We start from the raw sequence: 115,343 nt of genomic DNA on the forward strand, positions 1-115,343 counted from the left end.
ACAAGGTCTAAATACTCTTTTGTGCTGGGCAATCGTCCCAATATCGCACACACACCACCAAGCTCGGCACTTCCTAGATACACTTGCGCTCCCTTGCCCATTCGGTTATCAAAGTTTCTCGTGGAAGTAGAAAACACCACTGCATTATCACGCACTCGTGCTTGATTCCCCATACAGAGGCTACAACCCGGTGCTTCCATACGCGCACCTGCTGCACCAAAGAGCGAGAAATAGCCCTCTTGTGTGAGTTTTTTCTCGTCCATTTTTGTTGGCGGTGCTATCCAAATTTGCGTCTTAGACTGCCCCTCATTTTTGACAATCTCACCAAACGCACGGAAATGCCCAATATTAGTCATACAACTACCAATAAAGACTTCGTTAATCTCTTTTGGTCGCTTAGAATCTGCCAAAATCTCGCTCAAAGTCGCCACATCATCAGGGTCATTAGGGCAAGCCAAAATAGGCTCTTTGACATCTGCCAAATCAATCTCAATTACTGCGGCATATTCTGCGTTAGAATCTGGCTCCAAAAGCACAGGATTTGCTATCCAATCTTTCATCTTTTGTGCTCTCCTGCGGAGCGTATCGGCATTTTGATAGCCCTTATTTATCATTTCGTCAATAAGCGCGATATTTGACTTAAGATACTCAATAATTGGCTCTTTATTTAATCGCACACTACAAGCTGCAGCACTGCGCTCTGCACTCGCATCAGAGAGCTCAAAAGCCTGCTCGACTTTCAAATCGCCTAAGCCCTCAATCTCTAAAATTCTCCCGCTGAAAATATTCTTTTTGCCCTTTTTCTCAACGGTCAAAAGCCCCTGCTTAATTGCGTAATACGGAATTGCATTCACCAAATCACGCAAGGTAATGCCCGGATTGAGCTTACCTTTGAATCGCACGAGCACAGATTCTGGCATATCAAGTGGCATAGTGCCCGTAACAGCCGCAAACGCCACTAATCCACTCCCCGCTGGGAAACTAATACCAATAGGGAAGCGCGTGTGAGAATCTCCACCTGTGCCAAGTGTATCAGGCAAACAGAATCTATTGAGCCACGAGTGGATTACGCCGTCTTTTGGACGCAGTGCGACACCACCACGCGTAGAGATAAACTCTGGCAATGTAGCGTGCAAGCTCACATCTGAAGGCTTAGGATATGCTGCTGTATGACAGAAACTTTGCATTACAAAATCCGCGCCAAAGCTAATAGCGGCAAGTTCTTTAATTTCATCGCGTGTCATCGCACCTGTGGTATCTTGTGAGCCAACGGTCGTAGTCTTTGGTTCGCAATAAGTGCCCGGTGCGATACCCTCTACACCACACGCACGCCCGACAATCTTTTGAGCTAATGAGAATCCTTTTGGTTGTTGTGGTGTTTTAGGAGATTTGAAAATATCGCTCGGTGGGAGCTTTAAGAAATCTCGTGCTTTAGCTGTAAGATTGCGCCCGATAATGAGTGAAATCCTCCCACCAGCGCGAATCTCATCGCCAATGGTAATTGGGCTTAGTGTGAATTTGGCTACTACTTCTCCATTTTTGAGAATCTCACCCTTATTTGTATGAATTTCAATAATGTCCCCTTCATTAAGTTTGCTTACATCAACGGCGATTGGCAACGCACCTGAATCTTCGCAAGTATTAAAAAATATCGGTGCAATCACGCTACCAAGCACAACTCCACCGCCTTTTTTGTTTGGAATGTAGGGAATCTCGCGCCCAAAATGCCACAAAATCGAATTACACGCAGACTTCCTTGAGCTTCCTGTGCCCACGACATCGCCTACATACGCTACTTGAGCGTCATTTTTACTAGCGACTTCTTTAATCTTTTGGATTCTGCTTTCGTAGTTTTCAATGCGTGATTTTAGCATTGCCTTAGCGTGGAGTGGAATATCGCTACGCGTGAAAGCATCTCCCGCAGGACTTAAATCATCGGTGTTTGTCTCGCCATCAATCTTAAACACACACGCTTTAATGACCTCTGATAAGGCTGGCTTTTGCAAAAACCATTCTGCATCTGCCCAAGATTGTAAAACTTCCTTTGCTAAAGGATTACTCGAGCTTAGCTTAGCGACATCTTCAAAGCTATTATACATTAACAATGTATGCTTAAGTGCATTCGCACAATCCTGCGCCAACTCTTTGTCGCTCAGACTTAAACCATCAATGAGTGGCTTGACATTATAGCCACCAAGCATTGTGCCAAGATATTTCACCGCCTCTTTTGGTATGAAAACCTGCGCCTTGCCACTTTTAAGAATCTCAGCGAGAAACTCTGCTTTGAGCTTAGCTGCATCATCTACGCCCGGATTCACGCGGTGGATAAGCAATTCTTTTGCAAAGTCTTTTTGTGTTTGGCTTGATTGAGTGCTTTTGCAAATCTCAATCGCACTTTTTGTCTGCGCTACGCTCAATGGTAATGGCGGGATACCTTGAGATTCTCGCTCTGATTTAAGCACCTCATACTCTTTAATGAATGTATCAAAGTTTTCCATCTTATCTCCTTTGTTGCTATTTATTGTTTGATTATAAGCAAAAGTGGTTAATTTGGAATCCAACAAAGAAATAAAGTCAAGGAAATTGTTACTTTTTGTAATTGACTTGCGCCAAAGTCGCAAAATCAAAGTTGCCTTTCTTTAAATAAGCGAGATGAAAATATCCACACAAGGCTTGTTTCATTGTGCGCAAGCACAACTTAGAAACAACTCATTTATGAGAATCTAAGTTACTTAGCCAATCAAATTCGCTCTTTAAGGTTAGATACTAATGTTTGACTTCAACAGCAGGATTTGCATAAATCTTGCTGTTGAAGTTTGGCATTTCAATGCTACTACTAGCCTTATATTTAAATTCTGTCTCTTTTGATAAAGCAAAAAATTCTCCTTTTTGATTCCTTTAAATTTGCTTAATCTATGTTTTGTATAGCACATTCTGCTTGCAGTTGCAAGCAAAGCGAAGCAAAAACACAGAAGTTTTCTTACCTGCTACACGCCCTCTTTTTCCTCTTACTCTTTTAGCACACAAAATCGCCTAAAATTTAACGCAAATCACACAAAATTCACATTTAGATTCGTAAAATTTCAAACAATTTATGCCGAATCTTAAATTTTATTTTAGTAATTCTTTTGCTTTTAGCATTTCCACCATTACGCTACTTTGCCCCACGCCGATGATTTTATCGCGCACGGCATTTGCCATTTCAAACCTTGCAAAATCCGAATGCGCCACAGGATTTCGCGCCTTTTGCATAAAGGCAATATCTTTTGTGAATCTAGCGCAAAATGCCGACACTTCTGTGCTTAAATGCGCTTTTATAGATTTTCGCAAAAGATTATCAAGCAAATGCAGATACGCCCCAAGCATCGCCTTTTCGTGCGATAGATTCGCCACTTCTTTCATTTTGCTTCCCACGCCAAATTTTAGCTCCAAAATCGCGCTATCCCTTGCGCCCAAGATTCGCACGATTTCGCGCACAAATTCATAGCATTCACTCTCAAACGCCTTTGCATAGCGCAAAATCACGCCACTAAAATCATAAAGTTTGTCATTTTTATTTGCGTGAAATTCCATTTCGGCAAAAATGAGATTTTCAAAGCTATCGGGGTGCAGAGCGTAGAGATAGTCGCCAAATATGTAGTCTGTCAAAATCTGCTTTTGCGCCAAAAATGCCTCGCTTTTAAAGAGCGTAAGAAAATGCCGTTCATCACCCTCAAAATAGCATACTTCGCGCTTTTGCACCACTTCTATGGGATATGTGTAGGCGTTGCCATAAAGCGCGTAAGTGTGGTTTGCAAAGGCGGGAGTAGTGAAATTTGCCAAATATTTATCGCGTAAAGTCGCGAAATCATCACGCACAATCTCGCGCAAATCCGTGATGATGAAATATTCCTCGACATTTAAGCCTTTTTGCTGATAGTAGTTTGGGATTATCTCATTTGGGGCTTGGGATTTATCCAAAATCTCATCGACTTTTGCCACATAGAGATTGGCATAATCCGTCAAAAAAAGTTGCAAATATGCGCGTTTGTCCTGTGCTTTTTGTGAATGTAGCTCGGATTTTATCGTGGCTAAACCTAGCGGATTTTCGCTTTGGCTTTTTTGACTTCCTAGCGTGTCTTTTAGCTTGGAGCGCACCTTGCCAAAAGCGACTTTGCCCTTTTGCTTTAGCACTTCTAAGTGGGATTCTATCACGGTGTCTTGGTAGTATGGATTGTATAAAATCAGCAGGTTTGTCATTTTGTTTCCTTTATGCTCGAGATTTTAAAATGTCTTAAATATAGGCGTAAAGATTTTGGGTTATTTGCTTTTGCTGATGAGGTAGCCACCTACCCACCACAGCCCTAGCCACGCTAGCCCCCACGCCACACCATAAAAATAAAAAATCGCAATGCTAGCGATGATAAAGCCCACAAAAACAAACACATACATATACGCTATAAAGAGAAACAATCCTAAAATAGCCGATAAAACCGCTAATAAAAATAAAAAAATCGCTCCCATTTGCTTCCTTTTTGTGCGTTAGTTTTTGGTTTTGCACTTTTTAGATTTTTTTTTGCTATGAAATCCAAACGACAATCTAGCCTAAAAGCGACTTTATCGCTTCATCGATTGATTTATCGACTTTGCGCTTTTGGCTAAATCGCTCTAACGCACAAAATATTTCTTCAAATTCTTGTGGATTTTGCTTTTTATACGCGAGGATTAAATCTAATGCTTCAAATGCAGAATCTACGCGCTTTTGTTTGGATTCTAGCTCGTTTGTGAAAATCTCTGCTTGTTGTTTTAGTGCAAATCCTAAGCTCCCTAGACGCGTTAGTTTCCCTAGCTCCCATAGTTTTATAAATTCGCTTAAAAACTTATACAGCACACTAATAATCTTTGAGAATTTTTTCAAGTCCATCATTGCGTCCTTATATTTTGTCGATAGGATTGAAGCACGAGAGCCTATTAAGCGTTGCTTTTAACCTTAGTTGCCCTTAAACAAGCCTTTGAAAAAATCGCCTATGCTTTTGACATCTAAATTTGGCATTGGTGTTTTACTCATTGGCTCATTGCATTTCTCACACATTGGGCACATTTCAAGCGGGCTTAGCGCATCGCTTTTGGGCGAGACAAATTTCACTTTGCCACATTTGGGGCATTTTGCTATGAATGATTTTGGTTTGATTGGCATTTTTTGCTCCTTTGTTTTGGTTTGGTAAAAATCTACTTGTCGGAATGAGCGCAAGCGAAGCATCTCAAAGTAGCTTCTTTAGAAAATCTAAAAATGTAAATCGAGATATTTCGCTAACGCTCAATATGACAAAGAAAATTTTATTGACAAAAAAATCCGTCATTGCGAGCAAAAATGAGCGTAAGCGAATTTTTGCGTGGGAATCCATTTTTATGTTTTTTGTTGTGGATTGCCACGCGTTGCGTTGCAACGCTCGCAATGACAAAATTTCCTACTCCCGCAAGGGAGGAGGGCTTAAGATTCTCTCACAATGATAAAGTCTCATAATTATAGACTTTTTAAGCGGATTGTTGCAATGTCTCTACGCGCTCGCTACAAAAGCTACCATAGCTTGCAAAATCCCCTCTTATCACGCCATCTAGTGCTGTGGCTAGCTCTAAAGCCTCGCTTAGTTTGCTTGCGTGATGACTATCTTGCAAAGCAGAATCTTTTAGGCTAGATTTTAGCTCTGCATTTAGCGTGGCTAATCTATCGCAAGACTCTTTGATAGATTTTATAGCGGATTTGACGCTCTCTATCTCGCCTACTTCATCTAAGTCGTATTTGCTAGAAGCGACACTATATATGTTATCTAAGCTCTTTATAGTATCCGTATCGCTAGAATCTCGCGCCATATCTTTAGCAAATGAGACAAAATCTAAAATCGTCTTATGCGCCTTGTAGCATTGCGATTCTAGCTCATAAATCGCGTCTATGAAATCATCGTTTTTTTGGATTTCATCGTGGAGGGTATTTAGTTTATCCATCTCCTCATCATAGATAGGGATACCTATGCGACTGCATTGCGCCGCGCTAAAACTTGTTTTTTTCACAAGGGCTGGTGCGAGCTGCATACCATTTAGGTGCTTGCATTCACTCTTGCGCAAAGTTGATTTTAGGGTATCTAGGCTAGACATCACGCCTTCTGCATAAAGTGGCTCATCAAAGATTTTTTCATAACCTTTGGCTAGTCCTTCAGTTATCGCTCCTAAGCCATTGCAGATGATTTTGCCCGCTTCCTCAAACGCCACATCTTTGTAGCCTAAGCCATAGTTTTCTGGCTTCTCCATTTGGCTATCTAGGTGTTTTTTTGCCTTATATCCTGCGTATCCTACGCCTGCTAGGGCTGCACTGCCCAACAATAAACGAGTGAAAATTGACATTTCTTGCTCCTTAAAAAAGATTTTGTAATGCCCGCTCTTGCTGTATCTTACCCGCATTTGCGCTTTTTGTTTTGATTATTTGCGTTTTGCAGGGGATTTGTGCAAGATTTTGGCATTTACAGGCGAGATTTTACTCCCTATACGCGACATTATTTGTCGCGTTGATATACTTTTAAAGTATTTTTTTGTATAGCTACACTAATTTTCTACAATTTCAGCTTCAATGATTTCGCCCTCTTTTACCCATTCATCAAATTTTTGACTTTGTGTTTCAAAGGATTCTAGCTCATTTTGTGTGGATTCAAGTGCGTTTTTTAGCTCATTATAGCCACTGAAAAGTTCGTAGAATTTATCGCTATTTATCGTGTCTAAAATCTCTTTCATTTGAGTTTCAAGCATATTAGCGATTTTAGATTTTGCCTTTTGAAATTCTTGTTCTTTTTCGTGCTGTTTATAGCTATCCCACACTTCAAGCGCGAGTCCCACACCAGCTAATGCGGTATTAGCTCCTTTTGCAAGATTTACTGCTCCCCACGGCTTAAAATTCAATGCTGTGCCGACATTTATGCCTATTTTTTCAAGTCCTGTTTTTAGCAAATCTCTAGCAGCTAAAACATTTTGAGAATTTATAGCACCTGATTTTTGTAGCCACTCTACGCCTTGCTTACCATAGCTACTGATTGCTTTTTCAAAGTCGCCTTTCTCTGCGTCAAATCGCTCGATACTCGTTCGCAAGTCATTGATGACAGAATGCGTGTGGCGTTGAAATTCATTTTGAATTTTTGCACTTATTAGGCTTCCCTCGCTGCCGATTTCGCCCTGCATAAAATCGCCAAATGTCTCCAAACTCGTCCCATTTACCTGCTTAATCAAATCGTTAAAATATTCCGTTACAAAGCCACGAAGCGCAATTTGCGCATCGTTCATTTTGTCATTTGTCCGTAACATATCCTTTTGTAATGCTTTTGCGCTCTCATTTAATCGTTGCATATCGCCTTTGATTTTTCCTTGTAGCGATATAGCACTAGGCAGTTGCCTCCCCACAATGTCGCTTAAAATGCTTTGTTGAGATTCAACCAAAATAGATTCCAACCCACCATTGCGCTTAATGCACTCTGTGGTGGCATTTTGGAGCGAATCTATATGGGAGAGTTTTTCAAACTCATCTTTATTTGCTAACCACGATTCAAGTCCTTTGCCAAAAGGATTTGCCGATACGGCTACGATTTGCAAGTCGCTTTTTTCACTTTGATTTAGATTTATCGCATCTTGCAGATTTGGGATAATGTGTTTCTCTTTTTTAATCGTAAATGATTGCTCAAATTCCCTATCATCGCTCATATCCGCCACTTCGTCAAATTTGCTTAGCACAAAAATCGTTCTAGGCAGTAGATTTAGTGTGCGAAATAGCCACTCCAAATCATCTTTGTGGCTTTCTTTGATAGGATTTGTGGGATTCATCACATACAAAATTATATCCGCTTCGCTTACGAATTTTTTGGTAATGTCTTTGTATTTTTCAGCATTTACGCCCATTCCCTTTTCTTTAAATCCAAAAAGCCCGGGCGTATCGACAATCTCTACTTCATTGTCTTTTGTATCATAGACAAGCACTTCATTGCTTGACTCTGCGCTATCGATTTTCCCCAAAACTTCGCCTAGCCACGCCGAAGCGATAGAAGTTTTACCCTCGCTAAATCCTCCCACAAGCACGACTTTTAGTTTACGCTGATTTATTTTCTCTTTTGCTTTTTGTAGCTTTTCTAAACCGCTATCTACGCTAACGCCAAATAGCTCAAAATCCCTGCCTTTTTCTAAAAATCCTTGCAGATTGTTTAGCTTTGCTTCGCCTTGCTCTTTTTGCCTTTTAAATTCTTGTTGTGTTGTCATTTTTTACTCCTTAATTTTTTTACTTAACCGCCACGATTTTTGCCACAAAATTACATTTTCCTTTACAAACCTCCCTCTATTTTGATTTGCTCTGCAAGTGGCAAAACTTCATTTTCCCGCAGTTCGCCAAAAAATTCACTTGCTTCTTGTATAGGCTCTATGCTTAATGACAGATTATCTTGGATATCTTCTATATAGGGTTGTAAGTTTTGCTCGATATTATTTTTTATGGATTCATTGACCTTTGTTTGCATATTGCCACAAATATTACGCAAATTTGTATCAACCGCTTTGCGTTGTTCGCTCATTTTGTAATCATCGCTAAAAAATTTCCACACAGATTTGACTGCACCTACAACAATACCAACCGCACTCATAACAACTGCTGCAATAGCAAGAGCACCTGCTGCAGCCCAACCAGCAGGATTCCAAAGATTTGCTGCTGTCATTGTGATAGCTAGACCAATAACACCAACCCCAGCACCAATAAGCCCAGCCGTATTTAACCCGTTATCAATGTTGATGCTTAGATTTGAATCAAAATCATTATTTAGCGTTAGATTTTGAAAATCTTTAGCGATATTGCCTATACGCCTTTGTAAGTTTTCTATCTCTACTTCAATATCTTTGCCAAATTGTTTTTGCTCTTTTTCAAACGCTTCTTTAAATTTATCATTAAGCGATTGTTGTTGAGATTCCAAAACAGCTTTAAATTTGTTTTTAAAGCTATCATCACTGACATTGTCATCAATGTAGTCATACATTATATTTTGAACCGAACCTCTAAAAGCCCTTATCACGCTATCACTAGCCACTTCAAAGTTGCTTTTTGCACTATCTAATATACGCTCTATTTTGTGGCACGAATCCTCCACTTCTTTGGCGCATTTGTCGTATAAATCGCTATAAGTTTTATGCACAAATTCAAGCGTCTCATTCATACCAAGTAAGATTCTATGTGCCTTATTAAAGTTTGACTTTTTGATTTTTGCACCCACATTTTGCGCCAAATCATCGCTGATAAATTTCGCAAAGTCCAAAAATAGGCTTTTTTCTAACAACTCATCTTTTGAATATTTTGCGATAAATTTCTCTCTTTTTTGCGCTAAATCCTTTGCCTTTGTCGCCTCATCTTTTGCATTTTGGGGCAAATCTACGCTTATCATTTTGTCCCCAAGCGCGTAAAATGCCACTTGTGCGCTTAAAGTTTTGCGCCCTGCGTAGTGCTTTTGTTCGTTTGAATCTAGCGTTTGTGTCATTATCTTATCCAAATCATTTAAGCCACTCTCATCGCTAGTTTGGATTATCGAATCTGATAGTTGCATAAGGTTTGTAACGGATTTGTTAAAAATACTAAAGACTTCCGTTTGCGCGCCTAAATGCTCTTTGATTTTTTCAATCGTGCCTTTTGGTTGAGTGCCTTTGGATTCGCCACTTGGGCTATCGCCTTTTTGCGGTGGCTGTGGATTTCGCGTGATATAAAATACACAATGCGCCTTTTTAGTCGCCTTTAATATTTCATCAATCACAGCATTTTCCTTGCCCTCAATACCGGGCACATCTAAAATGTCAAACTTCACGCCATTATTATCAAAATGATAAGTTTGACTTTTTTGCGTGAAATCCGCCCGTCCATCGCCGATAATCACGCCATCGCTACAATCTATCATCTTTTTAAGCGCGTTTGATTTAAGATATGGGGCAAAAAACGCGAAAATCTTACCTAAAAATGCCTCGCTGTAATATTTGAACGCTTCATAGCTTTTATCAAACTTTGCGCGTGAATCTTGCTTGGTTGATTCACCAAAATAAATCCGCAAAGATTCGATGATAGTGGATTTACCCGCATTTGTCTCGCCATAAAATGCGATTGTAAAAGTATTAAACTCTGCGACATTTTTGTAATCTAACGCACTTTTTGTGGCATTTGCTTCAAATTCGCTTATTTGTTTGCGGACTTCTTGCAACTGCTTTGCGCGACTTTGCGCTTCCAAACTATCATCATCGCTACTTGCACCCACGCTATCAGCACTAATGCTATCCGCGCTATCTTTCATATCCTGCAATTTCTCTAGCACAAAGTCATAGACTTTGCTTGGCTCTATTTTTGACATTTTTGTCTCCGTTAGTTTGTATTTTTTTGTCATTTTTTCTCTTTCTGCCGTCCCTAGACTAAATCAGTCTGCCAAAAATCCTAAAATCCTAGTTTATACTCATCGCGGAGTATTTGCGCTGCCATTGCGAGACGAATCGTAGATTCTGCTAAATCCCTGCATTTTACTCACTCCCCGTGTCAGCATTTGTCGCTTTGATATACTCTAGGAGCATTTTTTGGAGTTTTTCTTGTAGCTGTGTGGGGGAGATGATTTGGGCGTGTGGTAGCCAGCTTTTGACAAAATTTATCACTTCATCATCAAAGGCATATTGCATTTGTAGCGTTAGATTTTGATATGAATCTTTTATGATAGAGAAGTTTGCTCCCAAATTTTTGCGCAAAAAATGTGTCCTAGCTTTTGGCGTGGCAAGCAGGATTTTCGCGGTTTTGGGGGTGGTGGTGAGATAGGCGGTGGAGTTTAGATTAGATTTTAGTAGTGTTGTTACTTTTTGGCTAGGGGCAAACGCTTCTTTTGTGTCGATTAGATTTTTGATTTTGGATAGGGCGAAATGCTTTAATTTACGCGACTCGCTCGCTAGCAGATACCAAATCCCTTGAATATGCACTAGCTTGTAGGGCTTTGCTACTCTAGGCTTTAGGCTATAAGTGAAGTGGAGTATGTGGTGGAGATCAATCGCTTCTTTGAGTGTCTCAAAGAGCTGTGTTTGAGGCTTTTCAAAATGTCCTTTGGCAATGTGTAGGGACTTCTCATCATCATCTAGCAAATCATAGACAAAAAACTCATCTAGCGTGGGGTAGAGTGCTTCTATCCCGCTGATAGAGGCAAATCGCTTGATAGATTTGGGATTTACACTCCCCCCCCCCCGTAATAATCTAGCTGATATGTGCCTTTGTCATATTTGATACTTAGCAAATTTGCTATGTGAGATATATCTCGCTGTATCGTGCGAAGTGAAGTGCCAAACTCACTCGCTAGTAAGTCTGCCTTGATACACTCGCCCTCATAAAGTCGCTTTAGGATAATGATAAGTCTAGTGGAGAGAGAATCTTTGGAGTTGCTAGAATCGCTATGGGGCTTTGGTTTTTTTAGAGTTGGTTTGTTTTGTGTTGGTTTGCTTTGTGGTTTTGGAGGATTTGTAGTAGCGAAAGTCATTTTACCCCTTTTGATTGTGCGTGCAAAGTCGTTTGGATTTAGTGAAAATTTGGCAAGATTGTAGCTAAAATTGGTTAGATTTTAGTTTGATTCTCACAATATTTTGGCAAAAATCTTGCGTGGTGTATTTGGTTGGCTCAAGACAACTTAAGCGGTTGATTCTTATCAATTTTAGCAAGATTTTATACAAATCTTGCTTTTGTATTTTGACATTTCAATGCTGCTGCTAGCCTTGTATCTAAATTCTGTCTCTTTTAAGTGAAGCAAAAAATTCTCTTTTTTGATTCCTTTAAATTTGCTTAATCTATGCTTTGCATAACCCATTGTGCTTGCAGTTAAGAGTATTAGCGAAGCAAAAATAGCTTTCATCAATTTCAATTTCGCTTTGTATTTTAAATATTTTTTTCATACTCTTGTGCGATTAAGATTCTAATATTTTTACAAAATTTATCACACTTTTCATCGATAATTTTTTGTAAAATCTTACAAATTTTTGCAATTTTACAGCCTCAATATCAAGACTTCTTGCAAGGCTACGAGTGTAAGCGAAGTAGAAAAATATTTAATGATCTTTTTTGAATCTCTCTTGTTTTTGATTCTCTTAGTTTCTTAAATTCTTGCAAAGTTTTTTATTATGTGGTGATATACTTGTTTTTCATCGTGTGCATCATAACTTAAGATTCCTTTGTTAGAGTTTAAGTTGGATTGAGCCAAAAAACTAATAAGCAATAAAAATAAAGTAAATGAGCTAAAAGAATACAAGTAGTCTCTAAGTAGTTTTCCCCTAACCCTGCATCGACCTACATTCCCACACTTGCAAAGTGCAGTATCATCAGCGAAGAGGAGCTTAACTGCTAGGTTCGGAATGGAGCTAGGTGTGTCCTCCTCTCTATAGACACAAGGAAAAGGGGAATAAAGGCACTTTTTTAGAATCTCTTTTTTTAAAATTTTGCCCTTATTTCCATTTTCCTAATGGGGGAAACAACAACTTGACAACCTACATACATAAGTTATCAATCACTGTAATAGCCTAAAAAAAACTACACCTAAACTTTATTGGTGTAAAATGATACACTCAATAAGGCAGTAATTAGAATACTTAAGACTTAATAAAGAAATAAGCCAAACGGTCTATTAGTAGTAGTCAGCTAAACACATTACTATGCTTACACACCTACCCTATCAAGCAGCTAGTCTTGCTGCGACCTTCAGGGAGAGTTCATCTTGGAGTTGGCTTCCCGCTTAGATGCTTTCAGCGGTTATCACATCCACGCGTAGCTACGCAGCGATGCTCTTGGCAGAACAACTGCTACACCAGTGGCGTGTCCATCCCGGTCCTCTCGTACTAGGGACAGCTCTCCTCAACTCTCCTGCGCCCACGGCAGATAGGGACCGAACTGTCTCACGACGTTCTGAACCCAGCTCGCGTACCGCTTTAAATGGCGAACAGCCATACCCTTGGGACCTGCTCCAGCCCCAGGATGCGATGAGCCGACATCGAGGTGCCAAACCTCCCCGTCGATGTGAGCTCTTGGGGGAGATCAGCCTGTTATCCCCGGGGTACCTTTTATCCTTTGAGCGATGACCCTTCCACACAGAATCACCGGATCACTATGACCGACTTTCGTCTCTGCTCGACTTGTTTGTCTCGCAGTCAGGCTGGCTTATGCCATTACACTCTGCTTGCGATTTCCAACCGCAATGAGCCAACCTTTGCAAGCCTCCGTTACTTTTTAGGAGGCGACCGCCCCAGTCAAACTACCCACCAGACATTGTCCTGCTAGAGGATAACTCTAGCCAGTTAGCCCACAGAAACATTAAGGGTGGTATCTCAAGGACAGCTCCATCTCCACCAGAGTAGAGACTTCAAAGCTTCCCACCTATCCTGCGCATAATGCTCCCATGTGCAGTGCCAAGTTGTAGTAAAGGTCCACGGGGTCTTTCCGTCTTGCCGCGGGTAGGAGGAATTTTCACCTCCACTACAATTTCACTGAATCTCTCTTTGAGACAGCTCCCATCTCGTTACGCCATTCATGCAGGTCGGTATTTAACCGACAAGGAATTTCGCTACCTTAGGACCGTTATAGTTACGGCCGCCGTTTACTCGGGCTTCAATTCAATGCTTTGGGTTGCCCCTGACAAATCCTCTTAACCTTCGAGCACCGGGCAGGCGTCACACCTTATACTTCCTCTTACGAGTTTGCAAAGTGCTGTGTTTTTGGTAAACAGTCGGGAGGGACTCTTTGCTGAGACCTATTGCTAGGCACACCTTATCGCGAACTTACGGTGCTAGTTTGCAGAGTTCCTTAAAGAGAGTTCTTTCACGCGCCTTAGAATACTCATCTCATCTACCTGTGTCGGTTTGCGGTACGGGCAATAGTAGCTAAACTTAGAAACTTTTCTTGGCACGACGGTATCAGTGATTCTCCCCGCTATCCGAAGACTTTGGAGAGCCTTTGAGGTTTGACATACAGAGGCGGATTTGCCTATCCTCCAAGCTGCACCCTTAGACTAGCACTTCCATCAGCTAGCTCACCTAACCCTATGCGTCCTTCCATCGCACACTACTATTGGTATTGGAATATTAACCAATTTTCCATCGACTACCCATTTCTGACTTGTCTTAGGACCCGACTAACCCTACGATGACGAGCATCGCGTAGGAAACCTTAGACTTTCGGCGAAGTGGATTCTCACCACTTTTATCGCTACTCATTCCTGCATGCTCACTTCGCATCGCTCCACCACTTCTTGCCGATATGGCTTCAACGCTGATACGAACGCTCTTCTACCACTCTATGCACCAGCATAGAATCTACAACTTCGGTGTCTATCTTAGCCCCGTTATATTTTCTGCGCAAAATCACTAGACCAGTGAGCTGTTACGCTTTCTTTAAAGGATGGCTGCTTCTAAGCCAACCTCCTGGTTGTCTAAGTAACTTCACATCATTTTCCACTTAGAATAGAACTTTGGGACCTTAGTTGGTAGTCTGGGTTGTTCCCCTTTTGACGATTGATTTTATCACCCACCGCCTGACTCCCAAGATAAGGCAATAGGTATTCGTAGTTTGACAGGGGTTGGTACCGCGGTGAGCAGCCCTAGCCCAATCAGTGCTCTACCCCCTATTGCTATCACTTGAGGCTATACCTAAATATATTTCGAAGAGAACCAGCTATCACCAAGTTTGTTTGGCCTTTCACCCCTATCCACAACTCATCCCAACCCGTTTCAATGGGCACGAGTTCAGTCCTCCATAAGCTGTTACACTTACTTCAACTTGGTCATGGATAGATCACTTGGCTTCGGGTCTGCAGCATCTGACTTAACGCCCTATTAAGACTCGCTTTCGCTATGGCTTCGCGTGTGCTTAACCTTGCCAGATACCACAACTCGCAGGATCATTATGCAAAAGGCAGTCCATCACCCTGATAAATCATAGGGCTCTGAATGATTGTAAGCAAATGGTTTCAGGTTCTATTTCACTCCGCTACCCGCGGTTCTTTTCACCTTTCCCTCACGGTACTTGTGCGCTATCGGTGTGATAGTAGTATTTAGGGTTGGAGGGTGGTCCCCCCAGCTTCAGCCCGGATTTCACGTGTCCTGGCTTACTCTGGATACTGCTACCTAGCAATGTCTTTTCGCATACGGGATTATCACCCTCTATGATGAGCCTTTCCAAACTCTTCTGCTAAGATATTGCAGTGGATATTGCAGTCCTCAACCCCGAGTGCAAGCACTCGGTTTGCCCTTATCCCCGTTCGCTCGCCGCTACTAAGAGAATCTCGTTTGATTTCTTTTCCTCTAGCTACTGAGATGTTTCACTTCGCTAGGTTCGCCCCTTAATCGGTAATGCGCATCACTACGCATTGGGTTGCCCCATTCGGAAACCTACGCATCAAAGCTCCTTGACAGCTCCGCGTAGCTTTTCGCAGTCTAGTGCGTCCTTCATCGCCTCTATCACCCAAGGCATCCACCATTTGCCCTTACAAAGCTTATGCCTTCATTATTGAGTATTCTAAAATTACTGCCTTACTGAGTGTATCGTGTGATTCAAGTATGATTTATATCACACCCAAACCCGCCAGCAGAATCCATACGGAACTAGATATATGCCGACCACCTACATCACAATAAAACAGGCTATTGTAGTTTTAATTTACTTAGGCTATTAACAATGATAAGTTAAATAACACGACTTTTACAAAGCCTAATGCAAATCTTACAAACACACATTCATTCAACCTCTTTGGGTTGAGATTCTCTATGAGATAAAACTTGCATTAAACTTTGAATAAACAAACCTTAGAATCTAAGCTAAATAAGTTAGCCAAATCCTCCACTTGCAATATGGTGGAGAATAGCGGGATCGAACCGCTGACCTCCTGCGTGCAAAGCAGGCGCTCTCCCAGCTGAGCTAATTCCCCTCACAATCTTAATAACAAACCACTAGGTGCTTTATTACAAAATGTCATTTTCTGGTGGGCTTAGGAGGACTTGAACCTCCGACCTCACCCTTATCAGGGGTGCGCTCTAACCACCTGAGCTATAAGCCCCTATGCTAACTTTACATTGAGATGATCTCTGAAAACTAAGCAAGAAACAAAGAGGTGCACTAAATCTCTAACTTTTTTGGTTTGGATAAAACAAATTACCCAAACAATTCTCTAGAAAGGAGGTGATCCAACCGCAGGTTCTCCTACGGTTACCTTGTTACGACTTCACCCCAGTCGCTGCATCCGCCGTGGGCGGTAACCAATTTAGTATCCCGACTTAAGGCGAATACAACTCCCATGGTGTGACGGGCGGTGAGTACAAGACCCGGGAACGTATTCACCGCAACATTGCTGATTTGCGATTACTAGCGATTCCAGCTTCATGTAGTCGAGTTGCAGACTACAATCCGAACTGAGAGGCGTTTTGGAGATTTGCTCCATCTCGCAATATTGCATCTCTTTGTGCGCCCCATTGTAGCACGTGTGTAGCCCTAGGCGTAAGGGCCATGATGACTTGACGTCGTCCTCACCTTCCTCCTCCTTACGAAGGCAGTCTCCCTAGAGTGCTCAGCCGAACTGCTAGCAACTAAGGACGAGGGTTGCGCTCGTTGCGGGACTTAACCCAACATCTCACGACACGAGCTGACGACAGCCGTGCAGCACCTGTTTTCAAGCTCTGGCAAGCCAGCACTCCGCTATCTCTAGCAGATTCTATCAATGTCAAGCCTAGGTAAGGTTCTTCGCGTATCTTCGAATTAAACCACATGCTCCACCGCTTGTGCGGGTCCCCGTCTATTCCTTTGAGTTTTAATCTTGCGACCGTACTCCCCAGGCGGAATGCTTAATGCGTTAGCTGCATTACTGCAAGGACGAGCCTCACAACAACTAGCATTCATCGTTTAGGGCGTGGACTACCAGGGTATCTAATCCTGTTTGCTCCCCACGCTTTCGTGCATGAGCGTCAGTAATGTTCCAGTAGGTCGCCTTCGCAATGAGTATTCCTCTTGATCTCTACGGATTTTACCCCTACACCAAGAATTCCACCTACCTCTCCCACACTCTAGAATAGCAGTTTCAAATGCAGTTCTATGGTTAAGCCATAGCATTTCACATCTGACTTGCTATCCCGCCTGCGCACTCTTTACGCCCAGTGATTCCGAGTAACGCTTGCACCCTCCGTATTACCGCGGCTGCTGGCACGGAGTTAGCCGGTGCTTATTCGTTAGATACCGTCATAATCTTCTCTAACAAAAGGAGTTTACAATCCTAAAACCTTCATCCTCCACGCGGCGTTGCTGCTTCAGGGTTCCCCCCATTGAGCAATATTCCCTACTGCTGCCTCCCGTAGGAGTCTGGACCGTGTCTCAGTTCCAGTGTGTCCGTTCACCCTCTCAGGCCGGATACCCGTCATAGCCTTGGTGAGCCATTACCTCACCAACAAGCTGATAGGACATAGGCTAATCCCATAGCGAAAAACTTTCCCCCGTAGGGAGTATCTAGTATTAATCACCGTTTCCAGTGGCTATCCCAGACTATGGGGCATATTACCTATGCGTTACTCACCCGTGCGCCACTAATCCACCTCTAGCAAGCTAAAGGCTTCATCGTTCGACTTGCATGTATTAGGCACGCCGCCAGCGTTCACTCTGAGCCAGGATCAAACTCTCCATAAAAAACTATGGAAGTTTGAGCCAAAATATAAAATAATGACGCAAACTCTCCATAAAAAATGGGGAGTTGGAATCTAAATCAATAGAGCCAAACTCTCCAAAATTGTAGATTCCCTAAATAAATCAAAGAATCTGTTTTTAGGTTAGTTGTCCTAGTCTTAAGTCAAAGCTTAAACTCTTATCACTTCGATAAGCTCAAAGTATATTTGAGATTTAACATAGCTTAAGAAAAAGGTTGCCAGAAACCAGCACACCTCTTATCTCTTGCTTAGATTTCAAAGATCATTACTCAAAATTTGCTTTAATCTTAAACTGAGGTTACCCATTTTAAGAATCTAAAGTAAAGTTTTGTGTAAAAGAACAAGATTGTAAAATTCAATAAATTTTAGCCATCTTTTCCACCCTCTAATTCGACTTTAAAGAGCGAAAATTTAAAGCAAAAAGCACTCCAAATGTCTAATAAGGATTCTCAAAGGCTTTTAACAAAATCCCTAAAATTTCTCTTTATGGTTACATTAAAAAGAAATCCATTTTAAAGAAAAGCTATTTTATGCTTTGTTTAATGACCAAAAATTACGAGAATTTTTCAAATCAAAAGCGGGATTTTATAAAAACAAACCTTAAAGTTTCCTTATATTTTGTTAATTTTGTAAAAAATCTGCAAAAATTTTGAAATTTTTTACATTTTTTTGATTTTTATCTAGAAATCTCATAAATTTGCCTTAAGAAATTCTTACAAAAACTTTAATCACAAAGTAACGATATGCTTGTTTTCACCGTGCGCAATCATAGCTTAAGACTCTTTAACATTTAAGATTTAAGTTGTCTTGAGTCTATTTTTTGCTACAATGTCGCATTTTAGGGAGATTTCACATTTTAGATTCACATAAGGATGCACAATGAAACCAAACTACACAACATTCATAAGCAAGGCAAAATCAATCTGTGATGGGCGTGTTTGGGATTCGCACTTAATGCGATACGCGCTAGGCGTGGATGCAAGCTGTTATAGCTTCGTGCCAAAAGTCGTCATTCGCGCAAATAGCGAGGACGAAATTGTCCGTCTTTTGGCACTTGCTAGGCAATGCCACACGCCTATAACTTTTCGTGCCGCAGGGACTTCGCTTAGCGGACAATGCAGTAGCGATTCGGTGTTAATCATCGCAAATGAGGGCTTTAAAAGCATTGAAGTTAATGGCAATGTCATTGAGTGCGGGTGTGGCGTGATTGGTTGCGAGGCAAATGTGGCGTTAGCACCGCTTGGCAAAAAGATTGGACCAGACCCCGCGACTATCACAACTGCGCTAATTGGCGGGATTTTCAACAACAATTCAAGCGGAATGTGCTGTGGCGTGGAGCAAAATAGCTATAACACCATTCATTCTGTCCGCGCAGTGCTAACGGACGGCACGATTATCGATACAGCAGACAAAAATAGCGTTGAATCCTTTTGCAAAACCCACGCACACATTGTAAAATCTCTGCAAAAACTCCGCGCTGAAATCTTAGCCGACAAAGAGCTAACCGCACTCATCGCGCGAAAATACAAAATCAAAAACACCACAGGATACAGCATAAACGCCCTAGCGGATTTTAGCGACATTGCGGATATTTTAAATCATATCTTAATCGGTAGCGAGGGGACTTTGGCATTCATTAGCAAGGTGCGCTACAACGCCGTGATTGACGCGAAATTTAAGGCGTGTGGATTGCTATTTTTTGCGGATTTGAGCGAAGCAAGCAAGGCGGTTGTCGCGCTATCAAAACTTGGGCGGGACAAAGTTGTGAGTGCGGAAATGATGGATTATGCCTGTCTTATGGCGGTTAAAGATAGCGAAGGGATACCTAGCATAGTCAAAGAGTGCAAAGAAGGCTATTCGTGTATTTTATTTCAAAGCGAATCACAAGAGCCTTCAAAGTTAGAGGCGAATCTAACTGCAATAAAAGCGGAGTTAGAATCCATCAAAATGCCCTTTGAGCCATTGTATTCAAAGGATTCGCACGAATATGATGCGTGGTGGAAGATTCGCAAGGGAATCTTGCCTATTGTCGCAGGGACGCGCCCCAAAGGGACTACGATTATTACTGAAGATGTGTGCTTTGAGATTGATAAATTCACCGATGGCGTGGCGTGGTTGCAAGAGTTGTTTAAAAAATATGGCTTTGATGGCGTGATTTTTGGACACGCATTAGCGGGAAATCTGCACTTTAATATCACGCCAGACTTAAAAGACAAAAAGCAATATGAAAATTTTGCCGCGCTTGTGGAGGAAATGAGCAGTAAAGTCGCGCTAATGGGTGGAAGTGCCAAAGCAGAGCACGGCACAGGGCGAATGGTCGCGCCATTTGTGGAAATCGAGTGGGGCAAAAAGGCTTATGCAATCAATGTGGCGATAAAAAATGCCTTTGATGAGAAACGACTTTTGAATCCCGATGTCATAATCAGCGATGATGCGACAATTTTTAAGAAAAACCTTAAATCCGCACCCAAAAATCTGCTCAACCTACCCGAAAATAGCGAGATGATAAATCGCTGTATGGAGTGCGGATTTTGTGAGAAAAACTGCCCATCGCGCGAGATTGCACTAACACCGCGTGAGCGTATTGCAGTGCTACGCGAAATCACGCGACTTTTAGAAGACGGCAAAAAGTATGAGGCAGACGCGCTTTTGAGCGAATATGAATACTTTGGCAATGAAACCTGCGCTACTTGCTCATCGTGCCTTGCGCTGTGTCCGCTTGGGATTGATACCGCAAATGTCGCCTTTGAGTTAAGAGTGGCGATGAGTGGCAAAACGCAGAAAATTGCGCAAAAAATTTATAATAATTTTAGTGCAATTTTGGGCGTGGCGCGTGGGGGACTGCGAATCTACCGCGTGGCAAGTGTGATTTTTGGTGAATTTTGGATTAGCAAAATCACAGGCGCATTGCATAAATTAAGTGCGAATCTGCCCTTTACTCCGCCATTTATGCCCCGTGCAAATGGTTACACACTCACAAACAAGGGCGAAAATCTGCCCGATAAAGTCGTGTATTTCACTTCTTGCATGAATCGCATTTTTGCCCCAAATGCCAAACAGCGCGACAAACGCCCATTGCAAGAAGTAGTGGAGAGCATTTGTGCGAAAGCAAAAATCGGCGTAATTTATCCACAAAAAATCAAACAAATGTGCTGTGGCAAGATGTTTGAGGACTATGAGAGTATAAAGGCACAAAATATGGCGTTTTTAGAATCCGAGCTACAAAAGGCAACGGAGGACGGAAAATATGCGATTATAACAGACCATTCGAGTTGCTTTTACTCTACGATTGCGCAGTTTAGGGATAGATATAAGGTGTATGACATTAGCGAATTTATTTTAAGCATAAGCGACAAACTTGCTTGGAGCAAGGTGGATTCGCCACTTTTGGTGCATAGGCTTTGTCTGCTAAAAAAGCTGGGCAAGGATAGCGCGATTGTGGAAGTGGCAAAGCTGTGTAGCAATGATGTGCGCGTGGTAAAAAGCTTTGAATGTTGCGGATTTGCGGGTAAAAAGGGCTTTTTTACTCCAGAGCTCAACAAGTCTAGCACGGCACATTTGGCAGATGAAAGCGCGACAAATATCATCGGTGTGAGCTCAAGTAGCACTTGTGAGATAGGACTTTGCGCGTATAGTGAGAGCAGATTTCAAAGCGTGGCGTATATGGTGGATAAGGCGACTAGCGCGAAATAATGCGCGTTCAATTTGTCTTTGGTATTGACAAAACAATGTATTTTTGTAACTCACTAGAATCTCATAGATTCTCAACCCAAACACAATCTTTAATGATTTTTGGTCGTTTTAATGAATCTATTTGGGCTTACTCCTATCTTTTCTCTAAAGTTTTTACAAAAACACGAAACATTGACATAGCCCACTTCATTTGCGACTTCACTTACATTTTTGCCAGATTGCAACAAAAAAATAGCATTTTGAATTTTGCATTGTTTGAGGTATTGATATATAGAAATGCCTTTAACCGAGCGAAAATCACTTGTGAGTTTGCTCACACACACTTCAAATCGCTCTGCAAGCGTGCATAGATTCAAACATTCCTCGCTTGCGTTATAGTTGTTTTCCAAATATTCTGCCACGCGGGCAATATAAGCATTTTTACTGTAATTTATACCATAAGCGTTGTGCATTTGTAATTTATAAGCACTTTCTTGTATGGTAAGCAAAGACTCTAAGACCTTTAGTCTTAATAAATCAATGTTCTTTGTTCCACAAAGCATATTAAGTAAGCCACGAGTATGCAGGCAGGACTTCACCACTAATGGATTTTGGATAAGAAATTCATAAAGCAATTCGATGTTAAAATTAGATAAAAAAGATTGTATTTCTCTCTTGGATTCTTTTACATCAATGTCAATTTGCACACAATTACAATCCGCAAAAGAACTTTGACCAATTGTATGTGTGTTTGGTGCTACTATATAAATTTCACCACCCTCCACACTAAAAGGCTCGCAATCCAACTCGCTCTTGTAGTTTCCACTTTGCAATAATCCAAAATGCACCCTTGGAGAATCAAATTTATAATCCAAACAAGAAAAATCCCCCACAAAACTTCCATAATGTAGCGTTACTCCATCAAGTATGGAAACAACATTACATCTCACATTAAAATCTTGTCCCAAAAACTCTAGGCTTTGCATATCTTTTGAAAGATTTAATTGTGCGACCTTTCTCGCAGAGCGAGAAAAAACATCATAGTGCGAATACAAACTAGCTTTAGCCCTTGTATTGTCTTTGATAGGTGTAGTCATCATTTCTCCTTATTTGTATTGATTCGCAAATAATAAACTATAATAAAATTTAAGAATTGTTATTATATCATAAATTATCAACAAAACGACAAAAATCACAAATTAAAGTTTTACGCGCAAAAATTTATATTATTTTGAGGTATTTTGGTATTTTAGAGTAGAAATTTTTTGATGGCTTTTATTATTATTGCGACTTATTTTTATCTAATTCTAAGGAGATAACTAATGGAAGCAATGCCAAAAACTAAGCCTTACACAATTTCTATTATTACTTGCGCGCTATTAGCATTAAGTAATATAAACGCACAAAGCGAAGACACAAAATTTAGCGATAAACAAGATTCTAACGCTACACCACAGCAATCTGTGCAACTCGAAAAATCCACTACTACGACTTATGCAAACAAATATGAAGCGGAAATCCAAAGTGTAAATTCTAGCGTGCAAGTGGTAAAGCAAAAGCAACTCTCAAATGCCAACATAAAATCCACTACCGAGCTAAGTAGCATTTTTGCGGGCTTGCAGATTCAAGATTCTCACGGCACATCGGTGTTTCCTATGGCTTCTTTGCGCGGGATTTCTAGCCCTGATTATTACACCACCACGCTCAATCTCTATGTCGATGGTATCCCACAAAGTGCAAATTTCCTTATCCAAGCCTTAGGCGATGTGGAGGCAGTAGAGTTGCTTCGCGGTGCGCAAGGCACACTCTATGGCGAAAACTCCCAAGCAGGGCTAATCTCTATCCGCACCAAAAACCCGATGAAAGGCGACTATGCCAATGTCTCTCTCACAGGCTCAAAGCTCTATGAGGACTTAAACGCCTACATAGGTGGCGAACTAGTCAAAAACAAACTTTGGGGCAAGGCAAGCGTGCGCTACATACACGATAATGGCTTTATCAAATATGGGAACAAAAATATGAAAGATAGCGATAGCATTTTAGGCGGGGCTTCGCTGTATTATGCCCCTACAAGTGCGTTTCTAGCCACGGTCAGCTATAATTTTAACTATGTGCCTAAAAACACCAAAGGATTTTGGCTTACCAAATCCCAATACCAAAACGGCACAACCGCTAGTGGCTGGGAGATTCCCGCAGATTCTCCTGTGGCGGATAATTATGGCTACGGGGCTAATCAAGCGTGGCAACCAAATGGCACTACACTTGGGCAACCAAACGCCGTGTATGCCAAAAGCCCTTGGGAAAAGCTCCTCGCCCAGCAAGCAAGCCTAAAGCTAGATTATGACTTTGGTGGGCATTTGCTAAGCTCCATTACTGCTTTTAATAAAACAGATTCTCTTACTAACACTTATCCTTTGGTGCAAACTTATGGAGGCAAAAAGGACGGGTATTTTTATGATATTACGCAAGTGCTAGAGGAGTTGCGCTTAGATAGCGAGTATAGCAATGGAATCCGCACGACTTTTGGTGCGTATTATAAGCATTTGATTACCGATAATGGTATGCGCGGATTTATCGGTGGGGCTGGTGATATGACGCCATTTGGATTTCGGGCAAATTGGAGTGCAACAGAGCGGGTAAATACATTCGCTCTTTTTGGCGATGGGTATTTCCCCTTAGGGCAATATTTTGACATCGGCTTTGGCGGACGCTATCAGTATTATCACGCTTCCATAGATAGCCCTCTCGCACCGGGTGCTCTTATCAATTCGGCTTATAAAAACGACAAGGGCTGGCATACTTTTAATCCTAGAATCTCATTTGGCTTTAATCCAAACGAGCATATTAAACTCTACATTGCAGGCACGCATAGCACCAAAATGGGCGGATTTGCGAAATTCCCCTATGCAGATGATGACAAAGAGCCTTATAACCCAGAGCAGATTTATAGCGCGGAGTTAGGAAGCCATTTGCGCTTTTTAGATTCTGCGCTTATGGCAAATCTCGCTGTTTATTATTCGTATATCCAAGATAGGCAAGCCTATGTGGGAAATAGTATCGCCCAAAGTATCAAAAACATAGGAGACGCATATAGCACGGGGTTTGAAGCAGATATAAGCTACAATGGCGAGCGATTGTATGTAAGTCTCGGCACAAATATCGGTATCGCGCGCTATACAAATGGTGGCAAAAATGTCGGTAGCTTAAGTATCGGCGGGCAACCCGCTCCCTATGATGTGCGTGGCAAGGAGCTAAAATACGCACCGCTTGTGAGCCTCACTGCAAGTGCGGATTGGAATTTCTTACGCATAAATGCGCATAGATTGTATGTAGGTGGCAATGCGCGATTTTACACAAAGCAATATTTTGATGATTTGATACGCAGTGATGACTTGATGCAAAAGCCCTATGTGGTTTTGGACTTCAACACGCGCTATGAATACAAAAACTTTAGCTTTAAAATCTTCGCCCAAAATGTAACCAACACGCGCTACGCGCTCTATGCACGGCAACTTAATCCACTAGAACCCTACTACCTTGTAGGCAACCCGTGGAATCTCGGCGCGCAAGTGGCGTATAAATATTAAATCAACATTAAAAGGAGGTTTTTCTGTCATATTGAGGCTTTGAAAAAGCCCAAATATCTCTGTTTTTCAATGTTTTGAGATACTTCGCTTTTTTGCAAAAAGCTCAGTATGACAAGTTTTTTTGTCATTGCGAGAAGTCGGCACGACTTCGTGGCAATCTATGATTTTGTCATATTGAGGCTTTGAAAAAGCCGAAATATCTCTAGATTCTAAAAAGTGAGATATTTCGCTAACGCTCAATATGACAATAAAACGACAATAAATAAATCAACACAAAGGAGCAAAATTATGAAATTGTATAGCATTTCTTTTAGCGTGTATAGCATTATTAGCATTTTTACGCTGATGATTTATGGCGCGTTGCCCGCGATAATGGCAAAAGATGGCATCGCCCCGCAAGAAATCGGGCTACTTTACCTTACGATGATTCCCTTTATGCTAAGTTTTTTTTACTCTGGCTTGGTGGAAATCTGGCGCAAAAAGCACGCACATAATTTTAAGATTCTCTGCCTAGCACTTGGGCTAGTCTCTGCGGTTAGTTTTATCGCGCTTGGGGCTTTTGCCTCGCCACAAGATATAGGGCTATTATGCGTGGCGTTTATGGTTATGTGTTTGCTTGGGGCGTGTGCTATCATTAGCCTAAATGCCATTGCCATAGAGCAAACAAGCGCGGATAAAAAAGTAAGCCTAAATACCATAATGCTCCTTGCCTCTGGCGTTGGTGGGATTATGGGCATCATAGTCGCCCTCATCATCTATGAAAAATATGGCTTTAGCGTGGCGTGCTTTGTGATGGCGTTTTTTGTGGCGTTGCTTTGCGTGCCGTTTGTGCGTATGAACTCAAATGGGCAATATGGGAATCTTCGCGGTGTAAATTCTGAAATATCGCCCGCAAATAGCGCAAAAATCGCTACAAACGCGACAAATTACGCCATCGATTCCTCGCCCTCCAAAGACTCCCTGCATTTTAAAGATTCCTGCCATTCCAAAGACTCGATTTTGCAAACGCTAAAAAGGCTAAGTTTGTGGGGGTGGCTAGGATTTTTTTGCCTCTGTATGCTCCCTATCGCGCTTGCAAACACCACAAGCACAATGCTTTTAGTCTATATTGGATTTTCGCTTGATGTCGTTGGGATTGTCGGTGGGGTGATAAATTGCGTAGCGATGTTTGTAGGCGCACCTTTAGCGTATTTGCTTATCCGCATTTTTGGATTTCGCCCTGCGTTTATCACGCTTTTGGCGTTTTGTGCGTGCGTGTTTTTGCTATTGCTAGCAAATATGTGGCTATGGCAAAATCACGCGTTAATCTTGCTTGGGCTAGCGTGCATTGGCGTGTATATGTGCGCGCTATGCGTGTTTATGTATTCGCTAGGAATGCGAGTGTGTGAATCTAGCGCACAAAGCGGGGTAGATTTTAGCTTCTTGCGCTCGGCGGAAAATGCCTGTTTTGTCATCGGCGGGGTTATCGCTTCACAGATTTTAGGGATTTTTATCGCGCAAGATACCATTGAAGCCCTAAGCAAAGGCGAGGGGCATTCTCACCATTCACGCGGGGCAGATTTTGGTAGCGCGGATTTTGACGGAGTGGGGCTTGGCAGTGGAGATTCTAGCGTGGCAAGCGCAGAATCTAGCCTAAGTGGCGTTAGCGAAGCGTTGGCAGATTTTAGCGAAGTATTGGCTCGCAACGGAATCGAATCAAGCGTAGCAAATGGCTATTTCGCGCTATTTTGCGCCTCGCTTGTGTTTGGACTCATCGCGCTAGCTATCACCGCGTGTAATAAAAAAATCACATAAAGGAGTAAAACAATGAAAACAACAAACCAAAACAAAAAGCCAAAAAAAGGTGTGCCTAGATTGCTTGAGATTAGCGGGGAGAAAAAGACGCTTTTAGCTTTTTCTAGCCTGCTTAGCGCGCTTTCTGCGATTTTGCAGTTTGTGCCTTATTTTGCGGGGTATTGGATAGTCCAAGAGTTTGTCCTAAACGCGCACGATTTGGCAAATGTGGATAAAAATTTGGTGTTTTATTGCGCGCTTATCGCCATTTCTAGCGTGATTGTCTCTATGCTCTTGCAAGGGGCGACTTTTACGCTTAGTCATTTTGCTGCATATCGCATTCTCTACAATCTACGCTTGCGCCTTGCTCGCCACCTAGCCACGCTTCCACTAGGCTATTTCACACACACGACAAAAGGTGCGATTCACAAAACTTTGCAAGAAAATGTCGAAAAAATCGAAAACTTTGTCGCCCATAAGATTCCAGAATTTATCCAATCTATCGTGGGGGCGTGCGTGATTTTTGTGATTTTTGTTTTCACTGATTGGCGACTTGCCATAGTATGCGTGGCGGTGTATTTAGTCGGGCTATTTGTGCAATTTAGCGTCTATGGCAAGACAAAAGTAGAGATGAAAGCCTGCTTAGAGCAGTTTTTTAGCAAGCTAGAATCCATAAACTCCTCAAGTATGGAGTTTATCAAAGGCATTAGCGTGGTAAAAATGTTTGGCAAAAGCATTTTTGCATTCCAAGATTTTGCTAAATCTGTGGAGGACTATCATCATTTCACTTTGAGTTTTACTTACAAATGTATGCGTCCTTTTGGGGTTTTTACTACGCTTGTAAATGGCTTTATCCTCTTTGCGTTGCCCTTTTGTGCGTATTTTATCACGCGTGATACTTTCAATCTCTACGATATTTTGGTATGCGTGTTTTTCATATTGCTTAGCAATGGCTTAATCGCGCCATTTTTGCGCCTTTTTAACCTAAGTAGCGAGCTAATGCAAATAAGCGAAGCGGTGGAGCGAGTGGATACAATCTTTCGCCAAAAGCCCCTGCCACAAAGCAAAAATCCGCTCAAACCAACGCGCTTTGACATAGAATTTAAAAGCGTAGATTTTGCATATCAAAATCCAAATGGAGAATTGAGCGCAAAACACGCGCTTAAAAATGTAAGTTTTGCACTGCGACAAGGGGAATCGCTTGCCATTGTCGGCAAAAGCGGTGCGGGGAAATCTAGTATCGTGCATTTGCTCGCACGATTTTATGAGCGCGAGCGCGGGGGGATTTTCATAGGTGGCGTGGATATAAAAGACATTGCAGAACGCGATTTGATGGAAGCAATGAGCTTTGTGTTTCAAGAGAATTTTATGTTTTTCGATTCACTGCGTGAGAATATAAAAGCTGGCAAGGAAGCCAGCGATGAGGAAATTTTGCACGCTGCGCATTTAGCGCAATGCGATGAAATCATCACCAAATATGGGCTAGATTGTGTCATCGGGCAGGGAGGAATGAATCTAAGCGGTGGCGAAGCACAGCGCATAAACTTAGCGCGGGCGATTTTGAAAAACGCGCCTATTTTGTTGCTTGATGAGGTAAATTCCGCACTTGATAGCGAAAATGAAGCAAAGCTCAATGAGGCACTAAAAAATCTAGCGCGTGGAAAAACACTCATAATGGTCGCACACAAGCTCAACTCCGCGCTTAAATGCGACAAAGTCGCGCTAATGGAAAAAGGCGAGATTCTCGCGCTTGGGACGCACAAAGACTTATTAAAGTCTTGCCCGCAGTATAAGGAACTATGGAATCTCTACAATGATACACAACAATGGAGTATTAAAAATTAGCAGGCGTGTGGATTTTGGCGTTTGGACTTGAAGTCAAAATCTACACGCACAAAATTCGTCTAGATTCGAGAATTTAAATTTTAAAAACACAAAAAACACCAAAACAAAAGGAGATACAATGATACAAATGATAAAAGACATCACCCTAAATGACACGAGACGATTTTACAAATCGTTCGCGCTGACTACCATTGCCGAAGTGGCAAAATTTAGCACCATTTTTGTGGTTATTTATTTTGTAGCACGAGTATTATCGCCATTTTTTGAGGGCTCACTTTTGGGAGCAAAGGAAGCGGATTTTAGCGAATTGCTTATAATTTGTGCGGTGGGGTTTGGGCTAATGATTGCGAGCTTTTATCTCTCACTCCCTGCGTATAAGGCAAACTTTGAAGAGACTTACAAAGCAAGCGCACAAGGGCGAATCGCTTTGGCTGAGCATATCCGCAAACTGCCATTAGGATTTTTAGAGAGCGCAAATCCTGCGAGGCTTAGTCATTGTTTGATGAAAGATTTTGCAAATTTAGAGCAGGCAAGTAGCCACCTCCTCCCGCAAGTCTTTGCGAGCTTCGCGCTAAGCGTGCTTGTGTTTATCGGGCTTGCAGTCTATCATTGGCAAATGGCGTTGGCGTTTTTTGCCTGCGTGCCTTTTGCGGTGATTTTACTTGCGCTTACAAGGCGACTTAGCGACTATCTAAGCCAAAAGCACATAGCCGCAGTTTTGGACGCTTCAAATCATATCAACGAATATATCGATGGAATCGCCACGATAAAGGCACATAATCTAAGCGGGGAGAAATTTAAGCGATTGGAGGCTAGCTTTGAAAACTTGCGAAAAGAGAGTATCCGCATCGAAGTGGGGCTAATGCCTTTTGCGCTCTCTGTGATTTCGTGTATGGGGGCTGGAATTGGACTTATGATAGGCTTTGGGAGGGAATTTTTGCTTAGTGGGGAATTAAGCGTGATTGAGTATTTGGGCTTTATTTTGATTGGCTCTAAGGCGTTTGTCCCGCTGATGACTTTTGCGATAAATTTTATTGAGTTGCGCTATTTTGCAAAATCTGGGCAAAATATTTTGACACTTCTGCGCGAAAGCAAAGTCGCGGGCGATGACAAAGAATTGCCACGCGGAAATGACATCGTAGTGGAGAATCTCGATTTTGCCTACGGGGCAAATGAGGAGAACAAACATCAAAAAAGCGACTTTGCCCTGCGTAATATTAACCTTGTCATTCCGCATAAAAGTAGCCTAGCGATTGTCGGTAAATCTGGCAGTGGCAAAAGCACGCTAGTAAAGCTAATCGCGCGATTTTATGAGCCAAGCAATGGAGCGATAAAAATCGGCAATGCAAATGAGCCTAGCAGTCTAAAAAATATCGCTAGCATAGAGCCTGAAAGATTGATGAGCAAATTTTCTATGGTGTTTCAAAAGGTGTATTTGTTTAAAGGGAGTGTGAAATCTAATGTCGCATTTGGCAAGGAGGACGCAAGTGAGCGTGAGATAGAGCAGGCACTAGATTCTGCAAATGCGCTAGATTTTGTGCGTGAACTACCACAGGGGCTTGAGACGGCTGTGAGTGAGGGCGGGACTTCCTTAAGCGGCGGGGAAAAGCAGAGAATCTCAATCGCTAGGTGTATCCTAAAAGACTCGCCAATTATCCTGCTAGATGAGATGAGCTCAAGTCTTGATGTGGCAAATGAATTTGCAATGCAAAAAGCCCTAAACGCCCTTGCCAAAGACAAAACCATCATCATCATCGCCCACAAGCTAAAAAGCGTGATGAACTGCGATACAATCGTATTTTTGCGCGATGGCGAAATAGTCGAATCTGGCACGCACGAGCAATTATTGGCACTAGAGGGCGAATACGCCAAAATGTGGCAAGCACAAAATCTACAAGAGTGAAATCTAGCGGAACTCACACCATAGGTTAAACAACAATCCTATGTGCGCTTTAACATATCGCTAATTAAAAATGCCATTTCAATGGCTTGCGTGGCGTTTAGTCTCGGGTCGCATTGCGTGTTGTAGTTGCACTTTAGCCCCTCTTCTGTGATAGCTTGCGAGCCACCCGTGCATTCGGTTACATCCATTCCTGTCATTTCTAAATGCACGCCACCAGCGATACTTCCATTTGCTTTGTGAATCTCAAAAAAACTTTTTACCTCATCAAGCACACTATCAAAGTTACGCGTCTTATACCCACTGCTCGCTTTAATCGTGTTTCCGTGCATCGGATCGCAACTCCACACGATATTGCGCTCCTCGCCTTGCAAGGATTGCAAGATTTTAGGGAAATTTTGCTTGATTTTATCCGCGCCCATTCGCACGATGAGATTAAGCCTGCCCTCCTCATTTTTAGGATTTAAAATATCACAAAGCCCCAAAATATCCTCTTTTGTTACATTTGGTCCTACTTTCACGCCCAGCGGATTATCTACACCGCGCAAAAACTCGATATGCGCTTCATCTAATCCCCGTGTGCGCTCACCAATCCACAGCATATGCGCCGAGCAGTTATACCACTGCCCCGTGAGAGAATCTTGCCTACACAATGGCTCTTCATAATGCAAAAGCAACGCCTCGTGGCTTGTGTAAAATTCTGTCTCACGCAATGTCGGCAAACTTTGTGAATCAATCCCGCACGCTTTCATAAAATGCAGGGCTTGCGTGATTCTATCTGCAATTTCCTCGTATTTTTTGCCAAAAGTGTTGTTTTTTACAAAGCTAAGATTCCATTTATGCACTTGATTTAAATCCGCAAATCCCCCTTGTGCAAAGGCACGGAGCAAATTAAGTGTCGCTGCACTTTGATTATAGCCTTGCAAGATTCTATTTGGGTCTGGCTCGCGTGCTTCCTTGCTAAACTCCACGCCATTTATCAAATCTCCGCGATAGCTTGGCAAACTCACTCCATTAACTTCCTCAAAATCACTACTTCGAGGTTTAGCAAACTGCCCAGCCATTCGCCCAATCTTTACCACAGGGCAACTTGCCCCAAAGGTCAAAATCGCACTCATCTGCACGATAACTTTAAACAAATCGCGGATATTTATGGCATTAAACTGTGAGAAACTCTCCGCACAATCCCCGCCTTGCAATAAAAATGCCTCGCCCCTGCATACCTTTGCTAGTTGTTCTTTTAGCTTCCTCGCCTCGCCAGCAAAGACAAGTGGAGGATAACCCGCTAAAGTAGATTCAACTTCTTGCAAATGTTTGGAATCTTTGTATGTTGGGTGCTGTTTGATTGGCTTTTTGCGCCAAGAATCTCTACTCCATTGTGTCTTCATCTCTTGTCCTTACAATAAATTTCATAGGCAAATATGCCTTATAAAGCAAATTTTATACACAAAGTGTTTGCTACTTTGCATACTCAACTGCGCGAACCTCACGGATTACATTTACCTTAATTTCTCCGGGATATTGCATAGATTTTTCGATTTCTTTGGCGATTTCGCGTGATAGCACAATGCTTTCATTATCGCCGACCAAATCAGCTTGCACAATCACGCGCACTTCTCTCCCAGCATTGATAGCATAGGCTTGCTTCACGCCAAATTTTTGTAAGGCAATCCTCTCTAAATCCTGCACGCGTTGCAAAAAACTCTCTAACACTTCGCGTCTAGCACCCGGTCTAGCAGCAGAGAGAGCATCAGCCGTGCAAACTGCCGCACACTCGATACTTTTTGCCTCTTCCTTGCCGTGATGTGCGTAAATAGCGTTTATTACCACAGGGTGCTCTTTATACCGCTTGCATACTTCCGCGCCCAAGTCAATATGATTCCCACCAAGTTCTTGTGTCAAAGCCTTGCCAATGTCGTGCAAGATTCCCGCTCTACGCGCTAAACGCTCATCACCACCAAGCTCGCCTGCAATCATTCCTGCAAGATTTGCCACCTCGATAGAGTGCCCAAGTGCATTTTGTCCATAACTTGCACGATAACGCATTTTACCCAAAAGTCTTTTAAGCTCGGGGTGCATTATGCCAATCCCCATATCAAGAACGATATTTTCGCCATCTTGCAAGATGATTTCGTCCATTTGCTCTTTTGTTTTTTCATACACTTCTTCAATGCGCGAGGGTTGGATTCTCCCGTCTTCTATAAGTGCTTCTAGCGTCTTTAGCGCGATAGCACGGCGATAGAGATTAAAGCTACTTACAATGATAGTATTTGGTGTATCATCAATGATAATATCAACGCCACTTATCATCTCTAATGTTTTTATATTGCGCCCGTCTTTACCAATAATGCGCCCTTTTAGCTCATCATTTGGCAGACTTACTACATTTATGAGACGCTCTGTGGCGAACTCTCCCGCATAGCGCATTGTGGCTTGAGCGATGACATAATGCGCTTTTTGCTGGGCTTCGTGCCTTGCTCGCTCTTCATACTTGCGTATCATCATCGCCCTATCCTCGATAAGCTCCTCTTCAAGCATCTCAAGAAGTCTCTCGCGCGCCTCATCAATAGACAACCTGCTATATTGACTTAAAACTTTAACCGCCTCTTTGCGTGCGTCCTCATATTGTTCGCGCACTTTTTGATTCTCAGATTGTGCGTTGAGAATCTTATTTTCTAAACTCGCTAATCTTTGTTGCTCTTCTCTTATTGATTCTTCTTGTCGCTCAAGCTCTTGAATCTTTTTGTATTCTTGCCTTTCAAGTTCTGTTGCCTTTGCTTGAAATTCAGCCTTAAGATTAGATTGACTTTGTTCATACTCTTGTCTTAGAGCGATTTCTTCTTCTTTGCACTTAATTTTTTGCTCACGCAACAGCTTTTCTGCCTCATATTCTATCGCCTTTGCCTTTGCCTTTGCTTGCTCTAAAAGCACATCAACATTAGAACTAAATATCTTTTTGCTTACTAGGTAAGTAACGCAGGCAACGATAACGCCGAAAAGGAGCACGCCTACTATATACACTACAATCATCATACTTTGTCCTTTTGCAACACGACAAAGCGCTAATAAAATAATCCCCCATTATATCAAAGGATTGAGTAAGGACACGAGGACTTATGCAAGGTGTGCGACTTACAAAAATTTTACAAACTTTCTTTCTAGGATAAAGTCCAATTTTATGGTTACGCGAAAAAAATCTATCATACATTCCCTTGCCAAATCCCACGCGCTTAAACTTTGCGTCAATCCCAAATGTTGGAATCACCGCCGTGTCGATTTTTGCTAAATTAAAATTAGAATATTTACTTTCAAAAATGCCAAAACGATTTTTTTGTAATGGCAAGTGCAATGGTAACATTTTAAAACTTAAATCTTGTATAAATGGGAGAAAAATTTTCTTTTTTTGCCTTTTTAATCGCCAAATTAACTCCCAAATATCCGCCTCAAACACAAATGGAGCATACAATAAAATATTTTTAGATTGAAGTTTTTGCAAAAGTGCGAAAAGATATTTACAAATAATTTTAGAATCTCTGTCAAATGGCTTTTGTGCGAGGAGATTCTCTGTGAGGGGATTTGCTTGTGATGGGCTTGTAGAGAGGTTTGAGAGTGGAGAGATTTTAGCGTGCAAAACCTTTGCTTTAGCATAAATTTGTTGCATTTTAGCCCATTGGCGAAACGCATTTTTAGCACTCATACGCAATTTATCCTTTTTTGTGTATAATCATAGCACACATTTTGCTTTAAACATTTTGATAATGTAAAATAAGGACAAATAATGAAACAATCACATTCTTTAGTGGGAGGAGAATCTATGACACACAAGACATCAATGGCATTATATATCGCTGGTTTTTTTGCATTCGCATTGCTTTGTTTGAATTTTGTAGCTTGTGATAAATTTAAACACGAGAAAAAGGATAGCTTTACTTACACTCTTAACCCCACTTCTGTTGGGGAAGATTCCAATGAAGCGCAAACACTTACCATTGAAGTGCTTGATAGCAATAGTGAGGTAATTAAAATCTCTACAAGCGAGGAAAGTGATGCTTCAAATAAGCGACCAAGTATTTTGCTTTTTGTCCAGCACGATTGTAAAAACTGCCTCGCACTTGCCCCACATATTGTGGATTTAAAGCAAAAATACGCAAAATATATCAATCTTTTTATCCTTACTCCCGCCGCACAAAATGAGCAAAATATACAATCTATAAACTCTGTCTTAAACGCCTATGCTAAAAGTTATCCTATTTATACGCCCGCAGTCGTGCAAGGCGTTAATAATGACATATTAAACTTTTTAGATAAAGATATTTCATCGGGCTATGTATGGCTTTTAGATGTCGATGGAAGCAAGGTGGTGGATTATGCAGGGCTCGTGCCACAAGAAATGATAGAGCGCGATTTACTCTTTATCTTGCACGATGTGCTTAATGCTGAGGCACAAAATGCTTTTCAAATCCAAGAAATGCGTGATTTGGATTTACCAATAAATGAAAATGCGGATTTGACGCACGAGCCACACGACACACAAGATGAGCCTCAAGCACAACCACAAGATTCTGCAAATCCCGCAGATTTTGTAGAATCTAGCGAGCAAAGCCAAGCCAACCCCGCTAAATAATAAGCTATGCTCTCCTTTCTCTCAAAGACCACCAGCCACATAGGCTCAATACTTGGTAAAAAGCAAGATAGCCTCTCAAAAGACCAGCTTGAAGAGCTTTTAATCGAATGCGATATGGATTATGATGTTATCCAATCACTTTTAGATTCCCTGCCCTCAAACATTTCGCGTGATATTTTAGCCCCAAAACTTGTCGAGATTTTACGCATTCGCTCAGATTCCACACCACCACACACCGAAACTCTCCCCACAAAACCACAAGTCCTACTCATTATGGGGATAAATGGCGCGGGGAAAACCACGAGCATTGCCAAACTCGCCAACAAATACAAAAACGAGGGTAAGAGTGTGCTTTTGGGCGCGGGCGATACCTTTCGTGCAGCAGCTATCGAACAGCTTAAGGCGTGGGGTGAGCGGTTGCAAATCCCTGTGATTGCTTCAAAAATCGGCGGAGATTCTAGTGCAGTATGCTTTGATAGTATTACTTCAGCCATTGCTAAGGGGTATGATATGGTGATTTTGGATACAGCTGGGCGACTGCACACACAAAGCAATCTTACAAATGAATTGCTAAAAATCATTCGCGTAAGCCAAAAGGCATTATGCGAGAGAATGGATAACCCAAACGCGAGCAACCTCATCAAACACTACCTTATCCTTGATGGCACGCAAGGAAGCTCAAGCATCAATCAAGCCAAACACTTCTCCTCACATACCAAAATCGATGGAATCATCATCACCAAACTTGATGGCTCAAGCAAGGGAGGGGCGATTTTTAGCATTGTGAGCGAATTGCAAATCCCTATTGTGTTTCTTGGCGTGGGCGAGGGAGCAGAGGATTTAATCGCCTTTAGTGCCCAAGAATATGTCGCAACCTTGCTTGATTCTATATTTAGCGCGTAAATAAAGTGATAAAGGCAAAATATGGCAAAAAAACGCTCTCTTTTTGAATGCCAACACTGCGGATTCCAAAGCTCAAAATGGCTTGGCAAATGCTCGAGCTGTGGCGCGTGGGAATCTTTTATCGAGCTAAATAGCGAGCAGATTAAAACACTCCAAGAAACACAATCACTCAATACGGACAATAAAGCAATCGCCATAACCGAAGTAGAATTTGAAGCCTTGCACCAATTTACTTCGTATGAGCAAGAGCTTGACATTGTGCTTGGCGGTGGGATTGTGAGTGGTGGGCTTTATCTCATCGGTGGGAGTCCGGGCGTGGGGAAATCTACATTGCTTCTTAAAATTAGCGGGCTTATCGCCAAAAACACAAGCAAAAAGGTGCTCTATGTCAGCGGGGAAGAGAGCAAAAGTCAAATCAAAGATAGAGCGCAACGGCTGAATTGTGTAGATAAAAATCTCTTTTTGCTCAATGAAATAGACATACACCAAATCCGCGCCACGCTTATCAATGATGAGTATGCAATGTGCGTGGTAGATTCTATCCAAACGCTTTATTCCCCCGAGATTACTTCTGCGCCGGGTTCTGTTAGCCAAGTGCGTGAGATTACCTTTATGCTTATGCGCTTAGCAAAGGAGCGTAATATCGCTATTTTTATCATCGGGCACATTACTAAAGAGGGGAGTATCGCTGGACCGCGCGTGCTAGAGCATATGGTAGATTGTGTGCTTTACTTTGAGGGCGACCCAAGCAGAGAACTTAGAATCTTGCGCGGATTTAAGAATCGCTTTGGCTCGACAAGTGAAGTGGGGATTTTTGAGCTCACTTCTCAAGGGCTTGTCAGCGCGAAAAATGCTTCAAGGCTCTTTTTCTCTCAAAAGCCATCAATGAGTGGGAGTGCTATTACAGCGATTTTAGAGGGCTCTAGAGCGTTAGTGATTGAGATTCAAGCGTTAGTGAGTGAATGTGCGTTTGGCAATCCTAAGCGGTCCTCCACAGGCTTTGATAATAATCGCTTAACAATGCTCCTAGCCCTGCTAGAGCGCAAAATTGAGCTTCCGCTTAATCGCTATGATGTCTTTATCAATGTAACAGGTGGGATTAAAATCACTGAGACAAGCGCGGATTTAGCCGTGATTGCTGCGATTATCTCAAGCCTAAGAAATCGCCCACTAAGCAATAAAACCGCTTTTATTGGCGAAGTAAGCCTTATCGGGGACATTAGAGAAGCGCATAATATTGATGTGCGGATTAAAGAGTTAGAGAGCTATGGCTTTGAAAATGTCATATTGCCTAAAAAGCCAAACCAAACTTCACAAATTAAATGCTTTGAAGCAGATGATGTGGGCAAAATCTTGCAATGGATGTAAGATAATAGAATCTAAGTCTCTCATTTAAAACTTAAATCCCACTTGCGCCCAAAAGCTCCGTCCCATTTCATACATAAGCACACTTGTCCCTGTGGGAATCCCAAAGAGCAACACACCATCTTGCACACCAAGTGTGGTGAGATTCTTAGAATTGAGCACATTGTAAATATCGATATTGACAAAGAGCGCAGAGCCTTTCCACACTTCTCTCTCAAGCCCAATACGCATATCCCACATAAAGGCACTTTGCAGGTTCATTGTTTGCATTGTATAATTCATCCCACCGCCAGTTGGGATTCTCATATTAGTAAGCACTATTTGTTGGCAAGAATCTCTAAAGCGCAAAAAGTTGTTAAGGTTTAGTTTTACATTCTTAAAAATCGTGCTATGCGAAGCGTTAAGCCTTATCGTAAGTGGTTGGTTGATTTTTTGAGAGGGCATCGCGCTATAAGGCATTGATACACCATCTAAGATAACTATATCATTTGCAGAATACATATCCGCTCCGTTAATATAGGGGTTATAATTGCGTCTTGCATTACTCCAATCTAGCGAGAGATAGTAGAAATGCTCCACTTGTCCTGTAAGCAGAGGCTCTTTATGAGAGAGGGAGGCAGAGATGATGTCTGCGCTTGAGCTTCCATTATTAGAGAGTATCTCTACTCCTTCAGTAGTAAGTGTATTGGTGATTTGCTTTTTACCACTGCGTGAGATATACTTCACACTCAGCACAAAATCACTTAAGTTTTGCGTGATTGCGCCCATTAGCTCATCATCATAGGGCAAATCTACGCCATTAATCTCTACGCTATGCCTATAACTAGCAGTCTCCCTACGAACAACTTGCCAAGGACTAGTGTTATTTGCACGGGTAAAAACCAATCTATCCGCACCCAATAAGGAGCGATAGCCATAGGTGATAAGGTTGCGTGCATAGTAGCGGTTTGCCCCTAAGGTAAATTCCGTGCGCCAACTACGAGGGGCTGGAGTGATATAGGTGAGAGAAAATCGCGGAGCGATTTTGTGCTTTTTAAAGTAGTTAAAATCCCCGTCTAATCGCAATCCTAGTCGTGCATTCATCTCTCCACCGCGCCCTAAGTCAAACTCCGCTTCATCTTCTCCATATAAAGAATAGCTATACGCGCTAAAATCTCTCGCAATGGGGGAATACGCATACATAGTGCCACTGCCATCATAATTGGCGCAGTTTGAACTATTGACACCAAAAATATCTACCGCCCCTGTTAAATCAAACCCACAAGCAATATAAGCACGATGTTCTTTTGTGCGCTCCATTGATGCCTTTTGGTAAATAAACTCTAATCCAGCTAAAAAGTTATGCGTTATTGCGCTTGATTCTAGAGGAGTGAAAGCAAAGTCGTTTTTCACACTTAGAGTATCTTGCTTTTGATTTATACTTGGGAAGAAACCCTGCACGGAATAAAAGGTAGTTGGATTTTTGATAAAGGAACTTTCTGTATCTCTTGAGTTTTCTAAATTTGAGTAATTGACATTGGCTAGCCATAGTCCATACTCTGTATCCCAAGAAGTTTTTACCCCCATTTGTCGCCCGCCACTCTTCATCACATAAGTAGAATCTGGTGTGTTTGGATGAAAGTAAGTGCTACTTTGAGGCATATAAGCGAAGTTATACTCCAAGTTAAAATTTTCATTAGGGTTAATAAAGAGTTTGACAAAGTAATTATCATTTATCCTTGTTTGGTCTTTTGTCCCTGTGCTTTGTTCTCTAGAGCCATTACTACCAACTTGAAAGCTTTGAAATGTCGATAATGGGATAGAACTACTAGCAAAACTAATCCCAGCAAGGATGGCAAAATGCTCTGTCAAATAAGTCTCCAAACTTGCCCGATAAATAGTCTTGCTAAAATTTGGTTGATAATTTTCATTTCTTGAATTTGCACTAATAATTGGCAAGCTATACAAATTAGGGAGCATATTGCTTTGCAAGGGGAGATTACTAAAGTTACTATTGGCATATTGTGCGGAAAATGTCCCGTGCAAGCCATTGGTGCGGGGCTTCCTAATGGTAGATTCTACAATCCCACCGCTAAAGCGACCATATCGCGCACTAATATTACTATCCAATACCGTGATAGAATCAAGCAATGAAGTATCGACATTAAGTCCTTGTGGGAATCCACTCCTTACATAAGTCTCTGCATTCCCACCGACACCACTCCCGCCAAATGGGTCTAAGTCATTATTGATACTAAAGCCATCAAGCAAAAAGTTATTTTGCGCAGGTAATCCGCCCGAGATACTTATACTCGCTGGATTGAGCTCACCTGCGGTGTTTGCCGTGCGCTTTGGGTCGTTTAACTGCACATTAGGGAGAATCTTTAGCGCGTTACTCATATCGCCACCCTCAGCTTGCAAGGCTCTAAATAGTGGCTTATCTATACTCGAGCCACTGCTATATGCCTTTGCTTGCTTTTTAAACTTATCATTTGGTATGCCAAAGTCATTTGGGTCGCGCTCAGTGCTTTGCTGTGGTAGCTGAGTAATTGGTGCGTTTGGGTCGTCATTTTGTGCGAGATACATTATATCTCTAGCACTTAATGCCCCCCCCCCCGCACATAAAGCACAGGATATAGACAATGTTAGCACACTTGAAGTGATATGATAAATGCTCTTTCCTCGACACAAAATACCCTCCTAAATAATAAATACAAAGTATGTTTCCATAAACCCACTAATGCGAAACTTCTAGTAAGAATATCGTAAAATTTTGGAAATATCAAATTCTAAGCAAAAATTAAACCTATTTGAGAAAAATTATCCTCATTTTTGCAACCTAACAAAAAATTTTTTTAAACTTTTATGTGGATTGCGCTATAATGTGCTTTTGTGTAATGTATAGATTCTATAAATAAAGGTGGGCGATGAAAAAACTCCTCTCTATTACTTTAGGCTTAGGCGGATTAGTGGCGGTTATTTTAGGTGGGTGGCTACTCTACCAAACGAGTAAAGCAAGCAAAAAAATTGAAGCGAGCATAAATCAATTTATAGCGCAAGAATTGGTCTTTTTAGACTTCGCTCCATTTGCGTGTGATGGCTTTGTCGAAGTCGTGTGTAAAAGTGAAAGTGTGCGCTATAATCCCATTACAACGAGCCTCAATCTCTCTCAAACGCCTACAATGTCAAACACTCTCGCGCAAAATATCCAAATCACGCTAAGTGGAAATGCCAAAAAAGCAAAGGTGGGGCTAAGCGCGCATTTAAGCGAGCTAAACCTCCCAACTTCTTGCGATATAGAGATTTCACTCGCCACCAAAGAAGTTTATTTGCCTAGTGGTGAGGATTTACTCATTTATAACAAAGGACAACAAAAGCCAATGCGCCTCCTTAGCACACAACTCCAATGCAAAAATCACAATGATGAATACCTGCAAAAAAGCAACATAGCCTTTGATATTACGCATAATGACTTTGCAAATAAGGATTTGCAAGAAATCTTTAGTCTGCTAAAAAACCCACAATTCTTGCGAGAAATGTATTTTAGGCTTAACCACATTGATATAGATATGCACTCAAATGCCCTTAAAGAATATGTCGCAAGGATACTCTTTAACTCTACACAAAATAGCGATATAGAGCGCACAATTTTCGCGCTCAATTTTATGCGAGATTCTCTTTTAGGTGAGATTAAAGGAGCAGATAATGACAATATAGAAGCATTTAGTAGGAATCTTGCAAAGACACTGCTTCTTTTCCGTGATATTTTAGAGGGCAAAGTGAATAATGCGAGATTTTCCCTGCAAGCTAAAAGCGATACAACGCCACTCGTGCAACTAGACAAATGGAGTTTAGCTCTCGTTGTAGTGGGGAATTATTCACTTAGTGCAAATAGCGAGGGCAACGAGGGAGATTCTCAAGCGCAACACTTAGAATCTCCATTACAACCCACTAATCCAACTCCACAACCTTAAATAAATTAAAGAAATAAGTGATGAGTGATTCTAAGCACGACAAAGACTTACAACGCAACAAACCACAGCAAAAAGGACTAAAGCGCATTTATAACGCGCTTTTTTATTCTATCGATGGCTTTAGGGCGGCGTTGTATGATGAAGCGGCGTTTCGGCAGATTTGTGCGTTATGCGGGATTTGTGTCCCGCTTGGCATAGTTATCGCGCGGGATTGGGTGGAATTAGTAATTTTGCTTTTGCCCTGCTTCCTTGCGCTCATCGTAGAGCTTTTTAACTCTGCGATTGAGAGTGCTATCGATTACATTAGTAAAGATATTCACCCACTTGCTAAAAAAGCAAAAGATATGGGAAGTGCAGCGCAATTTTGTGCGTTACTCTTTTGGGCGATTGTGTGGGGAAGCTATGGAATCTACCGCCTGTAACGATTCTAAACACAACAGGCAAACAAAACAAAAGTAAATGTTTTGATTTGTTTTTAGATTCTATAATGTTGCTTGGCTTAAATAGCCTAAAATTTCTCTTTTAAGGAGTTTGGTATGAAAAAACTTTCAATGTTAATGGCACTTATTTGTGTAGGGTTTCTTTGGGCAGCAGAATACGAGGTCGATGCTTCTCACTCATCAGTTGGCTTTGAAGTCAAACATATGATGGTAAGCAAAGTTAAAGGTGATTTTAAGAAACTGAGCGGTAGCGTTGATTTTGATGGTAAAAATGTCAAAGGACTTAGCGGTGAAGTAAGTATCGCTGATATTAACACCAACAACAGCTCACGCGATGACCACTTAAAGGCAAAGGATTTCTTTGATGCAAAAGGATTCCCAAAGGCAACTTTCAAAATGACAAAGTTTGAAAAAGGCAAGCTCTATGCTGATGTAAAAATCCGCAATGTTACGAAAAATATCGCTTTTAAAGCAGAGCTAAGCGGTCCTATCAAGCACCCAAAAAGTGGCAAAGATGTGATTTCACTCTCACTTAGTGGCGAGCTTAATAGAAAGGACTTCAAAGTCGGTAGCAATACACCAGATAACCAAGTGAGCGATATTGTGGGGATTTCTATCGAGATAGAAGCCGTTGAGAAATAACGCACATTTTAGAATCTACCTTTGGTAGATTCTAACTTTATCGCACTTTTAAAAACTCTATATCTCCTACTCTCTCCCATATTAAGACTTCCTCATCGATAAGTTTAGTAATCAACTCTTGGCTTGCTGGCGAAAAGAGTGTTTGTATATCAACTGCGCTTAGCGGGCGTCTTGCGATAGATTCTATAATCTCTTGCGCGCTTATGTCCTTTAGTAAATGATTGTCACAAGAGTTGTTTGTAGTATTTTGCGGGCGACTTGGCAAATGCACATTGAGCCCACTAAAATGCTTGGCGTAAGATTGTATCTCCTCAAAACTTAAAGGTGAAGCTCTGTGTGCTGGAGGTCTATCAAGCGTGCCAATATCAAGGCGCGTGAGGGTAATGTCTTTAAGAAATTGTGCGAGGGCAATGGCATCTTGTTCGCTATCATTCACACCCTTAAGCAACAAAACCTCGCCGATAAGAATCCCACCAAATTCCTTGCTAAAATGCTTGATTCCACTTTTTATCCGCTCTAAATCTAAACTTTTGTGCGGTCTATCTATGCGAGCAAAATTTTTAGGATTACTTGAATCAAGCGAAAACTTCACAATATCAAATTTGCGCAATGCACGCGCAACTTCTGCTCGCCAAAAAAGCGAGCCATTACTTAAAATAAGTGTGCGAATGCCACTTGGCAAAATTGCTTTTACCCGCGTAATAAGCTCGTATAAATGTGGATAGAGCGTAGGCTCACCATTTGCAGTAAATGTCAGCACATTGAGATTGTGTGTGCCTATTTTTTGGAGTGCTTGCGTGATGTGGCGCAGAATCTCATCGACACTCACTACACTACGCATAGAATCTATACTTTTGGCGGCTTTTAACTCGCAATAAAGACAATCAAAGTTGCATTGTTTGAGCTGTGGAGATAAATCAACGCCTAACGAAGTGCCAAACCTGCGTGATAAAACAGGACCAAAAACGATAGTGTTGGTATTTTGAGAATCTGAATTGATGTGTTGTGGAGATTGATTAGACATTATAAAACCCACGCTTAAGGGACTTAAGCGTGGAGAGATGATTTTGATGACTATTTCTTGCCATCAATGAGTTCATCAACAACTTCTGATAGAGCTTTAGCGGCTTCTTTATCGACTTTTTGCACTGATTGGAGATTTTTCTTTAACAACTTGTTGTCAATTTCTTTAATCTGCACTTTCGCATAAAGCACGCCTGTATCGCTCACCCAAGTAGCTGTGCGTGTAGCACCTGCCAAAAGTTTATCAATACTTTGTCGTATAGCTCTTACACTCTCTGTGTTGCCATCTTTTTCTAAAATCTTTGTTTTCTCCTCGATTTTTTGCTCAAAGATTCCAGCTAACTCCGCTGTGCCCTTAGTTGTAGCTTCTTTCATCGCCCAGCTAATGTTATCGTTAGTGATTTTCGCACTGCCAACACCATAAGTCTCACCATCTACGCCTTGTGTAAGAACCCACTCTGGAGCACCTTTAAGTCCGTGATTTTTGATGTTACCATTTTTTGAAGGACAACCTAGAAACGAAAGAACGACAAATGCGCTCAAAAGAACTGATGCTATGTATCGCATAACAAACTCCTTATAAAAAATTTAAAATCAAGGGTATTTTATACAAAAATAAACAATAAAGTCATTTTTTTGCAAATTCTTATCACTAATTGCTTAGAATCTACGAAATTTATCTAAGTAATAAATAGTATTTAATAAAAATTATTGATTGTTTATTTACAAATCTTATTTAGAATTGCGTTGTCTTAAAAATTAAGACAAAATTTAAACAATAAGGAGAAACAAATGAGTAAAGTAATCGATAAGCTTAAACAGCTTCAAGCAGACGCACAAGTCTTTTATGTAAAGGTGCATAATTACCACTGGAATGTAAGAGGAATGGATTTCCACCCTACACACAAGGCATTGCAAGAAATTTATGAGGAATTTGCAGAAGTCTTTGATGATACCGCAGAGAGAATCTTGCAACTTGGTGGCACACCATATCTCACAATGAGCGATATTAGCAAAAATGCTAAAATCAAAGAGGAAAGCAAAAGTAGCTTTGATTCTAAAACTGTGCTAAAAGCAGTCCTTAGTGATTATGAGTATTTTGAAAAGACATTCGCAGAGCTCTCGCAGCTCGCTGATGAAAGTGGTGATAAAGTAAGTGGTGCGTATGCTGATGATAAATGCGCAAGCCTGCAAAAAGCCATTTGGATGCTAAAAGCACAGCTTTCTTAAATACTAATGCTTTGGTGTAATCACCAAAGCACTCCCCCAATAAACCAAAAATATACAGAATCTAAATCCAAAAAATCAACAGCACAAAGCTAAATCACACACTCTTTGTATGTTTGCTTATCAGAAGGATAGAGAATCCTGCCACAATGTGGGCAAATAGTAATATCACTTGCATTAAGCACTTCAGCATAAGTCTTATCATTGATGCGCACAAAGCACCCACCACACGCTTGCTTAAACACAGGCACAACACTTGTGTTTCTTGCCCATCGGCGTATTTTTTCGTAAAAGGCGATTGTTTTGGTATCTGATTTTACTACGATTTTTTGTCGTTCATCAAAAATATCTTGTTGTTGTTTCTTTACCACAGCTACTTGCGCTTGCACATCAACTTCGATTTCTTTAATCTCCGTGCTAAGTGCGTCTATTTGACTTTGGAGAGTTTTAATCTCCTCTTTTTTGGCACTTTGTTCAGCTTGAAGTTTGCGGATTTGCCCATTTGCTACGCTTAAATTTTCTTTAGCAATGTCCTCTTCTACACTCAATGCGCGCAACTGCTTGTCTGTCGTAATCTCGCTCATCTTTTTGCTAATCTCCTCAAGCCTTGCGCCATTTTGTGCGATTGAACGCTCACATTCGCCTATCTCAAGTCCTCTATTATCGATAACTTCTTGCAAAATTTCTATGTTTTTTGTCATTTTGTTTTTTTGTAGGATTTTAGAATCTAGTCCTTTACGGATTTCGACTATCTTTGGCTCAAGGTCATCGATTTGTTTATCAAGTTTTGCGATTTCTTTAAGCGATTGTAAATGTTTGTTCATTTGTGCTCCTTTTTAAAGTATGGTAATGGGATTTTTGGAATCCATAATTATAGCTTGATATTTGGCATTTTGCAAAATTGTGTGAAGAATTTGTGTGAAATATTTTTCACTTTCATAATGCGGAATGTCAATAAGTCCGATGTTTAGCGACTTTGCTTTCATCGCATCGTGATATTTTAAATCACCACTAAGCAACACAACATTAGAGAATCCACGCTCTTTGCAGATTCTATCCACGCACTCAATCTCGCCAAACCCGCTCCCACAAATCACAAATATATTTTCAACATCACGACTTCCCTCACACACACGCAAACTTGCCAATCCCAACTTTTGCTTGATATGCGCGACAAAGGATTGAAAGTCCTGCTTATCCACACTGCCAAAGCACACAATCTCTTCTTGTGTAAAGGTTGGGAATCCAAGCACATTATGCGTAAAAAATTCATTCAAATGACTTTTATCAAAGTTTGTGTGTATTGAAATAAGCGAGCAATTTTTACGCAATAAAATTTGAGCAAGATTTGCTGGATAAGTGTCAATATCAAAGTTTTTAAAACTCTTAAAAAACAACGGGTGGTGTGTAATAATAAGGCTATTTGGCTTCATTTCTTGCGCAATAGTAGCATTAAGCTCTAAAGCGACATAGAGATTCTCAAACTCTTGGGTAAGTGAGCCCACATTAAGCCCTGCATTATCCCAAGATTCTTGCGTGTTAAATGGTGTATTAAAATCAAGCAAGTTATACATATAGCCCACAGAATTAGGATTTTTAGTATTCATAAATTTCCTTAAAAACGCAAAATCTTGCAAAGCAAACTTGTATAATAGCAAAAAATCTTAAAAGTGTATTCCAAAGGAAAATTTTATGCAAAATAATGCAAACCAAATAATTTCACAAGATTCTCTAACCTTGCCACAAAAAAGACTCTATCATTTAGAGCACGCACCTATGTCCTTTGTATTCACACCAAGCCCGAGAGACTTTGTGGTTAAAGAAATCCCGCTATATGAAGCATCGCAAAGTGGTGAGCATTTAATGCTCTATGTGCGCAAAAAGAATCTAAGCACCTTTGAGCTTGTAAAGATTCTCTCAAACTCACTTGGGATAAAGAGCAAGCAAATCGGCTACGCTGGGCTAAAGGACAAAGCTCCAACCACCTATCAATACCTCACAATCCCTAAAACTTGCGAGCAAAGCCTCTCTTACGCGCTACCAAGTTTAGAGGATAAAAATATCAAAATCCTTGATATAAAAGCCCATTGCAACAAACTTAAAATCGGGCATTTAAAGGGCAATGAATTTTTTGTGCGTTTAAAAAAAATCTCCCCCATAGAATCTCAAAAAATACAAAATGTTTTGCAAGCTATTGATAAGGGAGGATTCCCAAATTACTTTGGCGCGCAACGATTTGGCAATGACGGGGATAATTTTTTACAAGCAAAAAGTATAAAAAAACCGCGTGATAAAACACTCACTCGCTTTTTGCGCTCATCACTCCAAAGCCATCTCTTTAATGCGTGGCTTTGCAAACGCATAGAGTTAAGCAAAATATTTGCAAATTTTAGCGTTAAAGAACTTGCAAAAATCCCTGAAATCACTCATTTGGGATTACAATCTCAAGCATTACACGATTTGCATAATCAAGCGCATTTTTTTAGGATTTTTGCTGGCGATGTCGCTAAGCATTATCCACAGGGCAAACTTTTCCACATTCAGCACACACAAGATGAATCTACGCGCTTTTTGCAACGCGATATTGTCCCCACAGGTGCGTTAAGTGGGGTTAAACTTTTTAACGCACAAGACATCGCACACAAAATCGAATCGCCATTTTTAGATTCCGCCATTACAGAAAATGGCTCTAGACGCTATGCTTGGGTATTTTTAGAGAATCTAAAAGTAGCGTATAAACCGCAAGTCGCCCAAATGGAGCTTAGCTTTTATCTCCCAAAGGGTTCGTATGCCACCGTGCTCTTAGAAGCACTAAAAAATAGCCCCGCGCTTTAGATTCCCAATCATTTGAGGTCAATAGTATGGCTTTTTTGCTCATAAATGATTTTTGATTTATCCCATTCTCTAGCGTTGCTGTTACTTGTGCTTGTCGGGCGCACTTTATGTTCATATTGGAAACTTGAGGCGTTTTTCGCTCCGCTAATTTCTCTCTCCTTTTGAGTTTGAGTGCTTTGAGTTGCGGGCGGAATGTTTTTATTTTGGTTTTTAGCATTTTCTTGCTTATGGAGATTACGCATTTCTTGGACTTCTTTGTAATCCTCATTGCTTTCATACACTTTCATAGAATCTAACCCGCCAGATTGTCGTGGCGTAGAATCTTGATAATTTTTTAGTCTGTAAGCACTTTCTTTATTTTTATCAAACCACTTTTGTGGAATGGGAAGTTTTTTCATTTTGCCATCGGGGGTTTGCTCAAGGATTCCGATAAGTTTCCCTGTTTTGTGGTTTATCATTAGTGTTTGATTGGGCTTTAATAAAAGCTCAAAATCACGGATTGAATGCGTGTCAATAATGAAATTATCCCCAAAGCAAAAACTCACCAAACCCACCAACATAAAGATTTTTTTATACATTGCATTTCCTTAATAAAGTCTTAACTCTAAATCAAACTCAAAATTATAAGATTTTTTCATACAAATTACAAACCCTTGCAGATAATTTCTCCACTCAAATATGCAATTTACCAAATCTTTGGCTACAATGCCACAATCTTAAAACAAAGGATATGTATGCAAATCATCTCTACAAACAACGCTCCACAAGCGATAGGACCATATTCACAAGCCATTGTTACTAATGGTTTGATTTTTACTTCTGGGCAAATCGCTCTAGATTCCCAAAATCAAATGTCAAAAGGCGGTATAGAAGCGCAAACCAAGCAAGTTTTAGAGAATCTAAGTGCAATTTTGCAAGCACACAATAGTTCGCTACAAAGGGTTATAAAAACTACGATTTTTTTGGCTGATATGGCTGATTTTGGTGTGGTAAATGAAATTTATGCACAAGCCTTTGGCTCACATAAGCCAGCTAGAAGCACGGTGGCAGTGAAATCATTACCAAAAGACGCGCTTATTGAGATTGAGTGCATAGCACTTCTTTAAGCGTAAATCAAAAGGCAAAAATGTAACATACACAAGGAAATATAGCCTAAAAAATGGTAAAAAATAATTTTTAGTGTGTTTTGTGTTACAATAAAATTTCTCAAAAATCACTTTTAAGGAGTTGCCGATGAAAAAGGTAGTTTTAGTAGGTTCTGTGTTGTTAGGCTCATTGCTTATGGCTGAGAATAAAGAGGTGTTTAACCCAAAGTCAGTTAAAGGGCATATCGTCATCAAGGTCCAAGCCCTAGATGAGAAGAAAAACAAAGACGCAGGTGAGGTAGTCGCTGTGCAGACAGAGCACGGCGTAGCGTTTTTCCCAAATCTTAAAGGTTTGGCACCGGGCATTCACGGATTCCATATCCACGAGAATCCTGATTGTGGCAAGACAGACAAAGGCTTAGGAATGAAAGCAGGCGGACACTGGGACCCAGAAAACACGACAAACCATTCACTTGCTTGGGATAGCAAAGGCCACAAAGGCGACTTGCCCGCACTCTATGTCGATGCTGATGGCAAGGCGACCAATCCTGTGCTCGCACCAAAAATCAAAGACATAAACGAAATCAAAAAGCACGCGCTTATGATTCACGCTGGTGGCGATAACCACAGCGACCACCCAGCAGCACTTGGTGGTGGCGGTGCGAGAATGGCTTGTGGTGTGATTAAATAACCCTCGCTACTTAAACACAGAATCTAGATTCTGTGTTTAAGGCATTTTATCTTTAAGAGATTCCCAAAAACGCTGTATTTTATAATCTACACTTTAGTGAGTTTTTTTGCTGCATTTTCTCCCACGCCCTTATAGTGCTTATTACTTGGATTGTCAAAGTAGCCTTTGAGTTTGTTTGGATTGAGTTTAGCTCGCATTGCTTCATCGCGTTTAAAAACCGCATCTTCATAAAACACCACTTTAGATTCTAGTTTGTCAAGGGCTTTTTGATATTGCGCTATGATTTTTTTGGTTTCATCGCGCTGTGTCTTTATGATATCCAATCGCGCCTCAAGCGTGCTATCACCAAGCAAACACAAATCTACATATTCCTTTATCTGCTCGATACTTAGCCCACTTTGGCGCAGGCAATGCACCACTGCCACCCAGCCTAAATCCTGCTCGCTAAAGTAGCGCACATTGTTATCATCACGCTGTATAAAGGGAAATAAATCATTTTTTGCCCAAAAGCGCAAAGTATGACTTGAAATGCCTGTTTTAGTTTCTACTTCTTTAATAGTGTAAGCCATTTTATTGCTCCTTTAATGATATTTGCTCTCGCATTATAACCAAAATTTCTGTGAGATTTTTATACAGCCAAAGCACCGAAGTATTAAACAAAAGCGCGAATCTAAAATCCACCAAATTTTGTATTTTTTGCATTTTCCTTTAAAAATCACTTGACAACCCCCCCCCCCCCTATTTGCTAGAATACACGCTTTAATTTTTCGTAAAAAGGACTTCAAATGAAAGGTAAAATACTTGCAGATGGCGTCATCAGTGGTGATGATGGCAATCGCTACACTTATGAATCAAACGAGCTCAAAAACAACTCAAATGTTTCCGCAGGTAGCGAAGTGGATTTTCAAATCAAAGGTGGTAAGGCTGTTGATATTTATGTAATCAAACAAGCATTTAGTGTAGATAAAGCGTTTTTATCCAAAGATTTGCAGGGGATAAAATTCAAAGTTTTTGTGATGTTTGGGTGCTTTTTGCTCACATTTATCCCATTTATCGGTATTATATTTGACTTGGCTGGAATTGTGCTCTATGTCCTAGTGGTTTTAGCCCTCAAAGAAGCCTCGCAAAGCACTTCGTTGCTAAAAAATTGGATTTTGTCAATGGTGGTGATATTTTTGGGCGGTATCATTATAACCATAAGTGGTGGTGGTATAATTTTGTCATTTTCTGGTGGCTCAAGTAGCTTGAATGGGCTTGGAATAGGTGCTATCGCTGGGCTTATATTAGGATTCCTTGTAGTGGCGTCATCATTTTACTACGCATATTTGTATTATAAAGAAGTCGCACATATTACAAACGAGCCGTTTTTTATGTATTATTTTTGGTGCTATTCAATCGGCGTATTGACTGCATTTATTTACATTGGGTTACTTTTGGTATTTGTAGCAGCAGTCTTGTGGATTATAGCGTGGATAAAAGTAAAAGAATTACGCAAGTCATATAGCGCAGTGGAGTAGAATTTATCGTTATTGTGATAGCTTTGCCCGAAGCAATCCACAAAATTCATCAAAACAAAAAGTGGATTGCCACGCCAAACTTATCGGCTCATCTCACAATGACTGCGTAAAATGGGGTAAAAACTTCGCACCACATTTTACGCATTATTGATTCTCATTGCAAATTGGGCAAGGCGGATTTTTCGGTGGCTACCAAGTGCTAATGCAATATCTAGACTCACATAAAAATGATGAAAAAATCAATAAAGCGCATTTCCAGCACATAATCCAAACCCTGCATAAAACTCTAAAACTACAATCTACAATCGCAAAAATCCCGCTAGAATAAGTGGCTTCTTTATCACACGAGATTCTTAGATTATAAGAATCTCGCCTATCTCAATTACACTTATATAATCCAATTATGCTACAATGCACTTTTAATTTACTTTAACAAAAGGACACAAAATGAGCACTTTAGTGATAGAAAATGTCAAAGATGAGTTTTTGCCCGCATTTAGCGCACTTAGCAAGGCAATCAGTGCGAAATGCACCATCACAAAAGACAAAAACCACAAAAAACAAAAACTTAGCAAGTTTGAAAAAAGCGTGCTAAAGGCGAGCGCAGAGGCAAAAATAGCAAGAGAAAAAGGGTGTAGGACTTTTAAAAGTGCGAAAGAATTTAGAATAGCAGTAGAAAATGGCGAAATATAACATCAACTACACAAAAAGTTTTATCAAAGATTATAAAAATCTACAAACAAAAGAAAAAGATTTAACAGACGAGCTAATCGACAAGCTGGCAAATGGCGAAATCCTAGAGCAAAAACATAACGACCACGGGCTAAGTGGGAATCTACGAGGTTTTAGGGAATGCCATATCAAGCCAGATTTATTACTTATCTATGAAAAACACGATGATATTTTACAACTTGATGCCTTGCGCGTGGGAAGCCGTAGCAAATTATTTAAAAAATAATGTATATAATCCAATTATGCTACAATGCACTTTCAATTTACTTTAACAAAAGGACATACAATGGGACGAGCGTTTGAGTATCGCAGGGCGGCAAAAGAAAAGCGGTGGGATAAGATGAGCAAGGTATTCCCCAAACTTGCCAAAGTCATCACAATGGCGGCAAAAGAGGGCGGTGGCGACCCAGCGATGAATGCCAAACTCCGCACCGCCATAGCCAATGCCAAAGCCCAAAATATGCCAAAGGATAATATTGACGCGGCGATAAAGCGTGCTAGTGGCAAGGACGGGCAGTTTAGCGAGGTAACTTACGAGGGCAAGGCAAGTGGAGGTGTGCTGATTTTTATCGAATGCACGACTGATAATCCCACGCGCACGATTGCCAACATAAAGAGCTATTTTAACAAAACACAAGGTGCACAAATCGTCCCAAACGGCTCGCTAGAATTTATGTTTGCACGCAAAAGTGTGTTTGAGTTTGTGCTGCCAGAGGGGAGTAGCGCAGAGGAAGTGGAGTTAGCGTTGATTGATTATGGATTGGAGGAGCTAGAGCGGGCGGATTCTAGCGCAGATTCTGAATCTAGAGCGGATTTTAGTGGTGAAAATAGTGCGAAATACGCTGCGATTGGAGATTATAGCGATTTTGGGACATTGAGCGAGGGGTTTGAAAAGCTAGGGATTAGCGTCCAAAAGGCGAGCCTGCAGAGAATCCCAACAAGCCCCATTAGCCTAAGCGAGGAGCAAACCCTAGAGCTAGAAAAGCTTCTTGATAGAATCGAAGAAGATGACGATGTGCAGGCTGTTTGGACAAATTTGGCGTAGCTTGGATTAAAACAAGCTCGAATCTAAAATCCCCAGAGAAAAAAGCACTAAAAAAAGCGTGCCAATGCAGATTCTATAAATGCCAAATGGCACATAACTATACTTAGAAATAAATGCCAAAAAAAACTTAATAGCAAACAATGCACTCACAAATGCCACAGCCCCACCTACAAGCAAAATTGGTATATTTGTGCTATCAAAAATGCCAAGATTCTTATATACATCATAACCCGTAGCGGCAAACATCGTAGGCAACGCAAGGAGGAATGAAAACTCCGCTGCTACACGGCGATTAAGCCCGAGCAATAGCCCACCAACGATAGTCGCCCCACTGCGCGAAGTGCCCGGTATCATCGCAAGGCACTGCATTAAACCAATAAGAAATGCCTGTTTATAGCTAATTTCACTTACTTCGTTGGTAGCGTATTGCTTGCCTTTGTGCCTGTATTCGATAAGCAAAAACACCAATCCACCAATAATAAGCATAATCGCCACGACATAACCATCAAAAAGTTGCTTGATAAACTTATACAAAAATAATCCACAAAATCCCGTAGGGATAAAGCCAATAGCGAGTTTAAGCCAAATATCAATGCCTTGTAAAAATCGCTTATAAAATAAAAATAACACAGAGAGAATCGAGCCAAGCTGAATGGCAATCTCAAAAGTCTTTAAAAAATCATCTTGCGCTAACCCAAGCACGCTAGAAGCTAAAATCAAATGCCCTGTGGAAGAAACGGGAAAAAATTCGCTCAATCCCTCCACAATCCCCAAAATCACAGAATCTCCATAAGTCATTGAATAATCCTTTTGTATGGTGTGTGCAAAACTAGCATTGTAACCATAATTTGTAACCAAATGTAAGTCAAAACAACAATGCTTTTTTAAAATTTTGCTACAATGTGGGACTACTAAAATTGCAACGAGACTTTACACTTAAACAAGGGGAGCAAATGATAAATAAGATTCTAATCGCCAATCGTGGGGAGATAGCTGTGCGCATTATCCGTGCTTGCAGAGATTTACATATCCAAAGTGTGGCGATTTATTCGCGTGCGGATAGAGATTCTATGAATGTTAAAATGGCTGATGAATCCTATGAAATAAGCGATGAGCCATTGCGCGGGTATCTTGATGCAGATTTAATCGTGGAGGCAGCCCTTAAACTCGGCGTAGATGCTATCCACCCGGGCTATGGATTTTTAAGTGAAAATGCTGCATTTGCAAGGAAAGTCCAAGAAGCTGGCATTATTTGGATTGGACCAAATGCTGATGTCATCGCTAAAATGGGTGATAAAAATGAAGCGAGAAGCATTATGCAAAAAAATGGAATCCCAATCGTGCCGGGCACAGAAGCCCTCAACAATACAAGTATGACTGAAATTGAGCGTATAGCGCAAAAGATAGGCTACCCTGTGATTTTAAAGGCAAGCGCAGGTGGTGGCGGTCGCGGTATCCGCGTGGTATATAAACAAGAGGATTTAGAGGAAAGTTTCAATGCGTGCAAACGCGAAGCAATGGCATTTTTTAAAGATGATTCTGTATTTATGGAAAAGTTTATCACAAATCCACGCCACATAGAATTCCAAATCTTAGCGGATAATTATGGCAATGTGATTCACTTATTGGAGCGGGATTGCTCTATCCAACGCCGACATCAAAAACTTGTAGAAATTGCGCCAAGTCCGCTTATTAGCCTAGATTTACGCCGTAGAATGGGTGCTACTGCAGTAGCCGCAGCAAAGGCGGTGGGCTACACAAATGCTGGAACGGTGGAGTTTTTGCTCGATGATTACAACCACTTCTACTTTATGGAAATGAATACGCGCATACAAGTCGAACACGGCGTTACAGAGGAAATCACAGGGTTTGATTTAATCGGGCGACAAATACGAATCGCTAAAGGCGAAATCTTAGAGCTTAATCAAAGTGATATAATCCCACAGGGATACGCTATCGAAGCGCGCATCAACGCTGAAGATGTCAATAATGACTTTGTGCCCTGCCCCGGTAAAATTACAGCATATTATCCTGCACTTGGACCTTTTGTGCGTGTGGATAGTTGCGCATATAAGGATTATGTGATACCGCCATTTTATGATTCTATGATTGCAAAGCTCATAGTGCGGGCAAGCAGTTATGATTTAGCTGTAAATAAACTTGAGCGCGCATTGAGTGAATTTACCATTAAGGGTGTGAAAACAACTATTCCATTTTTGCGTAATATTTGTCTTAATAAAGACTTTAGGCGAGGATACTTTGATACTTCGTTTTTAGAATCTAAAATGCAAGAGTTAATCCCGCAAGAAGATGCGCAAACTGATGATGAAATTGTCGCTGCTATTGTTGCTGCTATCGCTGTGCGCTGTGGAAGCTAAGGAATGTAATGCAAAACTTTTATGAAAGCACCAAAAGCCTTGATGAACGCGCTACTACGAGATACGGACTAAGCCCCGCTATCCTTGTAGAAAATGCCGCTAATGGTTTGCTTGAGCTTATCAAACAAAAGGCTTACCATAAAAGTGTTGTAACGATTATTTGTGGAAGTGGGGACAATGGTGCTGATGGATATGCTTTAGCACGCAAGCTAAGTGGGAGCTTCGTAGTGAGAATCTACCAAGCAAAAGAGCCAAAAAGCGAGCTTTGCATACAAATGTGTGAGAAAGCCAGACTTATCGAGGGCATTAAATTTATCACTAAAATTTTGCCCTGCGATGTAGTGGTGGATTGTCTCTTTGGGAGTGGTTTGCAGGGCAAGCTAAATGACGAGATTTTAGAAGTTATCCGCATTGCTAATCTCGCTGCACCATTAAAAATTGCTTGTGATATTCCAAGTGGGCTTAATGCAGATGTATCAAACACAAACAAAGATTCTTATGCAACTCCAGCATTGTTTGGCGAAGATTCCCCCGCGCAAAAACAACTCACAAATGAATTAAATAAATGGATTTTTAAGGCTCATTACACCGTGTGTATGGGAGCACTCAAAAGCGTGCTTCTTAGTGATTTAGCAAAGGATTATGTGGGAGAAATTATCGTTGCAGATTTGGGAATCTCACGACACAATTATGAAATTACCTCGCCATTAAAGTTGCTTGAAAAAAGTGATTTACACCTACCAACACGCAAGATTCAAAACGCACATAAGGGGAATTTTGGTCATTTGTGCGTCTTTAGTGGAGATAAAGAGGGAGCAAGCATTTTAAGCGCGCAGGCTGGATTGCATTTTGGTGTAGGATTGGTAAGTATTTTGAACGCTACTGAAAGAGAAATTAGCGTGCCTTATGAGATTATGCAGACAAGCCAAGTCCCACAAAATACCACAGCAATCGCTCTTGGAATGGGATTGGGAAGTGCGTGTAAAGAGGTGTTAAAATATGTAGAGGGGCTTACTATCCCCTGCGTGATTGATGCAGACGCATTTTACAATGAGGAAATCACGCAACTCCTCCATAAAGACATCGTCCTAACGCCACACCCAAAAGAATTCCAATCCTTGCTCAAACTCTGTGGATTTACCGACACGCACACAAAAGACAAAATCACTCTAGCCCTAGCCTTTAGTCAAAAATATCCGCGAGTTACCCTCGTGCTTAAAGGCGCAAACACCATAATCGCTAAAGCAGAAAAAATCTATCTCAATACATTTGGGAGCGTGGCTCTCGCTAAGGGTGGAAGTGGCGATGTTTTGGCGGGTATGATTGGCGCACTCATAGCACAGGGGCGAGACTGTCTTAATGCAAGTATCAACGCTTCTTTAGCCCACGCACTTGCTGGAAGTATGAATCCAAACTCTTATGCACTCACGCCAACCACGCTTATTGCAAACTTAGAAAAACTTTAAAAAGGAAACATTATGAATAACTTTGATACACCGCTTGTAATTGGTAAAAAAAGCTTTCATTCACGCTTGATTGTGGGCTCTGGGAAATATAAAGACTTTCAAACTACGCGTGAAGCGACTTTAGCCTCTGGGGCACAAATGATAACCGTAGCTGTGCGGCGCGTGAATATTATGGACAAAGATTCTGAGAATCTGCTGGATTATTTTAAGGGGACGGATATTGAATTCTTACCAAACTCTGCTGGGTGCGTCAATGCAAAAGAAGCTATTACGCTTTTTCGACTTGTGCGCGAAGCTACGGGTATTGATTTTATCAAACTTGAAATTATCGGCGATACACAAAAAACCCTCTACCCTGATGTAGTTGAGACACTAAAGGCTTGCGAGATTCTCGCAAAAGAGGGGTTTAGTGTGCTTGCATACAGCAACGATGACCCCATAATCGCCTCAAACTTAGAATCTGCTGGTGCAAGTGCTGTAATGCCACTTGCCGCACCCATTGGTAGTGGGCTTGGGATACAAAACCGCTATAATGTTGTGTTTATCAAAGAGCGATTGAGTGTGCCTGTGATTGTAGATGCTGGGATTGGCTGTGCTTCAGATGCGAGCGTGGCAATGGAGCTCGGCGCAGATGGCGTGCTTACCAACACCGCCATAGCCACCGCACAAAACCCAATACTTATGGCACAAGCAATGAAAAATGCCGTAATTGCTGGAAGAGCAAGCTTCCTCGCTGGAAGAATGGATAAAAAGCCTTACGCTTCGGCTTCCTCGCCCATTGGAGGAATGCCAAAGCTCTAAGAAATATTCTATGCAAGATTCTTGCAAATCATTTGTTATACGATTGAGACAGCCAAAAAGCCAAGTGCTACGCTAAATGCAATCGCTAGGACGCCGGGTAGGAAAAACGCGTGGTTAAAGATATATTTACCGATTCGCGTTGAGCCTGTGTCGTCCATTTGCACCGCACCTAAAAGCGTAGGATAGGTTGGAAGCACGAAAAGTGCGCTCACCGCCGCAAAGCTCGCTACGATGATATACGCATTTGCAGTATTTTCAGGGGTTATGGCGAGAGCCATTACCACAACAGGCACGATAGCTTTTGCGGTTGCTGCCTGTGAGTAAAGCAAGGTGCTAGCAAAGAAAAATGCCACCGCCAAAAGCCAAGGGTATTGCTCAACAAGTTGCCCTGCAAGCGTTGTAATACTCTCTTTGTGCCCTTCGACAAAGGTATTACCAAGCCACGCCACACCAAAGACGCACACACACGCTACCATTCCGCTTTTAAAGACGCTTGAAGTCTCAGGAATCTTACTCACATCGACTTTGCAGAAAATCACAATGAGTGTCGCAATGGTAAGCATCGCGCTCATAATCGCCGCATCGCGTGGCACAATGATATTTGCGATAAGCACGGGTTCGCCACCGATTGTTGAAATCGCCGTTGCATAAAACACCACAAAAAGCACTCCCAAGCAAAACAAAAGCACAGAGAGTTTCGCGCCTTTTTTAAGCTGAATATTTTGTGCGCCAACGCTCTTTTTGACAAGCCCTTTTGTAAGTCTATCTTGATACACAGGGTCTTTGCTTAAATCCAAATTTGCAAATTTGGTTAGCAAAAACGCCGTTACCATACAACCAATAAATGTCGTAGGAATCCAAATGCCTAGCAGCAATGGATAGCTCCACCCAAGTGGCTCTAACTCACCGCTCATATACACCACAGCCGCGCTCACAGGACTTGCTGTGATTGCGATTTGTGATGAAACCACCGCGATTGAAAGCGGGACAGATGGCTTAATATTTTGCTCTTTTGCCACCTCAACGATTACAGGAATCATCGAAAACGCCGTGTGTCCTGTCCCTGCTAAAATTGTCAGCAAGTATGTAACCGTTGGTGCAAGGTAGTTGATATATTTGGGGTTTGAGCGCAAGATTCGCTCTGCAATCTGCACCAAATAATCCAACCCTCCCGCAATCTGCATCGCCGAAATCGCCGCAATTACCGCCATAATGATTAAAATCACATCCCAAGGAATAGCACCCGGTTTCATACCAAGCGCAAGTCCAAGAATGATTACGCCAATACCACCAGCATAGCCGATTCCTATGCCACCAAGTCGAATCCCTAAAAATATCGCGCCCAAAAGCACGACAACTTGCAACAAAACTAATGTAACCTCCATATACTACCTTAGCTATTTTTTACTTGTCATATGCGGATTTAGCATATTCTCTGGTGTGAGGATATTATCTAGCTCATCTTTGCTTAGCAGTCCTCGCTCGAGTGCCAAATCATACACGCGTTTGCCTGTGTTTAGTGCTTCTTTTGCTATGCTAGCGGAGTTTTCATAGCCTATGTAGGGATTTAGCGCGGTTACGATACCGATGGAGTTATACACAAAATCACTGCAAATCGCTTCGTTTGCGGTGATTCCATCGATACATTTATCCGCCAAAGTTTTCATCGCTTTTTCAAGCATTACGATACTATTAAAAAGACTATATGCAATCACAGGCTCAAAGACATTGAGCTGGAGCTGTCCGCCCTCGCTCGCAAAGGTAACCGTAACATCAGAGCCAATCACAAAAAAGCATACTTGATTGACCACTTCGGGGATTACGGGATTGACTTTGCCCGGCATTATGGAGCTTCCGGGCTGCATTTTTGGGAGGTTGATTTCATTTAGCCCGCATTTTGGACCACTGCTAAGCAGGCGCAAATCATTGCAGACTTTGGAGAGTTTCGCGCTCACGCGCTTTAGCACGCCACTGATTTGGACATACGCGCCTGCGTCTTGCGTGGCTTCGATTAAATCACTTGCCACGATATAGTCGTGTCCGCTTACTTCGCGGAGCTTTTTCTCCACGACTTTTGGGTAGTCTGGGTGAGAGTTTATCCCTGTGCCGATTGCCGTGCCTCCCATATTGATTTCAAGCACGAGTTTGCGCGCCTCTAGCACACGCTGAATATCTTCGCCCATCATCACCGCAAAGGTTTGAAACTCCCGCCCCAAAGTCATAGGCACGGCGTCTTGGAGCTGTGTGCGCCCCATTTTTAGCACATTTGCAAACTCTTTTGCCTTTTTCTCGTAGGAAGATTTTAAATGCTCCATAGCCTTTGCCAAATCACTTAAATAATCGTGCAATGCCATTCTTAACGCCGTAGGATAGGCGTCATTGGTGCTTTGGCTAAGATTTACATGGTCATTTGGGTGGAGGTATTGATACTCGCCCTTTTTGTGTCCTAAAATCTCTAAGCCAATGTTAGCGATAACTTCATTTGCGTTCATATTCGTGCTTGTGCCTGCCCCGCCTTGAAACATATCTACGACAAATTGGTCATAATATTTCCCCGCGATGACTTCATCGCACGCCTTTGTGATTGCGTTTTTGATATTTTCATCTAGCAATCCTAGCTCGTAGTTTGCCAACGCCGCCGCCTTTTTCACTCGTGCGAGATTGCGCACGAAGCGGGGGAAATTCCCTAATTTATCGTGCGAAATGTTAAAATTCTCCACCGCTCTAAAAGTCTGCACCCCATAATATACACTATTATCAATCTCCAACTCCCCGATAAAATCGTGCTCTTTTCGTGTTGCCATTGTTACTCCTTTGTTTTATGTTTGTTAAAGGGTTAAATTATACTCCAATTTTGACCTTTTATTTATATAATTTGCAAACAAAAATACAATGTAAAATATCCAAGCTAGGAGTGGCTTTTGAGAATATTTTTCCTGCATAAATTATGCGCCATTATACTAATGCTACCTTGTATTACACTTGGCGATACAACAGATTCTGCTCATACAAAAAAACAAGAATCTACTCCAAATTCTCTTGCCTTAAATGACGAACTCCAAACAACTAAACAAAAACTTGATTATGCCAATCTTTTTACCAAACCAAATATACAATGGAATGATATTGCGAGTGAAAAAAGTGGATTTTTTGTCGGTCTTGGAGCTTTGGGGGCGGTGCTAAGCACAAGTGATTATCTCACAAACACTCCACAAAGCATATATAAAGCAAGCTATCCATTTGGCGTGGGACTACATACAAAGTTTGGCTACGCACACTACTCCACGCCATACATTGGATTTCGCATATATGGAGAGTATTTGCGCATTTTTAGCACAGATTCTTATGTGGCAGATGGAGAATCTAACGGACAGAATCCAAAAACACGACAATATACACTCGATTCGTATCGTGCTGGGATAAATGTGATTTTTGACACAAACTTAGGGCGCAACTATGCCCATTCACTAGGCGTGATTATTGATTTATCCTACCTCATAGGGATAGACTTTGCCTCAAATTGGACACAGCAAGCAAATGGCGTGCAAAACTTTGGTGTGAATAGATTCTTAAGTGGAAACAAATTTGCATTAGGACTTGGTGTTGCTTATGTGTATGATAGCAAACATCGCTTTGAGTTAATGTTTCACCGATTTACAGACATTCGACAAAGTCAAGAATCATTTGTTAGCGCAAGTAACGCACCGATAATTTTTTCTCAAATACTAATGATGAGTATAGGATATGTGTATGTGTTTTAGAATATTTTTTGGATTAGTGTTTTTTGGATTGCTCTCTTGGAATCTTTTGGGTGAAGAAATCAAAGACCACAAAGTCGCACCCAAAGAATACACTCTGCAAAAATCCTACATAATCAATAGCTCACAAATCTACTCCACAATGCTTTTCCCAGAGATTCCAAAAAACTTTAAAATCGCTGTGTTGCCTGAAGAAAAATTTAGCATAACGCTAAAAAGCTATGAAGTTGTTGGGATTTTTGAACGCAATGGTTTTATTTTACACACGCCTCATAGCGAAGTAGAATTCACCTATCAAGCCCCAATGCCATTTGACAAACCAAAGGAATTTATAAAACGCCATTATGTGGAATTTTATGAGCAAAACTGCCCACAAAGCCTTGTCATTAGCGACATTATTATAGAATCTCCTCAAGATATTGACCTTGAAAATGCCTCTTTTGCATTTTTTAAGAAAAATAGCGCGTTTAAAAATGCTAGAGGCACGCTTATTGTAAATATCCAAGCAAACGCCAAAGACACACAGGATAAAAAAAATCAAAAATTTTTTTTGCCCTATACAATCAAGGGGCAAATAAAGGGCTTTGAAACTACGCAAAATATACGACCCGGCGAGGACTTCAATCAAAACAACACAAAGGCTGTGGAATTTGAGTTTGATAAAATCACTTCGATGCCAGCGTGTGAAAGCGAGGTGTTCTTTAGCAGTGCGAGAACCTATCTAGGCAATAAAACAATCTTATCAAAAGACAAACTCCGTAAAGCCCTGCTGGTAAAAAAGGGAGAAATTGTGCTCGTAAATACGCAAACTCAAGGAATCTCAATGCAAAATACATTTGAAGCTATGCAAAGTGGAGGATTTGGAGAAGTAATAAATGCAAAAAATGTCAATAGTGGGCGCATTGTAAAAATAAAAATCACCCAAAAAAATCAAGGAATCATCCTATGAACTATCCTAAAAAACTCACTCTTGGAATCTGTGGGGCTAGCGGTGTGCATTTAGGCGTGCGTTTTGCAAAACTTTTGCCTAGTGATATTTCATTATTCGTTATCCCAAGCGAGGGCGCAAAACTCGTCTATGAAAAAGAGGGGGCACATTTACACACAAATCACGCAACGACACACAATCTAACGCTTGCGTTGCAATCTTTGCAACGCAACAATGTAACGCTTTTAGATGATAAAGATTTGGGTGCGTGTGTGAGCTCTGGGAGTTTTGGCATTGAGGCTATGTGTGTCATTCCTACAAGTAGCGATATGTTAGCAAAGATTGCTTGTGGCATTAGCGATACGCTTACATCTCGGGTGGCAAGCGTAATGCTAAAAGAGCGTAAAAAACTCCTTTTAGCCGTGCGTGAGATGCCTCTAAGCTCAATAATGCTAGAAAATATGCTAAAACTCTCTAACTTAGGCGTGCATATCGCCCCACCAATCGCTGGATATTATGCCAAAATTACGACACTTGAGGATTTAGAGAACTTCTTTATTGGCAAGTGGTTTGATTTATTGCATATTCCTCATAATCTTTTTGCGCGGTGGAGTTGATATGCAAAATGCAACGCTCCTAGAAGTGCGCAATCTTTGTCTTAGTGTAAATGAAAATTTTGCTCTGCAAAATATTTCATTTAATGTGAATAAAAACTCTCTACTTGCAATCGTAGGAGAATCTGGCTCAGGAAAAAGTCTATTAGCACAATACATTCTTAATCTCTCACCATTTAATGCACGAAACAAAACACAGGCTTTTGAAAGTAATGTGGTGTTTTTTGAGGGGAGAGATTTAGCGCATTTAGATTCTGTATCTTGGTGTGAATTTTTAGGAGCACAAATCGCCTATATTCCACAAGAGCCATTAAGCGCGCTAAATCCACTCCAAAAGGTTGGTAAGCAAATTTTAGAGGCGTATCTTTTGCACCATAAAAAATCTCCAAAACACGAACAAATACAAATCCTGCAACGCGTTTTACACAGCGTAGGACTTGAATACAAACTCGCAAACCGCTATCCACACGAGCTAAGTGGCGGGCAACGACAGCGGATTCTCATCGCTATGAGTATCATCAATGAGCCAAAAATTATTTTTTGTGATGAACCCACAACTGCGCTTGATGCCTCAATCCAAAGGCAAATCATCAATCTTTTACACTCTTTAAGTCAAAAAAGTGCTATTGTGCTTATCACACACGACTTAGGGATTGTGCGTGATTACGCTGATGAAATCATTGTGATGAAAGATGGCAAAATTATAGAATCTGCCCCAACTCAAATGCTTTTTAGCAATCCAAAAGAACCATACACAAAGGATTTGCTTGATTGTATTGATTTTAGTGAGTTTTCCTTGCGCCCATACTCACACGATAAAGAAGTGCTATGCGTAAAAAACTTTAACGCCATTGTGCAAAACCACAGATTTTTTCGCAAGCAAACTCTTGTGCTTGTAAAAAATATCAATTTCACACTGCATAAGGGCGAAATATTGGGTATAGCTGGAGAATCTGGCTCAGGCAAAAGCTCTCTTGCTTACGCACTTGTGCGACTTATGCGCTCTAGCGGAGAGATGAATTTCTTTGGTAAGGATTTTTCGCGTATGTCTAAAAACGAAAAACTCGCGCTAGCAAGACAAATTAACATTGTATTTCAAGACCCATTTTCCTCACTCTCCCCTAGAATGCGCGTAAGTGAGATTATTAAGGAAGGTTTGATAGCACACAAAATTTGTGCCACAAACGAGCTTGATTCTCTTGTTAGTAAAAATTTGCATTTGGTGGGATTAAATGATGAGTTTTTGCACCGCTATCCACACGAGCTAAGTGGCGGGCAACGACAACGCGTAGCATTAGCGCGTGTGCTGGCTTTGGGTGCGAATATTTTGGTGCTCGATGAGCCTACGAGCGCGCTTGATAAATCTGCACAAAAACGCATTTTATCCCTCCTATTAGATTTGCAACGCAATTTAGGACTTTGCCTCATTTTTATAACCCACGATGTAGAGATTTTACGCTACTTTTCGCACACACTCTTAGTGCTTCAAAATGGCAATGCGATTCAATATGGCAAAACAAAAGATTTTTTTAATCAAACGCGCAATAAGGATTTTTGGGAAGTCTTATACTCGTCATAGAGGGATTTTTGTAATATTTTACATCAAAATTTAATATAATGTTTATAAATAAACTTGACATTAAATGACTAAACTTATATAATGCTTTCATATTAAACTTTAAGAATAAATCCATAAAGGAGCAAAAATGCAAAACAATCTTTTTGACAAACTTACTAATCATTTCAAAGAAACGCTAGATTCTGCGGCTTCGCTTGCCCTGCACGCGAGCAATGCCGAACTCACAACCAAGCACATAATCTGGGCAATGCTAACCAATCATCAAAGCCTACTAAACCAAGCCCTAAACAAAATGGGCGTGGAAAAATCGCCTTTAGAGCTAGAAGCAAAAAGCGCGGTGGATTCCCTGCCAAAAAGCTCTGGCGTCTCAAGCGAAAATATTTCCATTGCCAAAGAGCTAAAAAGCGCGCTAGATTTAGCTCTAGCCCACGCCACGCAAAATGGCGATAGCTTTGTCGCGGTGGATAATTTCATCATCGCAAACCTCAAAAACGAGGATTTTAAGCAGATTTTAGGCAAGCATATCGATATGCACGAACTTGTAAAAACTCTAGAATCTATCCGCGCAGGGAGCAAAATCCTCAATCAAAACGATGATTCTACGCTCGAAGCCCTCGCCAGATACGGAATCGATTTGACCGCAAAAGCCATAGAGGGCAAGCTAGACCCTGTGATTGGGCGAGATGAGGAGATTCAGCGACTTATGCAGATTTTAATCCGCAAGACAAAAAATAACCCGATTCTACTAGGCGAGCCGGGTGTCGGTAAAACCGCAGCCGTAGAGGGACTTGCCCAAAAAATCATCAAAAAAGATGTGCCACTCTCTTTGCAAAATAAACGCGTAATCGCGCTTGATATGAGTGCGCTAGTAGCGGGGGCGAAGTATCGCGGGGAGTTTGAGGAGCGGCTAAAAGCCGTAGTCGATGAAGTCAAAAAAAGCGCGAATGTGATTTTGTTTATCGATGAGATTCACACCATTGTCGGGGCGGGGGCAAGTGAGGGGAGTATGGACGCGGCAAATATCCTAAAGCCCGCACTCTCACGAGGCGAGCTCCACACCATAGGCGCGACCACGCTCAAAGAATATCGCAAATATTTTGAAAAAGATGCGGCTTTGACACGGCGATTTCAGCCTGTGGCATTAAATGAGCCAAGTGTCAATGAATCTTTGCAAATCCTGCGCGGGCTAAAAGAGCGACTAGAAGCCCACCACAAAGTCAATATCACAGATTCCGCGCTTGTGGCGGCTGCTAAGCTCTCTTCGCGCTACATTACGGATAGATTTTTGCCTGACAAGGCGATTGACTTAATCGATGAAGCCGCAGCCGAGCTAAAAATGCAAATAGAATCTGAGCCCTTTGAGCTCGCGAGCATAAAGCGCGTGGTGCAAAATTTGCGCGTGGAAAAAGAGGCATTGAAAATGGAAAAAGACTCCACCCAAACGAGCAATCGCCTAAAAGAGATAGAAAAAGAAATCAGCAACGCCGATGAGGAACGCGCCAAGCTAGAAGCGAAATTTGAAAACGAAAAGAGCGTGTTTGAGCAAATCGCCAAAGCAAAAGATGAAATCGAGAATTTAAAGCGCAAAAGCGATATTTGCAAGCGCGAGGGCAAGCTCGAAGAGGCAGCAAAAATCGATTATGACACGCTTCCAAAGGCGATTGAAAAGCAAAAGGGCTTAAATGAAAAATGGGAGCAAATGCAAGAGGGTGGCACACTGCTTAAAAACGCCGTTACACAAGAGAGTATCGCTAAAATCATTAGTCGCTGGACGCAAATCCCTATCCAAAAAATGCTCCAAAGCGAGAAAGAAAAGATTTTAGGCATCGAAGATAAACTTGGGCAATCTGTCATCGGGCAAAATGCCGCGCTAAAGGCAATCGCACGCGCAATCAAGCGCAACAAAGCGGGACTTAGCGATAACAATCGTCCTATTGGGAGTTTTTTATTTCTTGGTCCCACAGGCGTTGGCAAGACAGAATCTGCTAAGGCATTAGCGCGATTTCTCTTTGATAGTGAGAAAAATCTAGTGCGATTTGATATGAGCGAATATATGCAAAAGCACGAAGTCTCGCGCCTTGTGGGTGCTGCGCCGGGCTATGTGGGCTATGAGGAGGGCGGACAGCTCACTGAAGCGGTGCGCAGGAAGCCTTATTGTGTGCTACTTTTTGATGAAATCGAAAAGGCACACCCTGATGTGTTTAACCTGCTTTTGCAAGTGCTTGATGATGGGCGTTTGACAGACAATAAAGGCGTAACGGTGGATTTTAAAAACACCATTATCATTTTGACAAGCAATATCGGTAGCGATAAAATAATGAGTATAGAGGATAAGACTAAGCGTGAGAGCGCCGTAAAAGAGGAGCTAAAAGGCTACTTTAAGCCAGAGTTTCTTAACCGACTTGATGATATGGTGATTTTTAATCCGCTAGGAGCGGAGGAAATCGCTAAAATCGTGGATATTATGTTTGAGGGAATCGCTAAAAAATTGCGTGAGAGAGATATAAGTATCACTTTAGATTCTAAGGCAAAAGAGTTTATCGCTAGCGTGGGGTTTGACCCCGTGTTTGGTGCGCGTCCTTTGAAGCGGGCATTATACGAGGAAGTCGAGGATAGACTAGCCGAGCTCATCTTGCAAGATAAGCTAAAAGATGGGGACAAAGTGGAATTTAGTGCGGACAAAGAGGGGATAAAGGCGAGAGTAAAAGCTTAGACATAATGGATTTTGTCGTTGCAAAAGGTGAGTTTTGCACTTGCATAAAATCTCATTGTTTGTGATGACAAAAGTGGACTTTTTGTTGCTGTTTGGCTACTGATTCTTAAAAACTTGCTCAAACAATAAAATTATAAAACACAATATTTTTACATTGACAAAAGAATAAAAATTTATTAGTATGTGCTTTTAATAATTTATAATAAAAAATATTCCTATTATAAATTATTAACATTCTAACCTAAGGAATATGAGATGAATAAAATAATTTCAACACTAATATTAAGTGCTTTTTTAGGCATTAGTGGGCTTTGGGCGAGTGGTGTTGATTCTATGGAATCCAAAGCAACACAAGAACTATCACAAGCAGATAGTAAGTTTCTTTTTGGAACAAAATCAAAGAATCTAAATATACAAATCCTATCTCAAAAAGAATTAAAGGACACAAGGGCTGAGTTTTGGCCTATGCTTTTGCTTCGTATAGGAGTAATCAACATAGGTGTGGCGAATGCACCTGGATATGATGACCCTACTTACATTGGCAATGCGTGGTTTTCTGGAGCTTTTTGGGAATAATATGCAAAGTATAGAGATGTTGTTAGAAATATTTATACACCAAACCACATATTTTTTAGTGTATGTGCAGTTGCTGTGCTTTTTACTTTTGTTTGGCAAATATCACGCAAAATGGTGCGATATTTCTCTATACCTACCCTTACTTCTCATTCAATGTATCCTTGCAAGCACCTTAGACACTTCCGCTTTAGATACGCCTCACTTCATTTGCTTTGTTTTATCTCTACTTAGTTTTGGTTATTTAATGTTTTTGCTTAATCATATCGCTCAAGCAAAAAACAAAACCCAAGCAAACAGCACAAGAGATTTTATATATATGCTAGCTTTTATTGCTTTATTGTTTGTTATAATGGCATCAAAAATGGTGTATGACTCAATTTAAATAAAAACATTCTTTGGCATTTGTAATCTTACGCGATTTTATGAAAATTATTCAAACTCTATAAAACTATAAAGCACTATTCTTTTTTGTCCTCGCACTTTTAGAATCTAAAATCGCCATTTCAGATTCTAAAAACTTGCCCGTATAACTTCCGCTCTTTTTGTGATTTTTGATGATATGACTTGGCGTGCCACAATCCACGAGTTTCCCACCCTTATCACCACCTTCTGGTCCAATATCAATGATATAATCCGCGTTTTTAATCAAATCCAAATTATGCTCAATGACAATCATCGAATTGCCCAAATCCACAAGGTGGTGCAAAACTTTAGTCAGTCTATCCACATCGGCAAAGTGTAAGCCTGTGGTAGGCTCATCGAGGATATAGAGCGTCTTGCCCGTATCCTTACGGCTAAGCTCTTTGGCAAGTTTTACGCGTTGCGCCTCACCTCCGCTTAGTGTTAGCGCATTTTGCCCAAGATTGATGTATCCAAGCCCTACGGCTTGGAGTGTGGTGAGTTGAGAGGCGATTTTTGGCACTTTTTCAAAAAATTCTAGTGCCTCACTTACACTCATAGCGAGCACATCGGCGATATTTTTGCCTTTATAGGTGATTTCGAGTGTTTGGGGGTTGTATTTTTTCCCACCACACGCATCGCATTTTACCATTACATCGGGCAAGAAGTGCATTTCGATTTTTATTTCGCCCTCGCCTTGACACTTCTCGCACCGCCCACCTTTGACATTAAAACTAAATCGCCCTACCCCATACCCACGAATCTTAGATTCCTTAACTTCTGCAAAAAGCGCGCGGATATGGTCCATAACGCCCGTATAAGTCGCTGGATTACTTCGTGGTGTGCGCCCGATAGGCGTTTGGTCTAAATATATCACCTTATCAAGATGCTCTAAACCTTTAATCTCCACACCATCGCATTTATGGATTTTTTTAGCATTATTGAGAATCTCTTGCGCCACAGGCAAAAGAGTTTGCAAAACAAGCGAGCTTTTACCTGAGCCACTTACACCCGTTACACACACGAAGTTGCTTAGCGGAATTTTTAAACTCAAATCGTGGATATTATTGATAGTGATATGCCTAACTTCAAGCCAATTTTTCTGTATCCTATTAGCGCGGTGGTCTATGAGAATCTGATTGTTAAGATATTGTGCGGTAAGTGTTTTTGCTTTCAACAATGCTTGCTTATCCCCACTAAAGACAACCTCTCCGCCCTGTGAGCCAGCACCCGGTCCAATATCCACAATAAAATCCGCGTTTAGTATCGTTTCTTTATCGTGCTCCACGACAATCACGGTATTGCCCTTTTCTTGCAAAGAGCGCAAAGTCTTAATCAGTCGCAAGGTGTCGCGCTCGTGCAACCCAATGCTAGGCTCATCGAGCACATACATAACCCCCGTAAGCCCACTGCCTATTTGACTTGCGATACGGATTCTCTGCGATTCTCCTCCACTTATGGTGCGCGCGTCCCGCCCTAAAGAAAGATAGCCAAGCCCCACATCATCAAGGAAATATAATCGCTCTGTAATCTCTTTTAAGATTGGCTGGGCAATCATTGCTTGTTGTGCGTTGAGATAGGCAAATTTTTTAGAATCATTATAGAATCTATATGCTTGCTCGATTGGCAAGTCAATCACCTCACCGATTCCAAGTCCTGCGACTTTTACACTTAACGATGATAAGCTAAGTCTATGCCCACCGCAAGTGGAGCAAGTCTTTTCAGTCGTGTAATCACTCAAATCACGCTCATCTTTAAACATATCATAAGCGATTTGGATAATCCCCTTCCAAGGTCGCTCTAATGTGCTATTTTTCCAATGAAACCGCACAGGATTTGGACAACCATAAAGAATGTAATTTTGCCTTTGGGAATCTAACTCCTCAAAACTCACACTTGGATTGATTTTATGTGCTTTGCAAAAGCCTACAAAAAGCTCAGCATAATAGCTTCTATTGAATCCAAAAATTACCTTAATGCCTCCATTATTTAATGGCAGGGACTTGTTAAGAATCTTTTTGACATCAATGGTGTATTTCACGCCAAGCCCCAAACAATCCGTGCAAGCCCCCTTTGGCGAATTAAAACTAAAACTAAGTGGCTCTAATTCTTCAAAGCTCACCTTACACCTAAAACACGCAAAATGCTCGCTATAATGAATGTGCTTTGGCTGGGTAGCTTTGGAATCTGGAAGCATTTGCTCTATCTCCACCTCGCCAAATGATTCCTTTAACGCCCGCTCCACGCCTTGTGCGATTCTTGTGTGATTTTCTGGTGTAACTTTCACCCTATCAATAATTGCCTTTATGGTGTGTTTTTTATTTTTTGCGAGCTCGATTTCCTCATCTAGTCGTGTCATCACGCCATCGATTTGCGCACGCACGAATCCTTTTTGGCGCAGAGATTCTATCTTATCAGCAAAACTCCCCTTTTTTTCCTTTACAATAGGCGCGAGGATAATAATTGTGGAATCTTCTTGTAAATTTAACACTTGCTCTATAATGTCTGTTTGGCTCATTTGGGATATTTTATCACCACATATATGGCAGTGTTGTGTGCCTATGCGCGCATAAAGCAATCGCAAATAATCATAAATTTCTGTGATTGTGCCTACGGTGGAGCGTGGATTCTTAGAAGTTGTCTTTTGGTCGATAGCAATGGCTGGCGTTAGCCCCTCGATTTTATCTACATTTGGTTTGCCTACTTTGTCTAAAAACTGCCGTGCATAACTTGAGAGCGATTCTATATATCGTCTTTGTCCCTCTGCATAAAGTGTATCAAAAGCTAGCGTGCTTTTGCCACTCCCGCTTAATCCTGTAAAAACAATCAACTCATTTTTTGGAATCTTAAGATGGATATTTTTTAAATTATTTTCTTTTGCACCTTGAATGGACAGAGAATTTTTTTCGCGCATCACTCACCCTTATGAAATTTGGAGTTTAAATAAAATTGTGTATTATACTACAAAATTTTATGCCAATTTATAGTATAATTTCGCGCCTCCATAATAGACCTATGCAATGGAAATTGTAGGCAACGCTTCAGGGTGGGAACACAGCAGAGCACCTTATATTTCTGTGTGCCGTAGCAATCTGTTTTGGGGGTTATTGCAATCCAAAACTACAATATTTTATAAAAACAAATGGCTTAAGGAGTAAAAATGACCTTTAGTGGAAAAAATGTCCTTGTAACAGGAGGAAGTAAAAGCATAGGCGCAGAAATTTGTCGCTATTTAGCAACTTTAGGACTTAAAGTGTGGATAAATTATCGTAGCAAGCCAGAATTGGCAGATTCTCTTAAAAGTGAAATAGAATCGAGCGGTGGTAAAGCGGCGGTGATAAACTTTGATGCAACAAACGAAGAGGATTTTGTCAATGGCATTAAAAGTATTGTAGAATCCGATGGCGAGCTTAGCTATCTTGTCAATAATGCTGGTATCACTAAAGATAATCTTGCGTTAAGAATGAGTGTAGAGGACTTTATGAGTGTGGTTGATGCAAATTTAAAATCTGCATTTATCGGCACAAGAGAAGCCTTAAAAACAATGAGCAAGCAACGATTTGGAGCGGTGGTAAATATCGCTTCTATCATTGGCGAGCGAGGAAATGCTGGACAAACAAACTACGCTGCAAGCAAGGGCGGTATGATAGCAATGACAAAAAGCTTTGCCTATGAGGGTGCAAGACGCAATATTCGGTTTAATTGCGTTACACCGGGCTTTATCCGCACGGATATGACGGATTCTCTAAAAGATGAAATTAAGGAATTTTATATGCAAAATATCCCATTGGCGAGATTTGGCGAAGCAAAGGAAGTGGCAAGCGTTGTGGCGTTTTTACTAAGCGATGAGGCAAGTTATGTAACAGGCGAGGTTTTGAAGGTTAATGGTGGCTTATATATGTAGCTTTTTTAAAAAATTTTGTCTAAATTAAGGGTATTTTTGCCTTTTTTTACTATAATGCCCTCTTAAGTTCAAATTTAAAATAAGGAGTCAATTATGGCGTTGTTTGATGAAGTAAAGGAAGTTGTTGTAGAGCAATTAAATGTAGATGCTAGCGAGGTTAAAGAAGATTCTAGTTTTATCGATGACCTAAACGCGGATTCTCTTGATGTTGTTGAATTTATTATGGCGTTAGAGGATAAGTTCAAAATCGAGATTCCAGAAGATGATGCCAAAGATATAAAAACCGTAAAAGATGTGGTGGAATATATCGAAAAAGCACGCAAGTAAGCATACCATACTTAATTTATGTCAATACAGAATCTACAAATCAGTATTTTGTAGATTCTTAACTTGTAAATCTAAATTGTTTTGTGATGAAGGAGTTTAAGTGCAAAGAGTGGTAATTACGGGACTTGGAATGATAAATTCACTAGGTCTAAATAAGAGTGATTCTTTTAAGGCTATAGTAGAGGGAAAATGTGGTATTAAAAGAATTTCTCTATTTGATGCTGAAGACTTCCCTGTGAAGATTGCTGGCGAGATTGTCGGCTTTAATGCAGAAGAGGTAATGGACGCAAAAGAAGTCAAAAAGGCTGGTCGCTTCATTCACTTAGGACTTAAGGCTTCTAAAGAGGCATTGCAAGATAGCGGATTGCTTGGTAGCGATAATAAAGTGTCCCAAGATATATGCAATGACTTTGGCATTAGTTCTGCAGCTGGTATCGGGGGACTTGGCAATATTGAACAAAACTCAATCGCTTGCTTTGATAAAGGACCTCGAAGAATTAGTGCATTTTTTGTCCCATCTGCGCTCATCAATATGATTGGTGGCTTTGCCTCCATTGAATATGGGATTAAGGGACCAAATATCGCTAGTGTTACTGCTTGTGCGGCTGGCACACACGCTATCATTGAGGCAGGCAAAAGCATTATGGTCGGGGAAGTAAGCAAAATGATTGTCATCGCTTCAGAATCTACCATTTGTCCTGTTGGTATTGGTGGTTTTGCGGCGATGAGAGCACTCTCTGATAGAAACGATGAGCCACTCAAGGCATCTCGACCATTTGATAAGGATAGAAATGGCTTTGTAATGGGAGAGGGAGCTGGTGCGCTAGTTTTAGAAAGCCTTGATTCTGCTAAGGCACGCGGAGCGAAAATTTATGCCGAACTAATTGGCTTTGGCGAGAGCGGTGATGCCAACCACATTACCACTCCAGCACCGCAAGGCGAAGGAGCGTTCCGCGCGATGAAAGCCGCGCTAAAAATGGCAAATACCAAAATTGATTACATTAACGCGCACGGCACAAGCACTATGTATAATGACTTATTTGAAACCATAGCTATCAAATCAGCCTTTGGTGGCAAGGAAAATTGCCCGCCTGTAAGCTCTACAAAGGGACAAATTGGGCACTGCCTTGGCGCAGCTGGTGGTTTAGAAGCAGTCATTAGCATTATGGCAATGAATGAGGGTATCTTGCCGCCTACAATCAATTATGAGACGCCAGACCCAGAATGCGACTTGGATTATATCCCAAATGTCGCTAGAGAAGCAAAGCTAAACGCCGTGATGAGCAATTCATTTGGTTTTGGTGGCACAAATGGCGTGGTGGTGTTTCAAAAATTTAACGGATAAGGCGTAATGGCTACATATTTAGATTTTGAGAGCAAAATCAAATCTCTCCAAGACGATATAGAATCTGCTAGCATTCGAGGGGATACTCACGCACAGAGTATCTTGCAACGAGATTTAGAAAAAGAAATCGCTCAAGTATATAACAATATGAGCGACTATCAAAAACTCCAATTAGCGCGACACCCAGATAGACCTTATGCACTTGATTATATTGAGCTTATTATGCAGGACAAATACGAGATTTGTGGAGATAGGCATTTTAACGATGATAAGGCAATCGTGTGCTTTATTGGCAAAATTGGTGGTATTGGTGCGGTTGTCATCGGCGAGGAAAAAGGCAGAGGGACAAAAAATAAACTTACTAGAAACTTTGGTATGCCTCACCCAGAGGGCTATCGCAAGGCACTTCGAGCAGCAAAACTTGCAGAAAAATTTGGATTACCAATTTTAATGCTCGTAGATACTTCAGGTGCATATCCGGGTATCGCAGCTGAAGAGCGCGGACAAAGTGAAGCGATAGCAAAAAATCTCCAAGAATTCGCAGCACTCCAAACACAAACTATTTGTGTGGTAATCGGCGAAGGCGGAAGTGGTGGTGCTTTGGCTATTTCTGTGGCTGATAAACTAGCGATGATGCAATATTCTATATTTAGCGTTATTTCTCCAGAGGGCTGTGCGGCGATTTTATGGAATGACCCCACGAAAATAGAAACCGCAACAAAAGCCCTAAGAATCACCCCAGAAGAACTCCAAAAACTACACCTTATTGATGATATTATTAAAGAACCTCTATCGGGCGCACATAGAGATAAACAAAATGCAGCTAAGGCTATTGAAGAGTATTTCGTCTGCGCTGTGCAAGAAATACAAAAAGACGATAAGTTTTTACAGCACCGCTATGAAAAACTTATGCGTTATGGTGTTTTTACACAAGAATAAATCCCTAGTGAGATTTGTGTAATTGTGTATTTCTCGTTACAAAAGTGTATTTATAAGGCTGTGTTAAGCGACTTTTTGATACAATCCCAAAAATCTTAAATAACCAATAAGGAAGGAAGCTATGAAAGAATCTAAAAATCCCTATGCCAATCGCATCACACTTTTAGAGCCATCGACAACCATTGCCATTAGCTCACTTGCACGCGATTTAAAGGCGCAAGGCAAAGACATTTTAAGCTTCTCAGCTGGCGAGCCAGACTTCGACACACCAACCCCTATACAAAATGAAGCCATTCGCGCGCTTAATAGTGGCTTCACTCACTACACTGCCGTGAGAGGTATCCCAGAATTACTTAAAGCCATTTGTGGCAAGTTGGAACGCGATAATGGATTGAAATACGAGCCTAGTGAGATTCTCGTTAGCAATGGTGCAAAACATTCGCTTTTTAATATCTTTCAAGCCCTCATTGATGATGGCGATGAAGTGCTCATACCAGCACCTTATTGGGTAAGTTACCCAGAGTTAGTGAAGTATTGTGGTGGAAAATCCATCTTTTTACCGACAACAGAATCACAAAATTTCAAAATCACACCCGAACAGCTCAAAGCTGCTATCACACCAAAAACCAAAGCCCTTGTGCTCAACTCCCCGTCAAACCCCACAGGAATGGTATATAGCAAAAAAGAGTTGGAAGCCATTGCTTGGGTATTAAAAGACACAAATATTTGGGTGATAAGCGATGAAATTTATGAAAAACTCCTTTATGATGGTGTATTTTGCTCAAGCGCAGCAGTGAATGCGGATATGTATGAACGCACCATAGTAGTCAATGGCTTAAGCAAGGCAGTGGCAATGACAGGCTGGCGCGTGGGTTACTTGGCTTGCAAGGATAAAAATCTTGTGAAGTTAATGGATAATTTACAATCTCAATGCACATCAAATATCAATTCTATCGCACAAAAAGCCAGTGTTGTGGCACTTAATGAATGTGATAATGAAATAAAAGAAATGTGCGTGGCGTTTAAAGAGCGAATGGAGGTCTCTTATCAACTTTTTAGCACGCTTGGTGGCATTAGTATTCGCAAGCCTCAAGGGGCATTTTATCATTTTATTAGTATTCAAAATCTTTGCGGTGGGGATTCTATGAAATTTTGTGAAGAATTGCTCCAAAAAGTCGGTGTCGCACTTGTCCCCGGTAGTGCCTTTGGGCAAGATGGATATGTGAGATTCTCATTTGCGTGCGATATAGACACGATTAAGCAAGGTATTGAGAGGATTGCGAAGTTTATTAAAAGCGTGTAAGTTTTCACAATATTATTAGAATCTTTGGGGGTTGCATTTACACTTTGGAGGGATAGGTTGCTTGGGATTAGGGTTATTTTTATTGTCTTATTGCTAGGACTCGCGGGAGTTGGACTTTTTGTGCGTTATCACAATGCTAATGGCGAGCGGAACGACTCCGCATTTTTGCAACAAACAAATAAAGAATATGCACTAGATTTTACAAACCCCGCTCAATCTTTATTTGAACCACAAAATACTCACACCCTTGAAATAAATGCGGACTTACTTGGCGAAATGAATTTTTTTAACACACAAAATGTCTTTGTCCCAAATACACAAAAATCAGCCCACAGCTCAAGTCTGCTTGATTTGGGCGATAGGCTTATGGTCGTGTTTTTCGCAGGGAGCAGGGAGGGGGACAAAGATGTAAAAATCTATCAAAGTTTTTTAGATAAGCAAAATGGCACAAACAACACTTGGAGTGAATCAAAGCCTATTTTAGACGCCCAAATGCTCTCACGCTTAAGTGGGAAATTTATTAAAAAACTTGGCAACCCTGTGGTGTTTATGGATTCCAAAAGGCGTGTGCATTTGTTTGTAGTAGGGGTTAGTCTTGGAGGATGGGCGACAAGTAAAGTCTATCAGCTGTATTTTGATGAGAAATTACAATCTTTAAATTATGTTACAGAGCTTCATTTAGGGGCATTTGCTAATCTTTCACATCTTGTGCGCACACCACCACTTGAGCTAGAAAATGGTGGATTTATGCTTCCACTTTATCACGAGCTTGCGGATAAATATCCACTTGTGGCGTTTTTTAACAAAGATGCAAAGTTCCTCTTTGCTAAGCGCACAAATTCTCTAAAATCCCAACTTCAACCCACTATAATCGCTCTAGATTCCACTTCTTGCCTTGCAAGTTATAGAATCCACCGCGGATATGAAAACTTCGCGTTTTTGCAAATGTGCCAAGATTTTGGAAACAAATGGGGGGAGCCACTGCAAAGCAATATAAAGAACTTTGATAGTTCTTCTGTGTTGCTTGCTTTGGATAAAGAGGTGCTTTTGCTCCACAATGACGGAATGAATAATCCGCTCTTAGAATTTCAAAACATCTACGGAAAAAGCGTGCCAATACACCCAAGAGCGTCTTTAAGCCTCTTTTTGCTAAAAAATCCTAACACCTTTACGCGCTTACTAACCATTGATGTTACGCAAAATGGAGAAGTAAGCTATCCAAGTGCATTGCTTGATTCTACGCATTTGCACATTACTTATACGCACAATAGAGAAAAAATAAAATACCTAAAAATCCCGCTAGATTCTATTGATGAGCTTATCGCTCAAGTGCGCGATATACCACCAACGCCAAACAAACCACAGGAAAAAGATGAGCCTTTACCAAAAGACAAAGATTCCCAAGAATCTCCGTATATTTACATCGATGATATGGTCATCGCACAAGCAAAAGAGAATCTCGCAAACACTCCAATAGAGGAAATGTAATGTTTGCATTAGTTGTGGTGCTAAGTGCGTTGTATCTCTTTGTTGGAAATGTGGTAAATTTTATCTTCCTCAAAGTATATGGCATTAAAGACTACACACTTCTAGGCTTTGGGATAGAATCTAGAGCGCAAAAAGCACGCAAAGAAGCGCAAATAGACCGAGAAATCGCGCAAACCTTTGGGGGTTTTAGCGATAGCGCATTGCTCAACAAACGACTGTATAATGCAATAGAAATTGCCCTTAATAAACTTTTAGGCATAGATATACGCCAAAGTATGCAAGAATTTATGGAGATAAAAACCGCTCTATTGCAATCCCAAGCATACAACGACAAAATAACCAAAGGCTTAAAACTCAAATACACCATTGCATTTGTGCTATTTGCCATAAGTCTTATCCCAATCAACCTCCACACAGAGCAGAGTTATAACACTTTTGAAATTATTTATACATTTTTTGATTCCCCAAGTGTGTTTTGCGTGCTTTTAAGTATGCTTTTTGTTACTCGATGTGTGCTTGGTGATATGTTTAGATTCTCGTGGATAGGATACTTTATAGAGCAAAAAATGCGCCCTCAAGATAGCACAATGCTTATTTTAAGCGTTTTTGGAGCAGTATTGTATTTAGGTGCGTGCAATATTTTGCCTTTTGATGTATATCATTTGGGGATTTGGCAGAGTGGATTTATCACGCTTTGTGTGGTTGTGCTTATTGGGTTTTTAGATTCTTGCGCGCTTGTGCTTTTATTTTTTACCATTTGTGTGTATGTATTCTTTGGTTTTGATTTGTCGTTGGCTGAATTTGTCATTTGCCCATATTTGTGGCTATATAGTGTTATTTTTACTTGTATTTATTTCGCACAAAGAGCATTAGATAAGCACTAAAACTCCTGTGTGAAAGTTACTTTCTCGCTTCCTTTTTGCCACTGCGCGCTAATATTTTCGAGGTAAAACACCGCAAAATCTGGGTTTTCTGGGCTTTTATACTTTTGTCTAATAAATGGATACCGCTCCATCATAGCTTCCTTCGCATCAATATGATTAGCAATCCTAGCCTCTGCACGCAAACGCAAAAAACTCCCATCATCTAAGCAAGTGCAATATTCTATGCCCGAGTGGTTTTGAATGTGCTTATAGAGATTTTTGTGTATAGAAGTGGCGAAATAGATTTTATTATTATACACAAGTGCGCTTTGCACAGGGCGCACGCGTGGATTCCCGCAAGTGCCTTTTGTCGCCAAAAATCCCGTATAACCAGAATCAATAAACGCGACAATATCGTTAAGAGAGTTGATTTGCATTGTGTCTCCTCATTGAGTTAATTTACTGAGTGTGAAAAATGGGGCATCATAATTTGGCTCTTTAGTAATTTCAGAACAAATTTCTTGGTAAGCAATCCTGCCATTTGTATCCACCACAATTACCGCACGAGTGAGCAATCCCTCAAGTGGCGAACTCTCAAGCAATAGTCCATAAGTTTTGCCAAACTCCTTTTTTACAAAATCACTTACCGCGCTCACATTTTCAATGCCCTCTGTGCTACAAAATCTCTTTTGTGCAAATGGTAAATCCATAGATACACAAAACACTTTGACATTTGGCAGTGAGGCAGCCTTTTGGTTAAAGTGCCTTGTCTGTTCAGCACACACACCTGTGTCAAGGCTTGGCACGACACTAATAACTTGACATTTATCTTGCGCTCCACCGACCTCTATGGGCGATAAATCTCGACTAATGAGCTTTATGCTAGGCGCACTATCGCCCACAGAGAATCTCTTGCCATAGAGTTTTACCAATTCACCCTTAAAAGTAACTAATAACATAGTTATACCTCCTTAAACTCAACACAAAACATTGTATCTTTAAGTGAATTTGATACAATCACTCCTAAATTTTACTTTAAGGTTGTTAATGACAAGCAAGTCCTACCTACTTGATACATCAATAATTTTAGATGATATACAAAACATTATCCATCTCTATCAAAACGGACAAAATCAACTCTTTCTTAGCGACACAATTATCGATGAACTTGATAGCAAAAAAGAATTGCAAAATGAAATGGGATATTTTATCCGCGAATTTTTTCGCAACATTTATACAAACAACCACCCCGTTCAATCACCACAAGATTCTAATAACGCAAAGCCCCACGCAAAAAAATCTCAAAAAAACAACTCACACATCACAAAGAGATATAAAGATGATTTTTTAAGTGAAATGTTTTTTATTAAAGATGAGTTAAAAATCCCTATTACACTGATTTTCCGTGAGCATTATCACTTAGATTCTACCATTAGTGTGAATGATAGTAAAATTATCCAAATCGCTAAAGATTATAACCTTATCTTGCTGACTAATGATATTTCGCTAAAAATCCGTGCTCACGCGCAAGGGATAAATGCTCAATCGCTCTTTCGCGACCGCGTGGAGAATCCACAAAAAATCGACTTTTGGCAGAGTTTTGAAGTGCATAAAGATGAGGAAATAAGCACACTTGAAGAAAGAGAATCGTTTAAAAATCTCACAGATTGGAGTTTGCTAGAAATTACCGAGCTTGATAATACTGATAGTTCGCTCTATCATACGGGACGCAAATTTTTTGGGCTTAAGGTTGAGGGAAAATGTGAGATTATGCCTCTAGATTCTATCCTCGAAGAGCAAAAGCCCTATATCACGCCTATCAATTTAGAGCAAAAAATGCTTTATGCCCTACTCACGCACCCTAAAAACAATCTAAGCATTATCACAGGGGCTACTGGAAGTGGCAAGACTCTTATTGCATTGCAAGCTGGGATTAGTTTGTTAAAAAATGGCAGCGTTGATGGCATACTCTATTTACGCAACACCGTTACAGCGAGCGATAAACACGCTGAGCTAGGCTATCGCAAAGGAGATGAAGCACAAAAACTCCACTATTTTATGTATCCACTTTTTAGCGCGATAAATTTCACCATTGATAAATTGCAACAAAACTCGCTAGCAAAGCGTATAGAATACAAGGGCGAAACCAAAAGTATCCAAAAAGAGCAAGCAACGGAATATTTCTTACAAAAGCATAATATCGAAGTCATTGACATCGCACACGCACGCGGAATCACGCTGGCAAACAAATTTATTATTTTTGATGAAGTGCAAAATGCCTCCAATGCCACTATAAAGCTCATTGGCACGCGTGTGGGCGAGGGGAGTAAAATTGTATTTTTAGGCGATTGGGCGCAGATTGACCACCCGTATTTGAGCAAATTTCGCAATGGTGCATTAAGTCTGCTCCAAAGAGCACTCAATGATAATAAAATTGCCGCTATGCAGTTACGACAAACCATTAGAAGCGATATAGCCAAATGGTTTGGGGACTTTGAGTAAGCAGTGCTATCCTTATAAGGTTTATTGATGAAAAATATTACACCGCCACCTTACATCATAAAAATCCTCAAAAGCATAAAGACACATACATTCACTTACCTACTCACTTCAAAACTCTCAAAAAACACCATTATCAAGGCATTTGTTGTGTTTATTAGCATAAGTGGCGTGTGGTATTTCTTTTTGACATTTTTCGCACTAGATTCTCAACTAAAAGACGCACAACACAATCAAACAAAAGACCCATTTGAAGCACAATACAGCAAAATGCTTCTTGATAGAAATGGTGCGCTTTTAAGCGTATTTTTAAACAAAGAAGAACAATGGCATTTAAAAGCCACAATTCCCGTGCCAGATAAGCTCAAAACCGCTGTGTTAGAGTATGAAGACAAACGCTTTTATTCACATTTTGGCATTGATATTTTAGCGATTGCGCGCACGATTAAAAATAACCTCACTCAAAGCAATCGCGCGGGAGCAAGCACTATCACAATGCAAGTGAGCAAGTTTTTAAACGCAACAAATGAACGAAGTTATAAGAACAAAATTGATGAAATGATTTACGCATTGCGACTTGAAAGCCTCTATAGCAAAGATGAAATCCTCACAATGTATCTCAACAACGCCTCGTATGGGCGCAATATTATTGGTTTTAGTGGAGCATTGTTGCTGTATTTTGGCTTACAAAATCCAAATGAACTCACTTGGGCGCAAGCCACATTACTTGCCGTGCTTCCAAATGCGCCGGGCTTAATCAACCCAGAAAAAAACAAAGATATTTTACTCCAAAAGCGTAATGCTCTACTCACTCGTCTCCACCAAAAGGGGCACTTTGATGATGATGTGCTAAAACTAGCGAGCCAAGAGCCATTGCCTAAAAAACTTATCACACATAAAAACCTTGCCCCGCACCTAGCCCTGCGTCTTATAAAAGCACAAAAAAACTCCACTCCACTCATCAAAAGCAGCATTGATAAAAACATTCAAGCACGCTTTGAACAGCGCGTCAAATCCTATTCACAGATTCTCCAAAAAGATGGCATTGCGAATGCAAGTGTGCTCTTAATCGACACCAAAAGCAGAGAAGTCATCGCATACATTGGCTCTCAAGATTTTTTAGATATTTCAAATTATGGACAAATTGATGGCATTATCGCCAAACGCTCTCCGGGCTCACTACTAAAGCCCCTGCTTTATGGACTTAGCATTGATGAGGGGCTTATCTCTCCATATTCCAAACTCATTGATGTGCCACTTTTTTTTGGTGCGTTTGCCCCACAAAATGCAAACAAAAAATACTATGGACTTATCACCGCACAAACTGCGCTTGCAAGGTCGCTTAATGTGCCTTTTGTCAAACTTTTGCAAGAATATGGCTATGAAAAATTCTTTTTTACACTTAAAGATATTTTACATTTCAAAGATAATAATTATGCGCGCTATGGGCTTTCTCTCATACTTGGCACAAAGGAGTTAAGCGTAGAAGACATAGGTAAAGTTTTTGCGGGATTTGGCAATTATGGAGTATTTGCAAACTTACGCTATGACACACAAAAGCCCTGCCAAAAAGATTCCAATCAGCACCAAAGCACACAAAATTTCACCAAGCAACCTTGCTATGAAGTGCAAGAAAAACGATTCTTATCTGCTGGAGCGGCGTATCTCACGCTACGAGCAATGCAGAAATTAGAGCGCGCTGGATTAGAGAATCTCCATAAAGATAAAAAAATATTTTCGTGGAAAAGTGGAACGAGCTATGGGAGAAAAGATGCTTGGGCGGCTGGGACTTCTCCTAAATACACGCTTGTGGTATGGGTTGGAAACTTCACAGGAGAAGCAAACCCAAAAATTTTTGGCGTAAAAACCGCTGGAAGTTTGCTCTTTGAGCTTTTAGGCGAACTTGATGGGTTAGATTTTCACTTCGCTCAGCAAGACATTAAAACCATTACTCTAGATTCCCCTACGGGGTATCGTTTGAGCGAGGAATTTGCAAATCTTGGCATTACCCAAATCACCGCGCCATATCCGCAAAATGCCTTGCCTCTACGCACTTCGCCATTTCTTAAAGCCTTATGGGTTGATAAAGATTCTAAAAAAGAGTTAAACTCGCTTGATGAGGGCTTTGAAAATGCTAAGCAAGTAGTGCGTTTAGAGTTGCCAACAGCGGTGCTTAATTATTACAGCATTCAAAACATTGATATTAACTCCCACCTTTTACACACTTACAAGAAAAACAAAGTTCTTAAAATCCTCTATCCAAGTAATGGATTAAAAATTATCCAACCCATTGACTTTGATGGACGGCAAAACCTCATCATTCGCCTTGCCAATCTTAAAAAACAAAAATTTTTCGCCTATCTCAACTCTGCAGAAGTAGAAATAAATGATTTCACCAATCCAAGTGTAAGCCTACAAATAGAGCTTGAGAGCGGGGAACACAGCCTCTATATCATCGGCGAAGATGGCAGTGAAGATTGGGTAAGTTTTGAGATTGTCCGCTAGATTCCAAACAAATACGCATAAGGCGAACTTAAATCAACAAATGGTTGTAACTCGCTAAATGGCACAAGCACTTCGATAATCCCACACCCATTTGGGACAAACCCTTTTGTATTGTAGGTAAATACCACGCCAGAGTGCTTAATAAAAAAATTATCTGGAGGCAAAATCTCATCTTCATCTTTTGGCAAGCATTGGGTAGATTCTTTGTTACGATATTTTTCAAGCAAGGCTTTAAACTCCATAGAGCGAAAAACTTCCTCCTCCCAATCCCGCACGCCAGCATAAAAAAGATTCTCAATCCTCTCGCTTGGTAATTGCTCGCCATTTTTTAGACTAAAAATCATCGGGTAAGTATAAATATACTGCTCGCTCCCCTCATAAAAATACATATTCATAACAAACGCAAGAATATTAGAATCCATATAGCCTATCTTGCTTGCCCCTAAGAAATCGCTATGTGGCATTTTAAATGCTATTACCCGCTGTGCCATTCTCCTCACACTTAATCGCTCGTGCAGATAGTCTCGTATTTCTTGCCTCTGCGCACTTACATCTTGCGCGTAAAACAAATCTTGTCGCGCGGTAGAGTGCTCTAAAAATTGATACATTTGCTTGTTTATATTTCTAATTACAAAATTAGCACTCTCACTATGTGTAAGCGGGATAAATGGTAGTGTAACAAGTGCCCTATTAGAATAGCACTCCTCAAATTCATCACAACTTGGCACAAATTTAAGGCACTCTCTAGTGCTTGAGCATTTGCGCCTTGCTATAAAATAGCGTATCTCTGCACGCATAAAATCCACTTCTGTAAAAAAATTATGTTGAGAGAAAAATTTATGTTGCCCTTTATCAAGGTATTCAATCTCTATGATTCCATTAGAATCTAGCCCTAACCTCACTTTCTTATCGCTAAGTTTGGTAAAAAGCAAATCACCATCTTTCTCTCCCACAGGGATTGTAAATCCTATGGGCAAAGCAGAAGTATGCTGTGGGCTAAAAAGAGTGATTTTATATTCACTTTGTTCCAAATCACTATCATACGCGCTTATTTGCGCTATTTCTAAAATAGCGATTTTGCCTCTATCGTGCATATCTTGCATTACAAACACACGACTTTCTTTTTCTTGCAAATTAAGTTTTGCACTCAACTCTGGCGAAAGGGTTGTTGTGGGTTGTATGTGTGGCACTTGCTCTTGCTTTTGAGAATCTCCGCACGCCAAAAACACAAACGCAACAATCACGCCAAGATATAATCCTTTCACTCTCTCTCCTTTGACCTTTATTAGTAAAACTTCTAATCAAATCTCAATCCAAAACATAAAAATTCACAAAAAATTCACTTTTCTCTTGTCAAAAACAAAAAATAATATTATAATCCGCGCTCCACTATCAATTTTAAGAATTGTTAGTAAAATTATCACAAAAGGAGCAATAATGATAAAAAATCATTTTATTCATATTTCATTAGCACTTTGTATGGCTCATACCACTGCCATCGCAAATCAAATAGAGAGCAATAAGGGGGGGGGGGGCATATTATCTTTTTAGCAGATAATGAGAGCGTAAATACTTCCCCACAAGACAATACAGATTCTGCAGATTCCAATTCGTCAAAATCCACACAAAAAGTCCGCTTAGATAAAAGCGTCTCCATAGCAAGTGGAAATGAAAAAAATATTGTTGATTCCCCAGCAAGCGTAACAGTCATCACCAAAGAGGAACTAGAACAAAAGCCCTACCGCGATTTGGGCGAGGCGTTAAAAGAAGTGCCCGGTGTTAGCTTGGAGGGCACGAGCAACAAACTCGGCGCAAATGCCATTAGCATTCGTGGTATGCCAGCAGGCTACACGCTTTATTTGCTCGATGGCTTGCGACAAAATCCAAGCGGTGATGTCGCCACAGCCAATCTAGGCGTAGGCGTGTATAATACCTTTATGCCTCCCACAAGTGCCATAGAGCGCATAGAGGTAATCCGCGGTCCTATGAGTACGCTCTATGGCTCTGATGCGCTAGGTGGCGTGATAAATGTCATCACAAAACCCATAAGCAATAAATGGGGCGGGAGCTTCCAAACGGAAGCCATAGTGCCAGAATCTAGTCGGTTTGGCAATAGTTTCCAAAACTCGCTTTATCTAAGCGGGCCACTTGGAGAGAAATGGGGCTTAAATCTCCGTGCTCGACAGCTCACGCGACACGGAAGCCAAAAACCCACCGATGACAAAGGCAATGTCGTAAATAGTTTCTTTGGCTCGCACTTTGTGATGTATAACTTCGGCGGGCGTCTCACTTACAAACCAAGCGAACAAAACACCTATTTTGCGGATATTGACTACTCCAAATCCACCTATGATAACCGCGATGGGCAAATCGGCACACTAGGCGCGAACCTAAGCGGGACAAACTACACAGGTGGCTATGAAAAATGGGTGGGTGTCAATAAACTCTCCACTGCCCTCGCACACAGAGGGGACTACTCCTATGGCTCGTGGAAAAACACGATTCAGTTTTCTCACGCTGAAAACACAGGGCGACTTGTCGTAGGCCCTAACACCAACCCAAATGCCACCAAAAATCGCGGAATCGCTAGCAATGATGTAGTTGTGGATTCTCGACTTCTAGCCCCGCTATTTGAAAACACCATCGTAGGCTCAAATTTCCTCAATGTCGGCGCGGAATATCGCTTTGAGAACTACCACGATTTAGCCGCCACGCCTGCAAGTCATAACCGCAACACTTTGGCAATCTTTGCTGAAGATGAGTGGAATATATGGGGCGGGATTACCCTCACACTTGGCGCGCGCTATAACTACAACGATAAATTCGGGCATAATGTAAGCCCACGCGCCTACCTCGTCTATGAGATTCTCAAAGGCTGGGCGATAAAAGGCGGTGTCGCCACAGGGTATAAAGCCCCTTATGCAAACCAAACCATTGACGCAGTCTATGGCTATGGCAGGCAGGGCGCATTGCCCTTTATCGGCAATCCTAACTTAAAGGCAGAGAGCTCAATAAGCTATGAAATAGGCACGGTGCTAGATATGAAGTATGTGGATTTTTCTTTAATGCTCTTTCGCTCAAACTTCCGCGACAAAATCGAATCTCAAAGCGTAACAAACACAAACAATGTAGCGTGTAGCACGAGCGGAGCGACTACTTGTAGTATGGCGTATAATGCCAATAGCGCGTATAGCCAAGGCATAGAGGCGAGCTTTGGGCTAAAGCCTCTATATGGATTTAGCCTTGATATGAGCTATACTTTTATAGATTCTGAAATTACCTCAGGGAGCAATCAAGGCAATCCGCTAAGCACCACCGCGCGAAACAATCTCTTTGGCAAAATCGCCTATCAATACTCACGCTTTAATGTGTTTTTGCAAGCGCACTTTAGAGAGGGCATCGTAAATACCACTACGCTAGGCAATAGCGCGCAAGCTATCGCGCTAAAAGAACTACTCGGTGGAATCTACTACAAACCCTCCACCGTGCTAAATCTAGGAGCAGGGGTAAAAATCACGGATAATGTGAGGGTAAATGCAGGGATTTATAACTTGCTAGATACCAACCTCGCGGATTTTAGGAGCTACACTTACCAAAATAATCAAGCTCAAACGAGCGCAAATGTAAGCTACTATGGTCCTGTAATCCAAGAGGGCAGGAGATATTTTGTGAATATAGTTTTGGATTTTTAACTACTTGCCAAGACAAAAATTGCTAAATAACGAATCTAAAAGCTCTCCATACTCAAATGGGCGCGTGATGTCGCTAAGGGCACTCATCGCCCCATTGATATGAAACGAAAAAAGCTCTAACGCTCCATCTTGTAGAGTTGCTTTTGCACTTTGGAGTTCATCAAGCGCGTTATGCACTTTATCGACTTGATAAGTCGCACTAAGTAGTGGGAAATCGATACTATGTTTTGTCTCTAAAAACCGCGCCAAACAATCGACAACCTTTTGTGCTTGGAGCTTTTGCTCTTGTAGATTATCGTGTTTGGTTGAGATTGAGAGAATATGTGGCGCGATTTTGTTTGAAATACGCATAAAACACTCCTCTAAAAACTCATTGTCTTTTTGACTAAAGCCACAGGGCAAATCACTTTTATTGCGCACAAAAAGCATATCTTGCTCTCTTTGTCTAAGCACTTCTAAAAGCGCGTAATCCTCAGAATCTAGTGGCTTTGAGCTATCAAAAAGCACAAGGATAAGGTTGCTTTGCTCTATGGCTTGGAGGCTTTTTTGGATTCCTATTTGTTCTATTGTCTCAGGGCTTTGACGAATGCCCGCAGTGTCGATAAGCGTGATGACATTGCCCGCGATAGTGAGACTTTCTTGCACACTATCGCGCGTAGTGCCAGCAATCGGTGAAACAATGGCACGGTCAAACCCAAGCAACGCATTTAAAAGCGAGCTTTTTCCCACATTTGGCTTCCCTACGATACATAGCCTAAACCCTGTAAAAAGCCCCTCTCTTTGCTTTGATTGTGTATAAATACGCTGTAATGTGGCAATGATAGAATCTACCTTCTCACTTATAGTGATATAATCCTCCCCCACATCATCACTATAATCAATATGCACCTCACTATAAGCCAAAATCTCAATAAGATTCTCCCGCACACTCTCAATAAATGTGCTTAAACTTCCGCGCATTTGGTGGATTAAGCTCTCATTTGCTACCGCGCTTTTAGAATGTATCAAAGAGGCTATGGCTTGAACTTGGGATAAATCAAGTTTGCCATTTAAAAAGGCGCGTTTGCTAAACTCGCCATTGCGTGCGATTTGCGCACCAAAACTAAGTGCGCTTGAGACGACCATTCTCGCACATACGACTCCACCGTGGCAGTGAATCTCACAAATATCCTCTCCATTAAAGCTATGCGGGGCTTTAAAATAAAGCAATATTGCCTCATCAATCACCCTACCCTCTCCATCATAAACCATACTTAATGTCGCATAACGCGGAGTGAGAGAATCTCGGCGGGCAATCTTTAGTGTAATATCTAGCGCGTCTTTACCGCTAAGTCGCACGATACAAATCGCACCAATGCCAACAGGAGTGGAGATTCCAACGATTGTATCTTGCATTAACTCTTTTTAAAATCGTTGATAATAATATATTTTTCGCCCTCATCAGTGAGGCGAAAGGACACATACTTCTGTGGGAAAATCTCGCGCAACTTGCCAAGTGCGATATAAGCCAAAATACCATCTAATGGCTTTGTTTGTGCTTTTGAGGTCGCATTAACCTGCTCAATAATCCCCTCTAAATACACATCAATCATTTGCTCTTGGTTTTTCAAAAATTCTGCTACTTCTAAACGCACGGTAACGCCATATTTTGGGTTAATCCAATTAAATAACAAATAGCTCAAAGCCTTGTAACGATAGCCTTTCTCGCCTATCAAAAGCGCGCAATCCCTCCCATCAATGGTAATGCAAAGTTCATCATTCATAAAAACTACCTTAATATGGTCAATCTCAAAAGGCAAATAAGAAAACAACTCCTTTAGCTCGCACTCAACATCACTTACCATAGCCTTTTCATCAATCTCTTTAATCTTTGGTGTGTTCGCAACGGAAGTAGAGCTTGAGACATTGTAATCTTTAGAATCTTGCGTAGCTTGGAATGCGCTTTGTGCTTTGTGCTTTGAATGATTTGCACTCGTGTAATTTCCTTCTGGCTCGCCCCAGCTCGTATCACCCCAAAGACTATCATTAAAATCCTCATAAGTGCTTTCATATCGCTCCTTTGTGGAAATATTTTTTTGCGCGTTGCTTATGTTTGGGTATGCACGCGTGCTTTTTTGTGGTGCTTGAGATGATTGCTTGGTATTTTGGGGTTGTGGTGCATTTGCTTTTTTAGCGTATGTGAAATCTCCACTATCTTGCTTTGGTGTATCTTCTTGCTCACTATTTGCCTCATCATAGCCCTTTTTGTAATCCACGATAATAACCGCGTCTTTGCGCCCAATACCCAAAATCCCAGCACTTGGATTCTGAGCGACTTCATATTCTAAATCCACTACGGAGCATTTAAACTCCTCAGAGGCAAGCAAAAGCGCGTCTTGGAGTGTCTTGGCAGTAATTTTTTTCATTTACTTCTCCTCCCCTTGTGCTTGGTTTGCTCCTCTACATTTATTTCTTTTGTTTCTTTTATCTTTTGAGCTATGGCTTTTTTACGCTCAAGGACTTTGTTAATGACAAGTTGCTGAATGATAGAAAAGATATTGTTAATCGTCCAATAAAGCACCAGCCCAGCTGGAAATGGAAAAACAATGAAAAATATCATAAAAAACCACGGCAACATTTTAAAAACTTTTTCTTGCATTGGGTCAGTGAAGTTTGATGGAGTGAGAATCTGCGAGAGATACATCGTAACGCCCATAAGCACAGGCAACACAAAATATGGGTCAATCGCACTTAAATCACTAATCCAAAAAATCCACTCCGAATTTTTCAACTCAATGGCATTATACAACACACGATAAATAGCAAAAAATACAGGAATTTGTAACAATAAGGGCAAACAACCACCAAGCGGGTTTGCGCCGTGCTTTTTATACAGCTCCATCATTTGCATTTGCATTTTTTGCGGGTCGCCTTTGTAACGCGTCTGAATCTCTTTCATCATTGGCGCAATATCTTTGAGCTTTTGCATTGAGAGGATTCCCTTATAACTCAATGGGAAAAGCACCAATCGCACTAAGAGGGTTAAAAGCACGATTGCCCACCCCCAATTCCCACAAATGCCATACAACCAATCAAGGAGTAAAAATATCCACTCTGCAAAGAAAGTAAAAACCCCATATTCCACGACATCTGAAAGCTCTTTGTAAATGTGTTCTAAATTTTTATAATCCTTTGGTCCAATATATCCATAAAAGCTATCTTGCCCATAGAGCTTCATATACGGCATTGGATTATCTTGCAAATCTCTTCCTATGCGGATATTTAGGCCTTTGGCTAAATCTTTAGTATAAAATAAACTTGTATAATATCTATCCACGCTGGCGATGAAGCGTGATTTAGGGAAGTCTTCGTTTTGCGCATCGCCATCTTCGATTTTTTTAATAGAACCATCATCTTTTTTCAAAAGCACTCCGCGAAAGACATAATTGTCCTTATCACCCTTTGGACGCATACCATTGCTGATAAAATACTCAATATTTGGATTACTCACACCAATATGCACTTCATAAGTCAAATCTTCATAAAACTTCAGCTCTTTAGTAATGCTTACTTCGCCGAGATTTTGCGTAAGGGTAAGAATTTGTGATGACTTTTGCGCGGAATCTCGACTAGATTCTATCTCTAGACGCGGAGCAGAAGCGATATATGGCGTGCTAAACGCCTTTTGATTTATCGCATTATCGCTAAATCGCACCTCAAGGGCTCTTAGCTCAGATTCCCCAAAAAGAGCAAGTTTATCAATATGAGGTTTGGTAGAAGAACCACCAAACAGCGAACCGATGATACTAAAGAGGCTTTCTTGCTCATCGCGTGTGAATTTTTCGTCCTTTAAATACACTTCTCTAATGCGTCCAAGCGCGTCAATTTCAATCTCAAAATCTTTAGATTCTATCACAGAAATAAGAGAATCTTTAAGCGGGATATTGCTTTGTGCTTGCAGTGCGAAATTTTGCGCATTATCTTTAGGCATAGCAGGATTAGATTGCGCAATAGGCGCATTGCCTATGTTATTTGCATTATTTGTAGCTTGCTCTAGGGTATTTATAGAAGTGGCGTCTTGATTTGGTGTATTATGTTGGCTATGCTTTTGCTCTGGTGGAAAAATCGTCATATATACAGCAAAAAAGCCAATGCTTAAGGCAATAACCAACATTATACGCCCAAGACCACCGCCATCGTCATTGTTTTGATTGGGATTTGGATAATACATAATGTAACCTTTAAAATGATTTAATTACAACAAATGTGCCCTTAACTCGTTTGGGATATGAAATTGTAGCTAAAAATAGAGAATTTTTGTAAGGGAGTAGCCAATATTTTATGCGTTTTTGCTGTGGATTTGTTGTGAAAAAAATTGGGCAAATACTCATTTCTAAAGTTGGATAATCTATACCGCCACTGCTTAAAGGACTACACATAAGGATTCTGTGTGTGATTTTTAGCATCGCCTGAAATGGCTTATTAAAATCAAATAACCAAAGAGCGTAATTTGAACAACTAGGATAGAATCTACAGCTCCGCCCAATGACTAGAGAGAGGCTTTTTTGATAAATGATGACAAAAAACTTCAATGTCCTACTTAAAATCACATTAAACAGAGAAAAAACGCAAGAGCATACAACCTGCAATGCAAGAATGTAACGCACAAATATTGCCTTTATTTTGCTGGCGAGTTTTGGGAGATTAAAGATTGTTGGCATTGTATCGAATAGCTTTTAAACTTAATGTGCGCAATGATTGAAAGTCAAGCTCACCAAATGAGGGTTTAGGCACAAAAACTATCATCTGCCCATTGAATTCTTTGCTTGCGCACAATGCACGCAATCGGCGTTTGTAAAGATTGCGTGTTGGGGAATTTCCAACCTTGCGCGAAACACTTAACCCCAAATACACTTGCGCTCCACGCGCAAGAATAGATTGAAAAATAGGAGAATCTTTAAGATTTGCGCCACGATAGTTGTCTTGTGAGTTTCGCGCTTTTAGTGTGTGTGGGTTGGCAAAATCGATAATAAATGCAGTAAAAAAATCCGTGCTAAAGCGTCTGCCATTTTTAAACACGACATCAAATTCGCAGGTGCGCTTTAACGAGCTAAGTTTAAGAGATTGATTGGCTTTTGTCTCATTAAGCCACACTTAGTCGCTTTCTCCCTTTTGCACGGCGAGCGTTAATCACTCTGCGCCCATTTTTTGTTTTCATTCTTGCACGAAATCCGTGAGTTCGTTTTCTTGGTGTGTTGTGTGGTTGATAGGTTCGTTTCATTTACTTGCCTTTATATAAAGTGAAATAAACTTGCGATTGTGCCATAAATTTCCTTAAAAAACGCTATTTTTCTGCAAATTCCTTGCTTAAATCTAAAATTTCAAGCAGATTCTCATTTGACTTCGTAATCACACGAAATTCTACCCTACGCGATTTTTTATCATTATCTAGGGGCTTTGCAAAACTAAGTCCATTGGCACGCAACACTGCAATAAGCCATTTTTTGTGTGCGTTGATAGAGCGTTGATTAAAACAATATTTGAGCACTTCAAATGCCCTTGCTTGAGAGAGTTCAGCATTCCCTAAATATCGCTCTTCGATGCTAATTGCACTTATCCAATCTGTTGAAGTATGCCCCTCTATACGAATTTCCTCGATATTGACTTGATACTTTGGAAGAGTGAGAATCTTTATATAACGCGGGAAAAAGTCATCTAAAATATCTTTAAACCGCTGTTTGACTTGCTTATCCCCAGCGTCAAAGAGCACTTCAGGCTCGCGGAATCTAATGGTATTATCCACATCAATTTGCGCGTCCCAACGCGCCAAATCCTTAGAAAACTCTTTTTGTAAATCTAAAAAAAGCTCTGCTTGCAAATTTGAGTAATTTTGCGCTATGGCTGTGATTTTTTCATTGATTTCACTTAATCGCTTATTTTGTGCGCTTAGCTCATCTTGGGCTTGTTGAGAAAGTATCATAAAGGCAATCATCACCAGCAAAAAAATCATCATAATCCCAGCCATCATATCTGAGATACTTATCCAATGATTGTGCGAGGATTTATTATTCATTGTTTAGTCCTTAGATTCCATACTTTTATGTGCTATTTTCGTGCGCCGATGAGTTCTGTTATGCGTTGCAAAAACCATTCATAATTTTTCCAAAAATTATTCACACTCGCGCTCATTGCTTCATCAAGATTCCGTAACGATGCTTTAAGTTCTTGGCTTAGAGCAGAGTTTTGTTTGCTATCCTCTAAAATCTCTTCCCCAAGCACTTTATAAAAATTATGTAGTTCGCTATTATTTTGCACAAGGTAATCTCGCATTTGTTTAATGTTTTCAATCATTGCGTGCTGAAACTCATTAAATTCACTTAGAATCTGTTCGCTAACTTGCTTTGGCGTTGTTATAGAGTCTTCGCTTAGCTTTTGGAGGAGTTTAGAGTATTGCAAAGCAATGGTTTTAATGTATTTATTAGAGAGCTCATATTGACTCATAACGCCCTCGCGCGCATTGTTTGCGCTTGCATTGAGCGCGTCTAGCGTTTCTTCATTCATTGTTTTGAGTTGCGAGCTAAAGGTTTGTAAAATCTCGCTGTGATTCTTACTCGCCTGCTCGCTTAAAGTATGGAGCACTTCCACATTATGCTTTTGTAGCCCTTTAGATTCTTCAAGTGTTTGTTTTAGTCCCTCAAGCATGGAATCTAGGCTTCTTATGCTTACATTGCGGATTTCTTGTAAATTTTCATCACTAGATTGTCGCAAGAGTATAAAGTCCCTTTGGAGTGTTTTCATCGTATCATTACTCATAGATTCTAGTTTTTGCGCGCTTTGTGCGATGAGTGATTGTGTCGCATTATCAAAGTTTTGCTGCATATCTTTAGCACTTTGCAGGGCATATTGTTTGATGTTTTCATTAAGGTCTGCGATATGGGATTGCGCATTTTTGGCGTTTTCTTTCATCGTATCAAAAAGAGTTTCTAATCTTTGTAATGCCTGCTTTGAGCTTGGCTCTAAGTTTGCGATATGGGCTAAGTGGGTTTGAAGTTTGTTGTTTTGTATCTCACAAGATTGTATGATTTTAAGATTCTCTTCATAAAAGGCACTCACGCGCTCATTTTGCGAGAGGATTTGCTCAAATGTTTGCTGTGAAGTTTGCATTGCGCTTTGTGTGCTATTAAGTGTGCTCTCAACATTACGCAAAAGCACTTGTGTTTCTTGCACGAAATGCCTATATTCCTCCTGCCACGATAGAAGTTTGCCAACCGCGGTATTTAACTCTTTAAAATTCTCGCCAAATTGTGTTTGTAAGTTTGTATTAAAATCTTTAATCACAGATTCTAATGCAATGATAAGCTCACGCGATGCGCCCTTTGCTAGCTCACTCACAGCGAGCTTTAAAGAAGTATTTACTTCACTAAAGCACGATTCTATCATCGCATAATTTTTGTGTGATAATTCTATAATATCATCTCGCGTTGGAATCCTCTCTAATTTTGTTAAGTGGTGCAAATGGTTTAAATGGTTTAAAAACTCTAATTTTTGAAATAAAAAATCTATATCGCTTTCCTCAGTGCTTTTGATATTTTTGCTTTTTTGCAAAATTGAAAGCAAAATGGCAAGTCCCATTCCTAAAATCGAAGTATAAAAGGCTGTTTTTAATCCATCTAAAAGCGTGGGGATAGAGGTTTGCAGTGCAAAAGCATCAAAATCAAGCAAACCGATAAAAATCCCAACAAAAGTCCCCAAAACCCCGCTACTCATTATAATTGACTTTAAGTCTTTGTGGCTTTGCGTGCCATAAGTGCGATAATCCCACACAAAAAGTGCAATCATAAATCCTGTAAATAACACATTTATCGCTAAAATAACCATTATTTCCTCCTTAAAATATGGGGGTTAAGCCCATTCTCCTTATTTTTGATTTTTCTGCGTAATCACAAAGACATTATGGAATCCCAACGCCTGCAAAGTCGTGCTAAGGTCTAAAAAATGCTCCAATCCGCTTTGCTTATCGCCTTGAATGATAATTTGAGTTTGCAAATCAAGTTTGCCTAACTCCTCTTTTAATGCGTTTAATTCAAGTGCCACATCATCAAAATAATAAATTCCCTCTTTGTCAATGACGACAATCTTTTCATTGCTTTCGGTTTGTATGCTTCCCTCTTTTTGCTCTTGCAAAGTGGGAATCTCCACTTCGATTTTACTTTGGTGTATGAAAGAAGCACTTGTAAGCACAATCACAAGCAATACTAACATAATATCAATGAAAGGAATAAGGTTAAGAGAATCTATCTTTTTCATTTATCACTCTCTTTATCAAGGCGTGATGAAGGTTTGGGAGCGATATTTGATGGATTATGATAAATATCCCATTTGGTAAGCACTACTTCAGCTTTCCTCACAAGCAGGTTGTAAAATACAATGCTAGGAATCGCCACAACAAGCCCAGCAGCAGTGGCTTTAAGTGCTAAAGAAAGCCCAGACATAATGCCCTGCGTATCTAAAAGTGTGTTATTGCCAATTTCTACGAAAGTTACCATAATGCCAAACACCGTGCCTAAAAGTCCAATATACGGAGCATTCGAGCCAATAGTCGCAACAAGAGTTAATCGCTTATGTAAGTCCAACTCCAAAAGTCGCTTGTCATTATAATCATCTACACGCACAGTAGCATAAAACCACGCCCGCTCAATGCCAATGGCAACCACCACAATGCTCAAAAACAACAAAAAACCTAAAACTCCATAATCAACAACTTCCCTCATCACAACGCCTAAATAATAAAATAAAATCCTAAAATCAAGTGTCAAATTGTAGCGTTTTTATACGAATTTTTGCCTTATTTGACACATTTTATACCCTTTAGGGCAAAATACAAGAAACAAAAAGGAGGCGCAAATGTCAGCGATTTTTATACAAAAAGACTTGGAATTTACTTCAGTTGTGGATTTTTTACGCATTAAATATGATATTTATATGCCAAAAGACATACAAAACGCCAAAGCACTTATCCAAATCGCGCACGGAATGGTAGAGCATAAGGCACGCTATGAGTGGCTTTGCGAGAATCTCGCACAAAATGGCTATATCGTAGCCATTAGCGACCACAGAGGGCACGGTAAAAGCATTGATGATTCTCACCCATTAGGGCAAATGCGCTCACTCAAACAGATTAAATTTCCAAACGCACCTAAAAATCTCCCCTCAAACAGCGGATTTTATCACGCTATTATTGATATGCACGAGCTTAGTAAGATTATAAAAAATCAATTTAACGATAAAAAATTTATCTTACTTGGGCATAGTATGGGTTCATTGCTTTCGCGTGGTTATGCCAAGATTTTTGGTTATGAGCTTGATGGACTTGTCCTCTCTGGCTCTCCTGCGTATAATCCACTTTTGCCATTTGGCATTACACTCACAAAGATTCTCAAAACTCTTGGTTTGACGCAAGGCAATAAACTCATTAACGCGCTTAGTTTTGGTGGATTTAATAAGCCTTTTGTGAAACCAAATGGTGAGAATCTAAGCTATGGTGATTTCGCGTGGCTTAATCGCAGTCAAGAAGGTGTGAATGCGTATAAACGCGACCCGTTATGTCAATTTGTATTTTCACTCTGTAGTTTTATTGATTTGTTTGAAGGCACGCAATGGGTGCAAGACCCAACGCCAACGCCACTAGATTCTACAAACGCAACAAAAACAAATTTCCCTATTTATATCATCAGTGGGGATTGCGATAGCTGTGGGGACTTTGGCAAAGGTGTGAAAAAAATCGCGCATAATTTCACAAATGCTGGCTTTAGTGTAACAATGAACCTCTATAAAGGAGCAAGACACGAGATTTTCCAAGAGATTAACAAACAAGAAGTGCTTAATGAGCTCCTCGCGTGGCTTAGCAAGACACAAACACAATAATGTTTAAATGACTAAGGACAACTTAACCCCACACAAAGGAGCTGAGATTGCTGTAAGCCATTTTTACTCAATGTTACATAATTTCACATTTTTGTAATATTTGTGGGTATTACAGATTTTAAGAATATGGATATTAAGCTATAATCTTTACAAAAACTAAGGAATCTCAATGGACTTTGCAATGATACTTTGCACGATTCTCGCTGTGGGCATTGTGGCGTATTTCGTGCTAAAAAACTACAATCCTATTTTTATATTTTTTGTCTCTGGCGTTGTGATTCTCATTGCTGCATTTTACCTCACGGGCACAGCGATTCCAAACACAAATCGCGAACCTGAAGAAATCACTTTTCTTACAAATTTGCTTGATTCCTTTGCCTTTATCACGGCAAGTTTTAAGAAAAATCTCGCAGGTGTAGGGCTTATCATAATGTCAGTGGCTGGATTTGCTGCGTATATGAAACATATCAACGCCTCTGCCAAACTCGCCTACCTTGCTAATAAGCCTTTGGGTAAGATTCGCAACAAATACCTTGTATTAAGCGGGACTTTCATTGTGGGTATGGCACTTAAAATCGTCATATCCTCTTATGCAGGATTGCTTATACTTTTGCTTGCGTGTATTTATCCCGTGCTCATCGCACTTGGAATCCGCCCCATTACCGCTGCATCGGTGCTCTCTTTAATCGCTCTTGATTATGGACCAAAAGATGGCAACTCCATAAATATGGCGGATATGGTAGGCGAAAAGGATAATGTTGTGGGGCTATTTTTAGACTATCAAATTTATGTCGTTATCGCTTATGTGGTGGTTATCGCGCTGTTAATCCCATTTTATTACGCATATATGGACAAGCGCGATAAAGCAAAGGGCATAAACAACGAAGAGGTAGAAATCCCTAAAATAATCAATCCTCAATGTCCGACATTTTATATCTTGCTCCCGTGGTTGCCTATCGTGTTTTTATTTAGCGCGTATTTTATGGGCGTGAAGCTTGATGTTATCACGGCAAATTTCATTAGTATCGCACTTGTGTTTATCATAGAATTTGCACGCCACCGTGATGGTAAAAAGTTAGGCGAAGATATGCTTGTAATCCTACGCGCAATGGCAGATATTTTTATTACCGTTGTAGCGATTATCATCGCAGCGGGGATTTTCGCAGAGGGCATTAAGGCACTTGGAGGCATAGGAATCATCGCTAATGCCATCTCAAATATGGGCGCATCGGCTATTATCTTAACCATAACGCTATTAAGTTTTATCGTGTATTTTGCCACCGTAATTATGGGGAGCGGAATCGCGGCATTTAATGCCTTTGGCAAGCTCGCTCCAGATATTGCCACAAAGCTCGGGATTCACCCGATGGTCTTAGTGCTACCCATAGAAATCGCCTCGTGCTTAGGACGCGCAGCCTCGCCAATCTCAGGCGGAATCTTAGTGCTTGCAGGATACACCAAAATAAATCCAATAGCACTTGTCAAACGCTCTACGCCACTTTTACTCGTGGGAATGGTGGTAAATATCCTTGTGGCGTATAGTTTCACGCTATAATGACATTGTTTTGTGTAAAGTTTAAGTCGCAGGTGCAATTTTACACACAACGGAATGATAAAAATAATTTTTAAGTTGCTTTTAAGGTTAGTTTTTGTAGAGTCGTGGTTTATGCTTTAAGGTTGTAATGGCAAAACTATTGCCGTAATTTAAGGAGTATTTTTGGACCCATATCACTCGGGCTTTTTCTTTCTTTTAGCATTATTGCTAGTTTTTTTGAATGCTTTTTTTGTTGTAAGCGAATTTGCCATTGTCAAAGTCCGCAGAAGTAAGCTAGAAGAACTTGCTAAAAATGGCAAAAAAAATGCTACTCTTGCGCTCAAAATAACCTCTAACCTCGATACTTATTTAAGCGCGACCCAACTTGGAATCACGCTCGCCTCTCTTGCGCTTGGTTGGGTTTCTAAAGATGGCATTGGGAGTTTTATTTTATATTTCTTTGAATTTGCCTTTAAAGGCAATGGCGCGCTTATAGATATACTTTCTATCACCCTCTCTTTTGTTTTTATCACACTTTTGCATGTTGTATTAGGCGAGCTTGTGCCAAAGTCTATCGCCATTGCCAAAACAGAATCTATGGTGCTTTTTATCGCTAAGCCACTGCATTATTTTTGGCTTACTTTTTATCCTTTTATTCGTTTGTTTGATTTGCTTGCGGCATTTTTCTTGCGCCGTATGGGGATAAAGCAGGCGAAAGAAAGTGAGCTGGCCCACTCCGATGAGGAGCTTAAAATCATCGTTGGTGAAAGTCTCAAAGAGGGCTATATCGATTCTGTTGAGGGAGAAATTATCCAAAACGCAGTAGATTTTGGGGATATTGTAGCAAAGGAGATTATGACGCCAAGAAAAGATATGATTTGCCTATGTGCGGAAAACTCTTATGAAGAAAATATGAAAATCGTGCTTGAGACAAACCACACGCGCTATCCTTATTATAGAGATTCTAAAGACAATATCGTGGGAATGGTGCATATCCGCGACTTACTCCAAAATGCTATCAGTCAAAAAGAAAGCAATATGATAAATCTCGTGCGTAAAATGCTTATTGTGCCTGAAAGTGCGTATATTTCAGAGATTCTCACAATGATGAACCGCCAGCAAGTGCATACTGCTTTGGTTATTGATGAGTTTGGCGGGACTTCTGGGCTTTTGACAATGGAGGATATTATCGAGGAAGTAATGGGCGATATTTCTGATGAGCACGATTTAAAAACACAAGAATACCAACAAATCGCCGAAAATGTCTATGAAGTAAGCGGGAAAATTACTATTGATGATATTGAAAAGCTCCTTAATGTTGATATTCAAGAGCGAGGCGACCATATTACCATTGGCGGCTATGTATTTGGACTTTTAGGACGCTTGCCAGAAGTGGGTGATTTATGTGAAGATGGCGCGTGCAAATTTGAAGTGCTACAAATGGACAACACACGCATTAGCAAACTAAAAATCACCAAAATCAAAGATACGATAATAGGGGAACAATAGTGCAACAATGCGCGTTTTTTGATAGAGATGGTGTAATCAACCAAAATGGCAAGGGCTATACTTATAAAATAGAGGATTTTGTCTTTTGTGATGGAATCTTTGAGCTTTTGGCAGAGTTAAAAAAGCAAGGATTTCTCCTCCTTGTAATAACCAACCAATCAGGCATTGAGCGCGGACTTTACACACAGCAAGATATGGAAATTTTACACACCTTTATGCAAGAACAACTCACAAAACGACTTGGATTTGGCTTTGAGCGCATTTATTTTTGCCCTCATTTACCAGAAAAAAATTGCGATTGTCGCAAACCACAGCACGGAATGATTACGCAAGCATTGAGTGAATTTGATATTGATTTACACACTTCATTATTTATCGGTGATAAAATCACAGATATGCAATGTGCGCAAAATGGAGGTGTGCAAAATAAATTTCTTATAGATTGCACACTGCCACAGCGTTTTATACAATCAGGCGATTTTGAGGATACGCACTTCACAAATTTACACATTGTGGCAAATCTTAGCCAAATACGCGCTATAATCACACAGCAAAACTTAACTTAAAAAGACGAAAGGAGCAAAAATGAAATACATTTATGATGACTTGGAGGGTAAAAATATCCTTATTACAGGCGGAGCTGGCTTTGTGGGAAGCAACTTGGCATTGTATTTTCAAAATGAATATCCAAAGGCAAATGTAGTTGTGTTTGATACATTTCGCAATGATGAACGATTCCCAAATGGAAATCTAAAAAGCTTGGGAAGTTTTAAGAATCTTGTGGATTTTAAAAATGAAATTATCATTGGTGATATTACCAATGATGAAGATTTAGCGCGCATTGCCAAGCGCAATTTTGACTACATTTTCCACCAAGCTGCCATTTCAGATACCACCACCACAAATGAGAATCTCGTGCTAAAGACCAATTTTGAAGCCTTTAGAAATATTTATAATATCGCTAAAGAACAAGGTGCTATGCTTGTGTATGCAAGCTCTGCTGGGACTTATGGCAACTCAAGTGCACCAAATATCGTAGGAAAAGGCGAAGTCCCAGAAAATGTCTATGGGTATTCTAAGTTGTATATGGATTATTTTTCGCGCAGACAAATTGCGTGCGAGCCACAGATTCCACTCATTGGATTGCGATATTTTAATGTTTTTGGTGAGAGAGAATATCATAAAGGCAAAACCGCCTCAATGGTGCTACAACTCGGACTCCAAGCATTAGAGCACAAAAAAGTGCGACTTTTTAAGCACGGCGAGCAAAAGCGTGATTTTGTCTTCATTAAAGATGTCATTCAAGCAAATGTCAAAGCAATAGAAGCACAAAAAAGCGGAATCTATAATGTGGGCACAGGCGTAGCACGGAGTTTTAATGATGTAGTAAATACACTCAAAGCAGAATTAGGCGAATTTGAAGTGGAATATTTTGACAATCCTTATGGATTCTATCAAAACCATACGCAAGCAGATATTCAAAGCACAAAAGAATTTTTATCCTACACACCACGATTTAGCCTAGAAGAAGCTATAAAAGTGTATGTCCCAGAAATTAAGAGAATCTATGAGCGAGAAATCGCTAAAAAATAACCCATTGCAAAAATGTTTGATTTAGAAAATAAAAGTCCAAAAATCCTTGTAGTTGGGGATTTGATGATTGACCACTACATTTGGGGTGGATGCGAGAGGATTTCGCCCGAAGCCCCTGTGCAAGTCGTAGATGTCAAAAGCGAGAGCAATCGCTTAGGCGGAGCGTGCAATGTAGTAAATAACCTTATTGCTCTTGGCGCACAAGTAAGCGTGTGTGGAGTGATAGGCGATGATGAAAATGGCAAATGGCTCACACAAACCTTGCAATCACTTGGTGTGGATATTAGCCATATTTTTGTTGATTCCTCGCGTCCAACGACCAAAAAATCGCGCATAATCATTTCACACCAGCAAGTTTTACGCGTAGATAGAGAAAGTGCGCTTAGTGTAGATTCTATACTTTTAGCAAAAGTGCGCGATGAATTGCAATCTTTGCTTAAAAAAGTGGATTGTGTGATTATTTCAGATTATGGCAAGGGGCTTTTAGATTACACATTTACGCAACACATCATCACTCTTGCGCGAAAGGAGTATAAATTCGTGCTTTGCGACCCTAAGGGCAAGGACTACACGAAGTATAAAGGCGCAACTCTACTCACTCCAAACAAAAAGGAAGCCCAAGAAGCCACAGGTATAACTATTAACGATGATACAAGTCTTTTGCAAGCTGGATTAAAGATTAAAGAACTTTGCAATCTCTCCATCTCGCTTATCACGCTAAGCGAAGATGGGATTGGAATCTTTGATGAGGGCAAATGCCAAAAGATTCCCACTTTCGCCCAAGAAGTCTATGATGTAACGGGAGCTGGAGACACCGTGATTGCTGCTCTTGGCTTTGCATTAAGTGCTGGGTTAGACATTTATAAGGCAAGTGAGTTTGCGAATATGGCAGCAGCGGTGGTGGTCGGCAAAGTTGGTAGTGCAAACGCCACACATATTGAAATTGACCATTTTTTGCACGCTAAGATAAAAGATTCTAGTGGATACAAGATTCTATCAAAAGAACAACTCAAGCGTATTTTAGATACATTTAGGGCAAACAACAAAAACACTAAAATTGTCTTTAGCAATGGGTGCTTTGATATTCTCCATCGCGGGCATACTCAATACCTCAAAAAAGCGCGTGCATTAGGCGATATGCTTATCGTTGGGCTTAATAGTGATAGCTCTGTAAAAGCACTTAAGGGTGATTCTCGTCCTATCAACACACAAGAGGACAGAGCCTTTGTGCTTTCGAGTTTGGAGAGTGTAGATTATGTCGTAATCTTTGAAGAATCTACGCCAAGCGAACTTATCAAATATCTCACCCCTGATGTTTTAGTCAAAGGGGCGGATTATGAAGGTAAGGAAATTGCTGGAAGTGAATTTGTCAAAGAAGTGCGTTTAATTGAATTTGTCCCCAACAAATCAAGTAGCAACATCATAGAAAAAATAAGGAGTTTGTAATGCAAGATTTTAGCGACTTTATTACAGAGGAATTTCACAAACACATCGAAGCGAGCACAAAAGCCTTGCCTGCAATGCTAGATTCTATCCAGCAAAGCGCGCAACTTTTAGTGCAATGCCTTAAAGACGGAGGTAAAGTGCTTATTTGTGGCAATGGCGGGAGTGCGGCAGATTCTCAACATTTTGCTGCTGAACTCACAGGGAGGTATAAACGCGAGCGCAAAGGACTTCCTGCCATAGCTCTAAGTGTGGATACTTCCGCACTCACTGCCATAGGCAACGACTATGGGTATGAATTTGTCTTCTCTCGCCAAGTGCAAGCCCTCGCAAATAAAGGCGATATAATCTTTGGAATCTCCACAAGTGGGAACTCTGCTAATGTGCTCAATGCTTTTAAAATTGGTAAAGAAATTGGGTGCAAAAATATCGGGCTAAGTGGTCGTGATGGCGGGGCAATGAATGAATTGTGTGCAATAAATCTCATCGTCCCAAGCAACGATACACCAAGAATCCAAGAAGTCCATATCCTTGTTATCCACGCATTGTGCGATATTATAGAGAATCAGTGTGGATAAGTAGCGGTGGATAATGTTTGAAAAAACCATTGAATCACTCAATAAGATTCACAACTTTTCACAAGAGCTCAAAGAACTCATTAGCACTGATGGAATCAGTGCGCCCTTTGCCAATGTCCAAAGCACTGCTGGACTAAATACACTCACATTGCCTAATGGCAAAGTGTTGCAATGCTTTGGGCATATTAAAGTGGTGAGTTATAAAGACTTTCAAGCCTTTGGCGCACCGAAATTACACTTTTGTGCGTGCGATGAGTTTTTAGCACTCATAGATTCCAAAAATCCGCTTTTAAGCTTAGTGCAAGCGCAAAAAAATTCCTTTAGCTTCACTGTGCAACAAGGCAATGTTACCACAGCGTGGTATGCGGATTATCCATTGCCATTTTGCGAATCGTGTGTGGAGATTTTACGCACCTTGCTAGCTAAATCTGGCAACAACGAGAATCAACATCTCACACAAAAAGAATTAGAAAAGATTGTTTTTTCCAAAAATTTTATAAAGTTTTTTTCTTAAAAGAATCGTTTTAGAGCAAATATCGCATTACTAGATTTATCGCAAGTATGGCTACAAAACTAAGCGAGCCGTGCTGCAAAAAGAATAATATCCTTTGACTAGCGTTGGGCGTGGCAAGGCTAGATTCTCTATAAATCACATACAAAATCCCTACAAAAACGCATAGTGAAAGAATGAGAGAAATAGAGATGTTGTCAAAATTTTTCTGTTTTATATCCGCTCCAATTTTGCTTAAAAATACACTCAAACCAAAAGCAACAATAACCAATCCAATACCCACAAAAAATGATAACGCGCTATTTGCAATCTTTTTAGCACCACTTAACTCAAAAAAATATGCACGATTCTCAAAATGGATACACACGCTCATTATAAAGCAGGGTAACATACTCAAAAATACTCCAAGCGAAACAAACATTGAAATTTTAGAGAGGAAAAACATCTTAGAATCATTTGGATTAGCCGATACAAAAACACTCCCAATCATAATAAATAAAAAAAGCAACACCAACCCCAAATGCAAAAAAACATTTACAAAATGCTTTTGCATAAGATTTACTAACGCGGTAAAAAACAGCAAAAGCAAGGCAAAATACAAAAATACCACACGATATTGTGCGAAAAATTCCTCCACAACAACCCCGTTAATGTCAGGGAAAAACGATGATTTGGCAAACACAACACACGGAATCAAAACCCATAATACACAAATTCTCATCATAATCCACACTCTAAACTATACTAACTCGTGCATTGTCCCATTGCAATAGATTTTTTCCACTTTGGAGCGCAACTTTACTCCATTATACGGCGAAAAGGAATCTTCTATGAGCGTGTGAGAATCCTCATTGACGATGATAAACTCTGCCTCCGCTCCAACTTCCAAACTTCCGCGATTAAGCCCCAAGATTCTCGCAGGATTGTGTGAAAACAATGCTGAAAGCACACTAAGCTCAATATTATGTGCCTTAAAAATCCTATCATACGCAAGGGCAAAACCAAAGGCAATGCAATCAATCCCAGATTCCGCCAATTCAAACACTTGGTCTTTTTGCGAGTTGAAATTTGCACACTGCAAAGTGCTAAGCACATCAATCTTACCGCCTTTAAGATTCTCCAATAATGCTACGCGCAAATTCTCTGGCAAAAGTGGTGGAGTAATTTTGCCAGCGGTGTTGTAATTATCACACACCTCTTCATTCAAAATCAAATGATGTAAGCTTACTTGTGTATGCACCTTTAAGCCTTGTGCTTTGTAAGATTGGATAATATCCACACTACGCGGGAGGCACACAGCATTTAAAAGCAATGTAATATCGCAATCCACAAACATTTCGCATATTTTAGCCACTTCTGTGCTTTGAGATTTATAGCTTATCATTGGCAATCCTAATTTACCCGCAAACTCACCCTCAAAAAGCACGCCTTGTGATAATGAGCTTTCTTTAGGGAGGCAAATGATAGGTGTTTGAAGCATTTTGGCGTATTGGGCTATGCGTATAAGCATATTCCCATCAATATCGCTATTGGTGCAAATGCAACGCGCACCATTATCATACAGCCTGCTTATATCGCTTAGTTTATGAGGGCTCGCACTATCACTATTTTGCGTGATAGTAGGCTTTATGCTTGGGATAAAATGCACTTGTGTGGCTATATCAAGACTTTTTACCAGCTCTACAATGGCTTCATTATCGATAGCTGGCGTGCTTTGTGGAAAAAGTAAAAGAGTAGAGAATCCACCATTTAAAGCCTTCTTTGAAAGCGTGGTGAGATTATTCCTTGAGAGTGTCTTTGCCTTAGGATACACGCCTATATCAATGAGAGCTGGCATAAGGAGTTTGCCATTTGCCTCATATATCTCGTGTGTTTGATACTCTTTTATTTCATTTAAGTTTTGCGTTACTTCCGCAATGATGCCATTCTCAACCTTTAAGCAACCCTTTTTGCTCCCACGATAATCACACATTGTGGCGTCTTTGATTATCATATTGCAATTCCTTTGGTCTTAGATTCCATACTGAGCGATTTTTGAGCGCAAGACACTCTCACTCATTCCTAGCAAATCGCTTATTTTTTGCATATTGCCATCTTCTCTTTGCACCATTTGATATAAAAGCTCCTTTTCCAAATCTGCAATGCTAGAATCTTGAAGATTCCCAAATACGCGTTCTCTACTTTGCAATGCTAAGTCTTCGGGCTTAATTTCGTTACCATCGCTTAAAATGACTGCGCGTTCAATCACACTCAAAAGCTCTCTTACATTCCCGTGCCAAGCGTATTGAAGCATTTGTTTTTTAGAATCTTCACTAAAACTCTTTGGCTCAAAACCATATTTTTGCGTAGTTTCTTGGAGTTTATACTCCGCTATTTGGAGGATTTCTTCTTTTCTCTCGCTAAGTGGTGGGATAAAGATTGGGATTGTCTGCAAGCGGAAAAACAAATCTTGGCGGAACTCACCTCGAGTGATTTTTTGGGATATATTAGCATTAGTCGCAGAGATGAAGCGCACATCAATAACAATTTCCTTAGAACTCCCAAGCCTTGTAAGCGTTTTTTCTTGGAGCACACGCAAAAGTTTGGCCTGCAAACCAATAGGCATTTCACCAATCTCATCTAAAAACACAGTCCCGCCATTTGCGACTTCTAAGATTCCGAGTTTTTGTGTTGTAGCGTCCGTAAATGCGCCCTTTTCATATCCAAACAATTCAGATTCTAATAAATGCTCAGGGATTGCCGCCATATTGATAGCGATAAATGGAGATTTGGCACGATTTGAATTTTCGTGGATAAAATTTGCAAATACATCTTTTCCCACGCCACTTTGTCCCATTAAAAAAACATTAGCATCAGTTGGAGCGACTTTGAGTGCGATTTTTTTTGCCTGCTCTAATGCAGGTGAAGTAGCGATAAATCGCTTAGATTCCACGAGGTTTGTCTCTGTGTTCTTTTTACTTGGTGATTTTGGTGCGCTTGCTTGAAGTTTTTGGGTATTTGCTTTAGAATCTAGCGCATTTAGCTCTCTTTCTTGCTCCTTAGCAATGCGCTCTAGTGCCTCAATCATTTCTTTTTCAATATTTTTTTCTTTAATTAAAAAATCTTTTACGCCCAAGCGTATTGCTTTTATGGCATTTTGCACGCTGGCATTCCCTGTGATAACGATGGCTTTATAATGCCCGCTACCCTGCTCTTGCAATGCGCTCAAAAACTGCAATCCGTCCATTTTAGGCATATTTATATCAGTGATGACGACATCAAAACTTTCATCAATGCCATCTAGTGCTTCCTTAGCATTTTTAAAACTCACAATTTCATATTGTGGATAATCACCAAAAGTAATCTCTAGTGCCTTTCGGAAGTTAGTATCATCTTCGACAATGCAAATTTTCATCATATATCCTTAAAATCACCCTTGCAAGGCTTGTCCTCATAAGAGCGCGCAAATACTCCTTGTAGCAAATTGCCTCTTGTAATATTGTGCATTTAGAGTCTTAGTGTTAAATTATAGCTTATTTTTAGGCGTAATGGTGGTTAAATGAAAGATTTAAGAAATCTTATACAAAACATACAGCAAAAATGTGGAATCTATCAGTTCTATGATACGCAAGGGAGGCTTTTGTATGTGGGAAAAGCAAAAAATCTCAATAAACGCGTAAAAAGTTATTTTGCCAAAAGTGCCAATCTAAGTCCTCGTATCGCCTCAATGGTAGCACAAATCAATGATATTAAAACGCTTGTTACCACAAGCGAACAAGACGCCCTTATCCTAGAAAATGCCCTTATTAAAGCCTCTAAACCAAAATATAATATTTTATTGCGCGATGATAAAACCTATCCATACTTGTATGTCGATAGATCTGAAGATTTTCCTACCATTAGTATCACACGCAAAATCATTAAAAAACAAAAAGTGCAATATTTTGGTCCTTTTAGCTCTGGCGCAAAAGAGCTCTTAGAGGGTATTTTACAAACCAACAAACTCGTGCAAAAAAAATCCTGCCTCAAGGGCAAAAAAGCTTGTTTGTTTTATCAAATCAATCGTTGCAGTGCGCCTTGTGAGCAAAAAATCTCTAAAGAAAACTACGCTAGCATACTCCAAGATTCCCTAGAACTCATTTATAACAAGAAAAAACTTCTTACAATGTTAGAATCTAAAATGCTATCCTTTGCTAAATGTGAGGCTTTTGAAGAAGCCTCAAAGCTACGCGATATGATAAAAAAAATTACACAAATGCAAATACAGAGCAGCATTGATTTAGCAGACATAAGCAATTATGATATTTTTAGTATTCTTGCGCCAAATGTGAATTTTTCATCAAGTGCAGATTCTCACACAAGCAAGACATATCAAAGAGTGATTTTGTTTAAGCTATTTGTGCGCAATGGACGCGTCAATTCAAGTGATTATATCATCGCGCACAATAGTGCATTATCCTCTCAAAATGAAATACACGCGCTTTATTCTCAAGCCCTACTCTCTCATTATGCCAAAAATCCTCCCATTTTGCCTGATTGTATTTTGTTACCTAGTGATATTGGTGAGTTTAGCGATAAAGAAAAGCTCCAAGATTTTTTTTATGACAAATTTAACAAAAAAATCCCCATTCTCCAACCAATCAAAGGCAAAAAAGCTGAGCTTATCACACTAGCAAACAATAATGCAACAGAAATTTTACGCTTAGAAGAAATCCAAACAAGTCAATACAACGAACTTTTAGTAGAAATTCAAACATTTTTTGCCCTCACCCACACACCATATAGAATCGAAGTTTTTGATACCTCTCATCACGCGGGAAGTCAATGTGTGGGCTCAATGATAGTCTTTGAAAATAACGACTTTATTAAGCAATCATACCGCCACTTCTCCTTACAAGCACGCGATGAATACGCCCAAATGCGTGAATTACTCACAAGGCGTGCGCATAAATTTGAGGAAAATCCTCCGCCTGATTGCTGGCTTATTGATGGTGGAAGTGCGCAGCTCAATCTTGCGCGCGAAATTATAGAATCCAGTGGCGCGAATGTGGATATTATCGCCATTGCTAAACATAAAATAGCAGGAAAAGCCCATAGGGCAAAGGGAAGCGCAAATGATATGTTGCATTCACACAGGGGCATACACAAACTCTCTCCGAGTGATAAAAAACTACAATTTTTCCAAAAACTCCGTGATGAGGCGCATCGTTTTGTCATTACCTTTCATCGTGCTACAAAACTCAAAGAGCTTACGCGCATTAAGATTCTAGGAGATAAACGCGACTTAACGCACGCACAAATAGAAAAATTGTTGCGGATTTATGGTAGTATAAAGGTCATTGAAAATCTCAATAATACAGAGATAAAAGAGGCTTTGCGCTCTAAGAAGTAGTTACAAAACCCATTCAATCTCTAAACTTAACCACATTACAAAAAGGGATAAAATGAAATCTTTATGGGGGGGGGGCAAAATAAAAATGCTAACGCGCACCAAAGGATATTTTAAAAATATTTCAACCAAACAAAAAACAAGTATTTTAATGTGGCTAATTGGCACGACATTTATGCTTTGCTCATTCACAGGATTACTTTCACTTACAGGATTAAAGGGTGATTATGATAGAAATTACACCAAAACCCAAACAAATATGACTTACAATCAGATTCTGGTTTTAAGCCAATACAATGTCGAAGATTCCACACAGCTTCACAAAATAAAAAATCTTTGGGAGCGGTATAAACATAAATTGCAAGAACAAGAAAGTAGGCATAAAATTTTAGTAGCAATTCACTCTTTTTACCAAGATTACTACACAAAAGAATTAGGAGAGCAAACAGACATTCTCACTAATCAACAACAAGACATTATGGAGCAAATAGATTTTTTATTTTTAGGAGAATCTTTAGACACACAAAAACTTAATGAATTGTTTTTACAACTCTTTGAAATCAATATACAACTCTCTACACACAATAAAGCTATTAGTGATTCTATTTATCATTCAAGTCTTATTTTGCTTGGGTTTTTTGTGAGTGTGCTTGCGGGGGCTTTTTTGTTCCTTTCTAAAAGTATTGCAGATTCTATTGATGAGAGTTATGCGGATTTAGAGAATCTTGTCGAGCAAAAAACACTCGAACTCCAAAACATTAACACCAACCTCCAAAAATCTATCGAACTTGAAGTCGCCCAAAATCAAAAAAAAGATTTACTTATTTATCAGCAAGCAAGACTTGCTTCGGTGGGGGAAATGCTCCACAATATCGCTCATCAATGGCGACAGCCACTAAATTCACTTACATTGCTCATTCAAAGTTTCCAAACCAAACAAGAAAATGGCAAACTGAGCGAGGAATTCATACAAACACAAACACAATATGGACTAAAAATCGCCAAAAATATGAGTGAGACTATTGAGAGTTTTAGTAATTTCTTCCGCCCAGAAGTGCAAAAAACATATTTTAGTATCCAAAATGCCATTACAGAATCTTTGGAGCTTATAAACCCCGTGTTAAGGGATAATAAAATCACTACGCAAAATGATTTTTCTAATGGCGATTATGAAATTTTAGGCTATGAAAATACCTTTACTCAAGTGATTTTTGTGCTTGTGAATAATGCCATTGACGCATTTAAGGGACTAAAAAATCCTAGAGATATAAATCTCATACAAATATCCATAGGCAAAGATGAGGAGAATCTCTACATTTATGTCAAGGACAATGCAGGCGGAATAAAGCCAAATAATATGGAAAAAATTTTTGAGCCTTATTTCACAACGAAACATAAGGCAAAAGGCACAGGTATTGGGCTTTATATGGCAAAACAAATCATTGAAAAGCAATTTTTTGGACAAATAGATGTGAAAAATATTGAATCTTTAGGACAAAATACTTATAATGGTAGTTTATTTAGTATCACGATTCCATTAAAACCAAATGCTATTCAAAAATGCGAAAGGACAAGCTAAAATATGGAAATAAGTAAGGAAATACAAGACTTACAAAAGCTCACAGTGCTCTATGTTGAAGATGATGAGGATACGCTTAATCTCACTTCAATGGTGTTGGGCGATTATGTCGGTAGGCTCATAACCGCAAAGGACGGACAAGAGGCGTGGAAAATCTTTAGTATGCACAAAATTGATATTGTGCTTACAGATATTTTAATGCCAAAAATGAATGGGTTAGAGTTTATCTCTGCAATCCGTAAATCCAACCAAGCAAATATCCCTGTAATCATCACCACAGCACACACAGAAGTAAAATATCTCCTTGATGCTATTGAACTCAAAGTGGATAATTATGTGGTAAAGCCCATTGACATTAGCGGGCTTTTACGCACGATGCAAAAGACAATGCTCCCATTCTCTCAAGCCCAACAAATCGAATCACAAAATATCCTTATTAAAGCAATAGGGACTTTTGTGGGTGGTAAAAAAATTGAGATTATTAGGTATCTTATTGAGCATTCAGATGAAGATAGTGTATTTCACGGGAGTTATGAGGACATTATCGCCAACATTGATGTATCCAAGCCAACGGTGGTAAAAACCTTTAAGCAACTTTTAAATACAGGGATTCTTATCAAAGTAAAAAATAAAGTTTATAAATTTCACCCTGATTTTATAATGAAAATTTAGCTACAATTTCTCCGTGAATTTGATACAAATCTCATCTTACATTACAAGGAGAATCCAATGCTAGTTACAGGAAATGAAATCCTCCAAAAAGCCCATAAAGAAGGCTATGGCGTAGGTGCGTTTAATTTTGTCAATTTTGAAATGCTAAATGCGATATTCTTAGCCGCTGATAAAGCAAAATCCCCGCTCATTATCCAAGCAAGCGAGGGCGCGATAAAATATCTCGGCATCGATATGGTGGTAAATCTCGCACGCACGATGGCAAGCCGATATAGCCATATCCCTGTGGCACTCCACCTAGACCACGGCACAAGCTTTGAATCGTGCAAAAAGGCCATTGACGCGGGATTTACCTCCGTGATGATTGATGCCTCTCACCACGAGTTTAGTGAAAATCTCGCCCTCACCACGCAGGTTGTAGACTATGCCCACAGCAAAGGTGTCAGCGTAGAAGCCGAGCTAGGGCGATTGCAAGGTATCGAGGATAATATTTCAGTTAGCGAGGCAGACGCCGTGCTAGTCAATCCCGCAGAAGCACAAGAATTTGTCGCCAAAAGCAAGGTAGATTTTCTAGCCCCAGCCATTGGCACAAGCCACGGCGCGTTTAAGTTTAAAGGCGAGCCAAAGCTAGATTTTGCCCGCCTCCAAGAAGTCAAAAAGCGCACCAATATCCCGCTAGTCCTGCACGGCGCAAGCGCGATACCAGAGTATGTGCGCGAGTCTTTCCTCTCCACAGGCGGGGATTTAAAAGGCAGCAAAGGCGTGCCTTATGATTTTCTAAAAGAAGCGGTAAAGGGCGGAATCAACAAAGTAAATACCGACACGGATTTGCGCATAGCCTTTATGGCGCAAGTGCGAAAAGTGGCAAATGACGACCCTACGCAGTTTGATTTGCGCAAGTTTTTCACACCCGCTATGGAAGCGATGAGCGCGGTAATCGCAGAGCGAATGGAAGTGCTAGGCTCTGCGGGCAAGATTTAGCAAAATTTATAAAAATCTAGCCACATAAAATTTTGCAAAATCTAAGAATCTATGGAAAATCTAGCCCACATTTAGCCCAAATCTAGCAGGCACAAACCAAAAACCACGCCAAAAGGCACGAAAATTTCTTTGTCATTATAAAAACAAGTAAGGATTTATAATGACAAAAGAGACGACAAATAATTCTACACCGACTACCTTGACTACACCACCCGCATTGCCTACCCTACTTTTTATCGCGGATTGTTATAAATACACACACGCCGCAATGTATCCCAAAGGCTTAGAATGCGTGTATAGCACGCTTTATTGTCGCAATCCACGACTAGATTTAAGCGCGCTAAATGGGCATATCGTAGCATTTGGTATGCGCCAAGCAATCGCCAAACTCCACGCCCTCTATGCAGAATTTAAAGCCACTGATAAATCCACAATCAAAGCAGGGCTAGAGTTTTTATACAGCGATTTTATGAAGCTAGATAAATCCCAACAATCCTACGAATTTCTTATCGACAAATGGCTTAGCCTCCCCCAAGAATTGCCAATTCGGTTTAAAATCGTGCCTGAAGGGAGCTTTATCCCCTCGCACTCGCCCATTATCACGCTTCAATCCACACAAGATGAGCATTGTTGGTTTGTAAATTTCATCGAAACTTATTTAAATTCTCAAATTTGGAAATCCTGCCTTGTCGCCACAAATGCCGCGCGATTTAAGCGCATAGAATATGATTGCTTAGGGAGCTACCTTGATGAGAGTTATAATTTCCACGATTTCGCACAGCGCGGAATGAACGGCATTGATGATTGCTATAATTCATCGATGGGGCATATTTTGTTTTTTAATGGCACAGATTCTATGATGGCACTCAAAAATCTCTATGACGAATACGGCGCACAAGCCCATCTCGTAGGCTCAATCCCCGCAAGCGAGCATAGCGTAATGTGTCTAGGCGGGCAAGAAAATGAAGTGGAGAGCTTTAAGCGCATTATGAGCGCATTTCCCAAATCAATGGCATCAATCGTCTCAGACACTTGGAATCTATGGGAGATTATCGAGCAGCTAAAGCGCGACAAAGAGGCAAGCGAAATGATACAAAAACGCGCATTTCCTATCGTGTTGCGTCCTGATTCTGGAGACCCGTTTTTAATCCTCACAGGCGATGCGAGCGCAGATGATGAGCGCGCACGAAAGGGCGTGATAAGACTTGTTGATGAGTATTTTGGACTAAATAAAGTGCGTATAATCTATGGCGATGCTATCACGGTGGAGCGCGCACGCGCAGTATATAGCTGGTGCAAGGACAATGGCTATAATCCCACAAAATTTCTATGCTTTGGGATTGGAAGCTATGCGTATAACTCTGGCATACGCGATGATGTGGGATTGGTAAGCAAGATGACTTGGGCGCGGATAAATGGCGAAAATACACACCTTATCAAATCCCCAATCACAGGGGGCGAAAAGCTCTCACTCTCTGGCAAAGTCGGTATCGACAAGCACACGCGCAAAACCGTGCAGTTTTTGGATAGCGATTTGGAAAATGATTTGCTCAATGGCGATTTAGCCATTCCCTCGTTACGCGAATTGCGAAAATATGTCAAAGCGGAGTTTTTACGCGTATTAGGAAAAAGCAAGTAATAAGAATCTAACCCCCTAAAAGAGCTAGATTCTTATTATAAAAAGTTAGAAAGAAAACTTCACAAAAGCAATCGCATTATTGCGACTTCTTACCTCATCAGCCCAGCCCGGTCTTGTGCTTACAAAGCCCCCACCAAGTTTGCCATTGATTGCATTTTCATCACCAAAGAATCGAAAGCTAAGTACCGCTGAATACTCATCATAATCCCCACCCGAAGCAAGCAAATCAAGCTCTAAGCGAGAATCTGGCTTAATCCCAGCAAATACATACCAAATGCCTGTCTTTCCACCATAATAAATGGGGCTTGTGTGCCCGTAAGGAGCATTTGAACGATACCCGTAAAATCGACTTTTATCATTGCCATACAAAATCACTGAATCTTGGTTGTTTGCAATATATCCAGCACCAAACTTAAAAATTTCAGCGAATATAAGCTCTTCATCAATCCATAACATTAAGGGATTGTTTTTGACGCCAGCAATCTTATAATCCTGCCATAATCCACGAATAGTAGTGATAGATTCAAACCCGCTCACACTTACATCAATAACCGCCTTCGCTCCAGCAGTAAGGATAGGGGTAGAGCCTGTTGTTGTGTTATTTTGGATATTTGTATCATAAAAGGCAAATGGACTTAGCTTAAATCCTTGAAAATCAAAATCAAGTCCGCTCATAAAGACTTCACCTTTATGTCCGTGCTTCCAGCTCACAAAGTTATTAAAACTCGCTAATTCATAACTCATTCTATTGTAATTGCCATTTACGCCGAGTTTTGAATTCATCCATAACGCCCAAAAGCCAAAGCTACTTGCCTTGAGATTAAATGCCACGCCTTGAATGTTACCCCAAAGGTAATCCATTCCTGTGTATTCTTTACCATTTACGCCGTGATAGAATCTCCCCACATCAAAGCGTCCGCCAGCCACAGAAATTACAGAATTATCATATTTGACATACAAATCAGAAACTTCCCAAGTATTTGGAAACGCTCTATCGCCTACACCATCAGTTTTGTCAATCCCAAAATAATTTTGGTAGAATGGAAACGCACCCCAAGCACCAACACCAAAACTCAAACCACTTCCAAAGCCAACATCTAGCCCCAAATGTGCTGCTGCGCTAGCATATCCTGCCTGCTTGCCATTATCTACGGGCATTCCGCTTGTGCCTTGAGAATAATACGCACCGATGAATCCAAATGGAGTAGCTTCAGCTGCACCAGCACTCGCCACAAGCCCAGCACTAAGTGCGATACTAGATAAGAATTTTTTGCCTATTGTATTATTTAATTTCATTTTTGCTCCTTATTACTTGATTTAGGAATGATACTATCGGTTTTTTTTTGATTGTTGTATAATGGATTTTTAAATTTCAC

97 protein-coding genes, 2 tRNA genes, 3 rRNA genes, 1 other RNA gene and 1 pseudogene (1 of these 104 only partly in view) are annotated in these 115,343 nt (G+C 40.6%); 54 read left to right on the forward strand and 50 right to left on the reverse strand.

The genetic code is table 11. The features are described from left to right. The 5 genes from acnB to ACWIUJ_RS04225 form a co-directional block, all read right to left on the reverse strand. Positions 1-2,498: the 5' portion of a bifunctional aconitate hydratase 2/2-methylisocitrate dehydratase gene (gene acnB, locus ACWIUJ_RS04205; RefSeq protein WP_454169167.1), read on the reverse strand. 76 nt of this gene lie to the left of the window's left edge; only the first 2,498 of its 2,574 coding nucleotides appear in the window; its start codon is at positions 2,496-2,498; its stop codon lies beyond the left edge, outside the window. 613 nt (positions 2,499-3,111) lie between these two features. Continuing rightward, a complete protein-coding gene (locus ACWIUJ_RS04210) occupies positions 3,112-4,239 on the reverse strand; it encodes an HP0729 family protein (RefSeq protein WP_454169169.1) in 1,128 nt (375 codons plus the stop codon). Positions 4,240-4,299: 60 nt separating this feature from the next. Next, on the reverse strand, positions 4,300-4,503 hold the full coding sequence (locus tag ACWIUJ_RS04215; RefSeq protein WP_454169171.1) for a hypothetical protein: 204 nt from the start codon (positions 4,501-4,503) through the stop codon (positions 4,300-4,302). 76 nt (positions 4,504-4,579) lie between these two features. Further along, positions 4,580-4,903, reverse strand: a complete 324-nt coding sequence (locus tag ACWIUJ_RS04220; protein WP_454169173.1) for a hypothetical protein — start codon at positions 4,901-4,903, stop codon at positions 4,580-4,582. 66 nt (positions 4,904-4,969) lie between these two features. Next, a complete protein-coding gene (locus ACWIUJ_RS04225; protein ID WP_454169175.1) occupies positions 4,970-5,176 on the reverse strand; it encodes a hypothetical protein in 207 nt (68 codons plus the stop codon). Between ACWIUJ_RS04225 and ACWIUJ_RS04230 the strand changes: the two genes are divergently transcribed. Beyond that, complete coding sequence (locus ACWIUJ_RS04230) at positions 5,170-5,490, forward strand: hypothetical protein (protein ID WP_454169177.1); 321 nt, start codon at positions 5,170-5,172, stop codon at positions 5,488-5,490. The two genes, ACWIUJ_RS04225 and ACWIUJ_RS04230, sit on opposite strands and share 7 nt — an antisense overlap. A gap of 24 nt (positions 5,491-5,514) precedes the next feature. Here the strand turns inward: ACWIUJ_RS04230 and ACWIUJ_RS04235 are convergent, their stop codons facing one another. From ACWIUJ_RS04235 to ACWIUJ_RS04285, 11 genes and pseudogenes are all read right to left on the reverse strand, one after another. After that, on the reverse strand, positions 5,515-6,378 hold the full coding sequence (locus ACWIUJ_RS04235) for a hypothetical protein (RefSeq protein ID WP_454169179.1): 864 nt from the start codon (positions 6,376-6,378) through the stop codon (positions 5,515-5,517). A 198-nt stretch (positions 6,379-6,576) separates the two neighbouring features. Beyond that, positions 6,577-8,268, reverse strand: coding sequence for a LeoA/HP0731 family dynamin-like GTPase (locus ACWIUJ_RS04240; RefSeq protein WP_454169181.1), 1,692 nt, complete (start codon positions 8,266-8,268; stop codon positions 6,577-6,579). A gap of 62 nt (positions 8,269-8,330) precedes the next feature. Next, entirely contained in the window at positions 8,331-10,382 is a 2,052-nt protein-coding gene (locus tag ACWIUJ_RS04245) for a hypothetical protein (RefSeq protein WP_454169183.1), read from the reverse strand. Positions 10,383-10,545: 163 nt separating this feature from the next. Then, positions 10,546-11,148 carry a WYL domain-containing protein gene (locus ACWIUJ_RS04250; protein WP_454169185.1) on the reverse strand — a complete coding sequence of 201 codons (603 nt, stop codon included), beginning with the start codon at positions 11,146-11,148 and terminating at the stop codon, positions 10,546-10,548. Between the two features lie 83 nt (positions 11,149-11,231). Beyond that, positions 11,232-11,537: a hypothetical protein gene (locus tag ACWIUJ_RS04255; RefSeq protein WP_454169187.1), complete on the reverse strand. Its 306-nt coding sequence runs from the start codon at positions 11,535-11,537 to the stop codon at positions 11,232-11,234. 234 nt (positions 11,538-11,771) lie between these two features. Continuing rightward, positions 11,772-11,867: pseudogene (locus ACWIUJ_RS04260) on the reverse strand (IS1595 family transposase); the annotation flags it as partial. Between the two features lie 457 nt (positions 11,868-12,324). Then, positions 12,325-12,440, reverse strand: a 5S ribosomal RNA gene (rrf, locus tag ACWIUJ_RS04265). A 210-nt stretch (positions 12,441-12,650) separates the two neighbouring features. After that, positions 12,651-15,536, reverse strand: a 23S ribosomal RNA gene (locus tag ACWIUJ_RS04270). Positions 15,537-15,886: 350 nt separating this feature from the next. Beyond that, positions 15,887-15,962 (reverse strand) — tRNA-Ala (locus tag ACWIUJ_RS04275). Between the two features lie 52 nt (positions 15,963-16,014). Continuing rightward, positions 16,015-16,091: transfer RNA gene (locus ACWIUJ_RS04280), tRNA-Ile, on the reverse strand. A 115-nt stretch (positions 16,092-16,206) separates the two neighbouring features. After that, a 16S ribosomal RNA gene (locus ACWIUJ_RS04285) occupies positions 16,207-17,704 on the reverse strand. Together the 16S, 23S and 5S rRNA genes with 2 tRNA genes alongside form the textbook arrangement of a ribosomal RNA operon. Positions 17,705-18,600: 896 nt before the next feature. On the opposite strand from ACWIUJ_RS04285, the gene ACWIUJ_RS04290 reads away from it, so the two are divergent. Beyond that, complete coding sequence (locus ACWIUJ_RS04290) at positions 18,601-21,414, forward strand: FAD-binding and (Fe-S)-binding domain-containing protein (RefSeq protein WP_454169189.1); 2,814 nt, start codon at positions 18,601-18,603, stop codon at positions 21,412-21,414. Positions 21,415-21,503: 89 nt separating this feature from the next. Here ACWIUJ_RS04290 and ACWIUJ_RS04295 read toward each other — a convergent pair whose 3' ends face one another. Next, complete coding sequence (locus tag ACWIUJ_RS04295; RefSeq protein ID WP_454169191.1) at positions 21,504-22,490, reverse strand: helix-turn-helix transcriptional regulator; 987 nt, start codon at positions 22,488-22,490, stop codon at positions 21,504-21,506. A 225-nt stretch (positions 22,491-22,715) separates the two neighbouring features. Here ACWIUJ_RS04295 and ACWIUJ_RS04300 point away from each other — a divergent pair, with 225 nt between their 5' ends. Beyond that, positions 22,716-24,980 (forward strand): TonB-dependent receptor, encoded by a 2,265-nt coding sequence (locus ACWIUJ_RS04300; RefSeq protein ID WP_454169193.1) that lies wholly within the window; start codon positions 22,716-22,718, stop codon positions 24,978-24,980. Between the two features lie 66 nt (positions 24,981-25,046). On the opposite strand, the gene ACWIUJ_RS04305 is transcribed toward ACWIUJ_RS04300, so the two are convergent. Continuing rightward, entirely contained in the window at positions 25,047-25,220 is a 174-nt protein-coding gene (locus tag ACWIUJ_RS04305) for a hypothetical protein (protein WP_454169195.1), read from the reverse strand. Between the two features lie 48 nt (positions 25,221-25,268). Here ACWIUJ_RS04305 and ACWIUJ_RS04310 point away from each other — a divergent pair, with 48 nt between their 5' ends. The 3 genes from ACWIUJ_RS04310 (at position 25,269) to ACWIUJ_RS04320 (ending at position 30,501) form a co-directional block, all read left to right on the forward strand. After that, complete coding sequence (locus tag ACWIUJ_RS04310; protein WP_454169197.1) at positions 25,269-26,774, forward strand: MFS transporter; 1,506 nt, start codon at positions 25,269-25,271, stop codon at positions 26,772-26,774. Between the two features lie 12 nt (positions 26,775-26,786). Then, a complete protein-coding gene (locus ACWIUJ_RS04315) occupies positions 26,787-28,598 on the forward strand; it encodes an ABC transporter ATP-binding protein (RefSeq protein ID WP_454169199.1) in 1,812 nt (603 codons plus the stop codon). A gap of 118 nt (positions 28,599-28,716) precedes the next feature. Continuing rightward, positions 28,717-30,501: an ABC transporter ATP-binding protein gene (locus ACWIUJ_RS04320; RefSeq protein ID WP_454169201.1), complete on the forward strand. Its 1,785-nt coding sequence runs from the start codon at positions 28,717-28,719 to the stop codon at positions 30,499-30,501. A 38-nt stretch (positions 30,502-30,539) separates the two neighbouring features. Here ACWIUJ_RS04320 and ACWIUJ_RS04325 read toward each other — a convergent pair whose 3' ends face one another. The 3 genes from ACWIUJ_RS04325 to ACWIUJ_RS04335 form a co-directional block, all read right to left on the reverse strand. After that, complete coding sequence (locus tag ACWIUJ_RS04325; protein WP_454151428.1) at positions 30,540-31,886, reverse strand: class II 3-deoxy-7-phosphoheptulonate synthase; 1,347 nt, start codon at positions 31,884-31,886, stop codon at positions 30,540-30,542. Between the two features lie 70 nt (positions 31,887-31,956). After that, positions 31,957-33,531, reverse strand: coding sequence for a ribonuclease Y (gene rny, locus ACWIUJ_RS04330; protein ID WP_454151426.1), 1,575 nt, complete (start codon positions 33,529-33,531; stop codon positions 31,957-31,959). Next, complete coding sequence (locus ACWIUJ_RS04335) at positions 33,443-34,195, reverse strand: 5-formyltetrahydrofolate cyclo-ligase (RefSeq protein WP_454151424.1); 753 nt, start codon at positions 34,193-34,195, stop codon at positions 33,443-33,445. The genes rny and ACWIUJ_RS04335 overlap by 89 nt, the downstream gene beginning before the upstream one ends. Positions 34,196-34,276: 81 nt before the next feature. On the opposite strand from ACWIUJ_RS04335, the gene ACWIUJ_RS04340 reads away from it, so the two are divergent. Genes ACWIUJ_RS04340 through radA form a run of 3 tightly spaced genes read left to right on the forward strand, consistent with a single transcriptional unit; the run spans position 34,277 to position 37,393 of the window. Continuing rightward, the gene (locus ACWIUJ_RS04340; protein WP_454169203.1) at positions 34,277-35,122 is read left to right on the forward strand and encodes a hypothetical protein; all 846 of its coding nucleotides are present in this window, start codon (positions 34,277-34,279) and stop codon (positions 35,120-35,122) included. A 6-nt stretch (positions 35,123-35,128) separates the two neighbouring features. After that, complete coding sequence (gene ftsY / locus ACWIUJ_RS04345) at positions 35,129-36,025, forward strand: signal recognition particle-docking protein FtsY (RefSeq protein WP_454169205.1); 897 nt, start codon at positions 35,129-35,131, stop codon at positions 36,023-36,025. A gap of 21 nt (positions 36,026-36,046) precedes the next feature. After that, a complete protein-coding gene (gene radA, locus ACWIUJ_RS04350; RefSeq protein ID WP_454169207.1) occupies positions 36,047-37,393 on the forward strand; it encodes a DNA repair protein RadA in 1,347 nt (448 codons plus the stop codon). A 24-nt stretch (positions 37,394-37,417) separates the two neighbouring features. Here the strand turns inward: radA and ACWIUJ_RS04355 are convergent, their stop codons facing one another. Further along, on the reverse strand, positions 37,418-40,060 hold the full coding sequence (locus ACWIUJ_RS04355; protein WP_454169209.1) for a TonB-dependent receptor plug domain-containing protein: 2,643 nt from the start codon (positions 40,058-40,060) through the stop codon (positions 37,418-37,420). Positions 40,061-40,296: 236 nt separating this feature from the next. Between ACWIUJ_RS04355 and ACWIUJ_RS04360 the strand changes: the two genes are divergently transcribed. The 3 genes from ACWIUJ_RS04360 to ACWIUJ_RS04370 all read left to right on the forward strand — a co-directional run bounded on the left by ACWIUJ_RS04360 (position 40,297) and on the right by ACWIUJ_RS04370 (position 42,425). Further along, on the forward strand, positions 40,297-41,343 hold the full coding sequence (locus tag ACWIUJ_RS04360) for a hypothetical protein (protein ID WP_454169211.1): 1,047 nt from the start codon (positions 40,297-40,299) through the stop codon (positions 41,341-41,343). Positions 41,344-41,363: 20 nt separating this feature from the next. Beyond that, positions 41,364-41,765, forward strand: coding sequence for a diacylglycerol kinase (locus ACWIUJ_RS04365; protein WP_454169213.1), 402 nt, complete (start codon positions 41,364-41,366; stop codon positions 41,763-41,765). Positions 41,766-41,879: 114 nt separating this feature from the next. Then, positions 41,880-42,425: a YceI family protein gene (locus ACWIUJ_RS04370; protein ID WP_454169215.1), complete on the forward strand. Its 546-nt coding sequence runs from the start codon at positions 41,880-41,882 to the stop codon at positions 42,423-42,425. A 37-nt stretch (positions 42,426-42,462) separates the two neighbouring features. Here the strand turns inward: ACWIUJ_RS04370 and ACWIUJ_RS04375 are convergent, their stop codons facing one another. Both ACWIUJ_RS04375 and ACWIUJ_RS04380 read right to left on the reverse strand, forming a co-directional pair. After that, on the reverse strand, positions 42,463-43,449 hold the full coding sequence (locus ACWIUJ_RS04375; RefSeq protein ID WP_454169217.1) for a radical SAM protein: 987 nt from the start codon (positions 43,447-43,449) through the stop codon (positions 42,463-42,465). Between the two features lie 50 nt (positions 43,450-43,499). Next, positions 43,500-44,015 carry a hypothetical protein gene (locus ACWIUJ_RS04380; protein WP_454151407.1) on the reverse strand — a complete coding sequence of 172 codons (516 nt, stop codon included), beginning with the start codon at positions 44,013-44,015 and terminating at the stop codon, positions 43,500-43,502. 225 nt (positions 44,016-44,240) lie between these two features. On the opposite strand from ACWIUJ_RS04380, the gene ACWIUJ_RS04385 reads away from it, so the two are divergent. Then, positions 44,241-44,678, forward strand: a complete 438-nt coding sequence (locus ACWIUJ_RS04385; RefSeq protein ID WP_454169219.1) for a Dps family protein — start codon at positions 44,241-44,243, stop codon at positions 44,676-44,678. A gap of 89 nt (positions 44,679-44,767) precedes the next feature. Here ACWIUJ_RS04385 and ACWIUJ_RS04390 read toward each other — a convergent pair whose 3' ends face one another. Continuing rightward, the gene (locus ACWIUJ_RS04390) at positions 44,768-45,499 is read right to left on the reverse strand and encodes a zinc ribbon domain-containing protein (protein ID WP_454169221.1); all 732 of its coding nucleotides are present in this window, start codon (positions 45,497-45,499) and stop codon (positions 44,768-44,770) included. Between the two features lie 12 nt (positions 45,500-45,511). Continuing rightward, entirely contained in the window at positions 45,512-46,282 is a 771-nt protein-coding gene (locus ACWIUJ_RS04395; RefSeq protein WP_454169223.1) for a Nif3-like dinuclear metal center hexameric protein, read from the reverse strand. A gap of 85 nt (positions 46,283-46,367) precedes the next feature. Here ACWIUJ_RS04395 and truD point away from each other — a divergent pair, with 85 nt between their 5' ends. Beyond that, positions 46,368-47,510: a tRNA pseudouridine(13) synthase TruD gene (gene truD, locus ACWIUJ_RS04400; protein WP_454169225.1), complete on the forward strand. Its 1,143-nt coding sequence runs from the start codon at positions 46,368-46,370 to the stop codon at positions 47,508-47,510. An 8-nt stretch (positions 47,511-47,518) separates the two neighbouring features. Here the strand turns inward: truD and ACWIUJ_RS04405 are convergent, their stop codons facing one another. After that, complete coding sequence (locus ACWIUJ_RS04405) at positions 47,519-48,088, reverse strand: hypothetical protein (protein WP_454169227.1); 570 nt, start codon at positions 48,086-48,088, stop codon at positions 47,519-47,521. A gap of 156 nt (positions 48,089-48,244) precedes the next feature. Here ACWIUJ_RS04405 and ACWIUJ_RS04410 point away from each other — a divergent pair, with 156 nt between their 5' ends. Together ACWIUJ_RS04410 and ACWIUJ_RS04415 are read left to right on the forward strand one after the other, a co-directional pair. Continuing rightward, complete coding sequence (locus ACWIUJ_RS04410) at positions 48,245-48,616, forward strand: RidA family protein (RefSeq protein ID WP_454151397.1); 372 nt, start codon at positions 48,245-48,247, stop codon at positions 48,614-48,616. A 127-nt stretch (positions 48,617-48,743) separates the two neighbouring features. Continuing rightward, positions 48,744-49,286, forward strand: coding sequence for a superoxide dismutase family protein (locus tag ACWIUJ_RS04415; RefSeq protein WP_454151395.1), 543 nt, complete (start codon positions 48,744-48,746; stop codon positions 49,284-49,286). 86 nt (positions 49,287-49,372) lie between these two features. On the opposite strand, the gene ACWIUJ_RS04420 is transcribed toward ACWIUJ_RS04415, so the two are convergent. Together ACWIUJ_RS04420 and ACWIUJ_RS04425 are read right to left on the reverse strand one after the other, a co-directional pair. After that, positions 49,373-49,855, reverse strand: a complete 483-nt coding sequence (locus ACWIUJ_RS04420) for a MerR family transcriptional regulator (RefSeq protein WP_454169229.1) — start codon at positions 49,853-49,855, stop codon at positions 49,373-49,375. 1 nt (position 49,856) lies between these two features. Next, the gene (locus ACWIUJ_RS04425; RefSeq protein ID WP_454169231.1) at positions 49,857-49,988 is read right to left on the reverse strand and encodes a hypothetical protein; all 132 of its coding nucleotides are present in this window, start codon (positions 49,986-49,988) and stop codon (positions 49,857-49,859) included. A gap of 83 nt (positions 49,989-50,071) precedes the next feature. On the opposite strand from ACWIUJ_RS04425, the gene ACWIUJ_RS04430 reads away from it, so the two are divergent. From ACWIUJ_RS04430 to ACWIUJ_RS04450, 5 genes are all read left to right on the forward strand, one after another. Beyond that, on the forward strand, positions 50,072-50,803 hold the full coding sequence (locus tag ACWIUJ_RS04430; protein ID WP_454151391.1) for a hypothetical protein: 732 nt from the start codon (positions 50,072-50,074) through the stop codon (positions 50,801-50,803). Between the two features lie 157 nt (positions 50,804-50,960). Beyond that, the gene (locus tag ACWIUJ_RS04435; RefSeq protein ID WP_454169233.1) at positions 50,961-51,131 is read left to right on the forward strand and encodes a hypothetical protein; all 171 of its coding nucleotides are present in this window, start codon (positions 50,961-50,963) and stop codon (positions 51,129-51,131) included. 119 nt (positions 51,132-51,250) lie between these two features. After that, entirely contained in the window at positions 51,251-51,496 is a 246-nt protein-coding gene (locus tag ACWIUJ_RS04440; protein WP_454151385.1) for a hypothetical protein, read from the forward strand. Then, the gene (locus tag ACWIUJ_RS04445) at positions 51,483-51,761 is read left to right on the forward strand and encodes a type II toxin-antitoxin system YafQ family toxin (protein ID WP_454169234.1); all 279 of its coding nucleotides are present in this window, start codon (positions 51,483-51,485) and stop codon (positions 51,759-51,761) included. Before ACWIUJ_RS04440 ends, ACWIUJ_RS04445 begins: the two co-directional genes overlap by 14 nt. A 60-nt stretch (positions 51,762-51,821) precedes the next feature. Then, positions 51,822-52,580 carry a YebC/PmpR family DNA-binding transcriptional regulator gene (locus tag ACWIUJ_RS04450; protein WP_454169236.1) on the forward strand — a complete coding sequence of 253 codons (759 nt, stop codon included), beginning with the start codon at positions 51,822-51,824 and terminating at the stop codon, positions 52,578-52,580. A gap of 6 nt (positions 52,581-52,586) precedes the next feature. On the opposite strand, the gene ACWIUJ_RS04455 is transcribed toward ACWIUJ_RS04450, so the two are convergent. Then, positions 52,587-53,378 carry an undecaprenyl-diphosphate phosphatase gene (locus tag ACWIUJ_RS04455; protein ID WP_454151379.1) on the reverse strand — a complete coding sequence of 264 codons (792 nt, stop codon included), beginning with the start codon at positions 53,376-53,378 and terminating at the stop codon, positions 52,587-52,589. Positions 53,379-53,533: 155 nt separating this feature from the next. On the opposite strand from ACWIUJ_RS04455, the gene ACWIUJ_RS04460 reads away from it, so the two are divergent. The 3 genes from ACWIUJ_RS04460 to ACWIUJ_RS04470 are packed head-to-tail and all read left to right on the forward strand — an operon-like array spanning position 53,534 to position 57,225. Further along, positions 53,534-54,958: an acetyl-CoA carboxylase subunit A gene (locus ACWIUJ_RS04460; protein ID WP_454169238.1), complete on the forward strand. Its 1,425-nt coding sequence runs from the start codon at positions 53,534-53,536 to the stop codon at positions 54,956-54,958. Between the two features lie 8 nt (positions 54,959-54,966). Continuing rightward, complete coding sequence (locus ACWIUJ_RS04465) at positions 54,967-56,424, forward strand: NAD(P)H-hydrate dehydratase (protein WP_454169240.1); 1,458 nt, start codon at positions 54,967-54,969, stop codon at positions 56,422-56,424. 12 nt (positions 56,425-56,436) lie between these two features. Further along, on the forward strand, positions 56,437-57,225 hold the full coding sequence (locus ACWIUJ_RS04470; RefSeq protein ID WP_454151374.1) for a thiazole synthase: 789 nt from the start codon (positions 56,437-56,439) through the stop codon (positions 57,223-57,225). Positions 57,226-57,260: 35 nt separating this feature from the next. Here the strand turns inward: ACWIUJ_RS04470 and ACWIUJ_RS04475 are convergent, their stop codons facing one another. Further along, a complete protein-coding gene (locus ACWIUJ_RS04475) occupies positions 57,261-58,610 on the reverse strand; it encodes an anaerobic C4-dicarboxylate transporter (RefSeq protein ID WP_454169242.1) in 1,350 nt (449 codons plus the stop codon). A 12-nt stretch (positions 58,611-58,622) separates the two neighbouring features. Beyond that, positions 58,623-60,029 (reverse strand): aspartate ammonia-lyase, encoded by a 1,407-nt coding sequence (gene aspA / locus ACWIUJ_RS04480; protein ID WP_454169244.1) that lies wholly within the window; start codon positions 60,027-60,029, stop codon positions 58,623-58,625. Positions 60,030-60,146: 117 nt separating this feature from the next. Here aspA and ACWIUJ_RS04485 point away from each other — a divergent pair, with 117 nt between their 5' ends. The 6 genes from ACWIUJ_RS04485 to ACWIUJ_RS04510 all read left to right on the forward strand — a co-directional run bounded on the left by ACWIUJ_RS04485 (position 60,147) and on the right by ACWIUJ_RS04510 (position 67,393). Next, positions 60,147-60,986: a hypothetical protein gene (locus ACWIUJ_RS04485; RefSeq protein ID WP_454169246.1), complete on the forward strand. Its 840-nt coding sequence runs from the start codon at positions 60,147-60,149 to the stop codon at positions 60,984-60,986. Next, positions 60,976-61,932 (forward strand): flagellar basal body P-ring formation chaperone FlgA, encoded by a 957-nt coding sequence (gene flgA, locus ACWIUJ_RS04490; RefSeq protein WP_454169248.1) that lies wholly within the window; start codon positions 60,976-60,978, stop codon positions 61,930-61,932. The genes ACWIUJ_RS04485 and flgA overlap by 11 nt, the downstream gene beginning before the upstream one ends. Then, positions 61,929-62,528: a UbiX family flavin prenyltransferase gene (locus ACWIUJ_RS04495; protein ID WP_454169250.1), complete on the forward strand. Its 600-nt coding sequence runs from the start codon at positions 61,929-61,931 to the stop codon at positions 62,526-62,528. The genes flgA and ACWIUJ_RS04495 overlap by 4 nt, the downstream gene beginning before the upstream one ends. Position 62,529: 1 nt before the next feature. After that, positions 62,530-64,104 (forward strand): ATP-binding cassette domain-containing protein, encoded by a 1,575-nt coding sequence (locus tag ACWIUJ_RS04500; protein WP_454169252.1) that lies wholly within the window; start codon positions 62,530-62,532, stop codon positions 64,102-64,104. Between the two features lie 127 nt (positions 64,105-64,231). Next, complete coding sequence (locus ACWIUJ_RS04505) at positions 64,232-66,817, forward strand: ATP-dependent Clp protease ATP-binding subunit (protein ID WP_454169254.1); 2,586 nt, start codon at positions 64,232-64,234, stop codon at positions 66,815-66,817. A 255-nt stretch (positions 66,818-67,072) separates the two neighbouring features. Next, positions 67,073-67,393, forward strand: coding sequence for a hypothetical protein (locus ACWIUJ_RS04510; protein ID WP_454151360.1), 321 nt, complete (start codon positions 67,073-67,075; stop codon positions 67,391-67,393). Between the two features lie 448 nt (positions 67,394-67,841). On the opposite strand, the gene uvrA is transcribed toward ACWIUJ_RS04510, so the two are convergent. Next, positions 67,842-70,706, reverse strand: coding sequence for an excinuclease ABC subunit UvrA (gene uvrA / locus ACWIUJ_RS04515; protein ID WP_454169256.1), 2,865 nt, complete (start codon positions 70,704-70,706; stop codon positions 67,842-67,844). A 90-nt stretch (positions 70,707-70,796) separates the two neighbouring features. Between uvrA and ffs the strand changes: the two genes are divergently transcribed. The 8 genes from ffs (at position 70,797) to ACWIUJ_RS04555 (ending at position 77,982) form a co-directional block, all read left to right on the forward strand. Continuing rightward, positions 70,797-70,894: signal recognition particle sRNA small type (gene ffs, locus ACWIUJ_RS04520), an RNA gene on the forward strand. A 58-nt stretch (positions 70,895-70,952) separates the two neighbouring features. Then, positions 70,953-71,696 (forward strand): 3-oxoacyl-ACP reductase FabG, encoded by a 744-nt coding sequence (fabG, locus tag ACWIUJ_RS04525; protein ID WP_454151354.1) that lies wholly within the window; start codon positions 70,953-70,955, stop codon positions 71,694-71,696. Between the two features lie 93 nt (positions 71,697-71,789). Continuing rightward, positions 71,790-72,023 carry an acyl carrier protein gene (acpP, locus tag ACWIUJ_RS04530; RefSeq protein ID WP_454151352.1) on the forward strand — a complete coding sequence of 78 codons (234 nt, stop codon included), beginning with the start codon at positions 71,790-71,792 and terminating at the stop codon, positions 72,021-72,023. A 100-nt stretch (positions 72,024-72,123) separates the two neighbouring features. Beyond that, complete coding sequence (locus ACWIUJ_RS04535) at positions 72,124-73,368, forward strand: beta-ketoacyl-ACP synthase II (protein WP_454151350.1); 1,245 nt, start codon at positions 72,124-72,126, stop codon at positions 73,366-73,368. Between the two features lie 6 nt (positions 73,369-73,374). Next, the gene (accA, locus tag ACWIUJ_RS04540) at positions 73,375-74,307 is read left to right on the forward strand and encodes an acetyl-CoA carboxylase carboxyl transferase subunit alpha (RefSeq protein WP_454151348.1); all 933 of its coding nucleotides are present in this window, start codon (positions 73,375-73,377) and stop codon (positions 74,305-74,307) included. Positions 74,308-74,428: 121 nt separating this feature from the next. Then, the gene (locus ACWIUJ_RS04545; RefSeq protein ID WP_454151347.1) at positions 74,429-75,610 is read left to right on the forward strand and encodes a pyridoxal phosphate-dependent aminotransferase; all 1,182 of its coding nucleotides are present in this window, start codon (positions 74,429-74,431) and stop codon (positions 75,608-75,610) included. A gap of 120 nt (positions 75,611-75,730) precedes the next feature. Next, the gene (locus ACWIUJ_RS04550) at positions 75,731-77,098 is read left to right on the forward strand and encodes an exo-alpha-sialidase (RefSeq protein WP_454169258.1); all 1,368 of its coding nucleotides are present in this window, start codon (positions 75,731-75,733) and stop codon (positions 77,096-77,098) included. After that, on the forward strand, positions 77,098-77,982 hold the full coding sequence (locus tag ACWIUJ_RS04555) for a hypothetical protein (RefSeq protein WP_454169260.1): 885 nt from the start codon (positions 77,098-77,100) through the stop codon (positions 77,980-77,982). Before ACWIUJ_RS04550 ends, ACWIUJ_RS04555 begins: the two co-directional genes overlap by 1 nt. Here ACWIUJ_RS04555 and ACWIUJ_RS04560 read toward each other — a convergent pair. Both ACWIUJ_RS04560 and tpx read right to left on the reverse strand, forming a co-directional pair. Continuing rightward, entirely contained in the window at positions 77,979-78,398 is a 420-nt protein-coding gene (locus ACWIUJ_RS04560; protein ID WP_454151341.1) for a pyridoxamine 5'-phosphate oxidase family protein, read from the reverse strand. The two genes, ACWIUJ_RS04555 and ACWIUJ_RS04560, sit on opposite strands and share 4 nt — an antisense overlap. Positions 78,399-78,407: 9 nt before the next feature. After that, positions 78,408-78,920, reverse strand: a complete 513-nt coding sequence (tpx, locus tag ACWIUJ_RS04565; RefSeq protein ID WP_454151339.1) for a thiol peroxidase — start codon at positions 78,918-78,920, stop codon at positions 78,408-78,410. 88 nt (positions 78,921-79,008) lie between these two features. On the opposite strand from tpx, the gene ACWIUJ_RS04570 reads away from it, so the two are divergent. Continuing rightward, on the forward strand, positions 79,009-80,463 hold the full coding sequence (locus tag ACWIUJ_RS04570; protein WP_454151337.1) for a PhoH family protein: 1,455 nt from the start codon (positions 79,009-79,011) through the stop codon (positions 80,461-80,463). Positions 80,464-80,490: 27 nt separating this feature from the next. Beyond that, positions 80,491-82,965, forward strand: a complete 2,475-nt coding sequence (gene pbpC / locus ACWIUJ_RS04575; RefSeq protein WP_454169262.1) for a penicillin-binding protein 1C — start codon at positions 80,491-80,493, stop codon at positions 82,963-82,965. Here the strand turns inward: pbpC and ACWIUJ_RS04580 are convergent. After that, positions 82,962-84,230 carry a DUF3298 domain-containing protein gene (locus tag ACWIUJ_RS04580; protein WP_454169263.1) on the reverse strand — a complete coding sequence of 423 codons (1,269 nt, stop codon included), beginning with the start codon at positions 84,228-84,230 and terminating at the stop codon, positions 82,962-82,964. The two genes, pbpC and ACWIUJ_RS04580, sit on opposite strands and share 4 nt — an antisense overlap. Before the next feature lie 414 nt (positions 84,231-84,644). On the opposite strand from ACWIUJ_RS04580, the gene ACWIUJ_RS04585 reads away from it, so the two are divergent. Next, positions 84,645-86,657, forward strand: a complete 2,013-nt coding sequence (locus tag ACWIUJ_RS04585; RefSeq protein WP_454169725.1) for a TonB-dependent receptor domain-containing protein — start codon at positions 84,645-84,647, stop codon at positions 86,655-86,657. On the opposite strand, the gene mnmE is transcribed toward ACWIUJ_RS04585, so the two are convergent. The 10 genes from mnmE to exbB form a co-directional block, all read right to left on the reverse strand. After that, positions 86,658-88,052: a tRNA uridine-5-carboxymethylaminomethyl(34) synthesis GTPase MnmE gene (gene mnmE, locus ACWIUJ_RS04590; RefSeq protein WP_454169265.1), complete on the reverse strand. Its 1,395-nt coding sequence runs from the start codon at positions 88,050-88,052 to the stop codon at positions 86,658-86,660. Further along, complete coding sequence (locus tag ACWIUJ_RS04595; protein ID WP_454169266.1) at positions 88,052-89,062, reverse strand: Jag N-terminal domain-containing protein; 1,011 nt, start codon at positions 89,060-89,062, stop codon at positions 88,052-88,054. The genes mnmE and ACWIUJ_RS04595 overlap by 1 nt, the downstream gene beginning before the upstream one ends. Continuing rightward, the gene (gene yidC, locus ACWIUJ_RS04600) at positions 89,059-90,867 is read right to left on the reverse strand and encodes a membrane protein insertase YidC (RefSeq protein WP_454169268.1); all 1,809 of its coding nucleotides are present in this window, start codon (positions 90,865-90,867) and stop codon (positions 89,059-89,061) included. The genes ACWIUJ_RS04595 and yidC overlap by 4 nt, the downstream gene beginning before the upstream one ends. Positions 90,868-90,877: 10 nt before the next feature. After that, positions 90,878-91,303: a membrane protein insertion efficiency factor YidD gene (gene yidD / locus ACWIUJ_RS04605; RefSeq protein ID WP_454169270.1), complete on the reverse strand. Its 426-nt coding sequence runs from the start codon at positions 91,301-91,303 to the stop codon at positions 90,878-90,880. Positions 91,304-91,340: 37 nt separating this feature from the next. After that, on the reverse strand, positions 91,341-91,790 hold the full coding sequence (rnpA, locus tag ACWIUJ_RS04610; protein ID WP_454169272.1) for a ribonuclease P protein component: 450 nt from the start codon (positions 91,788-91,790) through the stop codon (positions 91,341-91,343). Beyond that, positions 91,780-91,917: a 50S ribosomal protein L34 gene (gene rpmH, locus ACWIUJ_RS04615; RefSeq protein ID WP_034570110.1), complete on the reverse strand. Its 138-nt coding sequence runs from the start codon at positions 91,915-91,917 to the stop codon at positions 91,780-91,782. The genes rnpA and rpmH overlap by 11 nt, the downstream gene beginning before the upstream one ends. 63 nt (positions 91,918-91,980) lie before the next feature. Then, positions 91,981-92,709, reverse strand: a complete 729-nt coding sequence (locus ACWIUJ_RS04620) for an OmpA/MotB family protein (protein ID WP_454151320.1) — start codon at positions 92,707-92,709, stop codon at positions 91,981-91,983. Positions 92,710-92,741: 32 nt separating this feature from the next. Further along, a complete protein-coding gene (locus ACWIUJ_RS04625) occupies positions 92,742-94,514 on the reverse strand; it encodes a hypothetical protein (protein ID WP_454169273.1) in 1,773 nt (590 codons plus the stop codon). 39 nt (positions 94,515-94,553) lie between these two features. Then, positions 94,554-94,943 carry an ExbD/TolR family protein gene (locus ACWIUJ_RS04630; protein WP_454151316.1) on the reverse strand — a complete coding sequence of 130 codons (390 nt, stop codon included), beginning with the start codon at positions 94,941-94,943 and terminating at the stop codon, positions 94,554-94,556. Next, entirely contained in the window at positions 94,940-95,407 is a 468-nt protein-coding gene (gene exbB / locus ACWIUJ_RS04635) for a TonB-system energizer ExbB (RefSeq protein ID WP_454151314.1), read from the reverse strand. Before exbB ends, ACWIUJ_RS04630 begins: the two co-directional genes overlap by 4 nt. Positions 95,408-95,540: 133 nt before the next feature. On the opposite strand from exbB, the gene ACWIUJ_RS04640 reads away from it, so the two are divergent. The 8 genes from ACWIUJ_RS04640 to ACWIUJ_RS04675 all read left to right on the forward strand — a co-directional run bounded on the left by ACWIUJ_RS04640 (position 95,541) and on the right by ACWIUJ_RS04675 (position 103,731). After that, on the forward strand, positions 95,541-96,560 hold the full coding sequence (locus tag ACWIUJ_RS04640) for an alpha/beta fold hydrolase (RefSeq protein WP_454151312.1): 1,020 nt from the start codon (positions 95,541-95,543) through the stop codon (positions 96,558-96,560). Between the two features lie 169 nt (positions 96,561-96,729). Beyond that, positions 96,730-98,115 carry a C4-dicarboxylate transporter DcuC gene (gene dcuC, locus ACWIUJ_RS04645; protein ID WP_454151310.1) on the forward strand — a complete coding sequence of 462 codons (1,386 nt, stop codon included), beginning with the start codon at positions 96,730-96,732 and terminating at the stop codon, positions 98,113-98,115. A gap of 162 nt (positions 98,116-98,277) precedes the next feature. After that, positions 98,278-99,603: a hemolysin family protein gene (locus tag ACWIUJ_RS04650; RefSeq protein WP_454169275.1), complete on the forward strand. Its 1,326-nt coding sequence runs from the start codon at positions 98,278-98,280 to the stop codon at positions 99,601-99,603. Next, positions 99,603-100,169: a D-glycero-alpha-D-manno-heptose-1,7-bisphosphate 7-phosphatase gene (locus ACWIUJ_RS04655; RefSeq protein WP_454169277.1), complete on the forward strand. Its 567-nt coding sequence runs from the start codon at positions 99,603-99,605 to the stop codon at positions 100,167-100,169. The genes ACWIUJ_RS04650 and ACWIUJ_RS04655 overlap by 1 nt, the downstream gene beginning before the upstream one ends. 19 nt (positions 100,170-100,188) lie before the next feature. After that, complete coding sequence (gene rfaD, locus ACWIUJ_RS04660; RefSeq protein WP_454151304.1) at positions 100,189-101,196, forward strand: ADP-glyceromanno-heptose 6-epimerase; 1,008 nt, start codon at positions 100,189-100,191, stop codon at positions 101,194-101,196. A gap of 12 nt (positions 101,197-101,208) precedes the next feature. Continuing rightward, positions 101,209-102,642, forward strand: a complete 1,434-nt coding sequence (gene rfaE1, locus ACWIUJ_RS04665; RefSeq protein ID WP_454169279.1) for a D-glycero-beta-D-manno-heptose-7-phosphate kinase — start codon at positions 101,209-101,211, stop codon at positions 102,640-102,642. Continuing rightward, positions 102,642-103,217 carry a D-sedoheptulose 7-phosphate isomerase gene (gene gmhA, locus ACWIUJ_RS04670; protein ID WP_454169280.1) on the forward strand — a complete coding sequence of 192 codons (576 nt, stop codon included), beginning with the start codon at positions 102,642-102,644 and terminating at the stop codon, positions 103,215-103,217. The genes rfaE1 and gmhA overlap by 1 nt, the downstream gene beginning before the upstream one ends. A 13-nt stretch (positions 103,218-103,230) precedes the next feature. Continuing rightward, positions 103,231-103,731, forward strand: coding sequence for a hypothetical protein (locus ACWIUJ_RS04675; protein ID WP_454151300.1), 501 nt, complete (start codon positions 103,231-103,233; stop codon positions 103,729-103,731). A 10-nt stretch (positions 103,732-103,741) separates the two neighbouring features. On the opposite strand, the gene ACWIUJ_RS04680 is transcribed toward ACWIUJ_RS04675, so the two are convergent. From ACWIUJ_RS04680 to ACWIUJ_RS04690, 3 genes are read right to left on the reverse strand one after another with little or no spacing between them, the layout of a single operon-like run. Continuing rightward, on the reverse strand, positions 103,742-104,449 hold the full coding sequence (locus ACWIUJ_RS04680; RefSeq protein ID WP_454169282.1) for a hypothetical protein: 708 nt from the start codon (positions 104,447-104,449) through the stop codon (positions 103,742-103,744). Positions 104,450-104,467: 18 nt separating this feature from the next. Continuing rightward, positions 104,468-105,721 (reverse strand): amidohydrolase family protein, encoded by a 1,254-nt coding sequence (locus tag ACWIUJ_RS04685; protein ID WP_454169284.1) that lies wholly within the window; start codon positions 105,719-105,721, stop codon positions 104,468-104,470. A gap of 18 nt (positions 105,722-105,739) precedes the next feature. After that, on the reverse strand, positions 105,740-107,122 hold the full coding sequence (locus tag ACWIUJ_RS04690) for a sigma-54-dependent transcriptional regulator (RefSeq protein ID WP_454169286.1): 1,383 nt from the start codon (positions 107,120-107,122) through the stop codon (positions 105,740-105,742). A 144-nt stretch (positions 107,123-107,266) separates the two neighbouring features. Here ACWIUJ_RS04690 and uvrC point away from each other — a divergent pair, with 144 nt between their 5' ends. From uvrC to ACWIUJ_RS04715, 5 genes are all read left to right on the forward strand, one after another. Further along, positions 107,267-109,099 (forward strand): excinuclease ABC subunit UvrC, encoded by a 1,833-nt coding sequence (gene uvrC / locus ACWIUJ_RS04695; RefSeq protein ID WP_454169288.1) that lies wholly within the window; start codon positions 107,267-107,269, stop codon positions 109,097-109,099. A gap of 52 nt (positions 109,100-109,151) precedes the next feature. Continuing rightward, a complete protein-coding gene (locus ACWIUJ_RS04700) occupies positions 109,152-110,675 on the forward strand; it encodes a sensor histidine kinase (RefSeq protein ID WP_454169289.1) in 1,524 nt (507 codons plus the stop codon). Between the two features lie 3 nt (positions 110,676-110,678). Further along, on the forward strand, positions 110,679-111,347 hold the full coding sequence (locus ACWIUJ_RS04705; RefSeq protein WP_454151289.1) for a response regulator: 669 nt from the start codon (positions 110,679-110,681) through the stop codon (positions 111,345-111,347). 57 nt (positions 111,348-111,404) lie between these two features. Further along, entirely contained in the window at positions 111,405-112,328 is a 924-nt protein-coding gene (locus ACWIUJ_RS04710; RefSeq protein WP_454169291.1) for a class II fructose-bisphosphate aldolase, read from the forward strand. Between the two features lie 160 nt (positions 112,329-112,488). Continuing rightward, positions 112,489-113,967 (forward strand): nicotinamide phosphoribosyltransferase domain-containing protein, encoded by a 1,479-nt coding sequence (locus tag ACWIUJ_RS04715; protein WP_454169292.1) that lies wholly within the window; start codon positions 112,489-112,491, stop codon positions 113,965-113,967. 45 nt (positions 113,968-114,012) lie between these two features. Here ACWIUJ_RS04715 and ACWIUJ_RS04720 read toward each other — a convergent pair whose 3' ends face one another. Then, positions 114,013-115,263, reverse strand: coding sequence for a hypothetical protein (locus ACWIUJ_RS04720; protein ID WP_454169294.1), 1,251 nt, complete (start codon positions 115,261-115,263; stop codon positions 114,013-114,015). Positions 115,264-115,343: the final 80 nt, after the last annotated feature.

Source organism: Helicobacter sp. 23-1046, from assembly GCF_053654635.1.

Excerpts from the sequence above, each read along its gene's own strand:
- ACWIUJ_RS04210 (WP_454169169.1), bottom strand. The coding sequence starts at position 4,239 with ATGACAAACCTGCTGATTTTATACAATCCATACTACCAAGACACCGTG.
- ACWIUJ_RS04215 (WP_454169171.1), bottom strand. The coding sequence starts at position 4,503 with ATGGGAGCGATTTTTTTATTTTTATTAGCGGTTTTATCGGCTATTTTA.
- ACWIUJ_RS04220 (WP_454169173.1), bottom strand. The coding sequence starts at position 4,903 with ATGGACTTGAAAAAATTCTCAAAGATTATTAGTGTGCTGTATAAGTTT.
- ACWIUJ_RS04225 (WP_454169175.1), bottom strand. The coding sequence starts at position 5,176 with ATGCCAATCAAACCAAAATCATTCATAGCAAAATGCCCCAAATGTGGC.
- ACWIUJ_RS04235 (WP_454169179.1), bottom strand. The coding sequence starts at position 6,378 with ATGTCAATTTTCACTCGTTTATTGTTGGGCAGTGCAGCCCTAGCAGGC.
- ACWIUJ_RS04240 (WP_454169181.1), bottom strand. The coding sequence starts at position 8,268 with ATGACAACACAACAAGAATTTAAAAGGCAAAAAGAGCAAGGCGAAGCA.
- ACWIUJ_RS04245 (WP_454169183.1), bottom strand. The coding sequence starts at position 10,382 with ATGTCAAAAATAGAGCCAAGCAAAGTCTATGACTTTGTGCTAGAGAAA.
- ACWIUJ_RS04255 (WP_454169187.1), bottom strand. The coding sequence starts at position 11,537 with ATGACTTTCGCTACTACAAATCCTCCAAAACCACAAAGCAAACCAACA.
- ACWIUJ_RS04290 (WP_454169189.1), top strand. The coding sequence starts at position 18,601 with ATGAAACCAAACTACACAACATTCATAAGCAAGGCAAAATCAATCTGT.
- ACWIUJ_RS04295 (WP_454169191.1), bottom strand. The coding sequence starts at position 22,490 with ATGACTACACCTATCAAAGACAATACAAGGGCTAAAGCTAGTTTGTAT.
- ACWIUJ_RS04300 (WP_454169193.1), top strand. The coding sequence starts at position 22,716 with ATGGAAGCAATGCCAAAAACTAAGCCTTACACAATTTCTATTATTACT.
- ACWIUJ_RS04310 (WP_454169197.1), top strand. The coding sequence starts at position 25,269 with ATGAAATTGTATAGCATTTCTTTTAGCGTGTATAGCATTATTAGCATT.
- ACWIUJ_RS04315 (WP_454169199.1), top strand. The coding sequence starts at position 26,787 with ATGAAAACAACAAACCAAAACAAAAAGCCAAAAAAAGGTGTGCCTAGA.
- ACWIUJ_RS04320 (WP_454169201.1), top strand. The coding sequence starts at position 28,717 with ATGATACAAATGATAAAAGACATCACCCTAAATGACACGAGACGATTT.
- ACWIUJ_RS04325 (WP_454151428.1), bottom strand. The coding sequence starts at position 31,886 with ATGAAGACACAATGGAGTAGAGATTCTTGGCGCAAAAAGCCAATCAAA.
- rny (WP_454151426.1), bottom strand. The coding sequence starts at position 33,531 with ATGATGATTGTAGTGTATATAGTAGGCGTGCTCCTTTTCGGCGTTATC.
- ACWIUJ_RS04335 (WP_454151424.1), bottom strand. The coding sequence starts at position 34,195 with ATGAGTGCTAAAAATGCGTTTCGCCAATGGGCTAAAATGCAACAAATT.
- ACWIUJ_RS04340 (WP_454169203.1), top strand. The coding sequence starts at position 34,277 with ATGAAACAATCACATTCTTTAGTGGGAGGAGAATCTATGACACACAAG.
- ftsY (WP_454169205.1), top strand. The coding sequence starts at position 35,129 with ATGCTCTCCTTTCTCTCAAAGACCACCAGCCACATAGGCTCAATACTT.
- radA (WP_454169207.1), top strand. The coding sequence starts at position 36,047 with ATGGCAAAAAAACGCTCTCTTTTTGAATGCCAACACTGCGGATTCCAA.
- ACWIUJ_RS04360 (WP_454169211.1), top strand. The coding sequence starts at position 40,297 with ATGAAAAAACTCCTCTCTATTACTTTAGGCTTAGGCGGATTAGTGGCG.
- ACWIUJ_RS04365 (WP_454169213.1), top strand. The coding sequence starts at position 41,364 with ATGAGTGATTCTAAGCACGACAAAGACTTACAACGCAACAAACCACAG.
- ACWIUJ_RS04370 (WP_454169215.1), top strand. The coding sequence starts at position 41,880 with ATGAAAAAACTTTCAATGTTAATGGCACTTATTTGTGTAGGGTTTCTT.
- ACWIUJ_RS04375 (WP_454169217.1), bottom strand. The coding sequence starts at position 43,449 with ATGTCTAATCAATCTCCACAACACATCAATTCAGATTCTCAAAATACC.
- ACWIUJ_RS04380 (WP_454151407.1), bottom strand. The coding sequence starts at position 44,015 with ATGCGATACATAGCATCAGTTCTTTTGAGCGCATTTGTCGTTCTTTCG.
- ACWIUJ_RS04385 (WP_454169219.1), top strand. The coding sequence starts at position 44,241 with ATGAGTAAAGTAATCGATAAGCTTAAACAGCTTCAAGCAGACGCACAA.
- ACWIUJ_RS04390 (WP_454169221.1), bottom strand. The coding sequence starts at position 45,499 with ATGAACAAACATTTACAATCGCTTAAAGAAATCGCAAAACTTGATAAA.
- ACWIUJ_RS04395 (WP_454169223.1), bottom strand. The coding sequence starts at position 46,282 with ATGAATACTAAAAATCCTAATTCTGTGGGCTATATGTATAACTTGCTT.
- truD (WP_454169225.1), top strand. The coding sequence starts at position 46,368 with ATGCAAAATAATGCAAACCAAATAATTTCACAAGATTCTCTAACCTTG.
- ACWIUJ_RS04405 (WP_454169227.1), bottom strand. The coding sequence starts at position 48,088 with ATGTATAAAAAAATCTTTATGTTGGTGGGTTTGGTGAGTTTTTGCTTT.
- ACWIUJ_RS04410 (WP_454151397.1), top strand. The coding sequence starts at position 48,245 with ATGCAAATCATCTCTACAAACAACGCTCCACAAGCGATAGGACCATAT.
- ACWIUJ_RS04415 (WP_454151395.1), top strand. The coding sequence starts at position 48,744 with ATGAAAAAGGTAGTTTTAGTAGGTTCTGTGTTGTTAGGCTCATTGCTT.
- ACWIUJ_RS04420 (WP_454169229.1), bottom strand. The coding sequence starts at position 49,855 with ATGGCTTACACTATTAAAGAAGTAGAAACTAAAACAGGCATTTCAAGT.
- ACWIUJ_RS04425 (WP_454169231.1), bottom strand. The coding sequence starts at position 49,988 with ATGCAAAAAATACAAAATTTGGTGGATTTTAGATTCGCGCTTTTGTTT.
- ACWIUJ_RS04430 (WP_454151391.1), top strand. The coding sequence starts at position 50,072 with ATGAAAGGTAAAATACTTGCAGATGGCGTCATCAGTGGTGATGATGGC.
- ACWIUJ_RS04440 (WP_454151385.1), top strand. The coding sequence starts at position 51,251 with ATGAGCACTTTAGTGATAGAAAATGTCAAAGATGAGTTTTTGCCCGCA.
- ACWIUJ_RS04445 (WP_454169234.1), top strand. The coding sequence starts at position 51,483 with ATGGCGAAATATAACATCAACTACACAAAAAGTTTTATCAAAGATTAT.
- ACWIUJ_RS04450 (WP_454169236.1), top strand. The coding sequence starts at position 51,822 with ATGGGACGAGCGTTTGAGTATCGCAGGGCGGCAAAAGAAAAGCGGTGG.
- ACWIUJ_RS04455 (WP_454151379.1), bottom strand. The coding sequence starts at position 53,378 with ATGACTTATGGAGATTCTGTGATTTTGGGGATTGTGGAGGGATTGAGC.
- ACWIUJ_RS04460 (WP_454169238.1), top strand. The coding sequence starts at position 53,534 with ATGATAAATAAGATTCTAATCGCCAATCGTGGGGAGATAGCTGTGCGC.
- ACWIUJ_RS04465 (WP_454169240.1), top strand. The coding sequence starts at position 54,967 with ATGCAAAACTTTTATGAAAGCACCAAAAGCCTTGATGAACGCGCTACT.
- ACWIUJ_RS04470 (WP_454151374.1), top strand. The coding sequence starts at position 56,437 with ATGAATAACTTTGATACACCGCTTGTAATTGGTAAAAAAAGCTTTCAT.
- ACWIUJ_RS04475 (WP_454169242.1), bottom strand. The coding sequence starts at position 58,610 with ATGGAGGTTACATTAGTTTTGTTGCAAGTTGTCGTGCTTTTGGGCGCG.
- aspA (WP_454169244.1), bottom strand. The coding sequence starts at position 60,029 with ATGGCAACACGAAAAGAGCACGATTTTATCGGGGAGTTGGAGATTGAT.
- flgA (WP_454169248.1), top strand. The coding sequence starts at position 60,976 with ATGTGTTTTAGAATATTTTTTGGATTAGTGTTTTTTGGATTGCTCTCT.
- ACWIUJ_RS04495 (WP_454169250.1), top strand. The coding sequence starts at position 61,929 with ATGAACTATCCTAAAAAACTCACTCTTGGAATCTGTGGGGCTAGCGGT.
- ACWIUJ_RS04500 (WP_454169252.1), top strand. The coding sequence starts at position 62,530 with ATGCAAAATGCAACGCTCCTAGAAGTGCGCAATCTTTGTCTTAGTGTA.
- ACWIUJ_RS04505 (WP_454169254.1), top strand. The coding sequence starts at position 64,232 with ATGCAAAACAATCTTTTTGACAAACTTACTAATCATTTCAAAGAAACG.
- ACWIUJ_RS04510 (WP_454151360.1), top strand. The coding sequence starts at position 67,073 with ATGAATAAAATAATTTCAACACTAATATTAAGTGCTTTTTTAGGCATT.
- uvrA (WP_454169256.1), bottom strand. The coding sequence starts at position 70,706 with ATGCGCGAAAAAAATTCTCTGTCCATTCAAGGTGCAAAAGAAAATAAT.
- fabG (WP_454151354.1), top strand. The coding sequence starts at position 70,953 with ATGACCTTTAGTGGAAAAAATGTCCTTGTAACAGGAGGAAGTAAAAGC.
- acpP (WP_454151352.1), top strand. The coding sequence starts at position 71,790 with ATGGCGTTGTTTGATGAAGTAAAGGAAGTTGTTGTAGAGCAATTAAAT.
- accA (WP_454151348.1), top strand. The coding sequence starts at position 73,375 with ATGGCTACATATTTAGATTTTGAGAGCAAAATCAAATCTCTCCAAGAC.
- ACWIUJ_RS04545 (WP_454151347.1), top strand. The coding sequence starts at position 74,429 with ATGAAAGAATCTAAAAATCCCTATGCCAATCGCATCACACTTTTAGAG.
- ACWIUJ_RS04555 (WP_454169260.1), top strand. The coding sequence starts at position 77,098 with ATGTTTGCATTAGTTGTGGTGCTAAGTGCGTTGTATCTCTTTGTTGGA.
- ACWIUJ_RS04560 (WP_454151341.1), bottom strand. The coding sequence starts at position 78,398 with ATGCAAATCAACTCTCTTAACGATATTGTCGCGTTTATTGATTCTGGT.
- tpx (WP_454151339.1), bottom strand. The coding sequence starts at position 78,920 with ATGTTATTAGTTACTTTTAAGGGTGAATTGGTAAAACTCTATGGCAAG.
- ACWIUJ_RS04570 (WP_454151337.1), top strand. The coding sequence starts at position 79,009 with ATGACAAGCAAGTCCTACCTACTTGATACATCAATAATTTTAGATGAT.
- pbpC (WP_454169262.1), top strand. The coding sequence starts at position 80,491 with ATGAAAAATATTACACCGCCACCTTACATCATAAAAATCCTCAAAAGC.
- mnmE (WP_454169265.1), bottom strand. The coding sequence starts at position 88,052 with ATGCAAGATACAATCGTTGGAATCTCCACTCCTGTTGGCATTGGTGCG.
- ACWIUJ_RS04595 (WP_454169266.1), bottom strand. The coding sequence starts at position 89,062 with ATGAAAAAAATTACTGCCAAGACACTCCAAGACGCGCTTTTGCTTGCC.
- yidC (WP_454169268.1), bottom strand. The coding sequence starts at position 90,867 with ATGTATTATCCAAATCCCAATCAAAACAATGACGATGGCGGTGGTCTT.
- rpmH (WP_034570110.1), bottom strand. The coding sequence starts at position 91,917 with ATGAAACGAACCTATCAACCACACAACACACCAAGAAAACGAACTCAC.
- ACWIUJ_RS04620 (WP_454151320.1), bottom strand. The coding sequence starts at position 92,709 with ATGAATAATAAATCCTCGCACAATCATTGGATAAGTATCTCAGATATG.
- ACWIUJ_RS04625 (WP_454169273.1), bottom strand. The coding sequence starts at position 94,514 with ATGGTTATTTTAGCGATAAATGTGTTATTTACAGGATTTATGATTGCA.
- ACWIUJ_RS04630 (WP_454151316.1), bottom strand. The coding sequence starts at position 94,943 with ATGAAAAAGATAGATTCTCTTAACCTTATTCCTTTCATTGATATTATG.
- exbB (WP_454151314.1), bottom strand. The coding sequence starts at position 95,407 with ATGAGGGAAGTTGTTGATTATGGAGTTTTAGGTTTTTTGTTGTTTTTG.
- ACWIUJ_RS04640 (WP_454151312.1), top strand. The coding sequence starts at position 95,541 with ATGTCAGCGATTTTTATACAAAAAGACTTGGAATTTACTTCAGTTGTG.
- dcuC (WP_454151310.1), top strand. The coding sequence starts at position 96,730 with ATGGACTTTGCAATGATACTTTGCACGATTCTCGCTGTGGGCATTGTG.
- rfaD (WP_454151304.1), top strand. The coding sequence starts at position 100,189 with ATGAAATACATTTATGATGACTTGGAGGGTAAAAATATCCTTATTACA.
- rfaE1 (WP_454169279.1), top strand. The coding sequence starts at position 101,209 with ATGTTTGATTTAGAAAATAAAAGTCCAAAAATCCTTGTAGTTGGGGAT.
- gmhA (WP_454169280.1), top strand. The coding sequence starts at position 102,642 with ATGCAAGATTTTAGCGACTTTATTACAGAGGAATTTCACAAACACATC.
- ACWIUJ_RS04675 (WP_454151300.1), top strand. The coding sequence starts at position 103,231 with ATGTTTGAAAAAACCATTGAATCACTCAATAAGATTCACAACTTTTCA.
- ACWIUJ_RS04680 (WP_454169282.1), bottom strand. The coding sequence starts at position 104,449 with ATGAGAATTTGTGTATTATGGGTTTTGATTCCGTGTGTTGTGTTTGCC.
- ACWIUJ_RS04685 (WP_454169284.1), bottom strand. The coding sequence starts at position 105,721 with ATGATAATCAAAGACGCCACAATGTGTGATTATCGTGGGAGCAAAAAG.
- ACWIUJ_RS04690 (WP_454169286.1), bottom strand. The coding sequence starts at position 107,122 with ATGAAAATTTGCATTGTCGAAGATGATACTAACTTCCGAAAGGCACTA.
- uvrC (WP_454169288.1), top strand. The coding sequence starts at position 107,267 with ATGAAAGATTTAAGAAATCTTATACAAAACATACAGCAAAAATGTGGA.
- ACWIUJ_RS04700 (WP_454169289.1), top strand. The coding sequence starts at position 109,152 with ATGAAATCTTTATGGGGGGGGGGCAAAATAAAAATGCTAACGCGCACC.
- ACWIUJ_RS04705 (WP_454151289.1), top strand. The coding sequence starts at position 110,679 with ATGGAAATAAGTAAGGAAATACAAGACTTACAAAAGCTCACAGTGCTC.
- ACWIUJ_RS04710 (WP_454169291.1), top strand. The coding sequence starts at position 111,405 with ATGCTAGTTACAGGAAATGAAATCCTCCAAAAAGCCCATAAAGAAGGC.
- ACWIUJ_RS04715 (WP_454169292.1), top strand. The coding sequence starts at position 112,489 with ATGACAAAAGAGACGACAAATAATTCTACACCGACTACCTTGACTACA.
- ACWIUJ_RS04720 (WP_454169294.1), bottom strand. The coding sequence starts at position 115,263 with ATGAAATTAAATAATACAATAGGCAAAAAATTCTTATCTAGTATCGCA.